Raw genomic sequence first — 111,583 nt, 5'->3', positions numbered from 1 at the left:
GTGCCATGCGAACCGGTCTCGAACAGGGTGAAACGCGCCGGCTGGCCTGCCGAACGGAGGGACCGATAGATGGCGATCTGATCGTCTGCCGCGTAGACGCTGTCGCGGCTCCCATGGGTGAACCAGATCGGAAGCTTCGCCCTGGCAGCGGCACTCTTTAAAAGAGCCGGATCTGGCGCGCCACCAAGGATTGCCATGCCGGAGAGCTTTGCCACTGTTTCCGGGTCGCGCGCGATGCCCCAGCAGATGAAGCTGCCCATGGAAGCGCAGGCAAGGATCACCGGCTTTCCGCCGGATTGAAGGAAGGCGTGATCGACCAGCGCCGCGACATTTCCAACGCCCTGTTCGTCAAAACTACGTACCGAAGGGGCATAATAGGTTCCGCCGTTCTGTACGGCGAGGTTCTTCAGGCGGTTGAAGTTCCCGCCGAAACTGAGGTCATTGAGACCAAGGCGACGGTCCCCGCCTCGCCCGTGGATAAAGATCACCGTGAAGGCCTGCCCCTGGTCACGGCCAACCCGCCCAACGTCCATCGGACCCGTTGACAATTGCAGAGTCTGGTTCTCCTGGTCGCGGCGGACCTTCAGCGCGACATAACGATCTTTCACCCGCCGCTCTGGAATGCTGTCGCGGCCATTGATGTCGCGCATTTCCTGGTAATCGACACGGGTAAAGTCGCCGCCGTCCTGCGTTTCGAGCACGGTTTGCACTGAGAAGAGGTCATCCTTAAAGGGGGCAAGCGTCTCGGCACCGGCGCTCGACATAAACAGAAACGGAAGGAGAACGCAGGAAATCGCCGCAGTGCGGAAATGAGCTGTGGACATCTGCATGGAAGATGGGTTTCCTCTCGGCTCACGCTTGCCTTCGCGAAATGCGCCACGCAAAGCTGGCCCGAATTCAACATGCGCCGGCTCTATGGCCCTTCGCGCCTGCCCTGCCTTTCTGGCACAATCCGACCGATTCGCAGATGCGACTGGCCTGGTGCGGCGGCTTTCTGAAGGTGCCGCAGACCCGGCATCAAACAGCAACAGAGTATCGAACGACGCCATGGACGACAACGATCTCTTTTCCGGCATGCCGCTCGCCCAGAAGGTCGAGGCGGAAACCGTGACAGCACCTACCCCCGCCCCCGCGCCTGTTGCGCGGCCGGCTGCCTCTGCTTCGACAGCGGGTGCCGAGGAATATGGCGCGTCCTCCATCCGGGTTCTCGAAGGCCTCGAACCGGTGCGCATGCGTCCGGGCATGTATATCGGTGGCACGGACGAGAAGGCGCTGCATCACCTGTTCGCCGAAGTCATCGACAACTCGATGGACGAAGCGGTGGCCGGCCACGCCAACTTCATCGACGTGCATCTCGATACCCAGGGATTCCTGACGGTCACCGACAATGGCCGTGGCATCCCGGTCGAATTGCATCCGCAGGTTCCCGGCAAGTCGACGCTCGAAGTGATCATGACCAAGCTGCATGCCGGCGGCAAGTTCGACGGCAAGGCCTATGAGACATCGGGCGGTCTGCACGGCGTCGGCGTCTCCGTCGTCAACGCGCTCTCCGATCTCCTCGAAGTCGAAGTCGCCCGCAATCGCAAACTCTATCGCCAGACCTTCTCGCGCGGTGTCCCGCAGGGCGGGCTCGAAGAACTGGGCGAAGTGCATAATCGCCGCGGCACGCGCGTTCGCTTCCACCCTGATCCGCAGATCTTCGGCGACCATGCGAAATTCGACCCCGGCCGGATTTTCCGCATGGCGCGCTCCAAGGCCTATCTCTTCGGCGGCGTCGAGATCCGCTGGTCATGCGATCCCGGCATGGTGCCGGAAGGCGGCGACATTCCGGAGAAGGCTGTCTTCCACTTCCCCGGCGGTCTAAAGGACTATCTCGCTGCCACACTCGGCAAGGAATTCACCGTCACCCGCGAGATCTTTGCCGGCAAGACCGAAAAGACCGGCGGCCATGGCGCGATGGAATGGGCGGTCACCTGGTATGGCGGCGACCCGGCTCTGCATTCCTATTGCAACACGATCCCGACGCCTGAAGGCGGCACGCATGAGGCTGGCCTGCGCATTGCGCTCACCAAGGGCCTGAAGAACTATGCCGAACTGACGCAGAACAAGCGCGCCAAGGAAATCACCACTGACGACGTGATGATTTCTGCTGTCGGCATGCTGTCGGTTTTCATCCGTGAGCCTGAGTTCGTCGGCCAGACCAAGGACAAGCTCGCGACCGTCGAGGCCCAGCGTCTTGTCGAAAACGTGCTGCGCGACCCCTTCGACCATTACCTCGCCGACAATCCCAACGAGGCGGCAAAGCTGCTCGACTGGGTGATCGAGCGTGCGGAAGAGCGTCTGCGCCGCCGCAAGGAGAAGGAAGTCAACCGCAAGACTGCCGTGCGGAAACTTCGCCTGCCCGGCAAGCTGGCCGACTGCTCGCAGAACACGGCCGAAGGCGCGGAACTGTTCATCGTCGAAGGTGACTCGGCCGGTGGCTCGGCGAAGCAGGCGCGCAATCGCTCCAACCAGGCGATCCTGCCGCTGCGCGGCAAGATCCTGAACGTCGGTTCGGCCAGCCGCGAAAAGCTGATGGCCAACCAGCAGATCGCCGACCTTATCCAGGCGCTCGGCTGCGGTACGCGGACGAAATATCGTGACGAAGATCTGCGCTATGAACGCGTCATCGTCATGACCGATGCCGACGTCGACGGTGCCCATATCGCCTCGCTGCTGATCACCTTCTTCTATCAGGAAATGCCGGAGCTGATCCGCGGCAATCATCTCTATCTCGCCGTGCCGCCGCTCTATGTCATTCGACAGGGCGCCAAGACCGTTTATGCCCGTGACGATGCGCACCGGGCGGAGCTGATGGAAACGGTGTTCAAGGGCAAGAAGGTCGAGATCGGACGATTCAAAGGTCTCGGTGAAATGATGCCGGCGCAGCTCAAAGAAACGACCATGGATCCCGCCAAGCGCACGCTGCTCAGGGTCGGGATTGATGACGTGGACTTCGAGGGTACGCGCGATGCTGTGGATGCACTGATGGGCACAAAGCCGGAAGCACGGTTCAGGTTCATTCAGGAACGGGCGGCCTTCGCGGAGAACCTCGACATTTGACGGACTAGGGCCTGTGTGCCCCGCTTGTCTCCCGTTCGATAATGCTCCATATGCAGGGCAGACTTAACGGGACACTGCAGATCGTGAGCCAGGCTGAAATTCAGACCCCGTCGAAAGGGCCGCGTTGGCTCGGCCAGGCGACGGCCAATCGCATTGCGTTGATCACGCCAATCGCCGTAGCGCGCTGGTTGCTCGTGCTGATCGGCATCGCGGCCATCTACTTCTTCCACGGTTTCGTCGTCCCGGTGCTCGCTGCGCTCGTGATCGCCTTTGCCAGTTGGCCGCTTTACCGCCGACTGCTCGAGCGTACGGGTGGCAACACGACGCTCGGTGCGACCCTCGCCCTGCTCGCCATTCTCGCGTTTCTGATCATCCCGATCGGCATCGCGATTTCCTATGCCGTCGATGAAATCCGGCAATGGATTACCTGGGCGGTCGAAGCGAACACCACGGGCGCGCCGCCGCCTGCATGGATCGCTGCACTGCCGCGTGTGGGCGATTGGCTCGCCGGGAAATGGACCGAGCATATCGGGCAACCCGGAGCGATCGGCGAACTGATCCAGATCGTAAGTGGTGCTAATATCGGCAACATCTATCGTGCCGTCATCGCCGCAGGGGACGGACTGTTTCATCTGCTGCTGACATTGCTGTTCATGTTGATTGCGCTCTTCTTCGTCTATCGGGATGGCGCAAACTTTGCCCGACAGCTCGATCTGCTGGGCGAACGCATCCTGCCAAATCGCTGGGAACGGATCTCACGGGTGGTGCCGGCGACGATCAGCTCCACCGTGACGGGGATGACCCTGATCGCCATCGGCGAGGGAATCATTCTGGGCATCGCCTATTGGCTGGCGGGCGTGCCTTCGCCTGTCACGCTCGGCGTAATCACCGGCGTCATGGCGCTCATACCCGGCGGGGCGCCCCTCTCCTTCACCCTCGTCTCCATCTATCTGGCGGCCAGCGGTGCGATGGTCGAAGGTGTCGCCCTCTTCGTCTGGGGCTCGGTCGAACTCTTCATCGTCGACAAGACCGTCCGGCCCCGGCTGGTCGGTGGCCCGATCAAGCTTCCCTTCCTGCCGACCTTCTTCGGGCTCGTTGGAGGTGTAAAGACCATGGGCTTCCTGGGGCTATTTATCGGCCCCGTGCTGATGGCCCTCCTGGTGTCGATCTGGCGCGAATGGATCCGTGAAGTCGAATTGTCTGACGAGATTGTTCCGCTGGAAGAGCAGGGCGAGCTCGACTTCGTCAAAACTGCTGGAACCGGCACCAGGCGGGTTTCCTCGGGCTGAACCCGAGGGCGCTCGCCTCCGGGAGGCCTGGACGGCCAAAATGCTGTCGAAAACAAACGTGCGTGGCTGTCCCACGACCATGCCTTGCTTTGGCTCCAATCCTTCTGTTTCGTCCGTCTACCTGCCCTGACCGGAGCCTTGCGATGAAGACCGCCTTGATCATGATGACGATCCTCGGATGTGACGACAGCGTGAGCCAATGCGAGTTCGTCGAGACACCATCGGAGCGCTTTGTCTCCATTGAGCTGTGTGATGCGGCTTCGGAAGAGATCCTCGGCCGCTATACCAACATCGCCTACCCGACCGCTGTTGCGGTGTGCCAGACACCTCCCCCGGAGATCGCCGCAGCCATTGCAGCCTCCACGCAACCGGCGCCGGACACGAGCGAGCAGCAACAGGTCGAAGAGCAACATAACAGGACACTGAAGGACATGGCGGTCGATGCTGTCCGCCAGGTGCTGCCGGGCAAGGCGCAGATCAAGATGATCTTCGAGAAGCCGATCCACGTTGTGTCTGACAGCTATTCCTGGGTCGCCAAGAAAATCGTGCCCTGAGGTCGATCAGGCGGCGGCGAGGGCGACGCCGCTTGCATAGTCCCGGGCCAGCCGACGTTCCTCGGCAATAGCCAGACGCTCGATCATATCGGTCAGGGCGCGCGCCGCGTCACTCAAGTGTGGGGTGCCGCGATAACGGCTCACGAGGCGGTGGGCAATGTGGTCGAGCTCAAAACCCTCTGCCGACTGGATGAGCGTGCGCCAGAGCATGACGGCATCAACGAAGATAGGGCTGATCTCGCGGCTGATTCCCGCCGACTCAAGCAGAGCACGAAGCGCATGGAAGCGGCCGGTGGCAAGGATGGAACGCACGCGGCGCTCCTCCAGTCCAGAAATCGCGACCATGGCCGAGGAGAAGAAGTCCGTTCGGCCTGCGCACAGTGCGTGCATGAGAAAGGCCGGGGTCAGACGGCCAGCAGCGCGAAGCTGATCCGTGAGGCGGTACAGTTCCTCGCCATGCACATCAGCCAGGAGCGCAATGGTGGCACTGTCGCCGGCCTCGCGGGCGATACGCTCGATGCGGCGGCTGCCAATCGCGCCGATGACGAGATCAGAACCGGCGAGTGCATCGGCAACGAACTGAACCAGCAGCTGGCGCACACCGATGGCGAGGTCGTTGCGGTCGAGCAACCTCGCACGGATGCGCTCGCAGTGTCCGTGCCGTTCGGCGATACGACGCAGGGTGAAAGTGGCGAAGCGCGCACCAGGGTTCTCGAGAAGAACTTCCAGTTCTGCCGCATCACCAATCTCGGCGAGCGCGGCCGCGACTGCAACGCTTACCTCGCTGCGGGCCGCAATCAGGGCTCGGCTCTCCATCGTGCCACGGCCTGCGATGTCGACCAGATCGGCGTCGGTCAGAACCGGACAATGCAGGATCACCGCAGAGGCGATCTCGGGCTGGTCTTCGGCAAGAGACACCATCAACGCACGCGGCGCCCTCGCCTCGCCGGCCAGAACCTCTGCCAGCGCCAGACGCACTTGTGGAGAAGGGTCATCCAGGAGGTAAGTCATCGCCATTTGCGCGGCTTGGCGCTCTTCCGGTGTCATTTCGGACTTCAGGTAGGCCCGCGCGAGAGCATTTGCAGCGCGGGCGCGCTCCTGCGTCTTCGCCGTTTCGACCCACTTGAGAAAAGCTGTAACGATCAAAGCCGGACCCACTCGCCACCTGTGCACACCCGAAACACTCGGTATCAGGACACTAGGAGCAAAGTGTTTAAGAAACGTTCACCACGTTCATTAACCACCCCGAATATGGGGGTCTCCCCGCCAGTTACCGCGGCGGGTGCGGCCTCGTCACAACCGCACTCACACCGCTGATTGCAGGCCCATCATCCTGCCTTTACGCTGGGCCGTTCGAGTTCAAAGATCGGACCGATCCCGGCATAATCCATATAGCCCAAGCGCATGATCGGGTCGGCAAGCGCGAGATCGAAGCGACCGTCGCGAATCACATCCTCGGCAATATGGATGCCGACCACCTGACCGAAAACCGCGTGGCTGTCGGTCTCATTGCCGTCGACATCAGGCAATGTGATGACCTTCGTGACGCGGCATTCGAGAGCCGCCACCGCCTGCGCCACATAAGGTGCGTCGATCAGCCGGGCGGGGGCCGCAGCAAGCCCCGCCAAGTCGAACTCATCGGCACCGTAGGCCACGGCAGCGGACGAGGCGTTCATCGGCTGCATCAGACCACGACTGACGAAACTCGCGGTGAAGACACCCGTCTCCTCAGCGTTGCGCAGGGTATGCTTGCGGCCACTGGACGAAAACATCACCATCTTGGGGCGATCACCGACGGCATTGAAGAACGAATAGGGCGACAGATTGCGGCTGCCATCTCGTCCCTTCGTGCCGATCCAACCGATCGGCCTTGGCGCGACAATCGCCTTGAAGGGATCGTGCGCCATTCCGTGGGCATTCGATTCGGTATCATAAAACATCAGTCATTCCCGCCCCGCCACGACACAACGTCCGCCAGCGCCGGACGCGGACGCTCTACGATCGGGAACTCGGTCGAGCCAATATGAATGAAGCCGGCCACTTTCTCGCCCGGATTCACACCAAGGAGCGGATGAGCGCGCTCGTCGAAGGCAAACCACTCCGACAGCCAGTTGGAGACGTATCCCTGGGCGTTCGCGGCCATCAGCAGATTGAGGCAGACGGCACCGGCCGACATAACCTGCTCCCATTCCGGGATCTTGGCATGCGGCGCAGCCGTAGAGATGACGGCAACAACCACAGGAGCCCGTGTGAACCGGGTACGCTCGACCTGGATCATCTCCTCGGAAAGCTCCGGGTTCTTTTCCTTCGCCAATCTCAGGAGTTCCTCGCTTATGCGCGCACGCTCCTCGCCGCGATAGACGATGAAGCGCCACGGAGCGAGCTTCCCGTGATCGGGAACGCGAACCGCGAGCGACAGGATCGATTCGATTTCCGCCTTGTCCGGCCCTGGCTCGCACATCTGGAATGCGGGCACGGAACGGCGAACCGCGAGATAATCGAGCAGTTTGATGTCTTTTTTCATTTTCGTGATACCTTCATAGGCCTTGGCGGGAGCGGCAGGTCTTGAAATTGCCATCCGGTTCGGTTTGAAGTTGCCGGCATTGGGAAGGAAGTCAACACACAGTGCATCGCATGGTCCGCCAACCTGTTCTCATTCGACTGCTGCTCGCGGTTTCCGTCGCCTCGGCTGCGACGTCGCCGGGCATTGCACAAGAGGCCTTCGAGACATTCAAGCAGTTGAACGGTTCGACGAAGATGCCGAAGCTGAAGGCCTTCTCCGCCCCCAGCATCGGCACGATCACGAGCGTTAGCCAAAGCCGCAACATAAGGCTCGACGCCAAGCTGACCGATGATGGCGAACCTATGAGGCACGGCCTGTCGTGGCGGGTTTTCAGCCCGATCCCTGGTGCGGATGGCAAGCTTCCCCTGCTTGCGAGCGCCGAGGGAGGCACTGCAGCCTTCCAGCTGGCGCCCGGCGACTATTTCGTCAATGTCTCCTTCGGTCGCGCAGGCGCCACCAAGAAGCTCAATATTCCCGCTGAGGGCGATGTTTCCGACCAAGTGCTGGTGCTTGATGCGGGTGGCATGTCTCTCAATGCCATCTCCGGTGCCGACTCACACATCCCGGACAAGCAGCTCAGCTTCGACATCTTCTCGTCTGATGTGCGCGAGGATGGGGAGCGAGGGCTCGTGCTGGCGGATGTCAAACCAAACACGATCGTGAGGCTGAACGCCGGCACCTACCATGTCGTGTCCGAATATGGCTCGATCAATGCGGTCGTCCGTGCCGATATCACCGTCGAGGCTGGAGAACTGACGGAAGCCACGATCCAGCACCGAGCCTCCCAGGTCGGCTTCAAACTCGTCTCGGAGGATGGCGGCGAGGCAATTGCTGACACAGCATGGTCCGTGCTCACCTCCGGCGGCGACATCGTCGCGGAAAGCGTCAGTGCTTTTCCCGTAATGGTCCTGGCGGAAGGCCAGTATACGGCCGTCGCACGCAACAAGGACAAGATCTACCAGCGGGACTTCGAAGTGAAAGCCGGCTCCAACATGGATGTCGAACTGATGCTCGACCAGTCCTGACGGTCAGGCTGCACGACGCAATTTCCCGCGCGCCGCCGGCGCCATGCTGAAGACCGCACCGAACAATCGGGCCAGCAGGTCCTTACGGTCAGCATGCGTACTCAAATCCTCCCACGGGATCATAACGCCGACACGCGCGCGAATTGTCGAACCAGACAGACGCCGGAACTCGCGAATCAACAGGGAAACACGCAAGGTCAGCGAGATCTTGCTCGCGAGATGGAAGAGACGGCCATTCTGGCCTTCGAAGTAGACCGGGACGACATTGGCCTTGGCGGCCTGGATCAGCTTGGCCGGGAACATCTTCCATGGAAGGTCCTCAGCGCGGCCGAAACCCTTCTTCGCTGTCGCCACGCCACCCGCCGGGAAAATCACGACGGTGACGCCTTCCTTCAACAACCGAAGCGCCTCATGGCGGGTCTGCATATTGAGAGCGAGCGCTTCCTTGGTCTCCTCGAAAGAGACGGGCAGGGAGTAAGGCGCCATTTCCGGCACCTTCAACAGCTCGTTGTTGATCAGCACGCGGAATGGGCGGCCAAGTTGCTCGGCAAGCGCCAGTACCGCGATGCCGTCACCGATCCCGAAGGGATGGTTGGCAACGATGACGATTGGGCCTTCGGGAATGTTTTCCGGCGGCCAAGTGCCCTCGACCTTCAGATCGACATTGATCAGATCGAGCATCTTGCCGAAGACACGGTCTGTCTTGCCGACGATGTCGTTGCGCCAGATCTCGTAGAGCCGCGTGTAGCGGTCACGCCCCGACAGGCCTTCGATCGAGCGGATGAACCAGCGCTTCAATTTCGGGTCGCGCTCGTTGGCATAGGACAGTTCTTTGAATTTCACGCTGGGGCTCCAGGTGGTCGGACGATCATCATTCCGTCATATGCCAATTCGATGACAGGCGTCTGACAGGGCGGTGACGCCCTGCCAGACTTTTCGCTCAGACCTTGCGGTTCGCCAGCTTGCGCTTGACGTCAGGCGGGGTTGCTTCGCCGGCCAGCACGGCTACCGCTTCGACAAGCGGCATCGAGACCTGCTCCTGAGAGCCCAGGCGACGAATGTTGACAGTCTTTTCCTCTGCCTCGCGCTTGCCGCAGACGATGATCACCGGGACCTTGGTCACGGAATGTTCGCGGACCTTGTAGTTGATCTTCTCATTGCGGAAGTCGGTTTCCACCTGAAGACCGGCATCGCGAAGCTGTTCGGCAACTTCACGACCATAGTCGTCCGCATCCGAGGTAATCGTGGCGACGACGACCTGCAGCGGCGCGAACCACAGCGGCAGGTGGCCGGCGAAGTTCTCGATCAGGATGCCGAGGAAACGCTCCATCGAGCCGCAGATGGCCCGGTGGATCATGACAGGCTGAACCTTTTCCGAGTTCTGGTCGATGTAGAAGGCACCGAAGCGTTCCGGCAGGTTGAAGTCGACCTGGGTCGTGCCGCACTGCCATTCACGGCCGATGGCATCGCGCAGCGTGTATTCGAACTTCGGACCGTAGAAGGCGCCCTCGCCCGGCAGAATGCCGGTCTTGATGCGACCGCCGGACTGTTCTTCGATCTGCTTCAAGACGTCCATCATCACGCTTTCGGCGCGATCCCAGAGCTCGTCGGAGCCGACGCGCTTTTCTGGACGGGTCGAGAGCTTGACCACGATTTCGCCGAAGCCGAAGTCCTCGTAGACCGAAAGGATCAGGTCGTTGATGCGCAGGCACTCAGCCGCCATCTGCTCTTCCGTGCAGAAGACGTGAGCATCGTCCTGGGTGAAGCCGCGGACGCGCATCAGGCCATGCAGCGCGCCCGACGCCTCGTAACGATGCACCAGGCCGAACTCTGCCAGGCGGACAGGCAGCTCGCGGTAGGATTTCAGGCCATGCTTGAAGATCTGCACGTGACCCGGGCAGTTCATCGGCTTCAGCGCGAAGACCTTCTGGTCGGCTTCCTCATCGTCGGGATGTGTGAAGGCATGGGCCGATTTCACGGCGAACATGTTTTCCTGGTACCAGCCCCAGTGGCCGGAAGTCTCCCACAGCGACTTGTCGAGCACCTGCGGCGCGTTGACTTCCTGATAGGTTCCTTCGAGACGGCGGCGCATATAGGAGGTCAGCGTCTGGAACATGCGCCAGCCCTTGCCATGCCAGAACACGACGCCCGGGCCCTCTTCCTGGAAATGGAAGAGATCCATTTCGCGGCCGAGCTTGCGGTGGTCGCGCTTTTCGGCTTCGGCCAGAATGTGTAGGTAGCGGTCCAGCTCCTCCTGTTCGGCAAAGGCCGTCCCGTAGATGCGGCTCAGCATTGTGTTGTTGCTGTCACCGCGCCAATAGGCGCCAGCCACCTTCATCAGCTTGAAGGCCATGCCGATCTGCCCGGTGGACGCCATGTGCGGCCCACGGCACAGGTCGAACCAGTCGCCCTGATAATAGATCTTCAGATCCTGGTCTTCCGGGATCGCATCGACCAGTTCGACCTTGTAGCTCTCACCCTTCGCGGCAAAGACTTCCTTCGCCTTGTCGCGCGACCATACTTCCTTGGTGAAAGGCTTGTTGCGCTGGATGATCTCCTTCATGCGCTTTTCGATCTTCGGCAGATCGTCCGGCGTGAATGGCTCGGCCTTGGCGAAGTCGTAGTAGAAGCCGTTCTCGATGACAGGACCGATGGTCACCTGGGTGCCGGGCCAGAGCTCCTGCACGGCCTCGGCCATCACGTGGGCTGCATCATGGCGAATGAGTTCGAGCGCACGCGGATCGGTGCGGGTGACGATCTCGATCTTGCCATCAACGATGGGATCAGAGAGGTCGCGCACCGTGCCATCGAGCGCAATCGCGACGGCCTTCTTTGCGAGCGACTTGGAAATTGATTCAGCGACCTCAGCGCCAGTCGTGCCGGCAGCGTATTCGCGGATGGAACCATCGGGGAAAGTGAGAGATACGGAAGCGGACATGCTATGTCTCCTGATCCAGTCCCGCCAACGAATGCGGGTGGTGAAAGGGGCGGGTTGGATCCCGCGATTTACCGGCGCTCCTTAGGACGAAAGCGCTGCTGAGTAAAGGATGTTGCTCTAGTCAGAGAGGGGCTCAGACCCCGGGCTTTTGTCCAAACCTCCACAGACGCCATGGCGCATACCAGGTGAAACGGCCGCCAAGCACTTCCGGCACCGGATCGGGTCCCCAGGTTCCGCCGGGGCCGCAGCGTGCAACGCGAAACAGCGTAAGCCAGCCGCCCGACCAGAGACCATGCCGGGCCACCGCCTCGTAGCCATATTCCGAACAGGTGGGCATGTGCCGGCAGGAGTTGCCGATGAGACTGGAGAGTGTCAACTGGTAGAGCCGGATCAAACCCATTCCGACGAGACGACCCGGCGTCTTGCGAAAGGGTCCCGACCAGTTTCGGCCGCGCGGACGAAGATCGTCAGGACCATGCCCGCAGTCGGGGGCATTGCACATGATCAGCTCGCCTCGGCAGCAACGGCCCGGTGCTCGATCTGGTCAAGACAGTCGACCACGGCGTCAAAGGTCAGCATGGTGGAGGCGTGGCGGGCCTTGTAGTCACGCACGGGCTTGAGGAAACGCATGTCTTCAAACCGACCGGACGGCCCCTCGCCGTTCTCCTTGAGCATGGCAAGCATCTCCAGCCTTGCCTGGTGCAGCTCCGCCGCAGTTGCTCCCACCACATGGCGGGCCATGATACCAGACGAGGCCTGGCCGAGCGCGCACGCTTTCACCTCGTGGGCGAAGTCGGTGACTACACCGCCCTCGACATTGAGGTAGACTTTTACCCTTGAGCCGCAGAGCTTCGAATGTTTCTCCGAAACGGCCTGGGCTTCGGGAAGCGTGCCGATGCGGCCGATATTGCCGGCAAACTCGAGGATCTTGGTGTTGTAGATGTCGTCCATGGTCAATCCACTCTGGCGCTTCTCCCGTATATAGGGATTGGCTGCTACATTGTCGCAGCCATCATGTCGCAGCCTTGGCCTTATATCGTTTTCGTCGTCCACTATATCCAAGGGACTGGCACAGGACAAACGCAAGCCGACCCTCGATGTTCGATCTTCTCACCGCAATCAGCGATTACGGACTTGCATTATGAGCCGCATTACGCATTTACAATCCGGCAAAGCCAAACCAGCGGACCGCCTCGATCGGGACCGGGAGACCAAGGCCATGGATGCCATCGTCACGAAACTGACCACAGAAGCACCGCGCCCGACGCGCGAAGAAGCCGAACAGGCTGTGAGAACGCTTCTGCTTTGGGCCGGCGACGACCCGAACCGAGAGGGTTTGCTCGATACGCCGGCACGCGTGGCCAAGGCTTATCAGGAGCTTTTCTCCGGCTATGAGGCTGACATAGAAGACGTGCTCGGCCGGACCTTCGAAGAAGTCGGCGGCTACGAGGACATCGTCCTGGTGCGCGACATTTCCTTCTTCTCCCATTGCGAACACCACATGCTGCCCGTGATCGGCAAGGCGCATGTCGCCTATCTGCCGAAAGGTCGCGTGCTCGGCCTGTCGAAGATCGCGCGGGTGGTCGATGTCTTCGCCAAGCGCTTGCAGACGCAGGAAAACATGACCGCCCAGATCGCCCACGCGATTGACGAGACCCTGCAGCCGCGCGGGGTTGCGGTTTTCCTTGAGGCCGAGCATATGTGCATGGCGATGCGGGGCATCCAGAAGACCGGCTCCACGACGCTCACCACAACCTTCACCGGCGCCTTCAAGGACAATGCGGCCGAGCAGGCGCGCTTCATGTCCATGGTTCGGAGCCGCTAAGCCCCGCGAGTTCCCCATGACCGGTTCCGTATTCGCCCCCCCCTCTTCGGACAAAAAGATCCTTGAGGAAGGATTGTCCTTCACGCCCAAATTTGACGAGCACGGCCTGGTTACGGCGGTGGTGACGGATGCACGTGATGGCGAGCTGCTCATGGTCGCGCACATGAATGCCGAGGCGATCGAGCTTACTCTGGAAAGTGGCATTGCCCACTACTTCAGTCGCTCTCGCGCCAAGATCTGGAAGAAGGGCGAAAGCTCCGGGAACCTCCAGACGGTCAAGGAAATCCGGGTCGACTGTGACCAGGACGCGATCTGGCTGAAGGTCGAGGTGGCGGGCCACGACGCGACCTGCCATACGGGCCGGCGCTCCTGCTTCTATCGGACCGCGCACACGGTCAACGGGAAACCGGTACTGGTCGTTGCGGATGATCACCGCCATTTCGACCCGGATCACGTCTACGGTCATTGACCGGGTCGTGACGCATAACGAAATCGTAAGCAGACAGTGTCCTAATGAAACCCGGAGTGTTCAGCTTGTGGGGTAGCGGAGATGCTGAACTGGAGCATGATTTCAGGTACGGGTCCGACAGCGGCGCAACCTGCCAAGGATAGCGGCGGGTCTGCGCCGACAACCGCTTTGCCTGAAAAGCGCGCGAAAGCCAAAGTGGCCCTGGCGCTCGGCGGGGGAGCCGCACGCGGCTGGGCACATATCGGAGTGCTCAGAGCGCTGGACGAAGAAGGCATCGAAGTCGGGATGATTGCCGGCACCTCGATCGGCGCGCTCGTCGGCGGGTGCTATCTCGCAGGAAAGCTCGACGAGCTGGAGGCCTTTGCCCGATCCCTGACCATGCGCCGCATCGCCTCACTGCTCGATCTGACGATCGGAGGCGGCGGACTGCTGGGCGGAATGCGGCTCACCAAGCGGATGCAGGAGCATCTTGAGGGGCTGACCGTCGAGGAATTGCCCAAGCCCTTCGTGGCCGTCGCATCCGAGCTCAACAGCGGCCACGAGGTCTGGATCGATGGCGGCAGCCTGATTACGGCGCTTCGAGCATCCTATGCCCTGCCCGGGATCTTCGAGCCGATCCATTGCAACAACCGCACGCTGATCGACGGCGCGCTGGTCAATCCCGTGCCGGTATCGGTCTGCCGTGCGTATGAGCAGCCGCTCGTGATGGCGGTGAACCTGCATTACGATGTCTTCGGACGGTCCGCCGTGGTCAAGCACAAGGCTTCGCCCCCGGATCAGGCGAGCGCCGAAACAGCCCGCGCACCCAACAAGCTCGGACTGACCGCAGTCATGGTCCAGGCTTTCAACATCATCCAGGACCGCATTTCACGGGCACGTCTCGCCGGGGATCCGCCGGATCTGGCGCTTCATCCGCGGCTGAACGACATCGGCCTCTCGGAGTTTCACCGGGCTGGCGAGGCCATCGAGCGTGGCTACGAAGAGGCAAAGATGCGCGTCGCGGAAATCCGCCGCATGCAGGAAGCGGTTCTCCGCTGATGGCGGCACACATGCCGCCATCATTCAGGCCCTAGCTCGGGCGCACCTCAGCCAGCGATATAGGCCTTGATGTGCTCGGCCTCCTGTTCGATCTCCCGGATACGGGATTTCACCACGTCACCGATCGAGATGATGCCGGAGAGCTTGCCATTGTCCTCGACGGGCACGTGGCGGAAGCGCCGGCTTGACATCATTTCCATCAGTTCGTTGACGCTGGTGTCTTCCCGGCACCGATAGACGTTGGCGGTCATGAAGGCCGAGACCGGTTGGTCGAAGGCATCCTTGCCGGCGGTACCGATGGCGCGAACGACGTCACGTTCGGTGAAGATGCCGACGATGCGGCTTTCCATGCCGACGACCACGACGGCACCGATCTTGTTTTCCTCTAAGACGTGGGCTGCCTCGCCCAGCGTCACGGTCGGACTGATCGTGATGACGTTGCGGCCCTTTTGCTCGAGTATGCTTCGTGCAGATGCAGGCATGCGTTCCTCCTCGCATAGAACACTCGGGGGGCGATCCGACCCTCCTCGGATCGCCACCCATAGAGGGTGCCCTCTATTCAAGGAGAATGCAATAAGCCGTCGATCACGGCGCCGTGCGGCGCATTCCGGGCCGGTCGAACAGACCGAAGAAGAAGAACCCGAGCAGAAACCCGCCGATATGAGCGTCCCAGGCAATCGACGCCGAATCGGCCCCCATCATTGGCAATCCGACTGCAATTGCGACGTTGCCAAGGAACCAGACGATGATGAAGACGCGCACTGTGCGATCGGCGAGAGCCTGTCTGACAGAAAGAAGTGGCGGTTCGCGGCCGGCCAGACGAGCGATCCCGCGGCGGCGTTCGCCGAAAGCGAATCGACAAGCGGCACCCATCAATGCGGAGATAACACCGGAGGCACCGACCATCAGAGACGGCTCGCCCCAGTTGACCACGGCATGGAGGGTGGCCGCCGCGACCGACGAGACGAGCCAGAACAGTACGAAGCGAGCCTCACCGATCCGTCGGCAGACAGGCGTGCCGAAAGCGGCAAGCCAGAGGGAATTGAAAGCGAGATGCTCGAAACTGCCATGCAGCAGGGAATAGCTGACAGGCGTCCAGAGCCATGCGAGGGACTGATCTCCAAGGGGATAGAGATAGCGGATCGGCGAGAACCCGAACTCGACGGCGATCCATTCATTGGTCGCCGGAGAGAAGAAGAGGTCCTGCAGCACATAGATTCCGCAGATCAGGCCAAGAGCCGCGAGAATTCCGGTCGGGATATTGAAGATCGGAGGGTTCTCAGATGGCGGACCACCATTGGCCGTCTCGGGCGCACGGCGCTCACCTGCCGGATGCCCCTCGCCCCGGAAATCCGCTTCATCCTGCATCGACGGCTCCTTCATGATTGTCCCACCAGTTAGTGCAGTTGGCAGATAAAAAAAAGGCCGCCCGGACAAGCGGGTGGCCTTGCAGGCGCAGAGCGGATCATTGCGCCGACTGGAGGTGGTGCCGAAGGCTTGCCTTCGCGTGTGCTGAGCCTCGAATGCCATGGCAGACGGGAGCGCACAACTGAAACCGTTTCTTAACCTTAATTCAGCGGCCCGGGCTCGTTCCACCCTGAAAAAGCGAGAGCCAGAGCAAACACTATATTAACGGCTCGCGGACTAATGTTTAGCCATAGAGGATTAGACAGATACTCCATGATGTACTCGACGCGGGCCAGCCAGAGCACTACGATCGCCTCGCCGGGACAGCAGCGCGCCTTTCAGCGCGTCGCCGTCAGCCTGCAAGGTCGACTTATGCTCGCCAACTACGAAGAGTATGTCTGCAAGGTTGTCGACATGTCGCCGGGTGACGTTCGCTTTGCCTGCGCCGGCATGCCCCGCCCGAACGAACGCGTGATTGCCTATATCGACCATCTCGGACGGATCGAAGGGACAGTCGTCAAGCTCACAGAAGACGGCTTTGTCATCTCGATCATCGCAACGGTGCGGAAGCGCGAGAAGCTCGCAGCCCAACTGACCTGGATTGCCAACAAGCATGAGCTCGGCCTCCCGGAAGACCGTCGCCATGATCGCCTGACACCCCGACAGACGAGAACCGATCTCACACTGGAAGACGGCAAGGTCTATCCCTGCCGCCTGATGGACCTTTCACTTTCTGGGGCAGCCGTCGACATCGACATCCGTCCGCCGATCGGCTCGGCCGTGCGCCTGGGCAACATGCGCGGCCGCGTGGTCCGCCACTTCATGGAAGGCGTCGCGATCGAGTTCCTCTCTCTGCAGTCCAAGGAAGCACTCACCGAGTTTCTTTGAGACAAGCCAGTCATCTACTCCGACAAAGGCGCCCGCGGTCTCCGCGAGGCGCCTTTTCTACGTCCTCCATCGTGAAAAGTGCCAAAGCGGCACAGACTTCTTCGAAAAAAAACATTGAAGCGAAGTCTATCTTCGGCACATCCAGAGCGGCCATTCGATCCGAAATGCTGGCGCATGCCGCATTCACAATAGCCAGCAAGCCACCAGCCGATGCGCCTGCACCCCCAACCCGGCACACGGACGCACCAGCGTAAAGCTCTGACTTAAAACATGTTTCCGGCGCCAGGAACCAAGACGGCGGGTCAAATAGGTAGAATTATACTCAAAATTTCATCTCATTTTCTACAAAATAGAATCAAACAAAAATCAAACGCATCTAAATATAGATTCTCTTTTTCATAGATTTAGCCTTTGATTTTACCGCTATTCTTGGCAGCCCATCAAATTTTCTCTGTCATTGCTATCTCCATTACCGGGAGACAACCAATGACAACAAAGAAAAATCTGGGTATTGGAACTCTGGCCGCCGCCCTCACCGGCGCACTGGCCTTTCAAGTATCGGCGATGCCGGCCAACATGCAGATCGTCGGCAAGGCGAATCCGCCGATCGGCCACTACGAATTCTGTCAGACCTATTCCGGCGAGTGCGCCGGCAGCCAGACCGACAGCGGCCCCATGGCGCTGACCGAGGACCTCTGGAAGGCGATGCTCGACGTCAATTACACCGTCAACAGCTCGATCACACCGTTGACCGATATGGAAATCTACGGCGTCGAGGAGCGGTGGACCTATCCGCGCAGTGTCGGCGATTGCGAGGACTTCGCACTCTTGAAGCGCAAGATGCTCGTTGACCGCGGCGTTGACCCCGCCGATCTCCTGATGACCGTGGTGCTGCAGCCAAACGGCGAAGGGCATGCCGTGCTCACGGTGCGCACCGACCACGGCGACTTCATTCTCGACAACATGCGCAACAAGGTGCTGCTGTGGTCCGAGACGGAATACACCTACCTCAAGCGTCAATCCTCAAGCAATCCCGGTCGCTGGGTGAAGCTCCAGGACGGACGCGCAGGCATCGTCGGCAGCGTGTCCCAATAAGTCACGCCACCGCCACTTTATGGCCCGGTCTGTCCCCGCCTACCCGTCCCCCGACCGGAGCCAACGAGCCGGTCCCGTCCAACCGGGACCGGCTCTCTTTTTTTCAGAAGCCAGCACCAACGCCCAGACTGACTTAACCGCATATTAACCACGCTCACCGAAGTCTTTGAGTTGCGGCATCTCGCAACGATGACCGCTCCGAGTGGATGAGGCTGAGATGCGAGGCGCAGCAAACAGGGTGGAGCCACACGAAGAGCACTCGTCGCTGATCTCGAATCGTTTTCTGATAATAGCGACCGCATCCATATGCCTTCTGGCGGCAGCCTCCGTCGCCATCAGCTGGTTCGGGCGCGCCTATGGCGAACGTCTTTCACTGGCCGGACACAGCGAAAGTGTCGAAATCGTCGAGGTCACGGTGGGCCGGGATCAACTATTCGTGCCTGCGAACACCATCCGCTTCGAACAGCAACGCCAGAGCGGCAGCGCCGACCGTCTCGATCTCTACCTGCTGTGGCCGGAGATGTCGGGCTACACATCAGCCGATCGGGTCCGGTTCGATGACCTGAACCAGTCAAACGCGCTGATCTTCCTGCAGATATCCCAAAGCACGATGTCCAGAGACATGTCCGGGCGGGTCGAGCCGATTTACAGACACCTGCTGGAGGACGATGCGGCTCCCGGTCCGGCCGGCCTCAGCCTTCATGCGTTCAAGAGCGGGACAGGATATGATGGCGAGCACCTCCTGACTGGAACACTTCAGGATGGCGAAGCGTATGCAATCCGCTGCCTGCTACCACCGCCCCCCTCAGAGGCAACCAGCAGCGACTGCCAACGCGACATCCACGTTGGGGAAGACCTTACCGTGCTCTATCGCTTCTCAAGCCGACTGCTCGGCGACTGGCAGGCAATAGATACTGCGGTCCGCAGCTATGTCGAGACACGCACGCACCCCACGCCATCCGTCACAACGCTTAAAAATCAACCCAAAGCATCAACAGACCGTTCATCATAAACCTCTTGGTAAGGCTAATTCCGTAGGGTCCACGGAGATGGTCGCGATTGGGGGAGAGCGTCCGGTCGTCAATGGTAAGATTTAAAGAGTATCGTGGTGCACACAGTTCTGGGAAGCTTCAACTTCGCCGTCTCATTCCGTCGGATCGTGCTTGCAGTGTTTGCGGCCATCGTGACAAGTGTCGCTGCCGTGAGCGCAGCCCAGGCCAACCCGAAATATGCCGGGATCGTCATCGACGCCAAGACCGGCAAGGTTCTCTATAGTGAGAATGCAGACAGCCTGCGTTATCCCGCCTCGCTGACCAAGATGATGACGCTCTACATGGTCTTCGAAGCGCTGGAATCCGGCAAGGTCTCGCTCAACAGCAAGGTACCTTTCTCGGCCAACGCCGCAAAAGAGCCGCCATCCAAGCTCGGCGTCGGTACAGGTCGCAGCATCACTGTCGAGCAAGCCATTCTCTCACTGGTCACCCGCTCGGCCAATGATTCGGCGACGGCAATAGCCGAGTATCTCGGCGGCTCGGAGCAGCGCTTTGCGCAGATGATGACAGCAAAAGCCCGCAGCCTCGGCATGACGAAGACGACGTATCGCAATGCGCACGGCCTTCCCAATACCGCACAGATGACGACGGCGCGCGACCAGGCCCGCCTGAGCATCGCCCTGCGCCAGCATTTTCCGCAGTATTACGGCTATTTTTCCACTCGTAGCTTTCGCTTCGGCAAGCAGACGATCGGCAACCACAACAGATTGCTCGGTCAGGTTCGCGGCGTAGACGGAATCAAGACGGGCTACACCCGCGCTGCCGGCTACAACCTCGCGACTTCCGCCGAGGCAGGCGGTCGTTCGATCGTCGCCGTGGTCCTCGGCGCCACCTCCGGAGCCCGTCGCAATGCACAGATGACCAGCCTCGTGCAGCGTTATCTGCCTGCAGCCTCGGCAACGCGCGGCGGCAATACCATCGCCAAGAACGACACCTCGATCGCGCCGGCACAGGCTACCGCGTCCGTCGGTGACGCAATGCCGACCCTTCCGCAAACCGGTCCGATGCCCGATCCGCGCTATAACGGTGTCGCGCAGGCCTATGCAGCGGCACCGACGACCAATGGCGCAAGCGCAGCACTGGAAACCCTGCGTCCGGTCGCACCGGCCGCCGCTTCCGGAAATGCGGTGCCGGTACCGCAACCGGCCCCCGCCTATATGCCCGACAGCGGTGCGGCCGTTCTGCCGGAAGACACGACGCAGTCCGTTGCTGCTGCTTCGGCCACCCCGCCTGATGTCGACCAGCTGACCACGGCATCGACCACGCCTGCGTCCGGCTGGGTCGTGCAGATCGGCACGTCGCCGGACAAGGAACTGGCCATGGATCTCCTGCGCGACGCCCAGGAAAAAGGCGGCAAGGTATTGCGTTCCGCCACCCCCTTCACCGTCGCCTATGGTGATGGCGCACAACAGATCTATCGCGCACGCTTCGGCGGGTTCGATGAGCAGAAAGACGCGATCAACGCGTGCAAGGCCCTGAAGAAGAAGGGAATCGGTTGCTGGGCATCAGCGCAGTGATCGATCACCCGAAACCCTCGATTTGTACAGTTTACGAGGATCACGGAATGGCATCGAAAGACTTCAAGTACGGCCCCGTTGAAGGGCAGGACAATGGTGGAGAAGGCTCCCCGACCAATGTGCTGCACCCCCTGCACGAGGTGGCCTATCGGCTGGCTGATATCGGCCTGCGGGACAAGCGCTCGAAGACCAAGGACCTGATCGGCCTGCTGTTGAGCCACGGCGCCCGTGCCTGGCGCTATTCGCAGCCGGAGGCTAACATCCACCTCCATGTGACGGCCCAGGCCAGACGGTTCCCCGTCATCCTCCGCCTTCGCTGACGATAGCCCGCCACATGCCGATCTACCGTCTGGGAGACAGGGTTCCGCAACTGCCCGCAACCGACAGATACTGGGTCGCGCCAGACGCCCAGATCATTGGTGACGTCCGGCTCGGCGAGGATGTCGGAATCTGGTTCGGCGCCGTATTGCGCGGTGACAACGACCCCATCCTTATCGGCGCTCGCAGCAACATCCAGGACGGCGTGATGGTCCACACCGATCCCGGCATGGGCGTCACAATCGGTGAAGGGTGCACCATCGGGCATCATGCCATCATCCATGGCTGCAGCATCGGTTCGAATTCACTGATCGGGATGGGCGCGACAGTTCTCAATGGCGCTCGCATCGGTCACAATTGCCTGGTCGGCGCCAACGCGCTGGTCACGGAAGGAAAGTCGTTCCCCGACAATTCGTTGATCGTTGGAGCTCCAGCAAAGGTCGTCCGGACGCTGGACGATACAGCGATTGCCGGGCTCAAGCTTTCTGCAGAGAACTATGTGCGAAACTGGCGCCGCTACTCCAGCGAACTGACGCCTCTCTGAATTGCGTTGCTTGAACGGCTCCCGCCAGATCATCTATGCGCCATGCGCTGCTCATCCAGGACTTACGCAGCTCCGCAGCGAAATCGCAAAGTTTTTCGGCCAGTCTCGCCTAGGCCGCGATTTCCGAACAGGTTGCACACAATCCCCTGATCTCGATCGTCGTCTTTTCCGGCTTGAAATGGCGGCCGCGCGTCATGGTCGCCAGACGGTGATCGATGTCATGATCATGGAACTCTGTTACATGACCGCACTTGTTGCAGATCATGAAGGCGACCGTGCCATGGCCTGAGCAACCGTCATGCGGATGCGCACAGGCGACGAAGGCATTGATGCTCTCCAGCCGATGAACCATGCCGAATTCGACCAGCTTGTCCAGCGCACGATAGACCTGCAGCGGCGCACGGAAGCCGTGCTCGCGCAGTCGATCGAGCAGCGTATAGGCGGACAGTGGCCCATCCGCATGCACAAGCGCGTCGAAGACGAGGGTCTGATTGCGGGTAAGATCTGTCTTGGTCATGCTCATGCCCTCGGTCGAATGTCGGTTGTCCTGGCGCCCGGTCGCGGCAAGAGGCTGATGAGGAAAAGAACCAGTGCGGCGACCACGATCGACGGACCGGACGGTGTATCATAGGTCAGTGAACCGAAAAGCCCGAGCACCACCGCCACGGCACCGATGACCGAGGCGAGAATGGCCATGACTTCCGGCGTTGCAGCAAAGCGTCGGGCGGCCGCTGCGGGGATGATCAGCAGCGAGGTGATCAGCATGATGCCGACGATCTTCATCGCAATCGCGATCACCAGAGCCATGAGCAGCATGAAGATCAGCCGCGCGCGTTCCGGCTGCATGCCTTCGGCTTCCGCCAATTCGACATTGACAGTACCGGCAAGCAAAGGTCGCCAGAGCCAGGCAACAATCGCCACCACAATGAGCCCACCGAGCCAGACTATCGCGACATCGGTTGGCGTCACCGCCAGAATGTCGCCGAAAAGGAAGGCGATGAGGTCGAAGCGCACCCAGGTCATGAAGGCCACCATGACGAGGCCGATCGCGAGCGTGGCATGACTGAGAATGCCGAGCAGCGCATCGGCAGAGAGTCCCTGACGCTTCTGCAGGACAATCAGGATCAGGGACACAAGGGCCGCCACGACGAAGACACTGATCATCAGGTTGAGCGAGAAAAACAGGGACAAGGCGACGCCAAGCAGAGCCGAATGGGCCATCGTGTCACCGAAGTAGGCCATACGACGCCATATGACGAAGCAGCCGAGTGGCCCGGTGGTCAGGGCAAGGCCGATGCCGGCGAGCATGGCACGGACGAAGAAGTCATCCAGCATGGTCATGCTTCCTGTCCTTTAACGCAACCGAAGTCGCCGCGTCATGGTGATGGTGATGTTCATGGCCATGGTGATGGTCGTGGTCCTGATGACTGTGGCCGTGATCGTCATGGTCGTGATGCCCATCGTCGGGATGGCAGTGGTCCGTCACGCTGCCATCGGCATGCAGAACCCTCCCATCTGGCAAATGGGTATGATCATGGTCGTGGCTGTAGACAGCGAGCGTCTGGGCGGCCTTTGCACCGAACAGGCGCATGTATTCCGGGCTCTGGCTGACGGCGGCCGGTGTTCCCCGGCAGCAGACGTGGCCGTTGAGACAAATTACCGTATCGGTCTCAGCCATCACCACATGCAGGTCGTGGGAAATCAGCAGAATGCCACATCCGGTGGAATTTCGGATGGAGGTGATCAGGTCGTAGAGGGCGATCTCACCGGAGAAATCGACGCCCTGGACCGGTTCGTCGAGTACGAGAATATCAGGCTTGCGGGCCATGGCACGCGCCAGCAGGGCGCGCTGGAATTCACCGCCGGACAGATGCTGCACCTCCGCGCCAGCCAGGTGGGCGATGCCCACGGCGTCCAATGCCGCCTTGACCTCTTCAGCCGACAAAGGCGCGGTCAACGTCATCAGACGCCGCACCGTCAGCGGCATCGTCCAGTCAACGGACAGGCGCTGCGGGACGTAGCCGACACGGAGCCCAGGCTTGCGCTCCACCCTGCCCTCATCCGCCTTGAGGACACCAATGGCCATCTTGGCACTGGTGGACTTGCCGGAACCGTTGGGGCCGATGAGTGTAACGATTTCGCCGGGGCGCACGGAGAAATCGACCCCGCGCACAAGCCAGCGTCCGTTGCGGTAGACACCAGCGCCGGTGAGTGACACCAGCGGTGCGGCCTCCCGTGATTTCATGGCATTCATTGGGATCTCGAGATTTAAGTGTTGCCTCCACCTATGCCACACGTTATAGCATTACGCAACTTACGTAATATTATTACATAACCACCCCCAGGAGCCATGCATGAACCGCTACCGCCTCGGACTGGCTGCCTCGACGGCGTTTCTCTTTCTCTCGCCGGCTCTGGCCTCGGCGGCTCCTGATGTCGTAGTCTCGATCAAGCCCGTCCATTCGCTGGTCGCCTCGATCATGAAGGGGGTCGGCGAGCCGTCACTCATTGTCGAGGGTTCGGCGTCTCCGCACACCTATACGCTGAAGCCATCCAACGCGCGGGCGCTGGAAAATGCCGACCTGGTGTTCTGGGTAGGACCCGGCCTGGAAGCCTTCCTGGAGAAGCCACTCGAGGCACTGCCGAAGAAGGCCAAGGTCGTCGAGCTTGAGGATGCTCCGGGCATGACCAAGCTACCGTTCCGCGAAGGTGGTGCATTCGAAGGCCATGAGCATGACGAGCACGCTGATCACGCGGAGACTGGCGGGGATCACGACGGGCACGCCCACGAAGAGGCCGGACATGCAGAGCATGCCGAGGCGGAGCATACGCACGATCATGGCCACGACCACAAGGCTGAAGAAGCAGCAGTCAGCGCAGAGAGCCATGGGCACGAAGAGCATGATCACGACGAACACGCGCATGGCGGCACAGACATGCATCTGTGGCTTGATCCCACCAACGCGAAAGTCATGGCTGCTGAAATAGCCAAGACCCTGAGCGAGGCCGATCCGGCCAACAAGGGAATCTACGAGGCCAATCTTGCCGCTCTGGATACCGAGATCAGCGCGCTCGATAGCGAAATCGCCGCGCAGCTGAAACCGGTATTGGAGAAACCCTTCATCGTATTCCACGACGCCTATCAATACTTCGAGAAGCACTACGGTGTGCGCGTCGCCGGCTCCGTGACGGTCAGTCCCGAAACCATGCCAGGTGCCGAGAGGCTGTCGACAATCCGCGCCAAGATCGAGGAATTGGGCGCGGCCTGCGTCTTTGCCGAGCCGCAGTTCGAACCGAAGCTGATCGGCATCGTCACCGAGGGCACGCAAGCGAAGTCCGGCGTGCTCGATCCGGAGGGCGGCGCGCTCGAAGCAGGTCCCGCACTCTACGGTCAATTGATGCGCAATCTGGCGACCTCGATGAGCACCTGCCTGTCGCAGTGATCAAATCCCTCCCCCGGGCGAAAGGCGGGACTTCGGTTCCGCCTTTTTCGGATGGAGATTTGTTATGTTATTACATTAACTGGAGCCATAAATGAAGAAGCTGCCTGTCACCGTCCTGTCCGGTTTCCTTGGAGCTGGAAAGACAACGCTGCTCAACCATGTGCTCGCCAACCGCAACGGATTGCGGGTTGCCGTCATCGTCAACGACATGAGCGAGGTGAATATCGACGCAGCCTTGGTGCGCGGTGGTGATGCCGCACTGACGCGCACGCAGGAGCAATTGGTGGAGATGAGCAATGGCTGCATCTGTTGCACGCTGCGCGACGATCTCCTCAACGAGGTGCGGGGGCTCGCCGAACAGGACCGGTTCGACTACCTGCTGATCGAGGCCACGGGCATTGCCGAACCGCTGCCGATTGCCACAACATTCGATTTCCGCGATGAGGAGGGGCGCAGTCTCTCCGACATTGCGCAACTCGACACAATGGTCACCGTGGTGGATGCCGCCAATCTCATCGGAGATTACTCCTCCAGCGATTTTCTGGCCGACCGCGGTGAGAGCGCCGGTGAGAACGACAACCGGACCCTCGTCGATCTCCTTGTCGAGCAGATCGAGTTCGCCGACGTGATCATCCTGAACAAGGTCGGAACCGCCACGCGCGACCAGCTTGATGCGGCACGCAAGATCATCGCCGGGCTCAATGCCGATGCGCGCGTGATCGAGACCGACTTTGCAGATGTCGCGGCGAAGGACATTCTCGGGACTGGGCTCTTCGACCTTGCCAAGGCAGAAACGCATCCGCTTTGGTTCCAGGAACTGCACGGCTTCCGCGATCATGTGCCGGAGACGGAAGAATACGGCATCCGCTCCTTCGTCTACCGCGCCCGCGCGCCGTTCGATCCCACACGCTTTCGCGCGTTTCTCGACCGCGCCTGGCCGGGCGTCATCCGGGCAAAGGGCTTTTTCTGGCTCGCGACCCGTCCGCACCATGTTGGAGAACTGAGCCAGGCCGGGCCGCTCGTGCGGACGACGAAGATGGGGCTATGGTGGGCGTCGGTGCCGAAATCACGCTGGCCGGACGATCCGGGCTTCATGCATGCGATGGCGCCCTATCTCGACCAGGAATGGGGAGACCGGCGACAGGAAATCGTCTTCATCGGAGCCGATCCGATGGATCAGCGGACAATTACGGCGGAACTCGATGAGTGCCTCGTGCCGAGCGATGGCTTCACGCCGACAGCCTGGGAAGACCTCCCGGACCCCTTCGCGCGCTGGACCTGAGGCTTACAGCCTTCCGCGTCTCTGGAGGACGGAGAGAACCACGGCCGCACCGGCCTCACCGGCTGGTCTCTCCGTCTGAAGCTTCTGCCAGACTTCGTCGTAACCTTGAAGCATCGCCGCACGCTGCAGCGTCTCGGTCGACAGGCGCTCCGCCCAGCGCACAAGGCTCGCAGGGCGCAACACGTCGTTGAAGTATTCCGGAACAACGGCGTAATCCGCAATCAGGTTCGGCAGAGCACCGGTCCAGATCTTGATGCGGTGGCTCAGCAGCCGGATGATCCAGTCCCCCTTGTAGGTCGAAACGACAGGCACATGGGCAAGCGCCAGCTCAAGGATCACGGTGCCAGAGGCCGCGATGGCAGCATCCGCCGCCTCGAAGGCCTGCCACTTCGCCGCGTCACCCAGAACGATCTCGGGCCGCAGCGCCCAGTTGCGCGTGATTTCGCGCACGCGAGCCTCCTGACGCGGCACGGTGGGCAGGACAAACCGCGTCTCGCCATTGCGAGCGACAAATTCCTGCATCGCCTCCCCGAAGACCGGCAACAGTTGGGTGATTTCTCCACCCCTTGATCCCGGCAACAGAAGAATGGTGCGCTTATCACTCGCGGGTGCAGCCCCCCTCGCCTTACGCGCCTCCCTCACCCGTCGGATGTCCGTATGGCTAGCCAGGCGATGGCCGACAAAATGAGTTTCCGGACCGCCCAGACGCTGCATGACCGCCGGCTCGAATGGCAACACCGCCAGCACAGCATCGACATAATCGAGCATGGCCTTGGCGCGATATTCCTTCCATGCCCAGACACTTGGGCAGACATAGTTCACGATGGCGAGATCCGGTCGTTTGCGCCGAACCTTCTTTGCGACCCGATGGGTGAAATCGGGGCTATCGACGATCAGGAGCAGATCCGGCTCGGCAGCAATGATCGCGTCCGCTGTCAGAGAGATAAGCTTGATGAGACGCGGGAGCTTAGACAGGACCTGGGTAATGCCCATGATCGAAAGTTCGGAAAAATCGAACAGCGATTTCAGCCCTTGGGCCTCCAGCGCCTCTCCCCCAACGCCGACCAGTTTGATCGGGCCAGGATGCATAGCCTTCACTTGCGCGATCAAATCGGCGCCCAGTAAGTCGCCGGAGACTTCACCGGCGATCACTGCGATCTTCAGCGGTCTGTCCATCATCACTGGCGCTCCCTGCCCGCCCGGTCGACACCGACAACGAAGAGGCCGGCGGCGTCGGCCGCTGCGATGACGGCGTCACGCTCGACCACAAGCGCTCGACCGGCTTCAACTGCAATGCCGGCGAGCCCTGCTGCCTTGGCATTCTCGACAGTCGAGACGCCAATTGTCGGCAGATCGGCTCTCAGGTCCTGCTGCGGTTTGCACAACTTGACCAACACGCCCTTGCGGCGTCTCGATATCCGTCCATCGTTGCGCAGGTCGCGAACACGGGCAAGCATCGCATCGGTTCCCTCGACCCCCTCCAGTGCCACGACACGCCCGCCGACGGACACCGCACCTTGGCCGACATCCAGGCGCCCGAGCGTTTCTGCGGCATCGGCGGCACGCTCTATGTCCCTCAGATCGTCAGCATTCGGCGTCATGGCACCGAGCGGGCCGATCGTGGCGAGCAGGCCCGGAAGAATTTCGTGGGCTCCGAGCACCTCGCAGCCCTGCGCCTCAATCAACGAGATGACCATCCGCAGTACGGCATCGTCACCACCGGCAAGCAAGGTCTTCAGCGCCATTGGGAGTTTCAGTAGCGATTTCCAGTTGGCCCGGATTTCACCGAAGGCCGGACGCCGCTTCACGGCACCAGACATGACCACCCGACCAATCGCGTGTTGGCGGAAGAGCGTCGAAAGCCCGGCCATGTCGCCAACGCCGATCACAGCATTGTCAAAGCCAAGCCAGAAATCATCTGCCTCGTTCTTCAACCTGAGAACGAAGGGATCCTCGCCAGCTTCCCGAGCAGCTTCGGCAATGAAGAGCGGCAGTTTTCCGCCGCCTGCGATAATCGCGAGGCGCCCGGTTCGCGGCAGGCCGTCAGCGTGATCGGCCGCCGTCATGGTTCAGTTCTTGCCGCGATGGGGCGACGACAGCGCCCGGTCGCTTTCGGCTGCGATGAAATCGAGGATCTCGATCACCGGAGGGCAATCGAGGTATTCATCGCGGATGGCGGCCGCATTGTTGCGGGCGGAACCTTCGCTCTCGAAGATCTGCTTGAAGGCGCGGCGCACCTGATGGATCACCGCACGCTCGATGCCGGCGCGGGTCATGCCAACCACGTTGAGACCGGCAAGAATGCCCGGATTGCCGTTCAGCATGCCATACGGGATCACATCATAGGCGACCGCCGACAATCCACCGATGAAGGCCTGTCGGCCGATACGGGTGAACTGGTGCACAGCACAGCCACCACTGAGGATGGCTCTATCCTCGACGCGCACATGGCCAGCCAGCATCACGCTGTTGGACAGGATGATGTCGTTGCCGAGGATGCAGTCGTGCGCCACATGCGAATTGGCGAGGAGCAGGCAGTTGTCGCCGACACGGGTAATGCCACCACCACCAACGGTGCCGCAGTTCATCGTCACGCCTTCGCGCATGGTGCAGTTGGCTCCAACAACGAGACGGGATTCCTCACCCGCCTCATGAAGGCTCTGCGATACACCACCGATCACTGCCATTGGATGGATCTTGCAGCCCGGGCCGATTTCGGTCAGCCCTGTGACGACCGCATTCGACAGGAGCTCGACGCCGTCCTTCAGTGTCACCCGCGGGCCGACACGGCAGAAGGGGCCGATCCTCACGTTCTCCCCGATGACCGCGCCATCTTCGACAACGGCCATGGGATGGATGACGGCACTTGCTGCGATCTGGCTCATTTCTGATCCTTGCGCATGATCATCGCCCCGATATCGGCTTCCGCGACCAGCGCACCGTCGACCTTTGCGTCACAGTGGAATTTCCAGATGTTGCCGCGCTGCTTCTGCTTCACGACATGGTATTCTACCCGATCGCCGGGGACCACAGGCTTGCGGAAGCGGGCATTATCGATCGTCATGAAGTAGACCAGATTCCCGGCCTCTCCCTGCTTTCGAGCACAGATCGCACCGGCTGTCTGAGCCATTCCCTCGATCAGCAGAACGCCCGGCATGATCGGGCTTTCCGGAAAATGGCCGGTGAAATGCGGCTCGTTCGCGGTCACGTTCTTGATGCCGATGGCGGAATCGTCGCCGTCAATCTCGATGATCTTGTCCACCAGCAGGAAGGGATAGCGGTGGGGCAGAAGCTTCATGATCTCGAGGATATCAGCCGATCCCAATTCGCTCTTGGCGACGTCAGTCATTGCTGGCTCCCTTTTCCTTGGCGCGGCTGTCGTAACGGCTCAGCGTATCGGCCACCTCGCGCAGATAATCCTTCAACGGACGGGCCGGTACACCGCCATATTTTTCACCCGGAGGCACATCCGCCAGAACGCCGCTCATCGCCGCAATCTGTGCTCCATCGCCAATCTTGATGTGACCGTTTACGCCAGCGGCGCCGCCGATCATCACGCCGTCACCGATTACGGTACTGCCGGCGATCCCAACCTGGCTGACAATGCCGCAATGGCGCCCAATGCGGACGTTGTGGCCAACCTGCACCAGATTGTCGATCTTGGTGCCCTCTCCGATCACGGTGTCGTCCATCGTCCCGCGATCGATCGTCGTATTGGCACCGATCTCGACGTGATCCTGGATAATCACCCGCCCAACCTGGACGATCTTGAGCATTCCGCGCGGACCAGGGGCGTAGCCGAAACCATCCTGCCCGACGCGCGCGCCGTTGTGAATGATGACATTGTTGCCGATCAGGGAAACCTGAACCGTCGCTCCACCAGCAATCACGCAATCCCGGCCAATACGGACACCGGGGCCGATGATCGCACCAGGACCGATGCGCGTGCCCGTCCCGATTTCCACATCGGCACCGATCACTGCCATGGCTTCGACTTCCACACCGGGCTCGAGCCTGGCGGTCGGGTCAACATAAGCTGCCGGGGAAATCCCCACCGTCTCCGACGTCATGCGCACGGGCTTCAGCCCCTGCGGATGCAGAAGCGCGCCCGCCAGAGCAAACGCGGTGTGCGCGCTCTTGGCCAGCAGTACCGGGATATGCGGGGGTATGAAGGATAGAAGCGGCTTTTCGACAAATATTGCCGTCGCCTGGCATGTCGCCAGCTCTTCCCGATTGCGGCGGGAGAGGATGTAACAAACATCCCCGTCCTTTGCCCTGCCCACAGGTGAAACGGATCGAACGATCCGCCCACTCTGGCTCTGGTCCTGCAATTCCGCCCCCGTCTGCGCTGCAAGCGCAGCCAAGGTCACCCCGGCATGGGGCGGAAAGAAGTGATTATGCTCCATCAGCAAACGCTCCAGAACGTCAACCTGTCAGCAGTTCTGGACCGCCAGTCTTAGAACTGGTTCGCCATGCTGAAGCGGAATTCCTGGGTCTCGTCGAAGTCTTCCTTTGCGACCGGAACCGCATAATCGACGCGCAGGGCACCGAAAGGGGAATTCCAGACGAGGCCGGCACCAACGGACGCACGGATCGACATACCAGTGCCTACGGCGCCAGTGTCGCTCTGAAGTTCGCTGCCATAAAGCGTACCGGCATCGGCGAAGACCGCACCACGGAAGCCAAGATCCTGCGGGACCATCGGAAGCGGGAATGTCGCCTCTGCCGATGCGGTGAAGTAGGTCGTACCACCGATCGAATCGCCGTCAAGACGCGGGCCAATGCCGCTGTTGTCGAAGCCGCGGATTTCCTTGCCGCCGATCTTGAACTGATCGAAGACATTCAGGTTGTCACCGAGAGCCACGACGTGACCGGCCGAACCAGCCAGCGAGCCGACGATGTCGAACTCATCCGACAAGGTGTAGAACATGCGGGCGCGGACAAAGGCCTTGTAGTATTCGGAATCGCCACCCAGACCGGCATATTCATGCGTGAAGCTCGCATAGATGCCTTCATGCGGGTTCTGACGATCATCGACCGTGTTGTAGACGATCGAGTGACCGAGAATGGACTGCTGCCAGGTGCTGCCGTTGATCGCATCGATGTAAGGCTGTGCAACGCGGTCATCGCCGTTGCCGCCAATACCGTCGGAGCCGAAGGCACCATCCTCGATATAGTCGATTTCCTTGTAGGTGTAGCGCAGCGTCGTCGCCAGATCTTCGGTGATCGGCGCGGTCACGCGGATGGTCGCGCCCTGCTCCTCGTAGTCATAGTTGGAGTTCGAACTGGTCGAGCTCTTGAACACGTCAAAGCCAGCGGCCAGACGATAGCCGAGGAAATACGGCTCGGTGAAGGAGAAATTGTAGGTCTGCGTCTCGTCGAAACCACCACCGGCGGCAACGCGGATGAACTGGCCGCGACCGAGGAAGTTCTTTTCCTCGACAGAGGCTTCAAGAACCAAACCGCCGTCACCGACAGAGTAACCAGCGCCGATGCCGAACGAACCGGTCGGCTGATCCTGCACGTCGACGACCACAACGACGCGGTCCGGCGAACTGCCAGCCTGAGTCGAGATGTTGACGGACGAGAAGAAACCAAGAGCTTCGAGACGACGCTTGGCGCGCGAGATGGTCTCCTGGTTGAAGGCGTCGCCTTCGGAGATATCGAATTCGCGGCGGATCACGTAGTCGCGGGTACGGGTGTTGCCGCGAACTTCGATGCGCTCCACATAGGCGCGCTCACCCTGATCGACCAGATAGGTGACGCCGATGGTGTTGGTTTCGAAGTTGCGGTCGCCGCGCGGAACGACGCGAGCAAAGGGATAGCCGGCCGAAGATACACGGCGGGAAATCGCTTCCATGGACTTCTGAACGTCACGGGCGCTGTAGGTGCTGCCTTCGCGCGTTTCCAGAAGACCCTGCAGTTCAGAACCATCAATGCCGTCAACCGTCGACTCGACAGAAACCGCACCGAACCTGTAGCGCTGACCTTCATCGACAGTGATGTTGATCGTGTATTCGTTGCCGGCCTCATTGAGCACGGCTTCAGACGAGATCACACGGAAATCCGCATAACCGTGGTTGTAGTAGAACTGGCGCAGCGCCTCTTCATCGGCGCGCAGCTTGTCTTCGTTGTACACGTCCTTACGGGTCAGGAAGGACAGAATGCCGGATTCCTTGGTCTGCAGAACGGCAGCAAGGCGACCGTCGGAATAGGCGCTGTTGCCGACGAAATTGATCGTGCTGATCTTGGTGCGCTCACCTTCATTGATCACGAAAGCGAGGTTCACGCGCCCTTCCGCAACCGGAACGACCTGCGTGGTAACTTCGACGTCACTGCGGCCGATGGCAGAATAGGCCTCACGAATGCGCTGGATGTCCGCGCTGATAAGGCTGTCGCTATACGGTCCCTGCGCCTGGGTCTGGACGACGCCCTGCAGCTTATCGTCCTTGATCTTACGGTTGCCGTTGAAGACCACCTGATTGACCAGCTGGTTCTCAGCGACGGTGACGACAAGCGTGCCGCCCGAAACCGAAATCTGGACATCGGAGAAAAAGCCGGTCGCGTACAGACGCTTGACCGATTCATCGATGTCGGCATTGGAGAAAGTCCGACCCGGCTGGATCGAAAGGTTGGAGCGTACAGCCTCGGCGCCCACACGCTGAGCACCGCGTACATCAATACGCTGAACCACTGCAGCTTCGGCAGCAACGGCCGATGCGAGGACGGCAATACCTGCTCCCGAAGACACAACACCAGCAGACAGCGCGACCGCCGATACTGCGTTCAAAAACTTTGAACCAGCCTTCATGTGTATACTTTACCTTCTTCCATTGCCCCGCAGTCGTTACCCGACTCCGGCCCGTGTGTGGTTTTAGCGGGTTTTACCCTACAAGCAAGTGTGCGCGTTAATTTCTGTTTACTTCATTTCAACGCGTGGCCCAATCGCCACTATCAATTTGAAACATCGTAAACAAATCCCTTCACACCTTGCAAGCTCCCCGCTAGCCAATCAACCGGCTGATATCGTTCCAGGTGGCAAAAACCATCAGAGACAGGATCATCGCCATACCAATACGGAAGGCGATCTCCTGTGCGCCCTGACCCATCGGCCTCCCCCGCACTGCTTCAATCGCGTAGAGAACGAGATGGCCCCCGTCAAGGACCGGAACTGGCATCAAATTCAAAAGCCCCAGAGAAACGGAAAGAACCGCTGCCAGATTTAACAGAGCGATAACGCCAAGCGTTGCCATTTCTCCGGACGCCTGCACGACCCGAACCGGCCCGCCGAGCTGATCGGCATTCATGCGACCGGCAATCATGTTGCCGATATAGTCGAAGGTCCCGGTTACGATATGCCCGGTCTGGCGAACGCCCTCCCATACGGCCTGGATGGGTGACAACTCGACGATGCGGAAATTGCCAGCCTGCTGGTCGGTGATGATGCCGATCTGGCCAACCTCCATCTCGTTGCCGAAGCGGTCGGCGGTGATGGCCCGCTTGGGCACGAGGTTGAAGTCGAGGTCCTGCCCGTCGCGGCGTACGGTCACCTCAACCGGGATCTCCGGGCGCATGGTGATGTAGCGCACGACATCGTCGAAGGTTTCGATCGTACGCCCGTCGAGAGCCACCAGGACGTCCCCACGCTCAATGCCTGCCGCTTCCGCCGCACTGCCCGGCTTGATGTCCGCAACAACGGGGTCGGAGACCGGCTTGCCCATCGTTGCGAAGATGCCGGCAAAGATGACGATGGCGAGCAGGAAGTTGGCAAGCGGGCCAGCCGCTACGGTCACGGCGCGCTTCCACAGCTTTGCGCCATCCAGCGTTTGCGCGCGTTCCTCTTCCGTCAGCGTCTCGGCCAGCGTGCCATCGGGGCGGCTGGCCGCATCCGCGTCTCCGAAGAACCGGACATAGCCACCGAGTGGAATGGCCGAGATCTTCCAGCGGGTTCCGTGGCTGTCGGTGTAGCCGATCAGCTCCGGTCCAAAACCGACGGAGAAGGCAAGGATCCGGATCCCAGACCACCGGCCTGCGAGATAGTGCCCCATCTCGTGAATGAAGACGAGCAGCGACAGGATCAGGATATAGGGCAGGATATACCCGCCGAGAAAGCCGAAAACTGCGCTCATGTGATCCATCATTCGTATCCCAGTCTCGCATGTTGCGAAGGTTTAATCCGTCGATCGGTACGTTCGACCCGATCTTTACAGACCGAAGAGGAAGGCTCCCATGGACACGACGGCATTGGCGCTGCCGGCTGAACTGCCGATCGCCAAGAAGAACGCGGCAAAGCAGGCGAATACAAGGCCGTCAACCCGATCCATGACACCACCGTGCCCCGGAATCAGCCGGCTGGAATCCTTCACGCCGAAGCGGCGCTTGATGAAGGACTCGAACAGGTCCCCGACCTCGCTGGCGACCGAGAGCGTCAAGGCGACAACAGCAACCCAGAGGCCAACATCCTGAAAATGGGCCATGGCGACCAGCATCCCGCCAACGACACCCGCCACGGCGCCCCCAATGGCACCGGACCATGTCTTCCCGGGAGAGATGCGTGGCGCCAGCTTGGGTCCACCAATCGCCCTGCCGACGAAATAGGCGAGAATATCGGTTGCCCAGACGACGACGAAAACGAAGAGCATGGCGATGAAGCCGAGTTGATCCTCGCCCCGAATCGCCGACAAGGAGATGGCAGTCAGGCCCGCATAGAGGAAGCCGGCCGGCTGCCACCAACTGACGCGCCGCAGGAGCGACGGGATCGCAGCCGTGATAAGCAGGCCGGCAAAGAGAGGCACCGTCAACCCGGCCTGGCCAAACAGCATGTTCAAGCTGACCAGCGCCATCGAGAACCAGCCGAAGGCATTGGCCCGGAGGTTGCCTTCAGCAAGACGCGTGATGGTCGACCACTCGTAGTAGACCAATAGCCCGATTGCCACTGCAACCACCTTGAACGCGAAACCGCCGAACCATGTCGCCGACAGGACCACGATGATCATGACGATTGCGGACAGGATCCTCAGCCGGAGTTCGCGCGACATCGTCAGGGTCATGTGCCGACCGCCACCGCTTTGGTCGACAAGCCACCGAAGCGCCGATCGCGGGCGGCGTATCGTTCAAGCACGGAATTGAACAGCGCCGGAGTGAAATCAGGCCAGAAGTCAGGTACAAACATCAACTCGGCATAGGCCGCCTGCCATAACAGGAAATTCGACAAGCGCTCTTCGCCACTGGTGCGGATAACGAGGTCCGGATCCGGAATTCCGGCTGTGTCGAGGCAGTCGTTGATCTTCTGCGCGTCAATGTCGGAGGGGGCGAGCCGACCGGCTTGCACCTCAACGGCAAGGCGCGCGGCAGCCCGGGCGATCTCGTCGCGCGATCCGTAGTTGAACGCGATAACAAGGGTCATTCCGGAGTTGGCAGCCGTCGTGTCCTCGGCCTCGATCAGCAGAGACCTGATGTCCTCCCGCAGATTCTCCCGGTCACCAATGATCCGGATCCGGACACCTGCCTGGTGCAGATCCGCAAGATCGCGCCGAATGAATGCCTTCAACAGGCCGAAGAGTTCATTGACCTCGGATTCGGGACGCCGCCAGTTCTCGGAAGAGAAGGCAAAGAGCGTCAGAAACGAGACACCCGCCTCGCCTGCCGCCTTCACCGTCTCGCGCACCGTCTCCACGCCCTTGCGGTGGCCGAAGGTGCGAGGAAGACCGCGCGCATTTGCCCAGCGGCCATTGCCATCCATGATGATCGCAACATGCTGTGGAACGATGCGATGTTGAACTGTCGACATTGGCGAGGATCCAGGCGGCTCGGAGAGTACGGCGAAAGACGACTCTCGCTTATACCTGCATGATTTCCTTTTCCTTCTCGACGAGCAAGCGGTCGACGTCGACAATCGTCTCGTCGGTCATCTTCTGCACCTTCTCGGAGAGGGAACGGCTGTCGTCCTGGCTGATCGAACCATCCTTTTCAGCCTTCTTCAGACCGTCCATACCGTCACGACGAACGTGGCGAATGGCGACCTTGGCCTTTTCGGCATAGTCGTGGGCGACCTTGACGAGCGACTTGCGGCGCTCTTCGTTGAGCTCGGGCAGCGGAATTCGAAGGTTCTGGCCGTCAACAATCGGGTTGAGGCCCAGATTTGCTTCGCGGATCGCGCGGTCGACGGCGTTGACCATCGACTTGTCCCAGATCGAGACGCCGAGCATGCGGGGCTCCGGCACGGTCACGTTGGCGACCTGGTTCAGTGGAACCCGGGAGCCGTAGGCTTCGACCACAACCGGATCGAGGACGTTGGCGGTAGCGCGGCCCGTACGCAGCGACGCGATGTCATTCTTGAACGCGTTGATTGCGCCGTCCATGCGGCGCTTGATGTCGTTGAGATCAACCCCTGCGGTCATCATGGTTCTCCCATTGCTCTGTCAGTCGGCGGCATGCGATGGCCGCCCTTCAGTGTGATCAGTTGTCAGTGACGATGGTCATGCGACCGGCGCCCGACAGGATTTCGCCGAAGCCACCCTTCTCGTGGATCGAGAAGACGATGATCGGAATGTGGTTTTCGCGCGCGAGCGCCACGGCGGCGACGTCCATCACGGCAAGACCCTTCTGCAGGACTTCGTCATGGGTCAAGCTGTCGAAACGGGTCGCGGTCGGGTCCTTCTTCGGATCGGCGGAATAGATGCCGTCGACCTGGGTTCCCTTGAAGATCGCCTGGGCGCCGATCTCGGCGGCGCGCAGTGCAGCAGCAGAATCGGTGGTGAAGAACGGGTTGCCCGTGCCGCCAGCGAAGATCACCACCCTGCCCTGCGCCAGATGGTGCAAGGCGGCGCGCTGCGAGAAGCTTTCGCAGATCTCGGGCATGGCGATGGCCGAGAGAACCACCGTATCGATGTCGAGTTTGCGCAGAGAGGTCGCAAGTGCCAGCGCGTTGATGACGGTCGCCAGCATGCCCATGTGATCGCCGGTGACGCGATCGCCGCCCTTGGAGGCAACGGCGACGCCGCGGAAGATGTTGCCACCGCCGACGACGACGCCGACTTCGACACCCATGCGGCGGGCTTCAGCGATATCGCCAGCGATCCGATCGGCCACTGCGACATCGATCCCGAATCCCTGACTGCCCATGAGGGCTTCACCGGAAGCCTTGAGGAGGACGCGTTTGAACAATGGCTTGGCTGACATGAAAGCTCCCGAGAACAATTCTGTGCCGGATACACGAAGGGCATCGCGTTGTCACGCGATGCCCCAATGTTTTCCCTTGAAGAAGGGGAAAAGCGCAATCAGCCCTTGGCAACAGCCGCGACTTCGGCAGCAAAGTCGGACTCTTCCTTTTCGATGCCTTCGCCGAGCAGCAGGCGAGCCATGCCGGTCACTTCGATCGGGGCGCCAGCGTCCTTCTCGGCAGCCTTGATGGCGTCGCCGACGGTCAGGTCCGGGTTGATGACAAAAGCCTGCGAGAGAAGAGCGACTTCTTCGAAGAACTTGCGCATGCGGCCTTCAACCATCTTTTCGATGATGGCGTCCGGCTTGCCCGAGGCGCGCGACTGTTCGATGAAGACGTTGCGCTCGCGCTCGGCGACAGCGGCATCGACTTCTTCCGAACGGATGGCGAGCGGGTTGGTGGCAGCGATGTGCATGGCGACCTGGCGCCCGATGGCAGCCAGCACGTCCTTGTTGCCGGTCGACTTGAGCGCGACGAGAACGCCGAGCTTGCCGAGGCCTTCAGAAGCAGCGTTGTGGACGTAGGTTGCGACGACACCGTCTTCGACCGAGAGCTTGACGGCGCGACGCAGCGTCATGTTCTCGCCGATATGGGCGATTGCATCCTTGATGGTGTCGGTGACGGACTTGCCGGTTGCCGGATAGGTGGCAGCGCCGATCGCGTCGACCGAACCGTCGGTGCCGATGGCAACAGACGCCACGCCGCGGACGAGATCCTGGAAGGCATCGTTACGAGCAACGAAGTCGGTTTCGGAGTTCAATTCGACGACAACGGCCGAGGTGCCGGCGCCGTTGATGCCGATCAGGCCTTCAGCAGCCGTGCGGCCCGACTTCTTGTCAGCCTTGGCGATACCCTTGGCGCGCAGCCAGTCGATGGCGGCTTCGACGTCACCGTCGTTCTCGATGAGAGCCTTCTTGCAATCCATCATGCCTGCGCCGGACTTTTCGCGCAGTTCCTTTACCAGTGCTGCAGTGATTTCAGCCATTGTGTGCCTCTTGTCTGTTCAGGCGGTCGACCCGTGGCCGCGAGGGGAACGGTGAACCGCTAGGTTGGGGACGAAATGTACCCGGATGTATGACAACGTGATGAAGCGGGTCACCACGGAAACAATCGGCCGTCTTCGACGCCTTCTCGCGTGACGCGAATGGCATCTTGAAGAACGGAGGCCGCCCGCTGCTCAGGCGAGCTTGCAGGCGGCCATTCCCTTGACGGGAAAAAGCGGCGGTTACCCGCCGCGTAAAGCGATTAAGCTTCTGCTTCGGTCTCGAGAGCCGGCTCGATCGGAGCTTCGGCAGACGCGCCGATGTCACGACCCGAGGCGCCCTGCTGGCGAGCGATGCCGTCGATGGCAGCGCGCGAGATCAGGTCGCAATAGAGCGAGATGGCGCGCGAGGCGTCGTCGTTGCCCGGGATCGGATAGTCGATGAGGTCCGGATCGCAGTTCGAGTCGATGACAGCAACGACCGGGATGCCGAGGCGCTTGGCTTCGTCGATCGCGATCTTTTCCTTGTTGGTGTCGATGATGAACATCAGGTCCGGGGTGCCGCCCATATCGCGGATACCGCCGAGAGCCTTTTCCAGCTTCTCGCGTTCGCGCTCGAGGTTCAGGCGCTCCTTCTTGGAGTAGCCAGAAGCTTCCGAAGCCAGGATCTCGTCGAGCTTGCGCAGACGGGCGATCGAGTTCGAAATGGTCTTCCAGTTGGTCATCATGCCGCCGAGCCAGCGGGAGTTGACGTAGTACTGGGCCGAACGCTTGGCGGAATCAGCGATGATTTCCGAAGCCTGGCGCTTGGTGCCAACGAACAGAACGCGGCCGCCACGAGCAACGGTGTCGGACACGACCTGAAGGGCGCGCGACAACATCGGAACGGTCTGAGCCAGGTCGATGATGTGAATGTTGTTACGATCGCCGAAGATGTACGGCTTCATCTTCGGGTTCCAGCGATGCGTCTGGTGACCGAAGTGAACGCCAGCTTCCAGAAGCTGACGCATGCTAAAATCAGGCAATGCCATGCCTTTTTCTCCTTTTCCGGTTTAACCCCCGCGAGACAAACAGCAGACCTTTCGGCCAGCCACCGGGCGGAAACGACAGGATTTCTCCCTGACGATCCCAAGTCTCGCGTGTGGAATGACGCCGGCCATACAGGGGCGTCGGTCAAAAATCAATAGCGGACGCGCCGAATTCCGGCAATCGAGCCGGTTTACTGGCAATCGCCGTCGGGCTTGCCGAGCACTTCGAGCTTGGTCAGCTTGCCGGCCAGGACAAAATCGCCGTAGTCGAGCGTCAGGTCACGGGTCACGCCGTTTTCGTAGAGCTTGAAGGACTGGCTGTAGATCGGCTCCTGGTCGCCCCTCGTCTTCTCGTCAAAATAGGCGATCGAGACCGGCCAGTAGTCCTGCGTTCCGAGGGTTGCCAGAGCCTTGGCTTCCGGATCCGTCTTCGTAGACTGCTGCGGGCCGCCGACAATGGTGGTCGTGAGGAAGGTCTGGTCGCCGTCTTCGGAACCGTCGAAGATCCGCGATTCGAAAACACGCTCGCCCTTGCGGGCACGGGCGATCACTTCAAGCATGTGCTCGGCCGGAAAGCGGCTGTCGGCGAGTTCGATATCCCGCCTGTCGGGTCCGGTCAGCTCGATCTTGACCTTGCCGCCGGCTTCGGCCGCAGCACCGCTGACGTCCTTGTCCAACTGGTCATCGGTGAAGGACTTATTCTCGAATCGGAACTTGCCGGCAGGCACATCTTCGAAGGTGGTCGAGCGCTGGTCGGTGACGCGCACGCCCTCGCCCACGTCGATGCGGGTGACGAAGCGGAACTGGGTGTTGAAGCCCTTGCAGGCCGAGCCGCTGAACTCATAGACCATGCGACCGCGCACGGATTCGATCCCTGAGCGGTCGGATGCTTCTTTCAGCACGATCTCGTAGACGGCGCGATGCGGCACAAGGCCGACGGTCGCCGCATTGGCCACCTGCCCCGCCGCGCCAAAGGCAGCAAGGGAAAGCGTCGTACGGACCGCCATTCGCAAAGGAAACATCGACACCCTCCTGTTGGACTCGTCATCGATGTTATAAGAACACATCCGGCAAAAGCGAGACATGCTTTTCGTCGCCACAACTTTCTCAACTTTTATCAACAGACCGGGAATCTGCTATGTCCGACACAATCGACGGCCGCCTTGCAGCGCTGGGCATCAGCCTGCCTGAAGCTGCTGCCCCCGCCGCCAATTACGTGCCCTATGTGATCAGCGGAAACCTGCTGTTCCTCTCCGGCCAGTTGCCGATTGAAGGCGGAAAAGTGGCGGTGACAGGTCTTGTCGGCGACGATGTCGTGCTCGCCGACGCCCAGCGGGCAGCCGAACTCTGCGCCATCAACATCCTGGCCCAGGCGAAAGCCGCACTGTCCTGCGACCTGTCGCGGATCAGCCGTGTCGTGAAGCTGAATGGTTTCGTCGCATCCGCTCCGGGCTTTATCGAGCAGCACCTCGTCATCAACGGTGCCTCGAACCTGATCGCGAACGTGCTGGGTGACGCCGGCAAACACGCACGCGCTGCCGTGGGCGTGGCCCAGCTACCGCTGAATGCCGCCGTCGAGATCGACGCCATCCTGGAGATTGCGCTGTGAGTTCGGTTGACTGGATCAAGGACCTGCCGGTCGCCCATCGCGGTTATCACGACATGAACAGGCAAATCTGGGAAAACACACTCTCGGCTTTCAGCCGGGCCATCGAGGCAGGCTTCGCCATCGAATGTGACATCCAGCTCTCGTCCGACAGCGTGCCCATGGTGTTCCACGACCACGACCTGCAGCGGCTCTGCAACATGAATGGTGAAGTCCGCGAGCGCACCGCCGGTGAATTGCGGATGCTGTCGATCGGTGGAACCGCCGACAAGATCCCGACGCTTCGTCAGATGCTGGACCTCGTGAAGGGCCGGGTTCCGCTGGTGATCGAGCTCAAGGGCATCGACGCCGAGCATGACGACGGCTTCGTCGAGGCCGTGCTCGAAGTGCTGGAGGGTTATGAGGGCAAGGTCGCGCTGATGAGCTTCGATTATCACCTCCTGCGCGCACTCAAGGTGGCGGGATGCCCCTGGCCGGTCGGCCTCACGGCGGAAGGCGTAAAGCCGGAGAACCTCAGCGCCCACAAGGAAGCGATGGATCTCGGACTGGACTTCACATCCTATTGCGTGGCGCATCTGCCGAATGATTTCGTCACCGGACTGCGTGAAAAGGGCACACCCGTGATTACCTGGACCGTCAGGGATGAAATCATGCGGGCACAGACCTATACCTATGCAGACCAGATGACATTCGAAGGCTTCGACCCGCGCCAGTCGCCGGCGATTGCCTGACGGGAGATCCATGGCAGACGAGGTGACGATCCGCGTAGTGCGCTCCTTCCAGGAGATCCCATCCAGCGAATGGGGTCTCCTCTCCGGGGCCTCCCATTCGGAGCCGGGCTACAATCCCTTCACCTCGCATGCCTTCCTTTCGGCGCTCGAAGAATCCGGCTCGGCGACAGCCGAGACCGGCTGGATGGGCCATCACCTTTTGCTGGAGGAGGAAGGGCGGCTTCTCGGCGCCATTCCCTGCTACCTCAAGAGCCACAGCCAGGGCGAATATGTCTTCGACCATGGATGGGCGGATGCCTTTCATAGGGCCGGCGGGCGTTATTATCCGAAGCTCCAGGCATCCATTCCGTTCACCCCGGCAACAGGGCCCCGGCTGCTGGTGCGCCATGGTGAGGATGTCTCGCGGATCCAGGGACTGCTGGCACATGGACTGCAGCAGGTAGCCGGTGAACTCGGCACCTCCTCGGCACATGTGACTTTCCTTCCGCAAGGTGAGTTATCTTCTCTTACGGAAGCCAATTTTCTGCATCGGACGGATCAGCAGTTCCACTTCATCAATCGCGGTTATGCGAACCACGAGGCGTTTCTCGCCGAACTCTCGTCGTCGAAGCGCAAGAACCTGCGCAAGGAGCGCCGGGCAGCCCTCGAAAACGGCATCAGCATCGACTGGCTTACGGGTGCCGACCTCACGGAAGACATCTGGGACCAGTTCTTCCGCTTCTATATCGACACTGGCAGCCGCAAGTGGGGCAGGCCTTATCTCACCCGCCTCTTTTATTCGCTGGTTGGTGAGCGCATGCCCGACGACATCCTGTTGGTGATGGCGAAGCGAAATGGGCGATATGTCGCCGGCGCCATCAACTTCATCGGCGCCGAGGCCCTTTATGGCCGCCATTGGGGCTGCATCGAGGACCATCCCTTCTTGCATTTCGAGGTCTGCTATCATCAGGCGATCGACTTCGCGCTGGAGAAGGGTCTCGATCGGGTCGAGGCGGGTGCCCAGGGCGAGCATAAGCTGGCGCGCGGCTATGAACCCGTCCTCACCCATTCCGCTCATTTCATCACCCATCCGGGCCTGCGCCGGGCTGTCGCCGACTATCTCGCGCATGAGCGCCGTGAGGTTGCCCAGGCTGGCGAATATCTCGGCGAACACACACCCTTCCGCAAAGGCGAGCGCCTGCCGCGTGACGGCGAGGAATTCGACGGTTGAGAGCGCCGCCGCGCTCTTGAAGCCGGAGCTAGCTTGCCGTTAAGTGGCCCCGACAATCGAGGAGACAGCCATGACCGCCTATGATCCCAACAACATCTTCGCCAAGATCCTCGCCGGCACGATCCCGTCGGTAAAGCTCTACGAGGACGAGGATACGCTCGCCTTCATGGACGTCATGCCACAGGCGCCGGGCCACCTTCTGGTGATCCCGAAGCAGGGTTCACGCAATCTGCTCGATGCCGATCCAGCGGTGCTCGCAAAGCTGATGCCGGTCGTGCAGAAGCTCGCCAATGCGGCCAAGGAAGCCTTCGAGGCCGATGGCATCTACATCGCACAATTCAATGAGCCCTCGGCCGGCCAGACCGTCTTTCACCTGCATTTCCATGTCATCCCGCGCCACGAGGGCGTGCCGCTCAAGCCCCACGCCGGCGGCATGGCAGATGTCGAGATGCTGAAGGCCCAGGCCGAAAAGATCAAGGCGGCACTCTGAGAGGAGCGCCCTGCGGCAAGCCAGTAGCAGGGTCAGGCGACGAAACCGCCGACGACCAGCAGAGCGGCAACGCCGACGAGGGCAAGGATGATGATCGGAAACGAACGCATCGTTCTCCGGGAACCGGTGCGAGAAGACCTCTTGCGCAGGTCATCCGGCAGGACCTTGAACCTCGGGGGATCGCCATGTCTCAGACGGCGGAAGCGTACTACCTTTGACATTTCGCTTTCCTTGTGTTGATCGGTGGACCCGATTTGGGAAGCGAATTGTGGCAAGTCCAGTGAAGACACGCGCCTGTGATTGGGCGCGACCTCAGAGCCAGAGCAGACCGGCGCCCAGGATTGCAAGCGGAACCACGACCCCGACAATGACCCGCTGGCCCGACAGCAGGAAGGCTGCAAAGCCCAGACCTGCCGCTGCAAGCCGGAGCCAGAGCGGCGAGCTTTCGAGCGTACCGGTCGGGAAGACCACGAGCTTCGCGGTCACGGCCATGACGAGCGCAGTCGCAACCGCCCTCACCCAATTCAGCGCCTCGGATCCTTCCTGAAGCCGGTTGCCGGCGATCACACCCATCCAGCGCCAGAAGTCCGTGGCGAGCCATCCGGCAACAATGATCACGATATAGGGCCAGTATTCCTGCATCAGATCACCTCCTCGGATTGCGGCGACGGATCGGTGACGGACGTGTCCTTGGCAGCACCGCGCTTCCGGATCACGTAACGGTCGAAGAGGTAGGCCAGCGTTCCCCCGCCCAGACCTGCGATCAGAATGTCGAAACCGGGGACGAACACGGCGAGCAAAGGCCCGGAGATCACGCCGACCACAAAGGCGACCTTGACCACGGACTGGCGGCCCGTCGCCCAGATCGAGGCAATGAAATAGACAGGTGTCAGGAAGAACAGGAGGGCCGCGACAACAGGCGGGAAGGCCGCGACCAGACCATAGCAGACGCCGACCAGAATGGTGTTGACCGTCACCAGGGTGATGCCGAAGCCGGCGAAATAGGCGACACGCACCTCTCGCGGGACATCCTTGAAGCTTCCCATCGCAAAGACCCAGGCGGTGATTGCAACGAAATGCGAGAGCAGCAACAGCAACCAGGTGGGCGTGCGTTCCGTGCGCATCTCCGGAACCAGCGATGCCACCATCGGCATCATCCGGATCGAGGACAGCGAGACCGCAAGAAAGATACCGAGAAGATTGGCGCCGCTGGTCATCGAGCCAATCAGGATCATCTTGGCCGGCAGGGCCCAGACGGAAGCCGTCATGAACATGGCTTCTGCGCGACTGACGCCCGATTCGAGTGCAAAGGCGGAGAAGCCGACGAAGGAGATCATCAGGATGATCGCAGGCAGGCTGAAGAGGCCACGCATGCCGGTGAAAAACCACCGCAATTGGGAGATATCGCTAGAAACAGAAGACATCTGAAATTCCGGATCGTCAAAAAGAAAGTGCCGGGCTCAACGCCCGGCACGCATATCTTTCAAGCACTGCGCTTACTTCTTCTTCGGCACCTTCGGCACGGCAGACCGCTTCACCGGCTTTGGTGCCTCGTCGATGACGGCGACATCACCCTCATCCTGAGTGGCCTGCGCCTTGGCAGAGGGCTTGCGCTTGGCTTTAGCGGGCTTGGCCGAGGCAACCTCAACTTCCGGCTTCGGCTTCGGCTTCACTGCGGCCACCTCGGAAATCGCCTCGAGGTCGAGTACTTCCTCGCCGCTTTCGTCCAACTTCGTCCCGACCTTCACGACGCCACCCTTCTTCAACTTGCCGAAAAGGATCTCGTTGGCGAGCGGCTTCTTGATGTGCTCCTGAATGACACGAGACAGCGGACGTGCGCCCATCTTCTCGTCGTAACCGCTCTTCGCCAACCAGGCGATTGCGGGTTCCGAGAGGTCGAAGGTGACGTTGCGCTCGGACAGCTGGGCTTCCAGCTGCATGACGAACTTCTGAACGACCTGATGGATGACTTCCGTCGGCAGAGGTGCAAACGGGATCGTCGCGTCGAGACGGTTGCGGAATTCCGGCGTGAACAGGCGGTTGAGCGCCTCCTCGTCTTCGCCGGTGCGCTTCGACGAACCGAAGCCGATTGCCGACTTGGCCATTTCCGATGCGCCCGCATTGGTCGTCATGATCAGGATGACGTTGCGGAAGTCGATCTTCTTGCCGTTGTGGTCGGTCAGCTGGCCATGGTCCATGACCTGCAACAGGATGTTGTAGATATCCGGATGCGCCTTTTCGATTTCATCAAGCAGCACAACACAATGCGGATGCTGGTCGACGCCATCGGTCAAGAGACCGCCCTGGTCGAAACCGACATAGCCGGGAGGCGCCCCGAGCAGACGCGAGACCGTGTGCCGCTCCATATATTCCGACATGTCGAATCGCAGGAGTTCGACGCCAAGCGACGAGGCCAGCTGCTTGGCGACTTCCGTCTTGCCCACACCGGTCGGGCCGGAAAAGACATAGCAGCCGATCGGCTTGTTCGGTTCGCGAAGACCCGCACGCGCAAGCTTGATCGAGGTCGAGAGTGCCTCGATCGCCTTGTCCTGGCCGTAGACGACCGAGCGCAGTTCCTTTTCGAGATTGGCGAGCACCATCTCGTCGTCCTTGGACACCGTCTTCGGGGGAATGCGGGCCATGGTGGCGATCGTTGCCTCGATCTCCTTCTCGGTGATCAGCTTGCGGCGGCGCGACGCCGGCAGCAGCATCTGGGCCGCACCGGTCTCGTCGATCACATCGATCGCCTTGTCGGGCAGCTTGCGGTCGGAGATGTAGCGGGCCGAAAGCTCGACGGCCGACTTGATCGCCTCGTTGGTGTAACGGAGCTTGTGATAGTCCTCGAAATAGGGCTTCAGGCCCTTCATGATCTCGATGGCATCATCGATGGACGGCTCGTTGACGTCGATCTTCTGGAAACGGCGAACGAGCGCCCGGTCCTTTTCGAAGAACTGGCGGTATTCCTTGTAGGTGGTCGAGCCGATGCAGCGGATCGCCCCCGACGAGAGGGCCGGCTTCAAGAGGTTCGAGGCATCCATTGCGCCGCCCGAGGTGGCACCGGCACCGATGACAGTGTGGATCTCGTCAATGAACAGCACGGCGCCCGGATAGTCTTCCAGTTCCTTGACGACCTGCTTCAGGCGCTCCTCGAAGTCTCCGCGATAACGCGTGCCGGCGAGAAGCGTGCCCATGTCGAGCGAGAAGATCGTGGCATCCGCCAATGCTTCCGGAACCTTGCCCTCGACGATGCGCTTGGCGAGGCCCTCGGCAATCGCCGTCTTGCCGACGCCGGGATCGCCGACATAGAGCGGGTTGTTCTTGGAACGGCGGCACAGGACCTGGATCGTCCGGTTGACTTCGTCATGACGGCCGATCAGCGGGTCGATGCGGCCGGTCTTGGCCTTTTCATTGAGGTTGACGCAATAGGCTTTCAAAGCCTCCTGCTTGCCCTTTGCCGAACCTTCCTCCGGCTCACGGCCCTGTTTCGCCTCGGGCTCACCCTCTTCCGCACCACGGGGATTGCGGACCTGCGAAGCGCCCGGTCGCTTGCCGATACCGTGCGAGATGTAGTTGACCGCGTCGTAACGGGTCATTTCCTGTTCCTGCAGGAAGTACGCAGCATTGCTCTCGCGCTCGGCAAAGATCGCGACGAGGACGTTGGCGCCGGTGACTTCCTCGCGACCGGAAGACTGGACGTGGATCACGGCCCGCTGGATGACGCGCTGGAAGCTCGAAGTCGGCTTGGAGTCCTCGTCATATCCGGTGATGAGATTGGCGAGATCATTGTCGACGAAGTCGCTGACGGTCTTGCGCAGGGCGTCGAGGTTGACGTTGCAGGCCCCCATCACGGCGGCGGCATCCGCGTCGTCGATCAGAGCGAGCAGCAGGTGCTCCAGCGTCGCATATTCATGGTGACGCTCGTTTGCGTAGGTCAGGGCCTGATGCAGCGCTTTTTCGAGGCTGGGTGAAAATGTTGGCACGTCTGATCCTCACTTCTTTTCCATGACGCATTGAAGCGGATGTTCATGTTGCCTGGCGAAATCCATCACCTGTGAGACTTTGGTTTCGGCGACTTCGTAGGTGAAGACACCGCATTCTCCGACACCATGATTGTGGACATGCAACATGATGCGGGTGGCGGCTTCCCTGTCCTTCTGGAAAAAGCGCTCCAGGATGTGGATCACGAATTCCATCGGGGTGTAGTCGTCGTTCAGAAGCAGGACGCGATACAGATTCGGCTTCTTCGTCTTCGGCTTGGTGCGGGTGATCACCGAGGTGCCACGATTGGCGTTTTCCCCGTCACCCTGGCTTTGCATGAAGACCGGCTTAGCAGTCATTTCAGTTCATTCTCCGTTGTCCGGCCGGTTTGCCGTTACACATCGGTGCGGACGAACACTCAGCACAGTAAGGTAGTTCATTATGCGGTGATTTTAAGCCCCCCAGGCCTCTGTGACGACAATTTGTCACGATGCCCGGAAAAGCTAAGAAATTGAAGGAACAGGTTATACCAGCAGCCACAAATGACAAGACCGGCCGCGCAGGGCACGGCCGGTCTTGCAGGTTACGCGCAAGCTTCAATCAGGCTGCGGCAGACATCGGCGCCATGACCTTACCCATTGTGGCCTCGTAAGGCTTGTAGGCCATTTTCGCGAGGTCGGCATACATTTCGCCCATCTTCGTCGCTTCCGCAACGAAGCCCTCATAGGAGGACTTCATGAAGGACGTCTGCAGCTCGAAGGCTGCCTCGACACTCTTCACCGAAGTCATGGCCTCCATGAAGGAAGCGAAGTCATGAAACGACTTCTTCGAGTAGTCGGTCGCTTCAGCAGCGATAGCCTGGAAACCCTTGGTCACCTCCGAATAGTTCTTCAGCATGGTGTCCATGGCTTCCTTGCTCTTCTTGCTGGCGTCATCGATATTGAACATGCGAGCACTCCTCCTTCTGGGTGACATATCAGAGATCCAGAAAATAGCAGTTGCACAAAATTGGTCAAGCGAATTTGTGCAGCGCACAACAATTGTCAATTGTAGCGACGACAACGAAAAAGGGCCGCGTCCCGAAGACGCAGCCCTTTCTTCTTGATCATTACCGCCGATCGACTTGCTCTCGACAGGCGGCTCAATCGTTCATCTCAGAGATCGACGTCGAGGATCGCCATCGAGAAATTGTAGGAGAGATCGCCGTCCTCCTCGTCCTTGAAGACGACGCCGAGAAACTCGTCACCCACATAGACTTCAGCGGAGTCGTCCTTGCGTGGACGAGCCTTCACGCTCATCGACGGGTTGAAAGTGCGCTTGAAATAGGCGTCGAGCTTCTTCAGTTCTTCCGGCTTCACACTGTGTCTCCATGGACTGGTTTCGGGGAGTGTTTCGAGTTGCGCGCTTGTCGCACGGCCTTTCCGCCGATGTAAAGACGCAAAGGGAAGTTTGCCCAGACAAGCTGGGCACTACCGCCACCCGATGTTGCGAACCAACCGGACTAATCGTCAGACGCGATCATCTGGTCCATTGAGCGGCTCGGTTCGGCACAACCGGCCTCACCAACCACCCGGGCCGGAACGCCGGCCACCGTCGTGCAGCGTGGCACGGGCTTCAATACGACGGAACCTGCTGCAATGCGCGAGCAGCTGCCGACCTCGATATTGCCGAGCACCTTGGCCCCTGCCCCGATCAGAACACCGTCGCCGATCTTCGGGTGACGGTCGGCACCTTCCTTACCTGTGCCGCCGAGGGTGACGCCGTGCAGGATCGATACGTTATCGCCGATACGCGCGGTTTCGCCGACGACGAGCCCCGTGGCGTGATCGAGGAAGATCCCCTTGCCGATGCGTGCGGCCGGATTGATGTCTGTCTGGAACATGTTCGACGACCGGCTCTGAAGATAGAGCGCAAAGTCGCGGCGGCCATTGTTCCAGAGCCAGTGCGCCAGACGGTGGGTCTGGATGGCGTGGAAGCCCTTGAAATAGAGCACCGGCTCAATGAAACGCGTGCAGGCCGGGTCACGGTCGTAAACGGCCTGAATGTCGACGCGAAGAATACCCGCCCATTCGGGCCAATCCGCCATCATCGCCTCGAAAGCCTGGCGCAGCACGATTGCCGGAACATCCGAATGGTCAAGACGTTCGCAGATCCGGTAGATGACACAATCCTCCAGCGAGCGGTGGCTGAGCACCGTCGAGTGGAAGAAGGCCGCCAGCATCGGATCGCGATCGGCGGCCAAGCGGGCTTCGTGCCGCAGGCTGCCCCAGATCGGGTCCATGGACTTGACAGTCTCGGTCTTGAGGACGTCGTTGTGTGCGACCATTGCCGGTCTCCTCGTTCGTCTTGGAATGGCATTATATAGTCGAAGACAGAGCGAACTCAAATGGGGCACCGCATGAAACAGTCGAACACCCTTGCCAATGGCTTTATCAAGGCTTTCGCCGATGGCGCGAAGGGTCTCCTGGTGATCGACAATCCACAGCGGAAGAACGCCATCAGCGCGGCCATGTGGCGCGCCATACCAGAAGCCGTTCAATGGCTGCACGCAACAGCCGAGGTCCGCGTGATCGTGCTGATCGGTGCAGGCGATCGAGATTTCAGCGCCGGCGCAGATATTTCGGAATTTACCGAATTACGCAAGGACACTGCAACCGCCCGGGTCTACGAGGCCTCGAACAGTCGCGCCTTCTCAGCCATCCGCGAGGCGCCCGTGCCTGTGATCGCGGCCATTCGGGGCGTCTGCTATGGCGGCGGCTTCGGCCTGGCTGCGGCTGCAGACCTGAGGCTTGCCTCCGCAGATGCGGTGTTCGCCGTACCCGCCGCCAAGCTCGGCCTCGCCTATCCCGCCGATGCCGTGCAGGATTTCGTGCGGGGGCTCGGCAGCCAGATGGCCCGCCGGGCGCTGTTCACCGGGGCACCGCTAAGGGCGCCCGAACTGCTCGCGGCCGGCTTCCTCTCGGAAATTACAGGCCCAAACGAGCTCGAAGGTCAGGCAGACATCCTCGCCGAAACGATTGCCGCCAATGCGCCCCTGTCGCTGCGCGCCTCAAAGCTCGCCCTGCGGGCAGTCGAACTCGGCGAGGACGACCTCTTGCGTGAAGCCGAGATCATCGGCGGCTCGACCTTCGAGAGCGCCGACTATAGCGAAGGTCGCGCAGCCTTTGCCGAGCGGCGGCAACCGGTCTTCACAGGGCGCTGAAGCTCAGCCGTCCGCGATCGTGTCGTGGAAATCCAATACCGCCTTCTTGAACACCCGGTCACCGACCGCGAGCATGTGGTCGCGGTTCGGGATGTCGAGGGCGAGCGCGCGCGGCATCAGCGCTGCAAGTTCATGCGGCGAACCCGCGATGTCGTCTTTCGTTCCAACCCCGATCAATGTCGGAATCTCAACCTTGCCGATGTCGTGACGGCTTACGAGGTCGCGCGAGGTCCGGATGCAGGCCGCAAGCGCCAACCGGTCTGACTTCGTCTGGTCGGCAAAGGCGCGGAACATGCGACCGCGCTCATGGGTCACGTCATCCAATGACGGCGCCAGCAATGCGTCGGCGATCGGATCCCAGTCGCCGACACCGTCACACATGCCGATTCCGAGCCCGCCGAAAACCAGCGAGCGAACGCGGTCCGGGTGCTCGACGGCCAGAAATGCGGATATGCGGGCGCCCATGGAATAGCCCATGACATGGGCATCTGCGATACCAAGATGGGTGAGCAGCGCTGCCGCATCTCCCGCCATAGAGGACGGATGATAGGCTTCCGGGTCGTGCGGCTTGGCGCTCGCACCGTGGCCGCGATTGTCGATGCCGATCACGCGATAGCCGGCGTCGCCCAGCGTGCGCAACCAGCCTGGATAGACCCAGTTCACATTCGCCGAAGAGGCAAAACCATGAATCAGCAGGATCGGATCACCGGTCGGATCGCCATCGTCGAAATAGGCAAGATCAAGCCCGTCATTGCGGAAGCTGGAAAACGGCGGTGCATCGAGATTCATGAATAGGTCCTAGTGAGCCCCTGGGCCGGCAACCATAGCCATCACCGCCCCGACATCAATTGCCGCAGGCCGATTTTCTGTGACTTTTGCCGGTCTGCGGCTCTACCCTTTTGCAGAGGACGGCGCTAATGTCCGCGCAAATTCTATCAGCATTCTCGGAGCAAGACATGGCCGGTCACACCATTCCCCATTTCCAGAACGACGGCGGTCACCGCGTGATCGAAGTCGGCGTGAAGGAATTCATGTGCACCGGCGCTTCCGTGCCGTACGACCATCCGCACATCTTCATCGACATGGGACACGACAACGAAAAGGTCTGTTCCTATTGCTCGACACTTTATCGCTACAATCCAAGCCTGAAGGCTGAACAGACAAACCCGCCGGGCTGCGTCTTTCATATCAAGGCGGCGTGACCGCAGCGTCACGATCGACATAAATCCATGTCCATCAAGCACGCCGCCATCGTCGGAGCCGGGGTGGCGGGTCTGACATCTGCCCTTTCGCTCGCCGCCAAGGGCATCTCCAGCGACATCATCGAGCAGGCACCGCAACTCGGCGAAGTCGGTGCGGGCCTGCAGCTTTCACCGAATGCCACGCGGGTGCTCGACCAACTCGGCGTATTGCCCGAACTAGAGCGCCACTGGTTCGAGCCGGAGGCGATCAGTCTGGTGTCCGGCACGGACCTCCGACCTCTTGCCTCAGTGCCGGCTGGTGATTTCGCCAGAAAGCGCTGGGGTCATCCCTACGGCGTCCTGCATCGTTCGACGCTGCAGCAGGGGCTGCTGCGCGCCGTGCTGAACCAACCACTCTGCCGCCTGCATCTGGGCCACCGCGTGCAGGGCATCGGGCCAGATTCCATTGGCGCGATCACCGACAGGAAAGCCGATCTGGTGATCGGCGCAGACGGCGCGTGGTCAGTGGCCCGCGATTCGATTGCCGGCAGTCCGTCCGTCAGCTTCTCGGGCAATATTGCGTGGCGCTTCACCATCGACCAGGCCGCCGCGCCTGCATTCCTGTCGCGCGCCGGTGTGACGGCCTATCTGGGGGCCAAGGCACATCTGGTCAGTTATCCACTGCGGGAGATCGACGGCTTCAATCTCGTTGCAATTGCGGCTGGCACGAAGAGCGATGAAAGCTGGGCAATCGACGCCGACGCGGCTCGGCGCGCCATGTTGCTGGAACAGTTTTCCGGCTGGCATCGCGACATCCGGACAATTCTGTCGGGTGCCGACAGGCCCACTTTCTGGCCACTTTACCAAGCCTCGCAAGGCAACTGGCACAATGGACGAGACACGGTTCTGATCGGCGACGCGGCGCATGCGATGATGCCCTTCTCAGCCCAGGGCGCCGCCATGGCGATTGAAGATGCCTTCTCGCTCGCAGCCCACGTCGCCCGCGCGCCCCTGCCCTCCGCACTCGAAGCGTTCTCGATCGAGCGCAAGGCGCGGGCGGAACGGGTAAAGGCGCGCGGCGACTTCAACCGTTTTGCCTATCACGCCCGCGGTCCTTTCCGCATCGGGCGTGATATCGTGCTGTCGCTGCGACCACCCGAACGACTGGCCGCCGACCTGGACTGGCTCTACGGCCATCGGATCGGCGACTGAGGGCGAAAACCGTCAATCAGACGGCAGCCGCTGCGGCAAAGCCGCGTTCGAGGTCAGCGGTGATGTCCTCGACATTCTCAAGACCGATCTGCAGACGGATCACCGCGCCATCGGTTGGGCCCTTGCGGATCTTTCGGTCATCCAGATTGACGTGCACCGCCAGGCTCTCATAGCCACCCCAGGACCAGCCAAGCCCGAAGAGCTGCAGCGCATCGAGGAAGGCATGCGCCTTCGGCTTGATCTTTTCCCGGGACGGAGCCGGCAGGACGAAGGAGAAGACGCCACTCGCGCCCTTGAAGTCGCGCTTCCAAAGCGCGTGACCCGGGAAGCTCTCCAGGGCCGGATGCAACACACGCGCCACGTCATCGCGGGCTTCGAGCCAGCGGGCAACGGAGAGCGCGCTCTTGTAATGGTGCTCGAGCCGCAGCCCCATGGTGCGCAGGCCGCGCAGGATCTGGTAGCTGTCATCGGGGGCGCCGCAAATGCCAAGCGTGATGTTGGCCTCGCTCAGCGTCGGCCAGTGCTTTGCGTTCGCCGAGACCGTGCCCATCAGAATATCCGAATGGCCCGAGGGATATTTGGTCGCGGCGTGAATGGTCACGTCGGCACCGAAGTCGAGCGCCTTGAAATAGAGCGGCGTGGCCCAGGTGTTGTCTATGGTCACAACGCAATCGTGTTTGTGTGCCGCGTCGGAAATCGCTCGGATATCCTGCATTTCCATGGTGTTGGAGCCGGGCGCCTCGGTATGCACCAATTTGGTGTTGGGCCGGATCAGCCGCTCGATATCTGCGCCGATCTCAGGGTCGTAATTTTCTACCTCGACCCCGAGACGGGTGAGCATCGTGTCGCAGAAATGCCGGCACGGCGAATACACCGAATCGACGATCAGGGCATGATCCCCGGCCGAGAGGAAGGCCAGGAACGGCACAGTGATCGCGGCGAGCCCCGACGGGACGAGGATCGTGCCGGCCGAGCCTTCGAGCGCATCGATTGCGCGGCAGAGGGCATCAGTCGTCGGGGTACCGCGCGTGCCATAGGTATAGGGCTGCGACCGCGTTTCCATGGCCCGCGCATTGGGAAACAGCACCGTCGAGGCATGCACCACCGGCGGGTTGACGAACCCGTGGTAGTCGGTGGGTTCATAACCGACATGGCACAGCTTCGTGGAGGAGCCAGCGCTTGCCAGCCAGTCTTTCGATTTGCTCATGAATTCAGATTCCTAACGCTCGGGTCCGCTGTTTTTCGCCGCTGGGATCGCACGGGTCAAGCTGCACAATATTGTGATCGCGGGCGCATGTCTTGCAGCTTGGAGCGGCGGGGACTGTCGAAAAGGCGTCATTTTCATCACTTTAGGGCAAAAACCACACATTTTTGCCTATTTGGAGTGCGATTTTGGCAAAATCGCGCTTTTGTGGCCAATCTGCGGCATAAAGACTTGACCCTGCCAGCATTTGCGACTGAGATATGAAGGCTCGCACCGGGAGGCCGTGAGCCGACGTGCGCTGGTGGTTTCAGCAGCAAGCCGTCGCTGGCATACAACAAGAGAAAAAAGGTTGGGAAAAATGAACAACAAGTTCCTGTCAGCCGCCATCGGCGCTGCGGTCCTGGGTTTTGGCGCATCTGCCGCATCCGCTGCAACGCTCGATGACGTGAAGGCCAAGGGTTTCGTCCAGTGCGGCGTGAACACGGGTCTCGCCGGCTTTGCATCGCCGGACGCAGCCGGCAACTGGACCGGTTTCGACGTCGACTACTGCAAGGCTGTCGCGGCCGCCGTTTTCGGCGATGCCACGAAGGTCAAGTACACACCGACCACCGCACAGAGCCGCTTCACCGCGCTGCAGTCCGGCGAAGTCGACATGCTTGCCCGTAACACCACCTGGACCATCAGCCGCGACACCGCGCTCGGCTTCAACTTCCGCACCGTCAACTACTATGACGGCCAGGGCTTCATGGTCACCAAGGCGCTCAACGTCAAGTCGGCTCTCGAACTCTCGGGCGCTGCTGTCTGCGTGCAGTCCGGCACCACGACCGAACTCAACCTTGCCGACTACTTCAAGGCCAACAACCTTGAGTACAAGCCGGTCGTTTTCGAAAAGCTGGAAGAAGTCAACGCTGCCTACCAGGCTGGCCGTTGCGACGTTTACACGACCGACCAGTCGGGCCTGTATTCGCTGCGTCTGACGCTCACCAACCCGGACGAGCACGTCATTCTGCCGGAAATCATCTCCAAGGAGCCGCTTGGCCCGGCCGTTCGCCAGGGTGACGATCAGTGGTTCGACATAGTATCGTGGACGCACTACGCGCTCGTGACCGCTGAAGAGTTCGGCATCACCCAGGCAAACGTCGACGAAATCAAGTCGACCACGACCAACCCTGATATCAAGCGCTTCCTCGGCGCTGAAGCCGACACCAAGATCGGTACCGATCTCGGCGTCAGCAACGACTGGGCCTACAACATCATCAAGGGCGTCGGTAACTACGGCGAAATCTTCGAGCGCAACATCGGCGTCAACACCCCGCTCAAGATCGAGCGCGGCGTAAATGCCCTGTGGTCGAAGGGCGGCCTGCAGTACGCACCGCCGATCCGCTAAGATCCGGCTGACGTTTGCGAGGCGGCGAAAGCCGCCTCGCGCTTATCGGGACGACGGGTTCAGACCGGCACGGACGCTGCGGTCAGCAGCGCAATCAAAGAATGCCGGCTGTTTTCAAAAACAAGAACAGTTAAGGGCTCAAAGAAGCCCCGGGGATTTGGCACAGCATGACAGATCACGCCACCAGTATACCTGCCGGTGGGCAGAGCGTGGGCTCGCTGATCTACGATCCGAAAGCAAGATCGATCTTCTTTCAGGTCGCTACGATCGCCATCATGACGTTTATCGTCTGGACCATCGCGAACAACACCATCGAAAACCTCGCCCGGAGCAACACTGCGACGGGCTACGACTTCCTGAATGGCCGCGCCGGCTTCGACATCGGCCAGAGCCTGATCGCCTATACGGCGGATTCGACCTATGGCCGCGCCATTCTCGTCGGACTGCTGAACACGATCCTCGTGGCCGTAACGGGCATCATCACCGCAACGATCATCGGCTTCCTGATCGGCATTGGTCGATTGTCGAGAAATTGGCTCATTGCCAAGCTTTGCACGGTCTATGTGGAAGCTTTCCGCAACCTGCCGCCGCTGCTCGTCATCTTCTTCTGGTATTCTGGCGTGCTATCGACGCTGCCACAGCCGCGCGATTCCCTCGAACTGCCCTTCTCGACCTTCCTCAACAACCGTGGTCTGGCCTTCCCCAAGCCGATCTGGGGGGATGGCGCGGGGATCATCCCGATTGCGCTCCTGATCGGCATTGTCGCGACCATCGTCGTTGCACGCTGGGCCAAGGCCCGTCAGATGCGCACCGGCCAGATCTTCCCGACTGGATGGGTTGGCCTTGGACTGATCGTCGGCCTGCCGCTGATCGGATTCCTCGCCGCCGGTTCGCCGCTTACCTTCGACTACCCGGTCGCCAGCCGCTTCAACATGTCGGGTGGTGCAGTCATCGCGCCTGAGTTCGTGGCACTCTACCTCGCGCTCTCCTTCTACACCGCCGCCTTCATCGCGGAAATCATCCGCGCCGGCATCAAGGGCGTATCGAAGGGGCAGACCGAGGCGGCATCCGCCCTTGGCCTGCAGCCCTCGACCACGACGCGTCTCGTGATCGTGCCACAGGCGATGCGCATCATCATCCCGCCGCTGACAAGCCAGTATCTCAACCTGACGAAGAACTCGTCGCTCGGTGTGGCCGTCGGCTTCCCCGAACTGGTTTCGACTGGTGGGACGACGTTGAACCAGACTGGCCAGGCCATCGAGATCGTCTCGATCTGGCTCGTCGTCTATCTCTCCATCAGCATTGTGACCTCGCTCTTCATGAACTGGTTCAATGCCAGAATGGCCCTGGTGGAGCGTTGATCATGGCAAAAGAACTTTCCTATGTGCGCCAGGACATGCTGGCACCCCTCCCCGCCCCGACCTCCGATGGAAGCATCGGAGGCTGGATCCGCAAGAACCTGCTGGCCACGCCGAAAGACGTGGTCCTGACGCTCATCGGCCTTGGGGTTCTGGCGCTTATCCTGCCAGGTGCGCTGAACTTCCTGTTTCTCGACGCCGCCTGGTTCGGTGCCGACCGTGCGGTCTGTGCAACGATTGCCCAGGGCGGCGTTCAGCCGGATGGCTGGAAGGGTGCCTGCTGGGCATTCGTCGAAAGCCGATTCTCGCAGTTCATCTTTGGGCGCTATCCGCTCGAGGAGCGCTGGCGCGTCATTCTTGTCGGCGTGATGTTCGTGGCACTTCTTGTGCCGATGCTCATCCCGAAGGCACCGCGCAAGGGGCTGAATGCAGTCCTGCTGTTCATCGTCTTCCCGATCGTTGCCTTCTTCCTGCTGCATGGCGGCTTTGGCCTCTCGGAAGTCGAAACCCCGCTCTGGGGCGGCCTGATGGTCACGCTGATCCTGTCTTTCGTCGGGATCGCGGTGTCGCTGCCTCTCGGCATCCTGCTGGCGCTCGGGCGCCGGTCGGACATGCCGGTCATCAAGATGATCTGCGTCGTCTTCATCGAAGTGGTGCGCGGCGTACCTTTGATCACGGTCCTGTTCATGGCCAATGTGATGTTGCCGTTGTTCATGCCGACAGGCTGGACGATCGACAACTTCCTGCGCGCCCTGGTCGGCGTGTCGCTCTTTGCCTCAGCCTACATGGCGGAAGTGGTGCGCGGCGGCCTGCAGGCGATCCCGAAGGGTCAGTATGAAGGTGCGGATTCGCTCGGCCTGTCCTACTGGCAGAAGACCCGCCTGATCATCCTGCCGCAGGCGATCAAGCTGGTCATCCCGGGCATCGTCAACACCTTCATCGGCCTGTTCAAGGATACCTCGCTCGTGTCGATCATCGGCATGTTCGACCTCCTCGGCATCGTCCGCCTCAACTTCACCGATGCCAGCTGGGCAACCCCTGTGACACCGCTCACGGGTCTGATCTTCGCAGGCTTCGTATTCTGGATCTTCTGCTTCGGCATGTCGCGCTACTCCGCCTTCATGGAGCGGCACCTCGACACCGGCCACAAGCGCTAAGAACAAGGGGAACAAACATGGCTGAAGCCAATTCCGCTAAGAAGACCGTGTCGAGCACCGATATCGCGGTCGAACTGATCAAGATGAACAAGTGGTACGGAGACTTCCATGTTCTCCGCGACATCAATCTGAAGGTCATGAAGGGCGAGCGTATCGTCGTTGCGGGACCTTCGGGTTCTGGCAAGTCCACGATGATCCGCTGCATCAACCGCCTGGAAGAACACCAGACGGGCAATATCATCGTTGACAACATCGAACTGACAAACGACCTGAAGAAGATTGATGAAGTCCGTCGCGAAGTCGGCATGGTGTTCCAGCACTTCAACCTCTTCCCGCATCTCACAATCCTTGAAAACTGCACACTTGCCCCGATCTGGGTCCGCAAGATGCCGAAGAAGGATGCCGAGGAAATCGCGATGCACTTCCTGAAGCGCGTCAAGATCCCGGAACAGGCCAACAAGTATCCCGGACAGCTCTCCGGGGGCCAGCAGCAGCGTGTGGCGATTGCCCGTGCGCTCTGCATGAAGCCGAAGATCATGCTCTTCGACGAGCCGACTTCGGCTCTCGATCCGGAAATGGTCAAGGAAGTGCTCGACACCATGGTGGGGCTTGCCGAAGAAGGCATGACCATGATCTGCGTCACCCATGAAATGGGCTTCGCCCGTCAGGTCGCCGACCGCGTCATCTTCATGGACCAGGGCCAGATCGTCGAACAGAACTCGCCTGCCGAATTCTTCGACAATCCGCAGCACGAGCGCACCAAGCTCTTCCTCAGCCAGATCCTGCACTGAGATCAGGCACAGCACGACATGCAAGAGCCCGCCGCGTCCGTCGCGGCGGGCTTTTTTTGCGGCGATGACAATTCGGCTTGCCCGAGGTCAGGGACACCAAGTCTGCTGGCGTGCCATGCGCGGCTTGGCGAGACCCTCCGAGACGAGCAGGGACCCCAGGGAGCGGCCGTTGCGGGTGGCGACACGCAGGACCCCCGGTGTCGCATTGGCGGTTTCAGCCTTCAGGGTCTCGAGGTCGAACCGGCCGGAATTGAGGAGATCCCTGAGACGCACCTTGGCGGCAAATCCCCTGTCACGCTCCTGCTGGCATGCGGCTTCGTCCGTGCGCGGTGCTGCGATATCGGCAAGCACGATCCGCGTCTTTCTGTACCAGAAGGTGTCACCGCTCACGACGCAGTTGTCGAGACCGGACGTACCGCAGAAATAGAATTTCGCCTGGAAGTTCTCGCCGGTCAGCGGGCCCGAAGACACGGTCGGGACGGCTGGCCTCACGGCAGGAACAGCCGCCTTGACTACACCAACCTCGGTGGGCGGCACAGGCCCTTTCGCCACACTCACTGCCGTCCGCTCGTTCGCAGGCTTCTCTCGTCGCGGCTCCGGTTTTGTCTCAGATCCGGCGACGACCTTTCGGTCCGTTGCCAGGAGCGTTGCCATTTCCTTCAGGACCGCCTCGCGATTGTCATAGAGTGCGATCCCGCCCGCGACGACGGCGAGCGCGACAAGCCAGGTTCTCATGCCCTGGCTGCTGGAAGAGCGGGTCGACTTGCGGCGCTTGGCCGGCGAACGGCGGGAAGATGCGGTGCGACTGGACATGGTTAACCTCTCGTGAGCGGCATCATGACGCTCAAGGGTTTCCGAAAGGTTGGCGGAGGGGGAAAAACATCCGCCAGCAACGGATCAGAGGGGGTTTTGCGGCCCTTGCGGGATCGTGGCTTCAGGGCGGGTCTAGCAATGGCGATCACTGTTGGTGACGAACTGATAAAGAATTGCAAAGGTATATCCCTGATCGTTGGTCGGCCCCTGCTCCGCAGAAACATTTGAAAAATCAGTCGCCCCAGTCGCACCGCGAGTTGGTCTGTTCGACTCGTGCGGGGGGAGGGAGCGATAGGGAAGGCCAGGTTGCAGTTACCAAGGGCAAGGTCCAGGCGATTGAAAACACACTGAAGAGCAAGGGTTACAAATAGCCCCGCCGACATCCAACATTGGCCTCCTTCGGGAGGCCTTTTAGTGCCAGCCTCCTCAATATGGCCACAAACCATCAGGCGATCCGCGCCATCACGCGCGCGCTTATCGACCACATGCGACAGACGTAATCCACATCCAGGCTAAACTAGTCAAACCTCCAAGCTCAACAGGAGATGCGGATACTCTGTTAGAAGTAAAAATTGACTAATTTGCGTGCAATCGGTTGCCCTTACTCACGTTATGGTTTATTGACGGACACCTCTTTACGGGAGCTTAACCAATGGGCAGCAAGATTTTCTGGTATCAGGCACCTTCAAGCCGGAAAAAAATCCTCATGTGGCTATCTGTGTTTCGAGTAGTATTCATCGTTGCGGTCCTCGCATCGATCCTTCTTGGCACCTTTGGTGGAGGTGGCGCATCTCCCGCGGCGCAGCTGAGCGCTAGTGCTGCTGTCGGAGCAGCGGCTGCAGTTCTCGCGAAACTTGCCCACTTGATCTGATTATTGGTGGGCTGGGGATAATGCTGAATTCTAATTGGATTAATTTTCTGACCGTCCTTCTTTCGGTCTTCTCGATGATTGGCGTGTATTGGTACAGCGTCAGAGCGACAGGTCGCTACTTCCTGCCTGCCGAAGTTTTTCTAGGCCTGCTTGCGAACGTCCTAACGCTGTCTTGGATTACCTGCTTCCTGTTCAACACGCTGTACTCACTGGTGGCGAACTTGAAGCTTTGGACACCCGCAGTCGCGCAGACAGAAACGCCGGCGATTGAAGCTGGCTTGTCACTGGCGGGGAACGAAGTGACTGCGTTCCTTGTGTTCATCTACGCGTTCGTGATGATCGGTGGCGGGACGCTACGGAACATCAGAACTGCATGCGGCATCCCGCATCCCTGATGCTCATTCGAAAGGGAATTTCCATCGCTCAGCGGCGAGGCGTTGTCGCCGCCTCGTAGTAAGGAAGGATATGGCCTCGTCGTCCATTGCGCGCTTTAGGGAGCCAAGGCTAAAGCTTGAACGAGCAGCCCGCCACGCGAGCGAGCTCGAGTACATACTGAAGGACTTTGTCGGCCGAAGGCCGTTCGAAATGATCAACGTTGGGGAGATAGACGACTTCCCCGGCTGCTTCGGATACAAATTCGAACTGACAAAGCCATTCCCCGACGACGTTCCTCTCGCCCTGGGAGATTCCATCCACAATCTCAGGACATCGCTTGACCTTCTGGCCTGCGATCTCGTTCGGCTGAACGGAGCGAGTGCGAACAAGGTCTACTTCCCCTTCTCTCACGACAAGGAAGGCTTGGAGCACCAGATAAAGAACAAGAACTTCGACAGAGCAGCGGATGAAGTTGTAGAGCTTCTTCGCGGACTCAAACCATATAGGGCCGGGAACGTTCTCCTGCGGGCCCTTCATGATTTGGACTTGTTGGACAAGCACCAAATGATCATACCAGCCGTGACCGAAGCCATCGCGAATGTGGACATTGTAGCTATCGACGGGTCCATTCAGAGGCTGGAGCGCGCTCGGTTCCTAGGAAACTTTTGTGATCTCGTTTTGCCAATGGGTACAACTATCGAGCTTGGGGACGTCGCTCCCTCGATATCATTCGGCGAAGGAAGCCCAGAAATATTTCGCTTTCAGCCCGTTCTCGATTGTTTGCAGAAGATGGGGGACATGACATTAGGAATCGTAGAAATGTTCGAGCATCACGGCTTCGGCTGAGGCGCGGTGAATCGCAGGGCATGCGAAGCTCGATATAGACGTCTGCCGCAACTGCACGCGGCAGCATACTGCCAAATGAAATTCATACATAGACCTGAGAATCGGGTTGCACTAGCCTTCAGCGAAAGAGGAAGACCCACAAGGCGGCAAATGACCATTACCCCAGAAAAAAAATCCGTCCTCGGCTACGACGTCAGCGAGCTTGCGATAACAGAAATCATACTGCGCGACTTCGACAATTCGTGGGAATACTACAAATTCAACCTGGAAGAGCGCAGAGACATTATATCGCGCATCTACTCCTTCATCGGAATACCGCTGGCTGTATCTTCCATCTTTTTCTATCTGATCGACAACGGCTTGCTCCAGATCAAAGGCACCGAGATCAGCGACCACTACGGAATCCTCTTTGCGATTTCACTTGCGATGTTCGTGTATGGCGAACTCCAAGTTATAGCTCTAGCGCTTGAGAGCGGGGTATCCAGGGACTACTTGAACTTTCTGAACAACGTACGGAATTATGCAGGCGTTCATTCCAGCGAGCTGCAACCCTTCCTCAAGTTCAATAAGTACGAAAAGGGATTGGCCGCTTTCCTGAAACAGCGGAAGGATGGCGGCATTCAAGAATATAAAGATTTCTTGGGCAGTGCCGACTGGGTACGCAGCCAAGCGGATCCACCACCCCCCAAAAATGTGGTTGAGGGAATAGAGAAGCTGGTTCGAGATCTGAAGAGCTCGTACTGGCGGGCCTCAAGCGCGATCTTCGTGGTCTCTCTTTGCTTCACACTTTTAGTTCTGAGCATCGTTCTTTGGCGGCGCGATAGCGTCGGCGAAATCGAGTTGGTGATGATTGGGATCTTTGCCACGATTGTTGCATTCTTCGTCAACACTTACATCTTTCGGAGACTAGCGTTCGGGGCGCTTTTGCCGAGGAAGCCTGCAAAGGCCTCTGCGGCGGCCTGAGAGGCACTCACCTTCGTATTAGCGAGCACGCAGGACAGATGGAAGTTGGCATCAGCAAAGTCTTGGAGATCGAAAACACCCTAAAGAGCAAGGGTTGCAAATAGTCTCACTAGATCCAAAATCGGCCTTCTTCGGGAGGCCTTTCCATGTGCCATCTCTACACATCACAACGAAGCAGGAAGCGATCCGGGCCATCACAGGCCATACGCTGCCGTCACCAAGGCGCACAGATGAGTGACCAGCTTCACATCCGGGCGGAATCAGATTCGTTGAATTGATTGCGGGAATCAGGCTGACGGTCGGTCCAGTCCGGAATGAACCTCACATCCAGGCGGAATGGAGTCTCCAAACCTCACATCCGGGCGGAATCGCGTTGTGACAGTTTCAGGCCTCCTGGTTTCGAACAATGCGCCCTGCCAACTCCGCGACGATGATAACCACCCACAGCAGCTATGTGATGAACAAGCTTGGAGTGGATTCGGTTTTGATGTTCATGAACGGCAACGCAACCAAGTTAGCCGCGCTCGACACGGAAACCCGGGATTACTTCCTGAAACTGCCCGGATATGACACGCTGCGCCTAGTGCTCTCCAAGCGTGCGATCCTGGTCGAAGGGCCATCCGATGAGCTTATCGTCCAGAAAGCCTTTCATCGAAGGCATGGTAAGTTGCCCATTGAGGCAGGCGTCGATGTCATCAGTGTCAGTTCGCTCGCATTCAAACGCTTTCTGGAGATAGCCGACATACTGAAGATCAAGGTCGACGTGGTGACCGACAATGATGGCGACGTGAAACGGCTGCAGAAAAAATACGCTGATTATCTCAAGCACGAACACATCGCGATCCAGTACGACACCGACGAGAACGCGCGGACATTGGAGCCGCAAATTCTTAAGGCCAACGGCAGGGGCGTGTTGAATGACATCCTGGGCACCACATACGCGACGGATGAAGACCTGCTGAAGTTCATGCAGAACAACAAAACCGAGGTCGCTCTACGCCTCTTTGAAACCGATACAGAGTGGAACGTACCGGAGTATATCAGCCGTGCGGTCGCCTAACCGGATCGTCATTGCCGCTGCCGGTGGTGGAAAGACAACACGCATCGTCGACGAAGTGCTGGCGGATATCCGACGACCGAGAATGCCTGGCATCAGCGCAGGCAGGCATTTTACCTGGGCAACCGATTGCCAATTTCGCGGTCATGACAGGGGACCAGGGAAACTCGAACACGTTTTATCAAATCATAAGGGAGACGCGAGGTTCCGAGCCGAACAACGCTATGCTCGATGCCAAAACCCGGGTGCGGCTTGACAGTGGCTTTATCGGGAACAGCTTCGGCCTTGCGGTCGCTATCGCGGACCGATCCGCCCGTTATGGTTTCTCAAAGAAAGTGGTCAACAAGCGAATAGTCGCAACTGGAGCCCTCCTTGAAAAACATCAGGGAGAGGTCGAGGCAATCGATCATTTCCTGGACAAGATCGCCGTTGTTCAGCACTTCCGCTCCATAATCCCCAAGGGGTCGTTGTTCATATTCCCTCTGAAGAACCTGGCGACTGACGACACGCGCGTTGCTGGCGCACTCAAGCAGTTGGAAGAGTCTGGAATAGAATACCGAGCAGTCGCACATATCAATGAGTTGAACGACCTGTTTCCCGGCTTGTCCGGTGAGGTCGACGTTGATGAGAAGACAGCTGCTGAATCGCCAGAGGAGCCAAATCAGGTGCCACCTGATAGTATCTCCTCGCGCCCGGCGGAGGATGCAAGCGACGCGCGGACGGGGGCGCTGCGTGCAGCAGTTGACGCATTAAACGCAACAGAGCCACGGTCAGTGCAAAACCTGGCGGACGCTCGAATGGCTATGACCAGCTTTGACGAAAGCAGGGAGGATGTCACTGGTCTGAAGCAACTGATATCGAGCGGCGATAATGCCCGTTCGCGGATCGAGGAAAGCAATCGTCGAATAGCTGACTTCGACCGACTGCTATCTTCATGGACGGTGAATGAGGCCGACGGTCAAAGGGCGACCGAAGCCATGGCCAGCTATCGGAATCTAGAGGCATTCGATCTTTCTAGGATGGAAGAGGACCACGGGGATGATGTAAAGACGGCCCAGAGGCTGGAGCAGCTAATAGTCGAAAGCGACCAGCGGGTCAGCAGGGTACCATTGAGAGAGTCGTCGACAACGAAAAGTCTCTCTCCCGCTGACGACATTCTGGAGGCTGAAGAGTTTGTTGGCCACGTGACCGCTGCCGTCAAATGGTCAGATCGGGATATTGTCGATCAGTTCGGCTGGGAGGACATGGACCTGACACCGCATCGGGCGGGGATGGAAAGTTGGGGGTATCGATCTGCCGATGTCTTCACGAGGTGGAGTCCCGATGAATTGGGAATCAACCTCGTCATTGCCCAGCAACTGGACGAGCTATCCCAGGAAATCTGGCATGTTCATCCCGACCTCGTCATTGCACTTGGCCTCGTACAGGAAGGTGATCGCTGGTTCAGACCAGCTGAAGGTTGGGCAGAGGTTATACGCCTAAAGCGCGGTGACGATGGAAAGCCCAACCTTGTCGAAATAAAATCTGAGTTTCTCATGGACTACCTTGTCGCGCGCGACATGTCATTGTTTTGCTCAAGCTACAGTGAGCGAATTGTCGTTACTGCCACCGACCCCGGTTATAACTGGCCCAATGAGAAGTACGAGGAAGAGCGTGGCCGCGACAAATTGGAAGCGTTCACCAGGCCTCAGGAATACGGCTATCCCGAGGGCGCGTTTTTCACTCTTGGCGCAATCTGGCGCACAGAGTGGGTCGAACCGGGAAAGGTCAGTATTCGGATCAGAGGCGACGAAGACCCTCATGAGAGTACATTCGCGCTGGATCACCAAGGACACCGAGTTCCGGTCAGCAAGCTTCACCGGTCAATGACCTGGCTGTACTTTAAACCTGAATTGGCCCTTGCTCTCCAGCGTTATCGTGGGGGTAGACTGCATTGGCATAGCCAAGAAACTGGCGCTCTAGGCGCAACCAGGTCAACGCTCCATTTTGGAGTGAACGGCCTTGGACTTATAACCGTATTTGCCAAGGATGTCGGCGACCTACACGGGTGGGAGCGGCGTGTCTGGAGCGCCCACAATGCTACACCCGAGGGAGGCGTATGTGACGAGCTATTTTCGGCGCAAATGCAATGCGTGCCTGCTGACACGACTGCGCCGGAAACCGAGATTGCGCCGAGCCTTGACCGTCTGAGCGCAGTATTCGAGGATCGCTACGGCTCGAAGTTACTGCGCGACCACGACACGGTAGAAGCACTGCTGCGTCGTGCGCATCGCTTCCAGGCAGCCGAAGAGGCTGGACTGCTCGCGCTATCTAAAGATTTAACTAGACTGTTTTTGGAGCGGGTGAATGTCGATGAAGTGCTTTCGCAAATCTCCAACAAGGCACCCAAGGAGAAGCTCGGCTCCCTTAAATCACTGGAGAGACTGCTGGCAGAGATTGTGGCACCTGACGAGGCCCGTACAATCATGGGACCACTGTCCGGTATCTACGACCTTCGATCAGCTGATGCACATCTCGGAACCAGCAAGATTGAAAGCGCTATGATGCGAGCTGGCATCGATGACCAGGAACCTGAGGCAATCCAGGGCCGAAGACTGATCCAAAGCTTTGTCGACAGCATAAACCGAATTTCGGACACCATCGCAAAACCTCATGCTGCGAGCGCTGACCATTGAAACCGATGACGCTGATCAGCAAGTGGGTTGTTTGCCCCGACGCCGATGACGCAGCGAAGTAGTCGCTATAACTTCGCGTCGGATTCAGGGAGCGTCAGCCTAGAAAATCTGGTGCTCGACCTCACGACCTGAGAGCAAAACAACTTGTTTTTGATTCGGGATTAATTGAGGTTTGTCCGCTTGGATGTGAAGCTCGAAAATGAGTGGCGATCCCTGTAGGGCTCGAACCTACGACCTAGTGCTTAGAAGGCACTTGCTCTATCCAGCTGAGCTAAGGGACCGTCTGTCAGGCCGCCGTCAGCGGCGAAGGCGGATCAATGGGTCCAGGGCTGCAGGCGGCTGTAGCGGAAGTTGTCGGTGTAGGAGACAACCTGACGCTTGGCTTCCTTTGGCTGGATCACGCGGTATTCGATGCCTTCGCGCTTGGCATAGGCTTCGGCCTGCTCAAGCGTTTCGAAGGTGAGCTTGATCTGCTGGCGTGTATCGCCGGAGGTGGTGTAGCCCATCATCGGGTCGATCTTGCGCGGCGCGGACTGGTCGAATTCCAGAACCCAGAGATGGGTCTTTGCCTTGCCTGACTGCATGGCGGTTTTCGCGGGGCGGTAGATCTTCGCAGACATGGTCTCATCCATCTCCAAGACTTTAACGGCAAGGCAGCCTGCCGCCGGACACCCGGCTCACCGTTTCCGGCAAACCTTTTACTGCTTGGTCGGAGTGGAGAGATTCGAAATCATCCCCGCCATTGAAAAACAATGACTTTTTCCGCTTTTTGTAACGTTGTGACGCGCTACAAACCGACCTTCTGTTGTGCCGATATATCCCGTGTATTCGGGCCGCGCAATAGGCTGTGCGACCTAAAACATGAAACTGCTCTCGGGCTTTTTGTCCTCGCACAGCAGCACGGTTTCCCAGTCAATGACTTGGGCACTACCGACTAGAACCGGAGGTCTACCTCTTAAATAGTAATTACCTTGCTTCTTGAGGTCTTTTTCGAGAAGCTCGGCCACATGAATCAGACAGTCAGAAAAATCACATCGCTCAAATGAGTATGCATAATCCTGGGCCCTATTGAGAGCGATCAACGATGAGACAGATATGATTTCACATCCTGCGAAACTGCAAAGGTGGAAACGATCGTCTACGCTAATCGCCCATCTTCTAATTTCAACTCGATGAAATTTTACGTCACTTAAATCTTCTAAGTTGTAATGAACATCGTATCCGAAGATCCCGCCTCGGTATCGGACAGAGCTGAATCCGGGAATATAGCTCCAGAATACTTCATCATCATCATCATAGGGGCCTTGCTCGTATTCTTGACTTGTGCAGTCGAAGTATATATCGCGCCCAGTGTTAATTCCCTTCTCTTCCCCCGCTCGCATTACACCCGACAATTTCGGCCGATGGCGGTTACTGTGATTGCGTTGCATATTGTCTTCAACAAAATCCGCGAGTAGATTCATCGCCTGCCAAGCATAATCCTCGTCGGGACCGACAACTAGCACACCCAGCGTCACTATGCCGGCCGAGACGTGCGCAGGCTTTTCGCCTTCAGCGAGCAACTTCGCGCCTTCTTGCAGAAGCTTGGCCCGCCCTTCGCTCTCAGACTGATCTGCTTGGCGGGTATTGATCGAGCCCCTCCATGCCACGGTGCAAAAGGTCACCATTGCGAAGAGCGCCACTCCGAACGGGGCGAGTGCTTGCGCTAGCTTAACGTCGCCGTCGCCATCGAAACCATCCGCGAAAATGTGGAGAAATGCCGATACTATTGCAACAGCGGTAAAAATGGCGGTCGAGATCGCGAGAACATACCACTGGTTCTCAGTAATCTGCGGCCGATCTCCAACGGCGCCCGCTTCTTTTGGCTTTGATTTCGCGCCCGCCATGATCCCCATCCGGCTCAATACAACGGGGAGCATCCTATGTGAGAAAGCCCGGCGAAAGATATCGCCGGACTTCCATTGGTCACAGTTATTCGTAAAAGCTGCGCCAACTCTCAGGCGCAACCCTTCCGGTCTGCACCAAGGCGTAATGGATCGCCTTGTCGCGGGCTTCGTCATCAGGGCCATCAATGGCCCTGAGCCTCCGGATAAGCGCGTGGAAGCGGTCGTCTTGGATGAATGTCTCGGGGATAACTACTCCGGGGCGGTGGACGGCACTCATTCTGTCATCCCCTTGCCGCTGCTTCGAGCTTAGCGAGTTCGCGCTCGCCCGCCAATTGACTTGCAAGCATCTTCTCGCGCTCGTCAGGCGTTTCGGCCGGGCGATAGAGTTCGTCCCGGCCTGCCACGCGGGCGTAAGCCATAATCAGCCTCCCCAATTCAACCAGCTCGCAACCCGTGAGGATCGGATCGTCCAGCCCCTCAAGGAAATCCGACGCCTCTCCATCTCTCAAAATCTGGGCATCTGCGAAGTCGCAGGCATTCAGGGCGTAATCAACGCAATCGATCAGCCCCTCAACCGTCGCCTCCTCTGCCCGGTCCCCGAAGTTGCGTCCGAAGAAGTTGTTCTTCAGGTAGCGACGGAAGTGTTCATGTGGTGATGACTTCATGTTATAAACTCCTCGGCCTTAGGCCATTCGATGTTGATCTCTAGTCTTCGTTCGAAACCCTGTCGGGGCGGCGGCAACCGCCCCGACAGGCAGTAAGGTGATTGACTAATCACCCGTTGGCCTTCCATTGCTGGAAGGCCCAGCGCACCTGCTTTTTTAGCTGATAGCGCATCTTCTTAAGCCGCTCGATCTCGTCCAGATCGCGAGGCTTCCTCGCTTCGACTTCTCTAAGCCGGGCTTCGATTTCCTGTTGCTTATATGCAGAAACAGCGTCGGCAAGCTCACTCGCCGCATCAATCAGGACACTGATTACTAGCTCTGCTTTCCCCAGCGAGTTGCCAGCAGCAAGCAGATCTTCCTCAACCAGTGCGTCCGGATCGTCGGGAACAATCCCGGAGTCATCGTCAAACTCGAACCATCGGCTGCCCAACACCGCAGCACGCCAATTGAGTTCATCCCCCCGCTCCCGCAGGAAGTCGCAAAATGGGGTCCGGAGGTCCGGTGCCGACATGTCACGGACCCTAGTCCGTCTATCTCGCTCGCGCTTCCGCTGTTCTCGTTTGTAGTCGGCCCACGTTTTTCTTGGCATGTTGACCTCCGCTCTTGTTGGACCTTTTCGTCCAAAATCGTTGGACTTTCAAGTCCAATCCGGAGTCCAATCTAGCGTTCAGAACTTGACCTCAGCTTCCGAAGCCAGCCGCCGGACCTCATTTTGTCTCCTACGGCGCTCGGCTCGTGCGGCGCTTTCAGCCTTTCGGTCCTCATCGGACATTTGGTCACGACGACGCTTTTGTGCTTCCCTCACCTGCTGCTTGCGCGTCTCAATTGGGTCAGCGCTACGCTTTGCCGCGCCATATTCGCGAACCGGACGGCCTTCGGTGTGAAACTTTTCGGCGGCATACTCATCCCGCCTCTTCTTGTTGTAGGCGTCCCTGCCCTCCTTCGCCCGATAGGCGTCGATCGCTCCCATGGCCTGGGCGGTATGGCCGTGCTTTTTGTTAAGAGCCTTCAAGGCCTGAGCTTCGGGAGAGTTGGCGCGTGCGCGTGCTGCTTCAATTGCGGGACTGCTTGCGCCCGAAGCGTTACCTGTCGGAAGCGCCAGAAGATCCGCCCGATTTTCCGGCACAACTTCAAATTCTGTTGCGAACAGTTCGGCTGAAAGTGCATCGAGTTCACCCAAGATCTCGGCTTCCACGGCGAGCGGAAGCGAGCTTGGCCGTAAGCGAGCAACACCGCCATTGTTCAATAATTCTTTACAATCTTCATCGTTTTTAGTATTCATAGCGAACAGTCCTTGAACTCAATCCCTCGGTGTGGAAGTGCCGGGGGATTTCTTTATTGAGCGGCCTTCTCGATCAGAGCGGCGAAATCCTCCGCTAGATCAGGCGGGAATGGGGTCGGCCCCGAAGCAAATGGAATGCTGATCCGAATGCCGGTTCCCTGCCGGGACACATCAAAATCGTGATCCATATTGATGGTATGCGCGGCTTCCGTGCCATCGACCACACCTCGAATTGTTCGGGCTAGAACGCGCGCACCGACAAGCGAAAAGCTGACTTCCTTGCCGGGAGAGATTGAAACCCTCACTTCATCCCTTTGCCGCTGCACGGTAATGCCGGGGATATCGTCGGGGATCAGTCCCAATCTAATCTTTTCCCGGATGAGTTCTGAAATCACACCAGCATTGGAAAGGTTGAGAGCAGCGCCAATAGCCTTCAACTGCTCAAGACGACGTGGATCGATACGGACATTGATGGGGGGCAGCGACATGGATTCTCCTAAGGTTTTTAATATTAGGATACATAACACATATACGCGTATATGTCTAGGAATTCCGGATGCGGTATGTCCGTCATCATTTTCGTTCGTATATACCGCAACTATAAACTCTTATAAGAAACATATAAAATATTACGCGAAAATGATGACGGGCACATAAGCGCCCATTACTCGCGCCTCCGGCGCTCGCCTGCGCGGCCTCCGGCCTTGCCGCGCCTAACGGCGCGTTTGTTTCTGAAGCATCTTCCCGTCCCTCTCCCGGCAAAGAATGTAGTGCCTTCAGGTGAACGCATCCCATAGCTGAGAGAGAAGGTTCCGGTCGGTCGCTCCGCTCCCGATCCCGGAACCTATCTCGGTCAGCAAGGGGAAGGTTCCGCCATTCCGTCACAGCGAATCACTGAGAGGATTTCACCGGCTTCGAGACCCTGACAGCCTCCCGGCACACGAAACGCGCCAACGACGCTCTGTGAGACAAACAGCGCTAAGAAAAACTCGTTGCTTATGCGCAACACACCGATCCAAAAATTGGACGTTTCACATATGCATTTAGTGACAGCGGGTCAGATATTTTTCTGACTTGCATCTTTACCACGCGAAACTCGCATCTCAACTTGGTTCCTCGCAACACAATGAGGGCGACGGCATGAACCCGGACACTATGAAAAACTACAAGATCATTCTGTGCGGATGGGAAGAAGGAGAGACCGGTGACGTCATTACTCGCGATGGAGAGTATCTAGGCACCTGGGAGCTTGTGGACGACGTGTTTCACGCATTCATCCCAGACGGCGAGACGGAGCACCTGTTTTTCGAACCTTTCCTTGGAATGCTATGCTGGAAAGTGTGGGAATGGCACGAGGAACGAGAGCGGTCTTTTGCAGACACCATCACCGGCTCCGAGTGTTGAGGAGGTTTCCGGGTCGTGATGCGCGCAAAATCTCCTGGTTAACTACCGAGCGCATGGTCACTTCCAACTGTTTCGCCATCTTTGCCGCAAGGTCGCTGTTCTGTTCCGGGGTGCCCGCGCTTCCGTTGACGGTGATCGGTGCGGAGATGGTGATCTGTTGCGCTGCCGGTTCGTTGCTGTTCGCTGCCTTCAGGTTTGGCGAACGAAGCGCCGGGGCACCCGTGACAAGGCCACCTTCGGCATACCCGCGAAGCGCGCCCTTGTGCATCGCCTCCAGATTGGCAACGCCGATCCGGCTGGTGGCCTTCTTGGACATGACGTATTCGCCGCGATGCACCACGCCGGCAGGCTGATACTTGCCACCGTCGCCGGTATATCCACCCTCGCTGAAACCGAGCAATGCGCCGAAGATGCCGGTGCCAATGCCACCAAGTCCGGCGAGCGGACCCTTGCCGAGAAGTGCGGCCTGAAGGGTCGCGTCGATCAAGCTCGAAAGCAAGTTCTGAAGGGCACCGTTTAAAGTCTGGGTGCCAGTCAACAGGCCGGACAGCGACGACGTGAAGCTTTCCGCGAAATACTGCTGGGCGTTCTTCAGGCCATCCGCCGACGCGGCAACCTGCTGATTGGTGCCGTCGAGCTGCTGGGTGAGCGCTATCTTCTCGCGAAGCTTGGCAAGCTCCTGATCTGTGAGCGTGATCCCTGCCCGCTTGGCCTCTTGCTCTGCCTGATAGACGGCAAGCTCAAGCCGCTGCTGGGCGGCCGACATGCCGGAAATCGACTGTTCAAAACGGGCAAGGGCAAGACCTTCTTCGACGCTCTGGTTCAAGCTCCTGCGGGCCGCGTCCTGCTGCTTGAGCAATTCCGTCCGCTCGCGTTCGCTGTCGGTGGGTGCAAGCTGCTGGGCTGCGGTCGGCGTGCCACCGTAGGCGTTGCTGATCGTGCCATCATCGACACGGCGCAAGCCCTCCCATTCGTTGCGAAGTGCAGCCGGATCATTGCCACGACGACGCAGCAGCGCGCGCGCAAGTTCGTCCTGGGTGTCCTCATCGAAGAGACGATCACCGGACAGGCTCATTTCATCCATCAGGCTGCGGAGCGTCTTGCTCACGATCTGATAGCGCCCGACTGCCGAAGAGTTGTGACTGTTGCCGGGATGGGCAAGCATGCGCTGCTGAAGGGCAAGAACCTCGTTCAAGGTCATGCCGGTGAGGTTGACCGCTCCCCCGGTGAACGCGCCATAGCCAAGCGTCTCGTTATAGCCGCGTCCCTTGTCGGTGCCTTCTGCCGCGCCGATCAGGTCAAGCATGTTCGAATGATTGCCGAAGGTCGCGATGCTCTTGGCGCGGTTTGCGAGGTTCGTGGCGTTCATGACTTCGCCCATCGTCCGGGCGCTCTGCACGGCCTTGTTATAGGCGGCGTCGATGCCGTCGGTCGTGGCGAGCGTGTCCAGTTCCGCCTTCAGTTCCGGCACGAGGTTCTTGAGTTCGATGAGCGCATTCTTAAAGTTCGACGCTGCCGTAACATTGCCGCCGAACGCGCCGGACAGGCTGTTGCTCGCTGCGGACAGTTCCTTAAGAGCCTGCTTGAACTGGTCGCTACAGCCCGTGAGGTCAAGAATCTGGTCATCGACGGCAGACAGGGCCGTTTCGAGGTTCCGAAGTTCGGCCTGCTGAAGGAAGTTTCCGGTGTTCGCCTTCTCGCGTTCGATGGCCTTCAAGATGCCGTCGCGCTGCTTCTGAAGGCGCTCAAGCTGCTTTTCCGGGCTGTTGTATTCGGCAAGCCTACGGTCGCGTGCGCCGATCGTCGGATCGTTGATGAAGCCGATCACCTTGGACGCAACGTTGACGCCTTCGACAGCCGCCTGCTTGGCGTAGACGGTGAAGTTGCGCCACATGGTCGAGAACTCGCGATCGATCCGCTTTGCGGCTTCGACCTGTTCGTCGGTGAAGGTCGCGGCCTCACTGCGCATCTTCTGGATTTCGGTGACGGACATGCCGAGCACCTTCGCAATCTGTTCCGCGCCGGTCCCGCCGAATACCTCGTCGAGGATGCGGGTCTGTGCTGCCGCGTCCATCTGCTGAAGCTTGACAATGATCTCATCAAGGAAGCGGCTCGGATCCTTGAGCTTCTGGGCAACGTCGGTTGCCGAGTAGCCGAGACGCTGGAAAGCCTCTTCTGCGCTACCCTTGCCAGTCTTGGCGAACTCGTCGCCGCGAATGTTCAACTCCTTGAGCGCGTCGGTCACGCCGTCGATGCTCATGCCGGTCGCGGTCGCAACATAGGTCCACTGCTGCCAGACCTTGGACGACACGCCAGCCTTGCGGGCCTCACGGTCCACTTCGGCAACGCTGTTTGCGATTTCCTTGAGGGCAATCGCAGCGCCACCAACGCCAGCGACAACCGCGCCACCCTTCATGAGCGGTGCGAACATGCCCTGAAGCTTCTCGCCGATGGATGCGGACGCCTTGCCCATGGTCCTTTCCATGTTCTCGGCAGACTGCCGGGCGCGGCCTTCCATCTTCTTGAAGTTGTCGTTCGTCGCGTTGCGCGCGCGCGCCATGTCCCGCTCATACTTCGTAAGCCGGGCCTCAAGGCTCACGACAAGGCGCTGCGTATCATCCATTCCAGGTATTCCTTATGCTGCCTCATCCCACATGGCATCCATGCGGGCGGCGTATTCGTCGGGGTCAAGTTCATGAAGGGTGGGCTGATTGTCGTTCGCCGCCGCCCGGAAGACGGACAGGGCCGACGCAATCGCGCCGTCGATGTGGTTCGAATGACGGGTGCCCTTGTGCATCGTGGTCAATTCGCTGGCACTGGTCGCACGCTTCACGACGACGCTTTCGAAGTGATTGCGAAGGATCGGGTGCGCGCCGTGCCGGATGCGACGGCCATTCACGGTGCGCTCAAGGTCACAAATCGGGCCGTGCATGTGCTTCGCCGTCTGGGGAAGCTGAAGCACGTTGATGCCGTGATCGATGAGCTTGCCCATCAGCGGCCCGGCAAGCGACGGGTCGAAGATGACTTCGCGCACGTCATAGGTGCCGCATAGGTCGATGATCTTGTCGGCGATCACGTCGGGTTCGATCACCGGGCCGTCGATGACGTTCAAAAGCCCCTCATCGCGCCACCTGACATAGGGCACCTGTTCGCGCTTCCCTTTGTCCTCCAAGCCTTCGGACGGCAGGAAGAACCACGGGTGAACCGTGATCCGGCCATCATCGTGACGCCAAGCGCCGACGATAGCCGTGAGGTCGCCGGAACGGGACAAGTCAACGCCAATCCAGCACGGCAATTCCTCCAGGTCGGCGAGGTCGAAGTTCGGATCGCGGCCCGCGTCATAGACGGCCATATCGAAGAGCGGATCGCGGGAAGCTGCCTGCCACATGTTCAAATGAAACTGCTGGAATGCGAACCGTTCGGCGGGGCGGTGTTCGGCCTCGCGCGCCATCGTCCGCAAACCGCCAAGATCAGGGAAACCATGAGCAAGGCCGGGATTGACCTTGTGCCAAACGGCTTCATCGCGCCAATCGTCGCCGGGTTCGGCTTCGAAGATAATCGGCAAGAATGACGGGTCGTCAATCTCGCCGGTCGCGACCTTCCGGGCGTAGTCGTAAATCTCGAAACCGATGTTCTCCTGTCCACGGCCTGCGGTCGTGGCAATGATCATGAGGGTGTCGGGAACCTTCGCCATGCCGGACTTCAGGGCTTCCCAAAGGTCGCGGCCCTTCCAAGCATGGATTTCATCGACCAGGACGAAGGAAGGCGTCTTGCCGTGCTGGGCAGCGCCATCGCTGGACACTGCAAGCAATTCCGCCTTGTTCGGGCGTGCCATGATCTTCTTTGCCGAGTTATGGGCGTCATAGATGCGCGTTGCCGCGATCAAGCGCCGATCCTCGCGCACGATGTTCGCAGCTTCCTTGAAGCCAATGCCTGCCTGTTCGCGGTCGGAGGCAGCAAAGATTGCCTGCCCTGCCGGGCGAGCTTCCGGGCCGATGGTGTGCAGTAGTGCCCATGCTGCCGCGATACTGGTCTTGCGGTTGCCACGGGGCAGCATCAGGAAAACCGTGCGGACGATCCGGCTCCCATCGGGATTGCGCGGCCCATAGATGCGCCGGGTCATGCGCTCCTGAAAATCGTATAGCTGGAAACGGCCCTTCGGCGCGGTGCTCGCCGGGTGCTTCAACGCCCGGATGAAATCGACGGCTTCCTGTCCGTAGCCGAAGGGGTCATCGATAGGACTGCCGTCATTGATCCACTGCGGGAACGCGCTCTTAGGCATGAGTGCGGTTCCTGCCGATGCTCATCGGATTGTCGTCGTCATCGTCACCACCGGCTGCACTGCCGACGCGGGCGCGCGATACCGGCGACAAGCCATATTCGGCGGCAAGCTGCCGGGCCGTCTGCATGGCCTTGTCCTGAAGGCGGCAAAGCTTCATGTCGATCTCGCCGGACGCGCGAAGAGTGTCTTCGATCTCTCTGACGAGGCCACGGGCGCGGCAGTAGTCTTCCACCCCGCCAAGATCGCCGCGCGTGATGATACCGCGTTCGATAAGGCCGGGCATGATCCGCTTCCATTCGGCGCGGGCGTAGGCTGAAAGGTGCTTCGGTGCCGAAGGTGCCTTTGTCAGTGCGTTGCTATCGCGTTCAACGGGCGGCTTCACGCCGCGAAGGTGGGTCACTTCAGGGCCTCGCCGCGAAGTTCCAGCGCGTCACGCCTGCCGACTTCCTTGATTTCCTTGATGCCGTAGGCGGTTCCTTCATAGGTCACGCGGTCGGCAGTGGTGATGCCAGGGCGATAACGCACGCGGAAAATGACGGTGCCGGTTTCGGCCTCGCCGTAGCCGGTGAAGAACTTGTTCGCCGACTGCTGAAGGACTTCAGCCCAAACCGTCGCAACGGGTGCCCACGCCTTCACGACGCTACCGGACGCCTTCACGGTTTCCGTCTCGCGTTCGATGGTGATGCGGCGATCCATGCTTCCAATATTCAGCATCAGACAATCCACCGAATGAGGGCTTCGACGGACAGGACGCCATGTCCATAGGCCGGGTCAGGATCGCGTGGGAACCGCGATGCGGTAACGCGGAAATGGTCGCAATAGCCGCCTTCGATGGTCATCGTCTTGTCGAGCGCGGTCGTCACGGCGAAGGCGAGTTCCTTCGCAGCGTCCTCGCCAGCGTCCAGCGTCCAGATATGCAGGTCCATATAGACCCATGCCGCCCGCTGGGCGGTGTAGTCCTGACCATGCAGGGCGGTGTTGCCGTCGCTCATGATGATGCACGGCGTCTTGTCAGGGCGCGAACCACCGGCCCGAATATGGCTAGCCGGGACAAGGGCACTGACTGCCGGGTCGGCAATAAGCGCGGTGCGGATAGCGGTCTGAAGGGCAAGCGTCGGTTCAATCATTGCTCATTCCATGCGTCTTTAACGGCCTTCTTCGCGGCGCGGTTGATGCGGTTCTGAAGGCGCTGTCGGAGAAGGCGAAGGGCGGGCCAAAAGAAGGGCTGGGCTTCAGCCTTGGCGGTGCCGTATTCGACAAGGTGCGCGTAGCGAACGTCTTCATTGCCAACGGTCACGACAACTTCCGTCTCACCGGCAACATGGGAACCGCCCGGCTGACTAAAGGGCGGGGTGTGCTGGCCGGGTGCGGTGACTTCGATGCTGTCGATCAGCGCGCCGGTATCGCGTGACGTTTCGGCAAGCGCCTTCTGGGCTGCCGCAAGCTCTTCGCCGGACGTCATGAGGGCCGGAAGCACTGCCTCACGCGGCGCGCGGGTGATCCGGTCGAATGCTGCCATGGTTTCGGCGAGGCCATTGCCGCTCTTATTCGCCATCGCCGAACCACTTTTCACGATAGGAATCGAGGATCGAGGTCACGCCCATGGGCGCAAGCTGGGCGGAAACGCCGAACGTGGCGAGGTTTCTGCACTCGTAGTAGAAGGAAACCAGCCGCAAAATGGCGATCTTCACGTCTGCCGGAAGCGGGTCTAGCTCGGTCAAAGACCTGCCGATGTAGTTCGAGATCCACGTTTCCGCGCCGTCGAGATAGAGCAAAACAAGCTCATCTTCAGCGGTTCCGTCGATCTTCATGTGCTGCTTGGCGAGGTTGAGATTTACAACCGTCATGTGTCATTTCCTGAAAAAGTTATATTGATGCTCTCTTGCAAAGTGCTCCCCCCGCCGGTCCCTCACATCTAGCGAAGTTGGATACCACCCTCCCCCAATGCTAAGATCAGCCATCCGGGGAGCGATTCATGTCTGTAAGCACTCTGCTCAATGCGGCAGTAAACGTCAGCCTTCGAGAAAATGCAGAGGTCCACAAACGGTGGATCAACGTCATGCACAGGCTGGCCGGACAATACGGAACAGGCCTTCTCACCATGGCTGGCGATACAAGACTTGATATGCTTCTGCGGAGCATTGAAGCCGAAACAGCAAAACGGATAAGTGCCAATCAAGAGCAAATCGACCTTGTTTTCGACCTGCAACTTAAGCTGTCCGAAAGCTGGATACTGAGCATATATGAGGTGCTGCGGACCGCCTGCCAGCAAGCGAGATCGAAGGGTCTTGAGCACATTGCACTGAAGACTCTGCACGATGAATTCAAGTTGGTGCGAATTCCGTTGGCAAAGCTGGAAATCGCGAATGCCAAGTTGGCCGAACCTGAACTGATGCTCCAGAAGTTCGGCGGCGAAGAAGAAGAACCAGAAAGCTACATCGCAGACGCTTCCTACATAATTCATAGAGCAGTCTGCACGTCCACAGGTGCGATTCAGTGGATGGCTATCGATATCAAGAAGAAGGCAAATGTCTGGATCAACAGACATAATCTTTCGGACAAACTTCTTGCGTTCGCGGATTGAAGACCCTTGCATGTGGGGGCAAGTCAACCCATTCTCGCTATTGTTCGAGGGAAAGTGCTGCGTCCCATCAAAATCCTGATTGGAGAGAGCATGGTCACGAAAAGCGATCTCACGGCCGATGAATGGCACTGGCTTGAGCGCCTTGGAAAGAAAAGCGCGCTTAGCATCACCACGGCGATGTTCAACAGGCTCAAGACATTGGGCCTCGCCGAAGAAACGCTCGGCGGAGTGGGGCTGTCGAGAGACGGGCGCCGCATTTTCGAAGACCACAGACGGCAGGCGCTTCAACGGCGCAATTTGGCATGAAGCTGTCATTGTAATTCCCGCTCCTGCCGCTGCTTGACCGAGTTATGACAGGGCGCGCAAAGCGGTTGCCAATTGGCGCGGTGCCAAAACAGACGCTTATCGCCACGGTGCGGAATGACGTGATCCACCACGGTCGCGGGGGTATAAACTTGATGCTTGGCGCACTCACGGCAGAACGGGTGCGCAAGCAGGTAGTCCGCGCGCGCCTTGCGCCATTCGTGGTTATAGCCGCGCTGTCCGGCATTCGGACGGTTGGCGTCGTGCCGGGCATCGCGTTCGCGCTTAGCCGTCATCTGGCAATCACAAAGCTCGCCATCGGCGACGATATCGCCGCAACTGCAAATCCGGGGTGGCTTCCTCATTGGGCACCCTTCAGCTTTGCCTTCAGGGCGCGAAGGGCATTGCGATCAAAGTCGGGGTCCAGGCCATCGGCAACATTTCGGGCGGCTTGCTCGGGGTCGTGCTCGTGGTCCCTGCCCTGCTCTTCGCCGCTGCCATGGATGGCCTTCAGCTTGGCGACATGTCCGGCATAGGCGCGGCAAATCTCTGTAGGGGTCGCGTTCCATGCCTGTTCGGGCGTCCAGCCAAGCCAGCCGGTCGCGCTCTCATAGAGGTCCGCATAGAAATCCGACCACGTAACGGGCTTGCCTGAAGCACTAACTTGCTTCGCCTTCGGATCGGGCGCGGGCATGAACATCGACACAAGTTCGGCGAGCGGAATGCGTGCCGAGCTGATTAAAGAAGAAAGCGGCTTTCCTGCAATGCCAGACAGGAAAGCCGCTGCATCCTGCACGGGGGACGAAGCCGCGCGGATGATCTCGGAAATGATGGTGAAGCTGCCTTCCTCCAGCGCCCGGAACATCGCCGGGAAGCCAAAGCGGGCTTCAAGGGTAACAGCGGCCCGCAAGGTCGGGCGAAGCGTCACGGTGCTGCCACCGTGCGCAATCGTTACCTGCTCAAATGCGGGCCGCTGGTAGGTCATTGGTTATGCCGCGACCTTCAGCTTCACGAAGCGGTCGGGATGCGTCACGTCCGCACCGACACGCTTGCGGGCGTGGAACCGAACCTGTCCCTTGCCTGCGAGGCTGTAGGGATCGCGAAGCGTAGACAGGCCGACGCGGTCGATGATGCGATAGCCGGACAGGTCACCGAACAGGATCGGGAACTTGCCAGCGCCGACATCATCCATGTCAGGCATTTCGACAATCGGGCGACCAAGCAGGGTCAGGACGCCGCCTGCGGTGATCGGATCAAGCACAAGGTAACGGCCCGTGCCATCCTTCCACTGCCGGATGATGGACAAGGTGTTGCGGTTCATGAGCCAAGCGCCGTTCTGGGCGTGGGACGTGGCAATCTGGTGATACATGCCGATGATCACGTCTGCCGGGTTCGTGGTCGGGAAGGTTGCGGCAACGCCGGTCTTCACTTCCTTGATGCCGGTCGCGGTCATGATGCCCTTCGGCTGCCCGGTGCCGGTGCCCTTGATGAAGGCCACGCCTTCGGTCTTGCCGAAGCTTTCGGCGTAGTCGGCGAGAAGTTCGCCCTCAAGGCCATAGGCGTTGTCTTCGAGAAGCTGGTTCGAAACGTCGGTGAAGGTTGCCAGTTCGAACGGGGTCAGCGTGATCTGTTCGAAGGTCATGCCGCTTTCGGTGCGGTCTTCGGTTTCAGATACCCACGTTGCGGCAGTGCCGGACACGCGGCGCGGATACTTGATTTCCGGTGCGGAGATCGAAAGGACGCGGGCATAGCTGCGGATCGGCGAATACTCGTTCAAGAGCTTGATAAGCTCACTGCCGAATTCTTCGGGTGCCAGGTATCCGCCATTCGCATCGGTCGAGACGGTGAGCGCCTTAACTTCTTCCGGGCTGATACGTTCGATGCCACGGCGAAGATACGAGACGAAGGCCTTGCGCTCATCGTTGTCGTTTTCTGCTGCCGGGTGATTGTTGTTCGCAGCAAGCGGGCGGTTCGCCTTGGCTTCCAGCTTGTCCATGCGGGCCTTAATGGCCTTCAGTTCTTCAGGGGTGATAACCGGATCGCTCTTCGTTTCCGGTGAATTCTGCAGTTCTTCGTTCTTCATAAGCTCTTCCTTGTTCTGAGACTTAACGACAGTGACGTGTGCCCCCGGATGCACCGGGAAGCGGCAAAGGCTGATTTCGTTGATGGTGATGGACTTGAAGACGCGGCCACCTTCGGCGCGCGGTTCAAAACCGGTGTGACGGAAGCCGATAGACAATCCGCCGATCTTCCCGGCCTTTAACTGCCGGTGTGCATCGCGGGCGGGTCCGATGCCTTCCACGAACAAGCGGCCCTTCACTTCAAGGCCCTTGTCGGTTTCGGCATAGGTTTCCCAGATGCCGACAACCTTCTGCTGATCGTGCTCCATGACCATGGGCACACTGTTCGCAAAGGCGACGGTGCCCTTTTCGATCACATCGCCGACGCTGTCCGGCGAGCCGAACGGCCATGCGATGCCGGTGACGGTGCCTGCGTCATCAATGGAGACGTTTGCCTTGATTTCGAGGTTCTGAGTGTCCGTCATTCGGCCACCTCTTCCGGTGTGCCGTTCCAACGGGCGTCCAGAATGTCGAACGCAAGTGGGAACACTTCCATGACCGGGCGCGGCTTGGCGTAGGTATCGACAAGGGTCTGTGCTTCGGTCGGTGAAATCCCGCCACCGATCAGGCCGGTGCGGACGATTTCGATCATATCGGCGAAGTGGAATTCCTGCCGCATGAACCGGGCATAGAGCGCGGCGATACCGACGCCGGTCTTCCGTTCAAGTTCAAGAACCATCTCGGTCGTGAGGGCGAAGGTCTTTTCGCCATCACCAAAATAGGCGGTGTGCTTCATTAGGCTGCTTCCTTCGACGGCTCGCTATCTGGCGGGCCGTTCGTGGTCGTGGTGGTGTAGGGATTTGCGAGTTCGTCGCCGCCCGGCAGTGCGGGAAGGTTCATCGCGGCGCGGACTTCGTTCGGGGTCATGGCGCGCATGGCGACAAGCTTACCGAAGATTTCGGCGCGGCCCGCTGCATCGGCGCGCTGAAGGTCATCAATGACGAATTCGAAATAGAGGGTATCGCGCTCTTCATCGGTAAGAAGCACGGTCGCATAAGCGTCCTGCCACTTGTCGAGCCAAGGGCGAAGGCAAAGCTGAAGGAAGCTTGCGGCCATCTGTTCCGCGTTGCTCCAGGTCGCACGCTCAAGCTGATAGAGCATGTGCGGCGGGACGCCGAAGATGCGGGCGATCTCGTTGATCTGCTCAAGGCGGTTTTCGATGAACTGTGCATCGGTGCTTGCAAGCGCCATCTGCTGGTAGCGGAAACCATTCGGCACGATGAGCGGGCGTGACTGCTTACCGCCGCTGAAAGCAGCCCGGTAGTCCTTCAGGATGTTGGCAATAACCTTCGTCCCGGCTTCGGTGTCGGGAACGGTGTTCTCGCTCCAGAACATTGCGGACGGACGTGCGCCGTCACTGAAGAGGTTCGACGTGTGCTTTTCGAGGGTGAGGCCAATGCCGATGGCCTCACGGCCAAGCTTGACCGGCGAGACGCCAGCGAATGCAGGGATATAGAGAACGTCGCGATAGGAGAGCCGAACCTGTCCGCGTTCGGTCGAGACGATGTAGAACGGCTCACCATCGTCTTCGCAACGGCGCTGCACCTTCGACGGGTCGAGGCGGTGAAGCTCAAGGGGGCGATCATCGGACGCGCGGACAACCTGCGCATAGCCAGCGCCTTGAAGCAGGGCGTCAACGGTGAGGTCGATGCGAAGCTGTCCAGCACTGGTCCAGTCGTTCGCGCGGCTATGGGTGATCTTGTGGCCGGGGTGATCCTTGGCGACGTCCTTGCTGTCGTCGGACTCGCGATAAAGCTTGCAAGGAAGTGAGCCGATGGTTTCGGAGATTAGGCGCACGGCTTGCAGCACTGCCGGGACGTGCATTGCCGAGTTGCCAGTAACGACAACGCCGGATGCGGTCGGCATTACGCCGAAGATTTCGCTGATCGCGGAATCAGTGAGGGAATACGCCTTCTCTTCTGCCGCAAAGCCAAAGGCCTTCTTTGCACTCGAAACAATTCCGGTGAGGTTCATGCGGTTCGTCCATTATTTAATCTATAAGGACTTTCGCATATTTCGCCTTCGTTTCGCAAGCGAAATGTAATTGTATAACGTTGCGCCCGGTGGGGAATTTGCCTATTATTTGCCTTCTTGGAGGAGGCGATCAGATGAAAATCAGAAATTCGGGACGTTGCGCGCTAACAGGCGACAGCGGTCCCTATTCAAAATCTCATGTGATCCCGAAAGTGTTTGCCCGGCGAGTTACGCAACAGAGCTTCATCAGTGAAGACGCGCGCGGCTTTTTACGAAGAGACTTCGATGCATTCCGAGACGACAACCTCTTAACCGCGCGAGGCGAGAAGATTACAGAGGCCTACGACAACGAAATTGCGCGAACGCTTCGACAACACTCACTTACGTATACTTCACGCCGTAACAAGAGAGAATTGGAGATAAACGCTCTAACGTATCCGGTATACAGCTTCGCCAGCTTATCTGTCGATAAGATACACCTCATAAAACTTTTCACCTTGTCTCTGCTTTGGCGGGCCGCTGCATCGAGCATGAGCGAATTCTCTGACGTCCAATTAAACGAGGCGGAACAGGAAGAATTGCGGAGTGCTGTAGAAACAGGCGACCCCAAAAGTCCTGAGTTCTTTCCTGCCGTCTTCTCGGTCTTCGACAGCAAGTCAGAGCTACCTAAAATATACCCCTACAGGGTAACTATTCTTGAAGACAACTTCTACAGATTCTTTTTGGATGGAGTCGTCTGCTATGTATCCTGCTCAAAATCAACGAAGGGAAACTACGGAAATTGGAAAGTAGGCGCTGACAAAAAGTTACATTTATTGGTTATACCAAGTGAAGAATCATTTCATGACAGAATTTCACGGGATGGATCAAATGAACTATTTGAGAAATTCGGCGACCCTTGGCTAAGGCAAAAGCGGCGATGACGCGTTGCTCCGTTAACCGAGGATTGGCCTTACTTTCTTCATCTGAATTGCAAGCTCCATAAGCCTCAGATCACTGCCGCCGTAGTCGTCCGCAGATGAACCCGACGAACGCCCCATGATATAAAGCGCAGCCTTCTCGTTCACGCCGCCGAATAGGGCGTCTTCGAAGAGATGCCGGAAACCATGGTTGGGTGGAGGAGTATGTTCCTGCCCTTTTAGCGGGACCTCGCGCACCCACTCACGCAAGCGCTGATCTTGATGCGTCCCTTCGAAGAGCTTGCCGGCTGGTCGCGCCTTCACGAACTCGATAAAGCCTTCTTCGATCAAAGCAGGATGCACCGGCACCTTGCGGGCCTTGTTGGTCTTCGTCCTGCGGCCTTCTCCTACTCGGATATGCATGAACCAATCGCCCTGCACTTCGAAGACGTCGGCTTTCTCCAATTGCAGCGCCTCTCCGATCCGCATACCCGAATGCGCCAACAGCCAGGGCAACCAACGGAAGTTTGGCTTTGTCTCTAGTCGAGCGGCCTCAAGCACCTTCCGCGCCTCGTCGAGGCTGTAGGTGCGGTCGGCGCTGTCGATCACGTCGGCAACGGGCAATTCGAGGTAGTCGAAGGGCGTGCCCTTCTTGGCGTCGGGATAGAGCTTACCTTTGCACTGGTCTTGCGCCCACGACAGAATGGCACGGATTGCCGCTAGCTTGTCCCGGATCGACTTGCGGGACAGTTTGCCCTGATTGAGCATGGAATCCCGCCACGCTTCGCCTTCCTCAAGGGTCACGGTCGCAACGCGCTTGCTGCGGCGGAAGTGCTCGAAATCAAGCACCACTTGGCGATACTTCTCCAATGTCGCGTCAGACTTCTTGTTGCCCCCTAACCCCATTTCAGTCAGGCGCACCTTCTCGGCAATGACCGCTTCGAATGTCAGGGCTGCAAATTCGGGTTCAGGTTCGGCTTCGGCCTTTGCCTCTTCCTGTTCCAGCGCTTTAACAAGCAGGGGGCTTTCCGGTTTGCCAGAGAAATCCCCTTCGTCCCTCTCAGCAGCGCGAGCAAGCGCTTCGAGTTCGGCCATGCACAGGGCACGGGCTAGCACCCGCCATTCGTCTGTGCCCTTGATTGCCGTGGTATTCCCCAAGAGCCGGAAGCGTTCGATCTGCTCACCGATCAGTGTTTCCAAAACGTCGTCAGTGAGCTTACCTGCTAAACCTTCGCGCAGCATCGAGACTAAGCGGTCATCGATCCCAACGTTTGCATAGCGGTGATCATTCCGGGCGCTGTCATCGAAGGCGAGTCGAGCAAGATAATGCCGAAGGGCGATTTGATCAGCGGGAAGTGGATACCGCCCCGACGTTGCGGCCTCACCCCTTGCCGCTTGTGCCTGACGTTCCGCGATGCCGATTTTGGCTTGCAACTCCGCAACGGCAGTGTGCAAACGCGCCTGCGCCGTTCGCCGGTCGGGACCGAGCGGCGTCCTCAGTTCGGTTTTATCGTTTAGGAAAGGGCGAAGTTCTTTTGGGATAACGACTCTGGCGAAATAGCGCCCATCGCGATTTAGAAGATACTTGTCTTTGCCGGCCATTCTGGAACCTGTTTGTTACAGCGATTGTAACAGAAGGCTGACCGCAAGGCCATGAAAACCATACACTTCTTGGTTTTCAGGCTCATTGCTTGGTCGGAGTGGAGAGATTCGAACTCCCGACCCTCTGGTCCCAAACCAGATGCGCTACCAGGCTGCGCTACACTCCGTTCCAGCAGTGATGCCGGAATACACGGTTCACCCTTGGGCCGCAACAGTAAAAAACGGTTTCCCTGTTGCTGAATCTGCAACTGAAACAAATGCCTGAACGCCGTTATTCCGGGAGGTCGAGCGGCAGGACAAGGCGGGCGCTCGGGTCGAGGCCGAGTTCGGCCGCATGGCCGCCCCGAATTTCCAGCGCATAGCGGACAGGTTCTCCCGAGGAGACGATTGCCTCCGAATAGGGCGTGGTGCGCTCTGCGATTCGCACGATCCTGCCGGTTTCGTCGACGAAGATCATGTCGAGCGACTCAGGTGTGTTGGCCATCCACATTGTGACCATGCGGGAATCACCGAAGTCGAAGAGCATACCGGTCCTATCCGGCAGAGCCGGGCGTTCCATGAGGCCCCTCGCCCGCTGTTCGGCGGTCACGGCCCATTCGACCTCAAACGTGATGCGGCCTCCCGATTCTGTCTCGAAAGCGAGCTGCCCGCGCTGAAAGACAACATCGCCCACCGCTGCGCCGGCCAGGCTGAAAAACGCAAAAAGCGCCACGAAGGCGCTTCTCGACATAATCAAGAGACGGTCCATCGGCTCAATGCGCCCGCGCGGCGGGCCCCGGATTGTCCGGGTGGATCTCCGCAGCCATCAACCCCTTGTCGCCCGGTCCAAACCGCACCAGCACTGTTTGGCCGGGACGCAGTTCCGTCAGGCCGAAGCGGCGGAGCGTTTCCATATGCACGAAGATGTCCTCGGTACCCTCGCCTCGCGTCAGGAAGCCAAAGCCCTTGGTGCGATTGAACCACTTGACGAGTGCTCGTTCGAGACCGCTGGTCGGCGTCACCTGAACATGGGTGCGAACCGGCGGCATCTGCGAGGGATGCACAGCCGTCGACTGATCCATCGACAGGATGCGGAAGGCCTGGTAGCCGCGCTCACGTTTCTGGATGAGCGCAACAATGCGGGTACCTTCGAGAATCGTCTGGTAGCCGTCGCGACGCAGGCAGGTCACGTGCAGCAGGACATCCTGCATTCCGTTGTCAGGGACAATGAAGCCAAACCCCTTGGCCACATCGAACCACTTGACGACGCCGGTGATCTCCATCAGGTCGACGGCTTCGCCGGACAGCTCTTCGTACTCGCCGAGCTCCTTCGATGAAATCCTGTCCGCCATTTCCCCAAGCCCCTCGAAAACGCGTCACATTGCTCAGTTAACTGATTCTTGAGATTCAGATTAACATTTGGTCAACGGATCTGCGCAAGCCCTAGTTTTACATTTCACCAGTTGCTTTTGCAGCCGCAGCCTTGCTCCAAGCTGACGGCTGTTCCATATGTCGGGGTCGAAGGAGAACACCCATGCGTTATCTACACACCATGGTCCGCGTGAAGGACCTCGAGGCCTCCCTGCACTTCTATTGCAACCTGTTCGGTCTCACCGAGATTCGCCGATACGAGAACGAGAAAGGCCGGTTCACGCTGGTCTTTCTGACTGCCGAGAAGGATCTTGAGCGAGCCCGCGTCGAGATGGCACCGTGCCTGGAGCTGACCTATAACTGGGATACCGAGGACTATACCGGCGGCCGCAACTTCGGGCACCTCGCCTATGAGGTCGATGATATCTATGCGATCTGCCAGAAACTGATGGATAACGGCGTCACCATCAACCGCCCGCCGCGCGACGGTCACATGGCCTTCGTGCGCTCGCCGGACGGCATTTCGATCGAGATCCTGCAGAAGGGCGAAAGCCTCGCTCCGGCGGAGCCCTGGTCGTCCATGCCGAATACGGGCGCCTGGTAAACACCACCGCTTCGCGCAAGTTTGCGCCTCTAGTCTCCTCGATAAACGAGGGCCGCTCCCGGCGGCCCTTTTGCCTTCCGCGTGAAGGCGGCGACGGAGGCAGACATGACACCTAGATCCCATTCGCGCAGGCCAGCACTCGGACTGCTCGCGGCCATCAGCGCCGCACTGCTTGCCTCGTGTCAGACAAGCGCGGACGAGGTTCTGTCGCTCGGCGATTCTGCACCTTCGGAAGAGATTTCGGCCAGGGCACCCGGCGGCAAGAGCTTCCGAGATCCGTATGTGGTTGCCGTTTCGGGACAACCTGCTGCAGCAGCCGAACCTGCCGTGGCTCAAAACGACACGGATCCCGCGCGCCTGAAGCGCAAACCTGTGCCACTTGCAGCCGCTTATACCGACATCGCCGAACCGCCACCGGAAGTTCTGGCACTGCAGCAGGCTGCACAGGCGCAACACGCCGGTCCGGCGCAGACGCCCACCCAGACGCAGGCAGACCTCGGCGAGATCACCATGCAGCCGACTGCGGTCAATGCCGGCAGCAACAGCCTGTTCTCCGCCGGACGCTCAGGCCAGCAGCGCCCTGCCGAGGCGGCAATCGACCCCTCGACGGCGCAACCCGCTGCCGGCTCGCAGACGGCCAGCGCCAGCCTGGTACCGGGCGACATGCCCACCCTCGGTATCAATGCCGTGCGCAAGAGCCTTTTCAGCCCTTCCGCGGAACAGCAGGCACTGATGCAACAACAAGCCCTACAGGAACAGGTCGCTCCACCGGCTGCAGACAGCGTACCGCTCACCGAACCGGCCGTGACATCCGGGGAGGAAGCACCTGTGCTGAAGAAGCTCTCAGATCCCCGACCAAAGCGAAAGATCCTCGCTCTTCGCGAAGCGGTTCCAGGCGTGCCTGAACGGGTGCAGCTCAGCCCCGACCAGCTGCAGGCCATGGGTGCCGTCGAGGAGTTCGATCCCGCCGAACCGTTGCCGGCAGAGGAGCGGACCGTCGCGGAGGCGGCCCCGTCAGGGAAGAAGAAGACGTGGCTCCCTTCGCTCTCGGAGCTGCTCAAGGGCGGCAAAACAAAAGACAAGGCCGCCGCAGCACCGTGACTGTCCAGCGGACGCGGCACGGGCCAAGTCCTTCCAATCACAGGGTTTGTGCCCACCGCGCGCACCGTTTCGGGAGACTGTCATATTTTTTGCATGAAAGGCAAATTGACGCTTGCGGTCTCGGATGAGCCTGACTATAAGGGCGCCACGAAGCAGACGCGCCCTTCGTCTATCGGTTAGGACACCAGATTTTCATTCTGGGAAGAGGGGTTCGACTCCCCTAGGGCGTGCCACTTCGTTTTCCCAACAATATTTTAGGACCTGTGGACCGCATCCTGCCAAGTGCTTGTTTGCGCTTGCGATACTGGCGCACCAGCAGCCTGTGGAAAAAATCGCCTCGCCCGCAATCAAGCCTCTTGCGCTCACCCGAAGTTCCGGCCATAAGGGCGCCACCGAAGCGCACGCGCCCTTCGTCTATCGGTTAGGACACCAGATTTTCATTCTGGGAAGAGGGGTTCGACTCCCCTAGGGCGTGCCACTTCGATCTTCTCCTGACATTGCAGAACCTGTGGATGGTTTTGAGCCAAGTGCTTGTTTGCGCTTGCGATACGGCACACCTGCAAGCCTGTGGAAAAAAACATCCTGCCAGTGATCAAGCCTCTTGCGCTCACCCGAAGTTCCGGCCATAAGGGCGCCACCGAAGCGCACGCGCCCTTCGTCTATCGGTTAGGACACCAGATTTTCATTCTGGGAAGAGGGGTTCGACTCCCCTAGGGCGTGCCACTTCGATCTCCCCATTTCAGTTCGGATGCGACCGTCGATCATGGTGCCCTGGCGGCATCCAGGACACGGAACTGCACGCGCCTGTTGCCCTGCCAATGGTCGGCACTCAGTGTGCCTGCAACGTGGACCTGGTTACCACGATTGTTCATCAGGAAATGGCCGAGATCGGTTTCGGCGGCACGGAAGGCGATGCCCTCCAGGCGACTGCCATCCATGCCTTCGAGCGTGATCTTGATATGAGTCGTGCCGACCGGGCGGGCATCGCGGATGCGATGCAGCGGCACGGCAAAGATCGGCTGCGGATGACCCGACCCGTAGGGGCCGGCGGCCTCCAGCTGATCGACGAGAGCGAGTGTCGCGCCAGAGGCGCCGATGGCTCCGTCGATCTTCAGTGTCTGGTTGGCTGCAAGCGCCGAGACTTGGGTCGTTGCCTGTTCGTCGAAGAAGCTGCGCAGACGGCCGAGATTCGTCCGGTCCAGCGTCAAGCCTGCCGCCATGGCATGACCTCCGCCCTTGACCAGCAACCCCTCGTCCACGGCAGCGCGCACCATACGGCCCATGTCAAAACCGTTGATCGAACGACCGGAGCCGGAGCCCGTGCCCTTGCCGAGCGGATCGAAGGCAATGGCGAAGGCGGGCCGCTTGAACTTTTCCTTCAGCCGCGCGGCAAGAAGGCCGACGATACCCGGATGCCAGTTTTCCTTGGCGGTGACGATCACGGCTGCGCGCTCGCCGGTACCATATTCGGCCATGGCCTCGGCTTCGGCCTCGGCCAGCATGATCGCTTCCATTGCCTGTCGTTCGCGGTTCAACTCGTCGAGCTTTGCCGCGATCTGATCGGCCTCTGCCACGTCATCCAGCGTCAGCAGCCGGCTACCGAGTGCTGCATCGCCAATGCGTCCGCCGGCATTGATTCTCGGGCCGACGAGAAAACCGAAATGGTAAGGCGTGACGGGACCACCGATGCCGGCAACCCGCAACAGGGCTGCAAGGCCGGCGTTGTTCTGGTGGCGCGCCGCAATCAGACCCTTGGTGACATAGGCGCGGTTCAGGCCCTTCAGCGGCACGACATCGCAAACAGTTGCCAGCGCCACGAGGTCGAGCCAGGCGAGCAGATCGAGGGACCGCGCATGCGGATGGCCCGCCTCCCGCAGGACGCGCAGGGTGGCCACCAGCACCATGAAGACCACGCCGGCGGCGCAGAGATGCCCCTGCCCCGACAGGTCGTCCTCGCGATTCGGATTGACCAGCGCATGACAGACCGGCATTTCGTGGCCCATCTGATGGTGGTCGATGACGACGACGTCGACGCCACGCCGTTCGGCAGCGCCCAGCGCCTCAATGCTGGTCGAGCCGCAGTCGACGGTGACCAGCAGGTTTGCGCCGCGCTCGATCAACTGGTCGATGGCAGCCACATTTGGGCCATAGCCTTCGAAAATACGGTCGGGAATGTAGATCTCGGCCTCAACGCCGAAATGGTGGAGAAAGCGCGCCATGAGCGCCGAGGAAGCTGCCCCGTCCACGTCGTAGTCGCCGAAGATTGCAACGCGTTGCTTGCGGTTGATCGCGTCGACGATGCGCGCTGCCGCCGCGTCGCAATCGGTCAGCTTAGAGGGATCAGGCATCAGGCTGCGGATCGTCGGATCAAGAAAGGCCGGAGCCTCGTCGACGCCAACGCCCCGGCCTGCCAGAACGCGGGCTACCAGTTCCGGTATTCCATGCAACTGGCTGATGGCAAGCGCGCGATTCTGCCCTGCCTGATCGGTGCGGGACATCCAGCGCTGGCCGCTGGCGGAGTGTTCGACGCCGAGGAAAGCGCGGATGACGGGATCTACCGGTTCGGTCGACATGACTGCTCTTTGCGGGGCGCTGGGCGATGGCCCGCGCAACATGGTCCTAGACGGCGTAGCCGCCCTCACCCGTTCTATACCGATCGCAGAAAATCGCCAGCCCGGATCAGGACATGAGCCACGCCACCAGGGCAAATGGAATGACCATCATCACCGTAAAACCAAACAGACGGAACCACTCGGACGGAGGAGGCAAGGAAACGGCCGAGCCTTCCCCATCCCGCCCATGCGACGTCTTGTCGGCATCGCGCGCCACAGCATCATCCACTTCGGCCCAGGCTGCTTTTCTCTCACCAACTCCCATCAATGAGCTCCTCCCCAAGAACCCGACAGAAGTCGTAGACTACGCGCACAAGCCTGGTTTGGCGAGAGATGAAATATCCCCCTCTCCAAAATTCATCAGACTAATTCCATAGGTGGAGCCTTTAACGGCTGCTGGTGGCACACGAAGGCGTCCATAACGCCCTCGTCCGCTCGGTCATCCCTTTGGGCGCTCGATGCGAATCACCTGCGGCTCGCCGATCAGATAACCCTCGCCCTTGATCGCGCCGACCGCCTTGCGCACAGCGCTTTCCATGGTGGCATGGGTGACGAGGATGATCGTCTGCGGACGATCCGGTGCAGCGGGCTGCTTCGAATGCTGCACGATCGATTCGAGCGAGATGGCATTCTCCGCCATCTTCGTCGCAATGCTGGCGAAGACGCCGGTGCGGTCCTGCACCGTCAGGCGGATGAAGTAGCCACCTTCATGGCTCTGCATCTCGGCCTGACGATACGGCTCGAGCAGATGGGCCGGACGGCCGAGGACCGGCACTTCCTGCGCACCCGGACGGCTCTTGGCGATATCGGTGATGTCGCCGAGCACGGCAGAGGCCGTGGCATTGCCACCAGCACCGGGGCCAACCATCAGCAATTCGCCGAGGATGTCGGATTCGAGCGCCACCGCATTGGTCACCCCATCGACCTGGGCGATCACGCTGTCGAGCGGCACCATGGTCGGATGGACGCGCTGCTCGATGCCGCTTTCGGTCTTCTGGGCCACGCCGAGGAGCTTGATGCGATAGCCGAGATCGGCTGCCGCATGGATGTCCTCGATCGAGATGTTGGTGATGCCTTCGAGATAGATCTGGTCGGCCGAGATTTCGCAGCCGAAAGCCAGCGTCGTCAGGATCGACAGCTTGTGGGCGGTGTCATTGCCCTCGATGTCGAAGCTCGGATCGGCTTCGGCATAACCGAGGCGCTGGGCTTCCTTCAGGCAATCGGCAAAGGACAGCCCCTCCCGCTCCATCCGGGTCAGGATGTAGTTGCAGGTGCCGTTCATGATCCCGTAGATGCGGGAGAAGTTGTTGCCGGTGAGCGATTCGCGCAGCGTCTTGATGACGGGGATGCCACCAGCGACCGCCGCTTCGTAGTTCAGCAGGCGGCCTTTTTCCTCGGCGAGCTTGGCGAGTTCAACGCCGTGGCGCGACAGAAGCGCCTTGTTGGCCGTGACGACATGCAGGCCGCGCACCAATGCGGCGCGCACCGACTGCTCGGCCGCCCCTTCGGCACCGCCAACGAGCTCGACGAAGACGTCGATGTCGGCGTCCTTTGCCATCTCGACCGGATCGGCATACCAGGCAATGCCATCCATCAGAATGCCGCGATCCTTGGACGCGTCACGTGCCGAGACCGCCGTGACGGCAATCGGGCGGCCGCAGGCGACGGCGAGCGCATTGGCGCGGGTCTGGAGGATACGGACAAGCGAGGCACCGACGGTCCCGAGACCTGCCACGCCGATTTTAAGGGCATTTGCCATGAGGCATTCCTGACGTCATCGAAAAGGAAGTGAGGCGGTCCTGACGGGACCGCCTTGGATCAACGTGGGCTCAGCGGTGGGCGTTGAGCGAAATCACGTTGTGCATGGTCTCGTCGGCCGTCGACAGGAACTTCTTGATGTTACGGGCGGCCTGGCGGATGCGGTGTTCGTTCTCGACGAGGGCGAGACGGACATATTCGTCGCCCATTTCACCGAAGCCGATGCCCGGGGCCACAGCCACGTCAGCCTTCTCGACGAGCAGCTTGGAGAATTCCAGCGAACCGAGATGACGGAACTTTTCCGGGATCTTCGCCCAGGCGAACATGGTGGCGGCCGGCGGCGGCACTTCGAAGCCGGCCTTGCCGAAGCTCTCGACCATGACGTCGCGACGACGGTGGTAGATGCTGCGGACTTCGGCGATGTCGGAGCCGTCGCCGTTCAGAGCATGGGTCGCTGCCACCTGGATCGGCGTGAAGGCGCCGTAGTCGAGGTAGGACTTCACGCGCGTCAGCGCCGAGATCAGGCGTTCGTTGCCGACGGCAAAGCCCATGCGCCAGCCGGGCATCGAGAAGGTCTTCGACATCGAAGTGAACTCGACCGTGCAGTCCATGGCGCCCGGAACTTCGAGCACGGACGGCGGCGGATCGCCATCGAAGTAGATTTCCGAATAGGCAAGGTCAGAGAGCACGATGATGTCGTGCTTCTTCGCGAATGCGATGACGTCCTTGTAGAAGTCGAGGCTAGCCACGCGTGCCGTCGGGTTCGATGGGTAATTGATGATCAGCGCCAGCGGCTTCGGGATCGAATGCTTCACGGCGCGCTCGAGCGGCGGGAAGAAGGTCTCGTCCGGCTCGATCGAGATCGAGCGGATCACGCCGCCGGTCATCAGGAAGCCGAAGGCATGGATCGGATAGGTCGGGTTCGGGCAAAGAATGACGTCACCGGGTGCGGTGATCGCCTGCGCCATGTTGGCGAAACCTTCCTTGGAGCCGAGGGTGGCCACAACCTGCGTGTCGGGATTGAGCTTCACGTTGAAGCGGCGGGCGTAATAGGCCGCCTGGGCGCGGCGCAGGCCCGGAATGCCCTTGGACGAGGAGTAACGATGGGTGCGCGGATCCTGGACCACTTCGCAGAGCTTGTCGACGATCGCCTGCGGGGTCGGAAGGTCAGGATTGCCCATGCCGAGGTCGATGATGTCGGCCCCACCGGCTCGCGCGCTCGCCTTCAAACGGTTGACCTGTTCGAAAACGTAGGGCGGCAAGCGCCGGACTTTGTGAAACTCTTCCATCTTCAACCCCTGAAACCGCGCGGGTGCATAGTCCGCGGCAGGCGCGCTCGTTTTGTTCGTGATCACAGGCTCCGCAACGAACCGCAAAATCGGAGCTTAGTGATTGTATCGCAATCAGAGCGCTGGCAGGAAATTTTGTCGCAAATCCGGCGAGAAGCCCTGAATCGCCGACGAAATTTTATGTCAAAAACGCCCCGGTTGCTTTGCGAAAAAATCGCAGGGAACGCAAGCGCTAATTGGTGATCTGCGCCTGGGTTTCAGCACCGTGCTCGGCAGCGATCCGGCGCAATTCCAGCAGGCGCGCCTGGTACTCGGCCTCGGAAATCGTCCCGGCCTTGCGTGCGGCCCCCAAGGAGGTCAACTGAGCCTGGAGAGCGGCCGCTTCATCATTGCCCATCTGGACGCTTGCTGCACTCAGAGAGCCGGCGAAATTCGGGTAGCCGTCCGGGTAGGTGGGGCGCGGCTGCGGCGGCTCCGGCTGATCCGGATCCTCGACATTCACTTCGAGCGCCGAGGCGACGGGCGTGGTGGTGGCCGGCGCCGTCGACTGGCATCCCGTACCCGCCATCAGCGCGACCAATGCCGCCGCAACCGTCTGCACCGAAAGACCCGCGAAACTGAATATGCTCTGAACCATCGCCCCGACCGGCCGCGTTCACGCGGCAAAACTGACATTCCTCAAGGACGCAACCTTCGATCACCTTCGAAAGACTATGCGTCAACAGCTGGAACTTGTAGTCGTTTTCATGCAGGATAGGCAAACACAAAAGACGCCAGAAGAATCCTGGGGAGGACGACATGGACAGGACGCGGGAAGAAGCCGAAGCGGGTGCCGCGTTCGATCCGAAACTGATCGAGCCCTATATCGTCAAGGATCCGCAGGCACTCGCCGTCAACACGGCCAAGGCGCTTGAAAACCTCGGCAAGGCGGCCTCCGTCTGGTTGAAGCCCCGCGAAACCGGGGAAATCGTCGACCCCGTTACCGAACCGATGGCCGAACTGACCAAGACCATGGGCAAGGTGGCCGAATACTGGATGTCCGACCCCAAGCGGACCCTGGAGGCACAGACGCATCTCCTGAATGCCGTGTTCGGCGTTTGGACTCGCTCATTGTCCCGCCTCGCCATGCCCGAACAACCCGTCGTGGATCCGCTGCCGAAGGACAAGCGATTCTCGGACGAGGACTGGGAGCGCAATCCCTTCTTCGATTTTCTCCGCCAGACCTATCTCGTGCTTTGCCAATGGGCAGAGAAGATGGTGAATGATGCCGGTGGTCTCGACGAGCACACGCGCCACAAGGCAAATTTCTACATGCGGCAGATCACGGCGGCGCTTTCGCCGGCCAACTTCGTCGCGACCAATCCGCAGCTCTATCGCGAAACGGTGTCGAGCAATGGGGCGAACCTCGTCAAGGGCATGCAGATGCTCGCGGAGGACATCGCGGCCGGCGATGGCGATCTGCGCATGCGCCAGACGGACACCAGCAAGTTCGCCGTCGGCGAGAACATGGCGATCACACCGGGCAAGGTGATTGCGCAGAGCGATGTCTGTGAGATCATCCAATACGAGGCCTCGACGGAGACGGTGCTTAAACGCCCTCTCCTCATCTGCCCGCCCTGGATCAACAAGTTCTACATTCTCGACCTCAATCCGCAGAAGAGCTTCATCAAGTGGTGTGTCGACCAGGGGCATACGGTCTTTGTGATTTCCTGGGTCAATCCGGACGAACGACACGCGGACAAGGGCTGGGAAGCCTATATCCGCGAAGGCGTCGATTTCGCCCTCGACACCGTGGAGAAGGCGACCGGCGAGCGTCAGGTCAACGCAGTCGGTTATTGTGTCGGAGGGACGCTGCTTGCAGCAGCCCTCGCCCTGCACGCGCAGGAGAAGAACAGCCGGATCGCGAGTGCGACACTGTTCACGACACAGGTCGATTTCACCTATGCCGGTGATCTCAAGGTCTTCGTCGACGAAGGGCAGTTGCGCAGCCTGGAAGAGCGGATGCACGAGACCGGCTATCTCGACGGCTCGAAGATGGCGGCGGCCTTCAACATGCTGCGCGCCTCCGAGCTAATCTGGCCGTATTTCGTCAACAACTACCTGAAGGGCCAGGATCCGATGCCCTTCGACCTCTTGTACTGGAACTCCGATTCGACACGCATGGCAGCGGCGAACCACTCCTTCTATCTGCGCAACTGCTACCTGAACAACACGCTGAGCCAGGGCAAGATGCAACTTGCCGGCAAGACACTGTCGCTGAAGGACGTGACAATCCCGATCTACAATCTCGCGACCAAGGAAGACCATATCGCGCCGGCGAAATCCGTCTTTGTCGGAAGCGGGCTGTTTGGTGGACCGGTCGAATTCGTGCTTTCCGGCTCGGGTCACATCGCCGGCGTCGTCAATCCGCCGGACAAAAACAAATACCAGTTCTGGACCAATGGTCCGGCGTCGGGCAGCTACGAGGACTGGATGGCCAATGCCAAGGAGACACCGGGCTCCTGGTGGCCGCATTGGCAGGTCTGGATCGAAAGCCTAGACCACGACCGCGTGCCGGCCCGCAAGCCGGGTGGCGAGGCATTGAACTCAATCGCCGACGCGCCCGGGCGCTACGTGCTCGCCCGTGTCTGACACGGCTCGACGCATCGTCCGATGATCTTCTCCCCGCCCCTCGTGCCGGCGCGGCTGGTGCGCCGCTACAAGCGATTTCTTTTCGACGCCGTACTGGAAGACGGCACTGCAATAACGGGCTTTTGCCCCAATACCGGCTCGATGCGCGGCCTGACCGAACCGGGCTCGCGGATCTGGCTCTCGCGGCACGATACGGCACGGCGCAAATACGCCTATGCCCTGGAACTGGTCGAGGTCGAAGGCATCGTGGTCGGCGTCAACACGGCGCTTCCCAACCATATCGCCGAAGAAGCCATCCTTGCAGGCCTCGTGCCTCCGCTCGGAGACTTCAAACGCTTGAAGCGCGAGCAACGTTATGGCCGCAATTCACGGATCGACATCCTGCTCGAAGATGACACGAAGGGGAGCGTCCATGTCGAAGTCAAGAACGTCCACTTTGTCCGGAGCGAGGGTCTTGCGGAATTTCCAGACAGCGTGACGGCGCGCGGCGCCAAGCATCTTGAGGAGATGGGGGATCTGGCCGAGACCGGTCGGCGGGCGGCCATGCTCTTCATCATCCAGCGCAATGACTGCCAACGCATGCGGATTTCCGCCGACCTCGACCCCACCTATGGCCTTGCCTTCACCCGGGCGGTTCTCCGTGGCGTCGAGGCCTATGCCGTGCGCTGCGCACTCGATTCCGGCAAAATCACCCCGGAAAGCCTCATCCCGATAGACGAAACCGGTCTCGGTGCTTTATGAACGGCCAAGCTCCTAGATTAGACATTCCGAAAGCCCATCCATGGTCACCTATATCGACGCGGCGACGACGCCGTTGAAGAACACCGGCGCGATCCGGCTCTATGGCGCAGACGACTTCGAAGGCATGCGGCGCGCCTGCCAACTGACCGCCCGCTGTCTCGATGCCCTTGTACCCATGGTCAAGCCAGGCGTCACGACGGCGGCCATCGACAGGTTTGTCTTTGAATTCGGCGCCGACCACGGTGCACTGCCCGCAACGCTGAACTATCGCGGCTACAAGTATTCGGTCTGCACATCGATCAACCACGTGGTCTGTCATGGAATGCCGGATGACAAGCCGTTGCGCGAAGGCGACATCGTCAACATCGACGTGACCTTCCTGCTTGATGGCTGGCACGGCGATTCGAGCCGCATGTATCCGGTCGGACAGATCAAGCGTGCCGCCGAGCGGCTGATGGAAGTCACCTATGAATGCCTGATGCGTGGGATTGGAGCCGTCCGTCCAGGCGCCCGAACCGGTGCCATTGGCGAAGCCATCCAGTCCTATGCAGAGGCTGAACGTTGCTCTGTGGTCCGTGACTTTTGCGGTCACGGCGTCGGCCGCCTGTTCCATGACAGCCCCAACATCCTGCATTACGGCAAGGCGAACGAAGGCCCCGAATTGCGCGAGGGTATGATCTTCACCATCGAGCCGATGATCAATCTCGGCAAACCGCATGTGAAGGTTCTCTCCGACGGGTGGACCGCAGTCACGCGTGACCGGTCGCTGACGGCGCAATACGAGCACACCGTGGGCGTGACGGCAAACGGCTGCGAGATCTTTACCCTATCCCCTGCAGGGCTCGACCGTCCCGGGCTAGGCTGAGCGGAGACGCGATTACGCCAACCAATCGCAACTTGAACTTGCGCCCCGCGTGAGTCGTGTCACTATGCCTTGGCGGCGAACAGGCCGCTGGACCATGACGGTCAGGATTGGGTGGCATGACGAGCAAGCATCCGGTTTCCGATGGACACAGGGGTCACGACGAGCAGCCGGCGGGACCGATCTCAGATTTCCTTTCACTTGGCCGCCCGGCTCCGGCCGAACACACAGACGAGCGCAGGTTCTTTGCCGAGCAACCGGCGCGTGACAACCGCCTGGCCAAGGCCGCTTCGACCCGTGCGTCCTTGCCGCCAGAAGCGCATTATGTCGGCCATCGCGAGCGTCTTCGCAGCCGGTTTCGTGATGGCGGCGAAACCGCACTCGCCGACTACGAGATCCTTGAACTGTTGCTCTTTCGCCTGATCCCGCGCCGCGACACGAAGCCGATCGCCAAGGCCTTGCTCGCACGGTTCCAGACGCTCGCAGGGGTACTCGGCGCGCCGCCAGCCCTTCTGCAAGAGGTCAAGGGCGTCGGCGAAACCGTTGCTCTCGACCTCAAGCTGATCGCAAATGTCGCCCAGCGCATGCTGAAGAGCGAGCTGCGCGAGAAACAGGTTCTCTCCTCCTGGTCGTCAGTCATCGACTACTGTCATGCGGCCATGGCATACGAGACCACAGAACAGTTCCGCATCCTGTTCCTCGACAAGCGCAATGTGCTGATCGCCGACGAAATCCAGGGGCGTGGCACGGTGGACCACACGCCGGTCTATCCGCGCGAAGTGGTCAAGCGGGCGCTCGAATTGTCGGCAACAGCCATCATTTTGGTCCACAACCATCCAAGTGGCGACCCGACACCATCCCGCGCCGACATCGACATGACGCGGACCATCGTCGAGACCGCCAAGCCGCTCGGGATTACCGTCCATGACCACATCATCATCGGCAAGGACGGTCATGCGAGCCTCAAGGGCCTTAGGCTGATCTGACGGCGCATTGATGATCACCGGGGTGCCCAGTTTATGGAGCTCGATCTCTTGACCGGATTTCACCTTGATAACGAAACGGTGACGTTGCCCTGTCATACTGCATGTGGAAAATGTGCACTGCAACATGGCGGCAGGCGAATCAGAGGCACCTCATGAACCAGTATGACTTCGTCGTGATTGGCAGCGGACCGGCCGGACGCAGAGCGGCGATCCAGGCGGCCAAGCTGGAAAAGAAGGTTCTCGTCATCGAAAAGGGCACGCGCGTCGGCGGCGTCTCGGTTCATACCGGAACGATCCCGTCGAAGACGCTGCGCGAGACCGCTCTCAACCTCACCGGCTGGCGCGAGCGCGGCTTCTACGGCCGCAGCTACCGCGTGAAACAGGAAATCAACGCCGATGACCTTCGCCGGCGACTTCTGATCACGCTCGACCACGAGGTCGAGGTGCTCGAACACCAATTCTCGCGCAACCGCGTACACCAGATGCGCGGCAAGGCGCATTTCCTCGATCCGCACACGCTCGAAGTCGTCAAGGAAGACGGCGAAGTCGTGCATGTTCAAGCGGGATCGGTGCTGCTGGCCGTCGGCACCCGCCCCTTCAAGCCGTCGCACATTCCCTTCGACGGTGTCAGCATCATCGACAGCGACGAAATTTTGGAAATCAAGGAGCTGCCGCGCTCGATGATCGTCATCGGTGCGGGCGTCATCGGCATCGAATATGCGACGATCTTTTCGGCGCTCGATACCGTTGTCACGGTGGTAGAACCGCGCGACACCATGCTCGACTTCATCGACAAGGAGATCGTCGAGGATTTCACCTACCAGCTGCGCGACCGCAACATGAAGCTGATCTTTGGCCAGACGGTTGAGGGCGTCGAGAAAGTTGACGGCAAATGCCGTGTGACGTTGAAGAACGGGCGCGTGCTGACGGCCGAAATGGTGCTGTTCGCCGCCGGCCGCGTTGGTGCAACCGATACGCTCAACCTCGAGGCTGCTGGCCTGGAAGCGGACAATCGCGGACGACTGAAGGTCAATTCGGAGACATTCCAGACCTCCGTTTCGAATATCTATGCTGCAGGCGACGTGGTCGGGTTCCCGTCGCTCGCCTCGACCTCCATGGAACAGGGCCGCATCGCCGCCCGTCACGCCGTCGGTGCGCCGGCGCATGATCCACCGCAATTCTTTCCCTACGGCATCTATGCCGTTCCGGAGATCTCGACCTGCGGCCTGACCGAAGAAGAGGTCATTCAACGCGGCATCCCCTACGAGACCGGGATCGCCCATTTCCGCGAGACTTCGCGTGGCCACATCATGGGCCTCGACAGCGGCATGCTGAAGATGATCTTTTCGCTGAAGACGCGCCGGCTGCTTGGCGTGCATATCGTCGGCGAAGGGGCGACCGAGCTCGTGCATATCGGCCAGGCGGTCCTCAACCTCAAAGGCACCGTCGAATACTTCGTCGAGAACACCTTCAATTATCCGACGCTCGCCGAGGCCTACAAGATCGCTGGTCTGGATGCCTGGAACCGGATGGGCGAGTTAAAGGTCGAAAAGGTGGAGCGACGGGCCGCCGAGTGAGGCGCGGCGCGTTGCGGGAACCCATTGAGATTGGAGACGGTGCGCGGCTCACCTGCTAAGCAGGCACGTTCTCCTGCCACTCCCCGAGTCGCCAATGACGTCGTCCCTCCACCAGATCGCGGCCCGCCCGCAACTCGTTATCCTGTCCATCATGATCTTCGTGCAAGGTTGTGCCTATGGCTCCACTCTGCCCTATCTCGGTGTTACGGCGATCGGTGCACTCGGGATGAGTGATCAGGCCTACTCGGCCCTGACCGTTGTCGCATCGATCATGACGGTGACAATCAGCGTTTCCCTCGGCATTCTCTCCGATGGCATGGGCGACAGACGTCGGATGATCTCTCTTCTGGCGCTCGCAGGCATGATCGGCTACGGCGCGATCTTTCTCTTCCCGTCCATCCCCGTCTTCGTCGTCGCCACCGCCTTCGTCATCCCCTTCTCCCAGGCCGTACACTCGCTGCTCTTCGCCTCGGCGCGGATAGAGACGAGCACGCTTTCCTCGCGCGACGCGGCAGCCGTCAATACGGTAGTTCGCTCCTTCATGTCGGCATCCTGGGTGGTGATGCCCGCGATCCTCGGCTTGGCGCTCGCCCAGTCGGCCAACATGATCGGCGCGTGGGGTGCGGCGGCAACCTGCACGCTGCTGATCGCGATAGCGTCCCTGCTGCTCCTAGCTCCCCCCAAGGAGCCGAAAGAGCCTGGAAACACCAGTCAATCAGCCTTCTTCGACGCGCTGCGCGAACTCGTACGGGCCGACATGCTGGTGCGGATGGTAGCGATGGCCGCCGTGACGGGGACCACGCGGCTCGCGACGATGATCTGGCCGCTGATCCTGACGCTCGAACTTGGCGGATCGACCCGGGATGTCGGTTTCATCGCCGCGCTGATCGCCCTCATCGAAATCCCCTTCATGCTCCTGGCAGCCGCTCTGTTGAAGCGCTTCAGCCTTCTCGTCCTGATCGTTGCTTCGGCGCTGCTCTACGGGTTGCACATGGTGGGCTTCGTTTTCGCCACGGCGCCCTGGCATTTCTACGCGCTCGCCGTGCCGGGCGCGGCCACGGCGGCGGCCCTTCTCTCCCTGCCGATTACCTATTTCCAGGACCTCTTCCCGACCACACCGGGCTTGGGTACCGCCTTCATGCCGATCAATTCCTTCCTCGGGAATGCCGTAAGCGCCGGTACGTTCGCGGCTGGGGCGCACTTCTTCGGTTATTCGGGCACGGCCTGGCTCGGTCTTGTGCTCGCGCTGGCAGGCGTGGCGGGCCTGCTGATGGTCGATCGGGCACGGCTGAAACTCGTGTGAGACCCAAACCTTCAGAAGCTCATCGACTCGCCGTCGTCCGGCACCCGAAGTCGTTCGGTTCCGTCGCTATCGGTACCGAGCAGCACCCGAAAGTCGGCGCGGGAAACCGTGGCATGATCGACAGCATCGAGATGGGTGACGATGACCGTGGCGTCACCGGCGAGACGCAGCGTCTCCATCACCATCCCCGCATCCATGACCAGCGGCCCATTGCCCTTCCACAGCGCTCCACATCCATGCACCACGACAAGGCCGGGCTTTTCGACAGCCAGCACAGTCTCGACCTCGGGGCACAGGATTGTGTCACCAGCCCAGTAGAGCGTCGGTTCAGCCTCAGCACCGATCAGGAAGCCTGAGATTTCGCCCATGTCATTAAGGACCTCCGGTGGACCATGACGGCCATCGGTCGTCCTGATGCTTAAAGCGCCGAGCTGGATGCCGTCTCCGATGACCCGGACGTCTGCGAAACCCTTGGCGAGGATCACGTCTTGGTCCCGGCCATGGCAGAGGATGGGCATGCTCTTCGGCAGCAGGTCTTGCGCCACATCGTCGAAATGGTCGGAATGCAAATGCGAAACCAGCACGGCGTCGATGCCATCCAGTACTTCATCGACGGGAATCGGGAGATCAACGAGCGGGGACTGCCCTTTTCCGGAATAGCTCCGTCCCTCGCCCTTCCCGGCGAGCCAGGGATCAATCAGAAGCCGGATGCCGGCGAGTTCGACTGTCAGCGTCGCACTTCGAATGAGCCGGATCTGCATGATCTCTTCCCTGTTCACAAATACGAAAAAGCCGCCCAAGGGGGCGGCTTTCTCTCAACATATCACGGCACGAAGCTTACTCGGCGTCGCCTTCGGCGGCCTTCTTCTTCGGTGCGGCCTTCTTCTTCGGAGCGGAGTCTTCGCCTTCGGCAGCGTCGTCAGCCTTGGCAGCAGCCTTCTTCTTCGGAGCTGCCTTCTTGGCCGAGGTTTCGCCTTCTTCGGCGTCGTCTGCCAGAAGCTCTTCCTTGCTTACGGTCTTGTCGGTTACCGAGACTTCAGCGAGCAGCTTGTCGATGACCTTCTCTTCGAAGATCGGCGCGCGCAGCGAAGCTGCGGCACCCGGCGTGTTGCGGAAGAAGTCGAGGATCTGCTTTTCCTGGCCCGGGAACTGCTGCAGCTGGGCGAAGAGCGAACGCTGCATCTCTTCTTCGGTCACTTCGATGCCGGCCTTTTCGCCGATTTCGGACAGAACGAGGCCGAGGCGGACGCGACGCTCGGCCAGCGCGCGGTATTCTTCGCGGGCTGCTTCTTCGGTCGTGTCTTCGTCAGCGAAGGTCTTGCCGGACTGGGCGAGATCGGTGTTGATCTGGCGCCAGATGTTGTCGAACTCGGCATCGACGAGCTTCGAGGGCGACTCGAACTTGTAGAGAGCGTCCAGCTGGTCGAGGATCTGACGCTTGACCTTCTGGCGAGTGACGTTGCCGAACTGGCTCTCGATCTGGCCGCGGACGATTTCCTTCAGCTTGTCAACCGACTCGACGCCAAGCTTGGTGGCGAGCTCATCGTTGATCTCGACGGCAGCCGGAGCAGCCACTTCCTTGACGGTGATGTCGAAGGTGGCTTCCTTGCCAGCGAGGTTGGCAGCCGGGTACTCGGTCGGGAATGTCACGGTGATGACCTTTTCGTCACCGGCCTTCAGGCCGACGAGCTGGTCTTCAAAGCCCGGGATGAAGCGGTTGGAGCCGATGACCAGTTCTGCGTCTTCGTCCTTGCCACCGTCGAAGGCAACGCCATCGACCTTGCCGAGGTAATCCATGGTGACGCGGTCGCCTTCAGCGGCCTTGCCCTTCTTGGTTTCGAAGGTGCGGGCGCTTTCTGCGATCTTGAGGATCTGCTCGTTGATCTCGTCTTCCGAGACTTCAACGACTTCACGGGTGACCTTGATGCCGTCGACGGACTTCAGCTCGATCGCCGGGATGATTTCGTAGGAGAGCGTGAACTCCAGGTCAGCCTGAGCCGACAGGATCTTTTCCGCTTCCTTCTCGTCCTCGGTCATGACGATTTCCGGCTGGGTCGCCGACTTTTCGCCGCGCTCCGACAGGATTGCCGACGGCTTGTCACGGATGATCTCGTTGACGAGTTCAGCCATGATCGACTTGCCGTACATCTTCTTGACATGGGAGGTCGGCACCTTGCCCGGGCGGAAGCCGTTGATGCGGACCTTGTCCTTCACCTCGGCCAGACGCTCGTTCATGCGCTGTTCCATCTCCTTGGCCGGAATGACGACCTTGATTTCGCGCTTCAGCCCTTCAGCGAGCGTTTCGATAACCTGCATGTTCTTACCTTCATGTCGTGGCGGCCGTGCTCGGACAGCCGGTGGTTTTCTCTGAGCACGACGCCGGAATTGAGTTTCCCGGACGTGGCTGCGTCGCAATCGTCAACAATCTGCCAAGCAAAACGGCGCCGGACTGACGGGAGCCACACCTCGGTGTTCTCTCATCGATCCCGCGCGGCTTAGCTGGTGCGGGTAGAGAGACTTGAACTCCCACGCCTTGCGGCACCAGAACCTAAATCTGGCGTGTCTACCAATTTCACCATACCCGCGTCCAAAAGCGCATGCTGCCTTCGCGCATGGCCCCTCCGGAGCGCGCGTCTCTATAACACCCGTTTTCCCCCACGCAAAGGAAAAATGACAGTGTTGCAAGGCCCGCCGGACAGGCCTCACAGGCTTTGCAGCGGGCGAATGACGCAGCTCAATAGAGCGGCTCCTCGTAGAGCGGCTCGCCGTCCAGCATCAGGGCGCGAATCTGTGCCTGACCATCATCGGACACGCGGGCGGCGACCGAGACACGTCCCTCATTGCGTCCATCCTCGATCGGCTTGCCCTCGCCTTCCGGCACGTAGAAGCGCTCGATGCCATAGGAGACGATCAGATTTCCGGCGCTTTCCCACTCCCAGCCGTAGATCGTGATCGGCTGCGAAAGCAGGAGCACGCTGCCTTCTTCCGCCTGAAGCGGATCGAAGGAGGCCTGGGAGACGGTCCAGAAACCATCGGCACCAGGCTTCAGGCGCACATGCAGGTTTGCGACTTCGCCGTCCCTCGGTCGGATGCCTGCTATCGACGTCGTGGAGATCGTCGAGATGTCATAGGTGAGGATGACGTAGTCGCCGCGCAGGAGATCGCGCGGATCGACCGGCGCCGTTTTCAGCAGCACCTCGGATCCGGATCTCAAAATGGAGGCGCGGCCTTCAATCATGGAGCCGAGGATTGCCGTCTGAGCGAGGGCGACGAACAGCGCCACGGCGGCAAAGGGTTTCGCGGCGATCATGGCTTCACCTCCGCAACGGGACGGGAGAATCGTTTCTCGAGACGAATGACGACAAAGGCCAGAAGGGCGACCACGAGACCCGAGAGCAGGAAGAAGGCAGAGGTCCCCAGGATGCTGTCGATCGTCTCATAGGAGAGGTAGAGGACCTCCGCCGCAAAGGCGCCGTAAGCGAGGTAGCGCACCGCGCCATTGTCCCGCCCCTCCAATGCGAGCGCTGCGATCGAGATGCCGAGAATGATCACACCCAGCACGGCGATCGAGCCCGCGTCCAGGGCGCTGCCCTGCACATAGGCAAAGCCGCTCAGCGCCAGGACAAGGGTATAGAAACTGGCCGATGCGCCGAGCCTGCGGTGCAATGGTTGCAGGGGCGAACGCGGGAAAGTCAGAGCAAGGAAGATCAATGTCGCGGCAAGTGCCACGGCGAAGGCATAGACCTCTTCCCGGTCGAGGATCGTCATCCACCAGATCCAGATGACCAGAAGAATGTAGCCGCAATGTTTCGCCCGGCTCGCTCCCGTCCAGTGCGACAGACCGAAGATTGCGACCGCGCCGAAGGGCGGCCACCAGGCCCAGAGACCATGACTGCCGATACTCCAGCCGAAACTGTCGAAGCCGCCACCAAAAGTGACGAGAGACAGGACGCCCGCAACGACAGTGAGCGCGCCGGATCGGAAGAGCGCTGCAGAAACAGCCGTGACAGAGAACCACAGGAACATGGCGGAGAAGGTATCGCCCGAGAGGTGGTAGAGCTGGCCGATCAGGGCAATGGCCCCGCCAAAGGCAGCAGACCCGAGAACGAGGGAAGCTGCGGCGATGCGATCGGCACCACGACTGCGGGCCACCAGAGCGACAATGTGGAAGATCCATATCAGCCCGATGATTCCGGCCACTCTGACGAGGCGTGGAATCACGTCCCAGTTCGCGGCAACCAGCATCAAAAGCGACGCAGCAATCAGGACGGCGGCGAACATCGACAGGATCGTCCCGATGCTGAAGCCGGCGCCACGCCGGTCGACATCGTCGAGCAATCGCCCTGCCGTGACCGCGTCGAGCAATCCGCGCTTTACCCAGTCGTCAAGGTCGCGCCTCAGCCTGCCTCTGTACATCACCGTTACCCCCTTAAATCCAAGCGCAATCTGAAACGGCGCCACGGGAAAGACAAGCCGATGCCGGAACCTTCGTTGAGAGCATCCTCAGCCCATGCAAGAACCGCATGCCTTCCATGTTCATTTTGCACTGCACAAACTCGTAAGTGTCGCCTATATTCATTTTCAACAGAGCGACGGAACTTCTGGCGCTTCTTCTTCGACCCGCTTACTCCTCCTCCCAAAGCGGGATCGATTGGCCAACGACACTCCTCCTCCCAGTCGTTGGTCTGCAAAAATGACGCTCACCGGACCTCCTCCCCCGGTGAGCGTTATTTTTTTGTGCTGTGCTTCCCCAAATGCAAATTGAGTTGAACCGCTCCTCCGGCATGCCCGTTTACCGGGCGTTGTTTTGCACAAGGCAAACGCTCAAAAAAGCATCAATTAACAAAGCGTTAAATCCATTGATATGCGTCTGATGCATGGGTGCTCTGCCGCATTATGTCTTCAATCGTTTCGCAATGCAGCATATATTCACCTCATCAAATTCGAAGGGGCCCACGGATGGGTCCAACCACCAAAGAGGTAGACCCAATGAACATTGCTCGCTCGCTCAACAACTGGCGCAAGTATCGTCAGACCATCACCGAACTCGGCCGCATGTCGGACCGCGAACTGCGTGACCTCGGCATCGGCCGTGAAGACATCCGTCGCGTTGCCCGTCACGCCGTCAACGGCTGATTGGTCCCGACTTCGGTCGGATCCCAAATAGAAAAACCCCGGATCTCCTCCCAGATCCGGGGTTTTTCTTTGTCGGCTCGGCGCGGCTGCTCAGTCTTCGCGGACGGCCACGATCACGTCGTGGATCAGTTTCAGCACCGCCGGCGCATCGATCTCAGTGCAGATCTTCTGGCTCGGCAGGTCACCATCCCAATCGGAGGGACCAAAGCTGCGGCCATCCGGCTTCTGGATCGTCTGGCCATCGGCAAGGCCGCCGCAGACGACGCGGATGACACCGCTGCGGGTCTTGAAGAGTTCCGGTGCCACGACATAGACGCAGGCGCAGCTGTCATGCACGACCATGCCGTCATCGACCAGCCCCTCGTAGAAATCGATGTAGAACTGCGACAGATCGAAGAGCAGGCGTGCGCGGCTGGTGCCGGCGGCGTCCCTGATGTCGGCGAGCTGGCTGCGCGTCATCACCGTTTGCATGGTGACATCAAGACCAACGACGACCACCGGCCAGCGGGCGGTCATGACGATATCAGCGGCCTCCGGGTCGCCATGGATATTGGCTTCGGCGGCCGGCGTCACGTTGCCGTTGACGTCAAAGGCGCCGCCCATGATGACGATCTCTTTCACGAGATTGACGATCTCGGGGTCTTCCTTCAGCGCATTGGCGAGATTGGTCATGCGTCCGACAGCAACGATCGTCACCTCGCCCGGATTGGCGCGGACCGTCTCGACGATGAAGCGATGGGCGGCGCGCGGATCGGGATGGACATCCGTCACCTCGGGCACGCCGATATTGCCGAGGCCGTCATCGCCATGGATGAATTTCGGCGGCTCGTGGCTGACACGGTGCGGAATGAAGGTCTCGCCGGCGCCGCGTGAAACGGGGGCGTCGATCTTCCATTCACGCTTCAGATACAGCGCGTTGCGCGTGGTCACGTCGATCTCGGCATTGCCGAAAACCGTGGTGATGCCGAGGAGGTCGATGTCAGGATGATGGTGCAGGAAGAGGAGCGCCATGGCGTCGTCGACGCCCGGATCCGTATCGAAGATAACCTTGTGCATGGGAACAGTCCTTTTCTTGTTGTTGTTGACCTGATGGCGCAGCGTGGGCGCGACGATAGACCCGAAGCGTGACGGCGGGAAGACCGGCGCTCAGGCGCCCGCCTTCTTCTTTTTCCCGACATTGCGCAGCACATGGCTGAAGTCGGAATTGTAGAGGTCGCTGTCGCGGAATTCGACATGACCGAAGACCTTGCCGACCATGATCAGGGCCGTGCGGGTGATCTTCGCCTTGCGCACTTCTTCCGCCATGTCCTTCAGGGTCGTGCGGATGAAGAGTTCATCCGGCCAGGTGGAGCGATAGGCGATCACAACAGGGCAATCCTCGCCGTAATAGGGCGTCAGCGTATCGCGGATATGGGTGAGGTTGCGAATCGACAGGTGGATCGCAAGCGTTGCCCGCGACTTGCCCAGAATCTCCAGCGTCTCGAATTCCGGCATCGAGGAGGCCTTCATCTCGGTGCGGGTGACGATCACCGTCTGGGCGATCTCCGGCAAAGTGAGCTCGGTCTTCAGCCGTGCTGCGGTCGCGGCAAAGGCCGGCACGCCGGGCACGACGTCATAGGGAATGCCGAGAGCATCGAGCCGGCGCATCTGTTCGGCGATTGCGCCATAGATCGAGGGATCACCGGAATGCACACGGGCGACGTCCTCGCCGCGCGCATGGGCTGCCACCATATCCGCGATGATCTCGTCGAGATGCATGGGGGCCGTATCCTTGACGAGTGCATCCTCGGGTGCTGCCTTGACGATCTCCTCCGGCACCAGCGAGCCGGCATAAAGGCAGACCGGGCAGCGCTCGATGAGCCGCAGGCCGCGCACGGTAATGAGATCGGGGGCTCCCGGCCCGGCGCCGATGAAATAGACGGTCATGCTTCATTTCCCTTTCAATTCAATGGCTGTCGCTCAGCCCCTCATCCCCCTGCCGGGACCTTCTCCCCGTAAACGGGGAGAAGCAGGCAAGACGCCTGTGCCATCGGACTTCTCCCCGCCTGCGGGGAGAAGGTGGCGGCAGCCGTATGAGGGGCAGCATGCCCTGAGGTCTCAAACGCTCTTCATCCCCGTATCGGCCTTCCCGGAATATCCGCGTGGCGTATAAACCCAGGTCTTGCCGTCGCCTGTTGTCACCGTCCGGCTCTCGGACGAGCCAACGACTACGACGGTCAGCATGTCGACATCGTCGACATTCAATTCGCCAAGTGGCACGGTGCGGACGTTTTCGCCCTCGCGGCCGAGATTGGTGGCGAGGATGACGGGGGTCGTGGCCGGACGATACTTCAACAATTCATCGCGGGCATAGGCGAGCTGCGTGCGGCGCTTCATCGACACCGGGTTGTAGAAGGCGATGACGAAATCGCCCTCGCCCGCCGCCTTCACCCGGCGCTGGATATGCTCCCAGGGGGTCAGAAGGTCCGAGAGCGAGATGGTGCAGAAATCATGGCCGAGCGGGGCGCCGATGCGGGCAGCGGCAGCCTGGAGTGCGGAGATGCCCGGCGAGACCTGCACTTCGATGCGGCTGGCACCATCGGTGATGCCGCCCTTGTCGAATAGCTCGAAGACCAGCGTCGCCATGGCATATATGCCCGCATCGCCGGAGCAGACCAGGGCCACCGTCTTTCCCTCACCGGCCAGCTCCATGGCATGCACGACGCGGGCTTCTTCCTTGCCGAGATCGAAATCGTGGCGGGTCTTGCCCTCGGCCAGAGGCCCGAGAAGATCGAGATAGAGCGAGTAGCCGACGAGATCGGTGGAGGCCGCGACCATGCGCGAGACCTCGGGCGACCGCCAGCCGTCCGAACCCGGACCGATGCCGACGACGAAGAGCGTGCCACGGGCACGGCCTACCGTCTTCGGGTCGATGATATCAGCGGCCCTCGCAATCGCGGCTGTTGCCCCCTTCGACTTGATCTTTTCGATGACGAGTTCACCTTCGGCGCCGGCAGCAGCCAGCGCTGCCCCTTCCGCCACGCCATGGCAGCCGACTTCGGCAAAGACGACTTCGGACGGGTTCTTCAGACGCGGCGCTTCGGCTTCCAGCGTGGCTGCCGTGAAAAAGCGGGCCGGCACGCCGAAATGGGCGGCCACCGCATGGATCGCCGTCTCATCCGCCTTCAGATCGATCGAGCAGACGGCGGCCAGGCTTGCCCTTGCAAACCCGCCCTTAGTGAGCGCTTCCTCGGCGAGCGCGATGGCTTCTTCCGGCTTTGCATGCCGCTCGCAGCCCATGCCGAGCACCAGCGTCTTCGGATGATAGACGAGTTCCAGCTCGCCTGCGGTCTTCTGTTGGTCGGTCACGGAGAGCGTCACGCGGGCCTCTTGTTGGAATGGAAGTCTTGATTGGGTGAGCCAGGCGGTGAGTGGAGGCAGGGCACCCCCCTCTGTCACTTCGTGACATCTCCCCCACAAGGGGGGAGAGTGGGCGGTCTTTTCGCTGCCGGCCTCACAGGCAACATTGGCGGCGTTTTGCTCTCCCCCCTTGTGGGGGAGATGGCCGGCAGGCCAGAGGGGGGTACCCGCAACGCCATCGATGCCGAGCCGCACGCCAGCGCCCGCGACAAGCTCCGCCATGACGGCCTTGGCGCACTCGGGATTGGCAAGCACAAAGCCATCAGGCGGTTGATCGAGCGCCACGCCAAACTTGAGATCGCCGGCTGTGGTGATGGCGGCATGGGCACCGAGCGCGCCGGCTATACGCCGCGCGAGGTCGTTGGCGCCGTGGTGACCACCGAGCAATGGTACAACGGAGGACCCGTCTTCGGCCACAGCGAGGACCGGCGGTTCCGAGTGCTTGTCTGACAGAAGCGGAGCGATCAGCCGGATCAAAGCGCCAGAGGCCATGACGGCCACGATGGGTCGACCGGCAGCAAAGAGCGCCTGCACATGGTCCTTGGC

At 60.0% G+C, this 111,583-nt stretch carries 116 protein-coding genes and 6 tRNA genes (2 of these 122 running past the window's edge); 48 read left to right on the top strand and 74 right to left on the bottom strand.

What is annotated here, in order from left to right; translation table 11 throughout:
* Positions 1-824, bottom strand: partial view of an alpha/beta fold hydrolase gene (locus tag J2045_RS11035; protein WP_307372784.1) — the 5' portion only. The gene continues 52 nt to the left of window position 1, outside the view; the window shows 824 of its 876 coding nt (coding positions 1-824); the start codon lies at positions 822-824; its stop codon lies off the left edge, out of view.
* 223 nt (positions 825-1,047) lie between these two features.
* Between J2045_RS11035 and parE the strand changes: the two genes are divergently transcribed.
* From parE to J2045_RS11020, 3 genes are all read left to right on the top strand, one after another.
* A complete protein-coding gene (gene parE / locus J2045_RS11030) occupies positions 1,048-3,102 on the top strand; it encodes a DNA topoisomerase IV subunit B (protein WP_307372641.1) in 2,055 nt (684 codons plus the stop codon).
* A 50-nt stretch (positions 3,103-3,152) separates the two neighbouring features.
* On the top strand, positions 3,153-4,391 hold the full coding sequence (locus tag J2045_RS11025; RefSeq protein WP_370873081.1) for an AI-2E family transporter: 1,239 nt from the start codon (positions 3,153-3,155) through the stop codon (positions 4,389-4,391).
* Positions 4,392-4,534: 143 nt separating this feature from the next.
* Complete coding sequence (locus J2045_RS11020) at positions 4,535-4,945, top strand: hypothetical protein (RefSeq protein WP_166599349.1); 411 nt, start codon at positions 4,535-4,537, stop codon at positions 4,943-4,945.
* 6 nt (positions 4,946-4,951) lie between these two features.
* Here J2045_RS11020 and J2045_RS11015 read toward each other — a convergent pair whose 3' ends face one another.
* From J2045_RS11015 to J2045_RS11005, 3 genes are all read right to left on the bottom strand, one after another.
* Positions 4,952-6,091 (bottom strand): DUF2336 domain-containing protein, encoded by a 1,140-nt coding sequence (locus J2045_RS11015; protein WP_307372634.1) that lies wholly within the window; start codon positions 6,089-6,091, stop codon positions 4,952-4,954.
* A gap of 182 nt (positions 6,092-6,273) precedes the next feature.
* Positions 6,274-6,885, bottom strand: a complete 612-nt coding sequence (locus J2045_RS11010; protein WP_307372632.1) for a flavin reductase family protein — start codon at positions 6,883-6,885, stop codon at positions 6,274-6,276.
* Positions 6,885-7,469, bottom strand: a complete 585-nt coding sequence (locus J2045_RS11005) for a nitroreductase family protein (protein WP_307372630.1) — start codon at positions 7,467-7,469, stop codon at positions 6,885-6,887. Before J2045_RS11005 ends, J2045_RS11010 begins: the two co-directional genes overlap by 1 nt.
* 110 nt (positions 7,470-7,579) lie before the next feature.
* Between J2045_RS11005 and J2045_RS11000 the strand changes: the two genes are divergently transcribed.
* Complete coding sequence (locus J2045_RS11000) at positions 7,580-8,533, top strand: RgsD C-terminal domain-containing protein (RefSeq protein ID WP_307372628.1); 954 nt, start codon at positions 7,580-7,582, stop codon at positions 8,531-8,533.
* A 3-nt stretch (positions 8,534-8,536) separates the two neighbouring features.
* On the opposite strand, the gene J2045_RS10995 is transcribed toward J2045_RS11000, so the two are convergent.
* The 4 genes from J2045_RS10995 to J2045_RS10980 form a co-directional block, all read right to left on the bottom strand.
* Positions 8,537-9,376, bottom strand: coding sequence for a lysophospholipid acyltransferase family protein (locus J2045_RS10995; protein ID WP_166599354.1), 840 nt, complete (start codon positions 9,374-9,376; stop codon positions 8,537-8,539).
* A gap of 97 nt (positions 9,377-9,473) precedes the next feature.
* Positions 9,474-11,471: a threonine--tRNA ligase gene (gene thrS, locus J2045_RS10990; protein WP_307372625.1), complete on the bottom strand. Its 1,998-nt coding sequence runs from the start codon at positions 11,469-11,471 to the stop codon at positions 9,474-9,476.
* A 133-nt stretch (positions 11,472-11,604) separates the two neighbouring features.
* Positions 11,605-11,973 carry a membrane protein insertion efficiency factor YidD gene (yidD, locus tag J2045_RS10985; RefSeq protein WP_307372623.1) on the bottom strand — a complete coding sequence of 123 codons (369 nt, stop codon included), beginning with the start codon at positions 11,971-11,973 and terminating at the stop codon, positions 11,605-11,607.
* Between the two features lie 2 nt (positions 11,974-11,975).
* Positions 11,976-12,422: an iron-sulfur cluster assembly scaffold protein gene (locus tag J2045_RS10980; protein WP_307372621.1), complete on the bottom strand. Its 447-nt coding sequence runs from the start codon at positions 12,420-12,422 to the stop codon at positions 11,976-11,978.
* A 268-nt stretch (positions 12,423-12,690) separates the two neighbouring features.
* Here J2045_RS10980 and folE point away from each other — a divergent pair, with 268 nt between their 5' ends.
* The 3 genes from folE to J2045_RS10965 all read left to right on the top strand — a co-directional run bounded on the left by folE (position 12,691) and on the right by J2045_RS10965 (position 14,803).
* Positions 12,691-13,296: a GTP cyclohydrolase I FolE gene (folE, locus tag J2045_RS10975; protein ID WP_307372619.1), complete on the top strand. Its 606-nt coding sequence runs from the start codon at positions 12,691-12,693 to the stop codon at positions 13,294-13,296.
* A 16-nt stretch (positions 13,297-13,312) separates the two neighbouring features.
* Positions 13,313-13,765 carry a phosphoribosyl-AMP cyclohydrolase gene (gene hisI, locus J2045_RS10970; protein WP_307372616.1) on the top strand — a complete coding sequence of 151 codons (453 nt, stop codon included), beginning with the start codon at positions 13,313-13,315 and terminating at the stop codon, positions 13,763-13,765.
* Positions 13,766-13,846: 81 nt separating this feature from the next.
* A complete protein-coding gene (locus tag J2045_RS10965; protein WP_307372614.1) occupies positions 13,847-14,803 on the top strand; it encodes a patatin-like phospholipase family protein in 957 nt (318 codons plus the stop codon).
* 47 nt (positions 14,804-14,850) lie between these two features.
* Here J2045_RS10965 and J2045_RS10960 read toward each other — a convergent pair whose 3' ends face one another.
* Positions 14,851-15,285, bottom strand: a complete 435-nt coding sequence (locus tag J2045_RS10960; protein WP_166599362.1) for a CBS domain-containing protein — start codon at positions 15,283-15,285, stop codon at positions 14,851-14,853.
* 103 nt (positions 15,286-15,388) lie between these two features.
* Positions 15,389-16,171, bottom strand: a complete 783-nt coding sequence (locus J2045_RS10955) for a rhomboid family intramembrane serine protease (protein WP_307372612.1) — start codon at positions 16,169-16,171, stop codon at positions 15,389-15,391.
* 315 nt (positions 16,172-16,486) lie between these two features.
* Here J2045_RS10955 and J2045_RS10950 point away from each other — a divergent pair, with 315 nt between their 5' ends.
* From J2045_RS10950 to J2045_RS10925, 6 genes are all read left to right on the top strand, one after another.
* On the top strand, positions 16,487-17,098 hold the full coding sequence (locus tag J2045_RS10950) for a PilZ domain-containing protein (protein WP_307372782.1): 612 nt from the start codon (positions 16,487-16,489) through the stop codon (positions 17,096-17,098).
* Positions 17,099-17,584: 486 nt separating this feature from the next.
* Complete coding sequence (locus J2045_RS10945; RefSeq protein ID WP_307372610.1) at positions 17,585-18,193, top strand: transglutaminase-like cysteine peptidase; 609 nt, start codon at positions 17,585-17,587, stop codon at positions 18,191-18,193.
* Positions 18,194-18,410: 217 nt separating this feature from the next.
* On the top strand, positions 18,411-19,205 hold the full coding sequence (locus tag J2045_RS10940) for a hypothetical protein (protein WP_307372608.1): 795 nt from the start codon (positions 18,411-18,413) through the stop codon (positions 19,203-19,205).
* A 96-nt stretch (positions 19,206-19,301) separates the two neighbouring features.
* The gene (locus J2045_RS10935; protein ID WP_307372606.1) at positions 19,302-20,762 is read left to right on the top strand and encodes a D-alanyl-D-alanine carboxypeptidase; all 1,461 of its coding nucleotides are present in this window, start codon (positions 19,302-19,304) and stop codon (positions 20,760-20,762) included.
* 47 nt (positions 20,763-20,809) lie between these two features.
* Positions 20,810-21,082, top strand: coding sequence for a hypothetical protein (locus J2045_RS10930; RefSeq protein WP_307372604.1), 273 nt, complete (start codon positions 20,810-20,812; stop codon positions 21,080-21,082).
* 14 nt (positions 21,083-21,096) lie between these two features.
* Positions 21,097-21,624, top strand: coding sequence for a gamma carbonic anhydrase family protein (locus tag J2045_RS10925; RefSeq protein ID WP_307372602.1), 528 nt, complete (start codon positions 21,097-21,099; stop codon positions 21,622-21,624).
* A gap of 109 nt (positions 21,625-21,733) precedes the next feature.
* Here the strand turns inward: J2045_RS10925 and J2045_RS10920 are convergent, their stop codons facing one another.
* From J2045_RS10920 to znuC, 3 genes are read right to left on the bottom strand one after another with little or no spacing between them, the layout of a single operon-like run.
* Entirely contained in the window at positions 21,734-22,141 is a 408-nt protein-coding gene (locus J2045_RS10920; protein ID WP_307372599.1) for a Fur family transcriptional regulator, read from the bottom strand.
* A 2-nt stretch (positions 22,142-22,143) separates the two neighbouring features.
* Entirely contained in the window at positions 22,144-22,959 is an 816-nt protein-coding gene (locus J2045_RS10915; RefSeq protein WP_166599595.1) for a metal ABC transporter permease, read from the bottom strand.
* Positions 22,949-23,878 (bottom strand): zinc ABC transporter ATP-binding protein ZnuC, encoded by a 930-nt coding sequence (gene znuC / locus J2045_RS10910; RefSeq protein ID WP_307372597.1) that lies wholly within the window; start codon positions 23,876-23,878, stop codon positions 22,949-22,951. Before znuC ends, J2045_RS10915 begins: the two co-directional genes overlap by 11 nt.
* Positions 23,879-23,978: 100 nt before the next feature.
* On the opposite strand from znuC, the gene J2045_RS10905 reads away from it, so the two are divergent.
* On the top strand, positions 23,979-25,067 hold the full coding sequence (locus J2045_RS10905) for a metal ABC transporter solute-binding protein, Zn/Mn family (RefSeq protein ID WP_307372595.1): 1,089 nt from the start codon (positions 23,979-23,981) through the stop codon (positions 25,065-25,067).
* 91 nt (positions 25,068-25,158) lie between these two features.
* Positions 25,159-26,349 carry a GTP-binding protein gene (locus J2045_RS10900; protein ID WP_307372593.1) on the top strand — a complete coding sequence of 397 codons (1,191 nt, stop codon included), beginning with the start codon at positions 25,159-25,161 and terminating at the stop codon, positions 26,347-26,349.
* 3 nt (positions 26,350-26,352) lie between these two features.
* Here the strand turns inward: J2045_RS10900 and lpxB are convergent, their stop codons facing one another.
* From lpxB to J2045_RS10830, 14 genes are all read right to left on the bottom strand, one after another.
* Positions 26,353-27,528: a lipid-A-disaccharide synthase gene (lpxB, locus tag J2045_RS10895; RefSeq protein WP_307372591.1), complete on the bottom strand. Its 1,176-nt coding sequence runs from the start codon at positions 27,526-27,528 to the stop codon at positions 26,353-26,355.
* The gene (locus tag J2045_RS10890) at positions 27,528-28,415 is read right to left on the bottom strand and encodes an LpxI family protein (RefSeq protein WP_307372589.1); all 888 of its coding nucleotides are present in this window, start codon (positions 28,413-28,415) and stop codon (positions 27,528-27,530) included. Before J2045_RS10890 ends, lpxB begins: the two co-directional genes overlap by 1 nt.
* A gap of 3 nt (positions 28,416-28,418) precedes the next feature.
* Complete coding sequence (gene lpxA / locus J2045_RS10885; RefSeq protein WP_307372586.1) at positions 28,419-29,234, bottom strand: acyl-ACP--UDP-N-acetylglucosamine O-acyltransferase; 816 nt, start codon at positions 29,232-29,234, stop codon at positions 28,419-28,421.
* Positions 29,231-29,698, bottom strand: a complete 468-nt coding sequence (gene fabZ, locus J2045_RS10880) for a 3-hydroxyacyl-ACP dehydratase FabZ (protein WP_166599376.1) — start codon at positions 29,696-29,698, stop codon at positions 29,231-29,233. The genes lpxA and fabZ overlap by 4 nt, the downstream gene beginning before the upstream one ends.
* Entirely contained in the window at positions 29,691-30,755 is a 1,065-nt protein-coding gene (gene lpxD / locus J2045_RS10875; RefSeq protein ID WP_307372584.1) for a UDP-3-O-(3-hydroxymyristoyl)glucosamine N-acyltransferase, read from the bottom strand. Before lpxD ends, fabZ begins: the two co-directional genes overlap by 8 nt.
* Positions 30,756-30,805: 50 nt before the next feature.
* The gene (bamA, locus tag J2045_RS10870) at positions 30,806-33,160 is read right to left on the bottom strand and encodes an outer membrane protein assembly factor BamA (RefSeq protein WP_307372582.1); all 2,355 of its coding nucleotides are present in this window, start codon (positions 33,158-33,160) and stop codon (positions 30,806-30,808) included.
* Positions 33,161-33,353: 193 nt separating this feature from the next.
* Entirely contained in the window at positions 33,354-34,487 is a 1,134-nt protein-coding gene (gene rseP / locus J2045_RS10865) for an RIP metalloprotease RseP (protein WP_307372581.1), read from the bottom strand.
* A gap of 66 nt (positions 34,488-34,553) precedes the next feature.
* Positions 34,554-35,387, bottom strand: coding sequence for a phosphatidate cytidylyltransferase (locus tag J2045_RS10860; RefSeq protein ID WP_307372779.1), 834 nt, complete (start codon positions 35,385-35,387; stop codon positions 34,554-34,556).
* Positions 35,388-35,395: 8 nt separating this feature from the next.
* The gene (locus J2045_RS10855) at positions 35,396-36,139 is read right to left on the bottom strand and encodes an isoprenyl transferase (protein ID WP_307372578.1); all 744 of its coding nucleotides are present in this window, start codon (positions 36,137-36,139) and stop codon (positions 35,396-35,398) included.
* A gap of 49 nt (positions 36,140-36,188) precedes the next feature.
* Positions 36,189-36,749, bottom strand: coding sequence for a ribosome recycling factor (gene frr / locus J2045_RS10850; RefSeq protein ID WP_166599381.1), 561 nt, complete (start codon positions 36,747-36,749; stop codon positions 36,189-36,191).
* A gap of 58 nt (positions 36,750-36,807) precedes the next feature.
* Positions 36,808-37,530: a UMP kinase gene (pyrH, locus tag J2045_RS10845; protein WP_102019980.1), complete on the bottom strand. Its 723-nt coding sequence runs from the start codon at positions 37,528-37,530 to the stop codon at positions 36,808-36,810.
* 98 nt (positions 37,531-37,628) lie between these two features.
* Entirely contained in the window at positions 37,629-38,555 is a 927-nt protein-coding gene (gene tsf, locus J2045_RS10840) for a translation elongation factor Ts (RefSeq protein ID WP_307372575.1), read from the bottom strand.
* Positions 38,556-38,815: 260 nt separating this feature from the next.
* Entirely contained in the window at positions 38,816-39,583 is a 768-nt protein-coding gene (gene rpsB, locus J2045_RS10835; protein WP_102019978.1) for a 30S ribosomal protein S2, read from the bottom strand.
* A gap of 188 nt (positions 39,584-39,771) precedes the next feature.
* Complete coding sequence (locus J2045_RS10830) at positions 39,772-40,602, bottom strand: cell envelope integrity EipB family protein (protein ID WP_307372573.1); 831 nt, start codon at positions 40,600-40,602, stop codon at positions 39,772-39,774.
* Positions 40,603-40,718: 116 nt separating this feature from the next.
* On the opposite strand from J2045_RS10830, the gene J2045_RS10825 reads away from it, so the two are divergent.
* The 4 genes from J2045_RS10825 to J2045_RS10810 all read left to right on the top strand — a co-directional run bounded on the left by J2045_RS10825 (position 40,719) and on the right by J2045_RS10810 (position 43,617).
* Positions 40,719-41,189 carry a RidA family protein gene (locus J2045_RS10825; RefSeq protein WP_307372572.1) on the top strand — a complete coding sequence of 157 codons (471 nt, stop codon included), beginning with the start codon at positions 40,719-40,721 and terminating at the stop codon, positions 41,187-41,189.
* Positions 41,186-41,917: a glycerophosphodiester phosphodiesterase gene (locus J2045_RS10820; RefSeq protein WP_307372570.1), complete on the top strand. Its 732-nt coding sequence runs from the start codon at positions 41,186-41,188 to the stop codon at positions 41,915-41,917. The genes J2045_RS10825 and J2045_RS10820 overlap by 4 nt, the downstream gene beginning before the upstream one ends.
* 10 nt (positions 41,918-41,927) lie before the next feature.
* Positions 41,928-43,127 (top strand): GNAT family N-acetyltransferase, encoded by a 1,200-nt coding sequence (locus tag J2045_RS10815; protein ID WP_307372568.1) that lies wholly within the window; start codon positions 41,928-41,930, stop codon positions 43,125-43,127.
* A gap of 70 nt (positions 43,128-43,197) precedes the next feature.
* Entirely contained in the window at positions 43,198-43,617 is a 420-nt protein-coding gene (locus J2045_RS10810; RefSeq protein ID WP_307372565.1) for an HIT family protein, read from the top strand.
* Positions 43,618-43,649: 32 nt separating this feature from the next.
* Here the strand turns inward: J2045_RS10810 and J2045_RS10805 are convergent, their stop codons facing one another.
* From J2045_RS10805 to cysE, 8 genes are all read right to left on the bottom strand, one after another.
* Complete coding sequence (locus J2045_RS10805; protein WP_307372563.1) at positions 43,650-43,838, bottom strand: hypothetical protein; 189 nt, start codon at positions 43,836-43,838, stop codon at positions 43,650-43,652.
* A 91-nt stretch (positions 43,839-43,929) separates the two neighbouring features.
* The gene (locus J2045_RS10800; RefSeq protein ID WP_370873079.1) at positions 43,930-44,259 is read right to left on the bottom strand and encodes an AzlD domain-containing protein; all 330 of its coding nucleotides are present in this window, start codon (positions 44,257-44,259) and stop codon (positions 43,930-43,932) included.
* Entirely contained in the window at positions 44,259-45,041 is a 783-nt protein-coding gene (locus tag J2045_RS10795) for an AzlC family ABC transporter permease (RefSeq protein WP_166599389.1), read from the bottom strand. The genes J2045_RS10800 and J2045_RS10795 overlap by 1 nt, the downstream gene beginning before the upstream one ends.
* 72 nt (positions 45,042-45,113) lie before the next feature.
* Positions 45,114-47,597, bottom strand: coding sequence for an ATP-dependent Clp protease ATP-binding subunit ClpA (clpA, locus tag J2045_RS10790; protein ID WP_307372561.1), 2,484 nt, complete (start codon positions 47,595-47,597; stop codon positions 45,114-45,116).
* Positions 47,598-47,606: 9 nt separating this feature from the next.
* The gene (gene clpS, locus J2045_RS10785; RefSeq protein WP_113461216.1) at positions 47,607-47,954 is read right to left on the bottom strand and encodes an ATP-dependent Clp protease adapter ClpS; all 348 of its coding nucleotides are present in this window, start codon (positions 47,952-47,954) and stop codon (positions 47,607-47,609) included.
* A 241-nt stretch (positions 47,955-48,195) separates the two neighbouring features.
* Positions 48,196-48,543 (bottom strand): phasin family protein, encoded by a 348-nt coding sequence (locus J2045_RS10780; protein ID WP_307372557.1) that lies wholly within the window; start codon positions 48,541-48,543, stop codon positions 48,196-48,198.
* 206 nt (positions 48,544-48,749) lie between these two features.
* Positions 48,750-48,953: a DUF3126 family protein gene (locus J2045_RS10775; RefSeq protein WP_307372555.1), complete on the bottom strand. Its 204-nt coding sequence runs from the start codon at positions 48,951-48,953 to the stop codon at positions 48,750-48,752.
* Between the two features lie 143 nt (positions 48,954-49,096).
* On the bottom strand, positions 49,097-49,921 hold the full coding sequence (cysE, locus tag J2045_RS10770; protein ID WP_307372553.1) for a serine O-acetyltransferase: 825 nt from the start codon (positions 49,919-49,921) through the stop codon (positions 49,097-49,099).
* Positions 49,922-49,993: 72 nt separating this feature from the next.
* Between cysE and J2045_RS10765 the strand changes: the two genes are divergently transcribed.
* Positions 49,994-50,797, top strand: a complete 804-nt coding sequence (locus J2045_RS10765) for an enoyl-CoA hydratase-related protein (protein WP_307372550.1) — start codon at positions 49,994-49,996, stop codon at positions 50,795-50,797.
* A 3-nt stretch (positions 50,798-50,800) separates the two neighbouring features.
* Here the strand turns inward: J2045_RS10765 and J2045_RS10760 are convergent, their stop codons facing one another.
* Positions 50,801-51,586, bottom strand: coding sequence for an alpha/beta fold hydrolase (locus tag J2045_RS10760; RefSeq protein WP_307372547.1), 786 nt, complete (start codon positions 51,584-51,586; stop codon positions 50,801-50,803).
* Between the two features lie 167 nt (positions 51,587-51,753).
* On the opposite strand from J2045_RS10760, the gene J2045_RS10755 reads away from it, so the two are divergent.
* Positions 51,754-51,999 carry a zinc-finger domain-containing protein gene (locus tag J2045_RS10755; RefSeq protein WP_076396256.1) on the top strand — a complete coding sequence of 82 codons (246 nt, stop codon included), beginning with the start codon at positions 51,754-51,756 and terminating at the stop codon, positions 51,997-51,999.
* 27 nt (positions 52,000-52,026) lie between these two features.
* Entirely contained in the window at positions 52,027-53,190 is a 1,164-nt protein-coding gene (locus J2045_RS10750; protein WP_307372542.1) for an FAD-dependent monooxygenase, read from the top strand.
* Between the two features lie 16 nt (positions 53,191-53,206).
* Here the strand turns inward: J2045_RS10750 and J2045_RS10745 are convergent, their stop codons facing one another.
* Complete coding sequence (locus J2045_RS10745) at positions 53,207-54,397, bottom strand: cystathionine beta-lyase (RefSeq protein ID WP_307372541.1); 1,191 nt, start codon at positions 54,395-54,397, stop codon at positions 53,207-53,209.
* Positions 54,398-54,752: 355 nt separating this feature from the next.
* Here J2045_RS10745 and J2045_RS10740 point away from each other — a divergent pair, with 355 nt between their 5' ends.
* From J2045_RS10740 to J2045_RS10725, 4 genes are all read left to right on the top strand, one after another.
* Positions 54,753-55,781 carry an amino acid ABC transporter substrate-binding protein gene (locus tag J2045_RS10740; protein ID WP_307372539.1) on the top strand — a complete coding sequence of 343 codons (1,029 nt, stop codon included), beginning with the start codon at positions 54,753-54,755 and terminating at the stop codon, positions 55,779-55,781.
* A 167-nt stretch (positions 55,782-55,948) separates the two neighbouring features.
* Entirely contained in the window at positions 55,949-57,142 is a 1,194-nt protein-coding gene (locus tag J2045_RS10735) for an amino acid ABC transporter permease (RefSeq protein ID WP_307372537.1), read from the top strand.
* A gap of 2 nt (positions 57,143-57,144) precedes the next feature.
* Complete coding sequence (locus tag J2045_RS10730; RefSeq protein WP_370873077.1) at positions 57,145-58,296, top strand: amino acid ABC transporter permease; 1,152 nt, start codon at positions 57,145-57,147, stop codon at positions 58,294-58,296.
* 17 nt (positions 58,297-58,313) lie between these two features.
* The gene (locus tag J2045_RS10725) at positions 58,314-59,087 is read left to right on the top strand and encodes an amino acid ABC transporter ATP-binding protein (protein ID WP_166599401.1); all 774 of its coding nucleotides are present in this window, start codon (positions 58,314-58,316) and stop codon (positions 59,085-59,087) included.
* 87 nt (positions 59,088-59,174) lie between these two features.
* On the opposite strand, the gene J2045_RS10720 is transcribed toward J2045_RS10725, so the two are convergent.
* On the bottom strand, positions 59,175-59,900 hold the full coding sequence (locus J2045_RS10720; RefSeq protein WP_307372534.1) for a nuclease: 726 nt from the start codon (positions 59,898-59,900) through the stop codon (positions 59,175-59,177).
* 652 nt (positions 59,901-60,552) lie between these two features.
* Here J2045_RS10720 and J2045_RS10715 point away from each other — a divergent pair.
* The 6 genes from J2045_RS10715 to J2045_RS10690 all read left to right on the top strand — a co-directional run bounded on the left by J2045_RS10715 (position 60,553) and on the right by J2045_RS10690 (position 66,687).
* Positions 60,553-60,771: a hypothetical protein gene (locus J2045_RS10715; protein WP_307372532.1), complete on the top strand. Its 219-nt coding sequence runs from the start codon at positions 60,553-60,555 to the stop codon at positions 60,769-60,771.
* Between the two features lie 20 nt (positions 60,772-60,791).
* Entirely contained in the window at positions 60,792-61,166 is a 375-nt protein-coding gene (locus J2045_RS10710; protein ID WP_307372529.1) for a hypothetical protein, read from the top strand.
* 70 nt (positions 61,167-61,236) lie between these two features.
* Complete coding sequence (locus J2045_RS10705; RefSeq protein WP_307372527.1) at positions 61,237-61,992, top strand: hypothetical protein; 756 nt, start codon at positions 61,237-61,239, stop codon at positions 61,990-61,992.
* Between the two features lie 150 nt (positions 61,993-62,142).
* Positions 62,143-62,955 (top strand): hypothetical protein, encoded by an 813-nt coding sequence (locus J2045_RS10700; protein WP_307372524.1) that lies wholly within the window; start codon positions 62,143-62,145, stop codon positions 62,953-62,955.
* 457 nt (positions 62,956-63,412) lie between these two features.
* Complete coding sequence (locus J2045_RS10695; RefSeq protein WP_307372521.1) at positions 63,413-64,015, top strand: ATP-dependent endonuclease; 603 nt, start codon at positions 63,413-63,415, stop codon at positions 64,013-64,015.
* Positions 64,016-64,026: 11 nt separating this feature from the next.
* Positions 64,027-66,687 carry a hypothetical protein gene (locus J2045_RS10690; RefSeq protein ID WP_307372518.1) on the top strand — a complete coding sequence of 887 codons (2,661 nt, stop codon included), beginning with the start codon at positions 64,027-64,029 and terminating at the stop codon, positions 66,685-66,687.
* 204 nt (positions 66,688-66,891) lie between these two features.
* Here J2045_RS10690 and J2045_RS10685 read toward each other — a convergent pair.
* The 7 genes from J2045_RS10685 to J2045_RS10655 all read right to left on the bottom strand — a co-directional run bounded on the left by J2045_RS10685 (position 66,892) and on the right by J2045_RS10655 (position 71,008).
* Positions 66,892-66,968: transfer RNA gene (locus J2045_RS10685), tRNA-Arg, on the bottom strand.
* A gap of 33 nt (positions 66,969-67,001) precedes the next feature.
* A complete protein-coding gene (locus J2045_RS10680; RefSeq protein WP_166599403.1) occupies positions 67,002-67,307 on the bottom strand; it encodes an ETC complex I subunit in 306 nt (101 codons plus the stop codon).
* A gap of 234 nt (positions 67,308-67,541) precedes the next feature.
* Complete coding sequence (locus tag J2045_RS10675; RefSeq protein WP_307372516.1) at positions 67,542-68,573, bottom strand: hypothetical protein; 1,032 nt, start codon at positions 68,571-68,573, stop codon at positions 67,542-67,544.
* Positions 68,574-68,854: 281 nt separating this feature from the next.
* A complete protein-coding gene (locus tag J2045_RS10670) occupies positions 68,855-69,238 on the bottom strand; it encodes a hypothetical protein (protein ID WP_307372513.1) in 384 nt (127 codons plus the stop codon).
* A 109-nt stretch (positions 69,239-69,347) separates the two neighbouring features.
* Entirely contained in the window at positions 69,348-69,749 is a 402-nt protein-coding gene (locus tag J2045_RS10665; protein ID WP_307372509.1) for a hypothetical protein, read from the bottom strand.
* A 156-nt stretch (positions 69,750-69,905) separates the two neighbouring features.
* Positions 69,906-70,520: a hypothetical protein gene (locus J2045_RS10660; RefSeq protein ID WP_307372506.1), complete on the bottom strand. Its 615-nt coding sequence runs from the start codon at positions 70,518-70,520 to the stop codon at positions 69,906-69,908.
* 53 nt (positions 70,521-70,573) lie between these two features.
* Positions 70,574-71,008: a hypothetical protein gene (locus J2045_RS10655; protein WP_307372503.1), complete on the bottom strand. Its 435-nt coding sequence runs from the start codon at positions 71,006-71,008 to the stop codon at positions 70,574-70,576.
* 652 nt (positions 71,009-71,660) lie between these two features.
* Here J2045_RS10655 and J2045_RS10650 point away from each other — a divergent pair.
* Positions 71,661-71,924 (top strand): hypothetical protein, encoded by a 264-nt coding sequence (locus J2045_RS10650; RefSeq protein ID WP_307372501.1) that lies wholly within the window; start codon positions 71,661-71,663, stop codon positions 71,922-71,924.
* Here the strand turns inward: J2045_RS10650 and J2045_RS10645 are convergent.
* Genes J2045_RS10645 through J2045_RS10615 form a run of 7 tightly spaced genes read right to left on the bottom strand, consistent with a single transcriptional unit; the run spans position 71,905 to position 78,053 of the window.
* Positions 71,905-74,547 carry a phage tail tape measure protein gene (locus J2045_RS10645; protein WP_307372499.1) on the bottom strand — a complete coding sequence of 881 codons (2,643 nt, stop codon included), beginning with the start codon at positions 74,545-74,547 and terminating at the stop codon, positions 71,905-71,907. The two genes, J2045_RS10650 and J2045_RS10645, sit on opposite strands and share 20 nt — an antisense overlap.
* Before the next feature lie 12 nt (positions 74,548-74,559).
* Complete coding sequence (locus tag J2045_RS10640) at positions 74,560-76,206, bottom strand: terminase large subunit (RefSeq protein WP_307372497.1); 1,647 nt, start codon at positions 76,204-76,206, stop codon at positions 74,560-74,562.
* Positions 76,199-76,606, bottom strand: coding sequence for a phage terminase small subunit P27 family (locus J2045_RS10635; RefSeq protein WP_307372495.1), 408 nt, complete (start codon positions 76,604-76,606; stop codon positions 76,199-76,201). Before J2045_RS10635 ends, J2045_RS10640 begins: the two co-directional genes overlap by 8 nt.
* Positions 76,603-76,920 carry a phage head closure protein gene (locus J2045_RS10630; RefSeq protein ID WP_307372493.1) on the bottom strand — a complete coding sequence of 106 codons (318 nt, stop codon included), beginning with the start codon at positions 76,918-76,920 and terminating at the stop codon, positions 76,603-76,605. Before J2045_RS10630 ends, J2045_RS10635 begins: the two co-directional genes overlap by 4 nt.
* Complete coding sequence (locus J2045_RS10625; protein ID WP_307372492.1) at positions 76,920-77,333, bottom strand: DUF3168 domain-containing protein; 414 nt, start codon at positions 77,331-77,333, stop codon at positions 76,920-76,922. The genes J2045_RS10630 and J2045_RS10625 overlap by 1 nt, the downstream gene beginning before the upstream one ends.
* Entirely contained in the window at positions 77,330-77,761 is a 432-nt protein-coding gene (locus tag J2045_RS10620) for an HK97-gp10 family putative phage morphogenesis protein (RefSeq protein WP_307372488.1), read from the bottom strand. The genes J2045_RS10625 and J2045_RS10620 overlap by 4 nt, the downstream gene beginning before the upstream one ends.
* Complete coding sequence (locus tag J2045_RS10615) at positions 77,751-78,053, bottom strand: head-tail connector protein (protein WP_307372487.1); 303 nt, start codon at positions 78,051-78,053, stop codon at positions 77,751-77,753. The genes J2045_RS10620 and J2045_RS10615 overlap by 11 nt, the downstream gene beginning before the upstream one ends.
* Before the next feature lie 128 nt (positions 78,054-78,181).
* Here J2045_RS10615 and J2045_RS10610 point away from each other — a divergent pair, with 128 nt between their 5' ends.
* Positions 78,182-78,790 (top strand): hypothetical protein, encoded by a 609-nt coding sequence (locus tag J2045_RS10610; RefSeq protein ID WP_307372484.1) that lies wholly within the window; start codon positions 78,182-78,184, stop codon positions 78,788-78,790.
* Positions 78,791-78,880: 90 nt separating this feature from the next.
* Positions 78,881-79,096, top strand: coding sequence for a hypothetical protein (locus J2045_RS10605; protein ID WP_307372482.1), 216 nt, complete (start codon positions 78,881-78,883; stop codon positions 79,094-79,096).
* A 5-nt stretch (positions 79,097-79,101) separates the two neighbouring features.
* Here the strand turns inward: J2045_RS10605 and J2045_RS10600 are convergent, their stop codons facing one another.
* From J2045_RS10600 to J2045_RS10580, 5 genes are read right to left on the bottom strand one after another with little or no spacing between them, the layout of a single operon-like run.
* Positions 79,102-79,458: an HNH endonuclease signature motif containing protein gene (locus J2045_RS10600; RefSeq protein ID WP_307372469.1), complete on the bottom strand. Its 357-nt coding sequence runs from the start codon at positions 79,456-79,458 to the stop codon at positions 79,102-79,104.
* Positions 79,455-80,078 carry a hypothetical protein gene (locus tag J2045_RS10595; protein ID WP_307372468.1) on the bottom strand — a complete coding sequence of 208 codons (624 nt, stop codon included), beginning with the start codon at positions 80,076-80,078 and terminating at the stop codon, positions 79,455-79,457. The genes J2045_RS10600 and J2045_RS10595 overlap by 4 nt, the downstream gene beginning before the upstream one ends.
* Before the next feature lie 3 nt (positions 80,079-80,081).
* Positions 80,082-81,638 (bottom strand): phage major capsid protein, encoded by a 1,557-nt coding sequence (locus J2045_RS10590; protein WP_307372467.1) that lies wholly within the window; start codon positions 81,636-81,638, stop codon positions 80,082-80,084.
* Entirely contained in the window at positions 81,635-81,949 is a 315-nt protein-coding gene (locus J2045_RS10585; protein ID WP_307372464.1) for a gene transfer agent family protein, read from the bottom strand. The genes J2045_RS10590 and J2045_RS10585 overlap by 4 nt, the downstream gene beginning before the upstream one ends.
* Entirely contained in the window at positions 81,949-83,187 is a 1,239-nt protein-coding gene (locus J2045_RS10580; protein WP_307372462.1) for a phage portal protein, read from the bottom strand. The genes J2045_RS10585 and J2045_RS10580 overlap by 1 nt, the downstream gene beginning before the upstream one ends.
* A gap of 134 nt (positions 83,188-83,321) precedes the next feature.
* Here J2045_RS10580 and J2045_RS10575 point away from each other — a divergent pair, with 134 nt between their 5' ends.
* A complete protein-coding gene (locus J2045_RS10575; protein WP_307372460.1) occupies positions 83,322-84,110 on the top strand; it encodes a hypothetical protein in 789 nt (262 codons plus the stop codon).
* 12 nt (positions 84,111-84,122) lie between these two features.
* Here the strand turns inward: J2045_RS10575 and J2045_RS10570 are convergent, their stop codons facing one another.
* From J2045_RS10570 to J2045_RS10555, 4 genes are all read right to left on the bottom strand, one after another.
* The gene (locus J2045_RS10570; RefSeq protein ID WP_307372458.1) at positions 84,123-85,688 is read right to left on the bottom strand and encodes a DUF6538 domain-containing protein; all 1,566 of its coding nucleotides are present in this window, start codon (positions 85,686-85,688) and stop codon (positions 84,123-84,125) included.
* Positions 85,689-85,778: 90 nt separating this feature from the next.
* Positions 85,779-85,855, bottom strand: a tRNA-Pro gene (locus tag J2045_RS10565).
* 104 nt (positions 85,856-85,959) lie between these two features.
* Positions 85,960-86,400: a DUF192 domain-containing protein gene (locus tag J2045_RS10560; RefSeq protein WP_307372456.1), complete on the bottom strand. Its 441-nt coding sequence runs from the start codon at positions 86,398-86,400 to the stop codon at positions 85,960-85,962.
* 40 nt (positions 86,401-86,440) lie between these two features.
* Positions 86,441-87,019, bottom strand: coding sequence for a cold-shock protein (locus tag J2045_RS10555; protein WP_166599405.1), 579 nt, complete (start codon positions 87,017-87,019; stop codon positions 86,441-86,443).
* 182 nt (positions 87,020-87,201) lie between these two features.
* Here J2045_RS10555 and gloA point away from each other — a divergent pair, with 182 nt between their 5' ends.
* From gloA to J2045_RS10530, 5 genes are all read left to right on the top strand, one after another.
* Positions 87,202-87,642 carry a lactoylglutathione lyase gene (gloA, locus tag J2045_RS10550; protein WP_166599406.1) on the top strand — a complete coding sequence of 147 codons (441 nt, stop codon included), beginning with the start codon at positions 87,202-87,204 and terminating at the stop codon, positions 87,640-87,642.
* A 105-nt stretch (positions 87,643-87,747) separates the two neighbouring features.
* The gene (locus J2045_RS10545; RefSeq protein ID WP_307372450.1) at positions 87,748-88,743 is read left to right on the top strand and encodes a hypothetical protein; all 996 of its coding nucleotides are present in this window, start codon (positions 87,748-87,750) and stop codon (positions 88,741-88,743) included.
* A gap of 158 nt (positions 88,744-88,901) precedes the next feature.
* Positions 88,902-88,976, top strand: a tRNA-Glu gene (locus tag J2045_RS10540).
* A gap of 170 nt (positions 88,977-89,146) precedes the next feature.
* A tRNA-Glu gene (locus J2045_RS10535) sits at positions 89,147-89,221 on the top strand.
* Between the two features lie 170 nt (positions 89,222-89,391).
* Positions 89,392-89,466 (top strand) — tRNA-Glu (locus tag J2045_RS10530).
* A 38-nt stretch (positions 89,467-89,504) separates the two neighbouring features.
* On the opposite strand, the gene recJ is transcribed toward J2045_RS10530, so the two are convergent.
* From recJ to J2045_RS10505, 5 genes are all read right to left on the bottom strand, one after another.
* Entirely contained in the window at positions 89,505-91,316 is a 1,812-nt protein-coding gene (gene recJ / locus J2045_RS10525; RefSeq protein WP_307372447.1) for a single-stranded-DNA-specific exonuclease RecJ, read from the bottom strand.
* 106 nt (positions 91,317-91,422) lie between these two features.
* Complete coding sequence (locus J2045_RS10520) at positions 91,423-91,620, bottom strand: hypothetical protein (protein ID WP_307372445.1); 198 nt, start codon at positions 91,618-91,620, stop codon at positions 91,423-91,425.
* 174 nt (positions 91,621-91,794) lie between these two features.
* Positions 91,795-93,114, bottom strand: coding sequence for a homoserine dehydrogenase (locus J2045_RS10515; protein WP_307372441.1), 1,320 nt, complete (start codon positions 93,112-93,114; stop codon positions 91,795-91,797).
* Between the two features lie 70 nt (positions 93,115-93,184).
* Entirely contained in the window at positions 93,185-94,402 is a 1,218-nt protein-coding gene (locus tag J2045_RS10510; RefSeq protein WP_307372440.1) for an LL-diaminopimelate aminotransferase, read from the bottom strand.
* A 232-nt stretch (positions 94,403-94,634) separates the two neighbouring features.
* On the bottom strand, positions 94,635-95,039 hold the full coding sequence (locus J2045_RS10505; RefSeq protein WP_307372438.1) for an SHOCT domain-containing protein: 405 nt from the start codon (positions 95,037-95,039) through the stop codon (positions 94,635-94,637).
* Positions 95,040-95,200: 161 nt separating this feature from the next.
* Between J2045_RS10505 and J2045_RS10500 the strand changes: the two genes are divergently transcribed.
* The 6 genes from J2045_RS10500 to J2045_RS10475 all read left to right on the top strand — a co-directional run bounded on the left by J2045_RS10500 (position 95,201) and on the right by J2045_RS10475 (position 102,502).
* A complete protein-coding gene (locus J2045_RS10500) occupies positions 95,201-97,033 on the top strand; it encodes a PHA/PHB synthase family protein (RefSeq protein WP_307372436.1) in 1,833 nt (610 codons plus the stop codon).
* A gap of 21 nt (positions 97,034-97,054) precedes the next feature.
* Complete coding sequence (gene sfsA / locus J2045_RS10495; RefSeq protein ID WP_307372434.1) at positions 97,055-97,774, top strand: DNA/RNA nuclease SfsA; 720 nt, start codon at positions 97,055-97,057, stop codon at positions 97,772-97,774.
* Between the two features lie 40 nt (positions 97,775-97,814).
* Positions 97,815-98,639, top strand: a complete 825-nt coding sequence (gene map / locus J2045_RS10490; RefSeq protein WP_307372432.1) for a type I methionyl aminopeptidase — start codon at positions 97,815-97,817, stop codon at positions 98,637-98,639.
* A gap of 116 nt (positions 98,640-98,755) precedes the next feature.
* Positions 98,756-99,622 (top strand): RadC family protein, encoded by an 867-nt coding sequence (gene radC, locus J2045_RS10485; protein WP_370873075.1) that lies wholly within the window; start codon positions 98,756-98,758, stop codon positions 99,620-99,622.
* Positions 99,623-99,774: 152 nt separating this feature from the next.
* Positions 99,775-101,199: a Si-specific NAD(P)(+) transhydrogenase gene (sthA, locus tag J2045_RS10480; protein WP_307372430.1), complete on the top strand. Its 1,425-nt coding sequence runs from the start codon at positions 99,775-99,777 to the stop codon at positions 101,197-101,199.
* A gap of 94 nt (positions 101,200-101,293) precedes the next feature.
* A complete protein-coding gene (locus tag J2045_RS10475; RefSeq protein WP_307372428.1) occupies positions 101,294-102,502 on the top strand; it encodes an MFS transporter in 1,209 nt (402 codons plus the stop codon).
* An 11-nt stretch (positions 102,503-102,513) separates the two neighbouring features.
* Here the strand turns inward: J2045_RS10475 and J2045_RS10470 are convergent, their stop codons facing one another.
* The 5 genes from J2045_RS10470 to J2045_RS10450 form a co-directional block, all read right to left on the bottom strand.
* Positions 102,514-103,263 carry an MBL fold metallo-hydrolase gene (locus J2045_RS10470; RefSeq protein ID WP_307372426.1) on the bottom strand — a complete coding sequence of 250 codons (750 nt, stop codon included), beginning with the start codon at positions 103,261-103,263 and terminating at the stop codon, positions 102,514-102,516.
* Between the two features lie 76 nt (positions 103,264-103,339).
* On the bottom strand, positions 103,340-104,818 hold the full coding sequence (gene tig, locus J2045_RS10465) for a trigger factor (RefSeq protein WP_307372423.1): 1,479 nt from the start codon (positions 104,816-104,818) through the stop codon (positions 103,340-103,342).
* A gap of 184 nt (positions 104,819-105,002) precedes the next feature.
* Positions 105,003-105,087: transfer RNA gene (locus J2045_RS10460), tRNA-Leu, on the bottom strand.
* A 149-nt stretch (positions 105,088-105,236) separates the two neighbouring features.
* Positions 105,237-105,812 (bottom strand): GDYXXLXY domain-containing protein, encoded by a 576-nt coding sequence (locus J2045_RS10455; RefSeq protein WP_307372421.1) that lies wholly within the window; start codon positions 105,810-105,812, stop codon positions 105,237-105,239.
* Positions 105,809-106,918, bottom strand: coding sequence for a DUF2157 domain-containing protein (locus J2045_RS10450; protein ID WP_307372419.1), 1,110 nt, complete (start codon positions 106,916-106,918; stop codon positions 105,809-105,811). Before J2045_RS10450 ends, J2045_RS10455 begins: the two co-directional genes overlap by 4 nt.
* A gap of 573 nt (positions 106,919-107,491) precedes the next feature.
* Here J2045_RS10450 and J2045_RS10445 point away from each other — a divergent pair.
* Positions 107,492-107,638 (top strand): DUF1127 domain-containing protein, encoded by a 147-nt coding sequence (locus tag J2045_RS10445; RefSeq protein ID WP_006728511.1) that lies wholly within the window; start codon positions 107,492-107,494, stop codon positions 107,636-107,638.
* Positions 107,639-107,728: 90 nt separating this feature from the next.
* Here the strand turns inward: J2045_RS10445 and J2045_RS10440 are convergent, their stop codons facing one another.
* The 3 genes from J2045_RS10440 to cobJ form a co-directional block, all read right to left on the bottom strand.
* Positions 107,729-108,694 (bottom strand): nucleoside hydrolase, encoded by a 966-nt coding sequence (locus tag J2045_RS10440; protein ID WP_307372412.1) that lies wholly within the window; start codon positions 108,692-108,694, stop codon positions 107,729-107,731.
* Positions 108,695-108,784: 90 nt separating this feature from the next.
* Positions 108,785-109,564, bottom strand: a complete 780-nt coding sequence (gene cobM, locus J2045_RS10435) for a precorrin-4 C(11)-methyltransferase (RefSeq protein WP_307372410.1) — start codon at positions 109,562-109,564, stop codon at positions 108,785-108,787.
* Positions 109,565-109,735: 171 nt separating this feature from the next.
* A protein-coding gene (cobJ, locus tag J2045_RS10430) for a precorrin-3B C(17)-methyltransferase (RefSeq protein ID WP_307372409.1) crosses the window boundary here: on the bottom strand, positions 109,736-111,583 show its 3' portion. 153 nt of this gene lie beyond the right edge of the window; 1,848 of the gene's 2,001 nt are visible here — the last part of the coding sequence; its start codon lies off the right edge, out of view — the gene reads right to left on this strand; the stop codon is at positions 109,736-109,738.

The organism is Peteryoungia aggregata LMG 23059, from assembly GCF_030814435.1.
Taxonomy (GTDB): Bacteria; Pseudomonadota; Alphaproteobacteria; order Rhizobiales; family Rhizobiaceae; genus Allorhizobium; species Allorhizobium aggregatum.
This window is presented reverse-complemented; position numbering and strand designations above follow the sequence as displayed.

What these genes read in the sequence shown, in the direction of transcription:
- parE (WP_307372641.1), top strand. Translation starts at nt 1,048, where the DNA reads ATGGACGACAACGATCTCTTTTCCGGCATGCCGCTCGCCCAGAAGGTC.
- J2045_RS11025 (WP_370873081.1), top strand. Translation starts at nt 3,153, where the DNA reads ATGCAGGGCAGACTTAACGGGACACTGCAGATCGTGAGCCAGGCTGAA.
- J2045_RS11020 (WP_166599349.1), top strand. Translation starts at nt 4,535, where the DNA reads ATGAAGACCGCCTTGATCATGATGACGATCCTCGGATGTGACGACAGC.
- J2045_RS11010 (WP_307372632.1), bottom strand. Translation starts at nt 6,885, where the DNA reads ATGTTTTATGATACCGAATCGAATGCCCACGGAATGGCGCACGATCCC.
- J2045_RS11005 (WP_307372630.1), bottom strand. Translation starts at nt 7,469, where the DNA reads ATGAAAAAAGACATCAAACTGCTCGATTATCTCGCGGTTCGCCGTTCC.
- J2045_RS11000 (WP_307372628.1), top strand. Translation starts at nt 7,580, where the DNA reads ATGGTCCGCCAACCTGTTCTCATTCGACTGCTGCTCGCGGTTTCCGTC.
- thrS (WP_307372625.1), bottom strand. Translation starts at nt 11,471, where the DNA reads ATGTCCGCTTCCGTATCTCTCACTTTCCCCGATGGTTCCATCCGCGAA.
- yidD (WP_307372623.1), bottom strand. Translation starts at nt 11,973, where the DNA reads ATGTGCAATGCCCCCGACTGCGGGCATGGTCCTGACGATCTTCGTCCG.
- J2045_RS10980 (WP_307372621.1), bottom strand. Translation starts at nt 12,422, where the DNA reads ATGGACGACATCTACAACACCAAGATCCTCGAGTTTGCCGGCAATATC.
- folE (WP_307372619.1), top strand. Translation starts at nt 12,691, where the DNA reads ATGGATGCCATCGTCACGAAACTGACCACAGAAGCACCGCGCCCGACG.
- hisI (WP_307372616.1), top strand. Translation starts at nt 13,313, where the DNA reads ATGACCGGTTCCGTATTCGCCCCCCCCTCTTCGGACAAAAAGATCCTT.
- J2045_RS10965 (WP_307372614.1), top strand. Translation starts at nt 13,847, where the DNA reads ATGCTGAACTGGAGCATGATTTCAGGTACGGGTCCGACAGCGGCGCAA.
- J2045_RS10960 (WP_166599362.1), bottom strand. Translation starts at nt 15,285, where the DNA reads ATGCCTGCATCTGCACGAAGCATACTCGAGCAAAAGGGCCGCAACGTC.
- J2045_RS10955 (WP_307372612.1), bottom strand. Translation starts at nt 16,171, where the DNA reads ATGCAGGATGAAGCGGATTTCCGGGGCGAGGGGCATCCGGCAGGTGAG.
- J2045_RS10950 (WP_307372782.1), top strand. Translation starts at nt 16,487, where the DNA reads ATGTACTCGACGCGGGCCAGCCAGAGCACTACGATCGCCTCGCCGGGA.
- J2045_RS10945 (WP_307372610.1), top strand. Translation starts at nt 17,585, where the DNA reads ATGACAACAAAGAAAAATCTGGGTATTGGAACTCTGGCCGCCGCCCTC.
- J2045_RS10940 (WP_307372608.1), top strand. Translation starts at nt 18,411, where the DNA reads ATGCGAGGCGCAGCAAACAGGGTGGAGCCACACGAAGAGCACTCGTCG.
- J2045_RS10930 (WP_307372604.1), top strand. Translation starts at nt 20,810, where the DNA reads ATGGCATCGAAAGACTTCAAGTACGGCCCCGTTGAAGGGCAGGACAAT.
- J2045_RS10925 (WP_307372602.1), top strand. Translation starts at nt 21,097, where the DNA reads ATGCCGATCTACCGTCTGGGAGACAGGGTTCCGCAACTGCCCGCAACC.
- J2045_RS10920 (WP_307372599.1), bottom strand. Translation starts at nt 22,141, where the DNA reads ATGACCAAGACAGATCTTACCCGCAATCAGACCCTCGTCTTCGACGCG.
- J2045_RS10915 (WP_166599595.1), bottom strand. Translation starts at nt 22,959, where the DNA reads ATGCTGGATGACTTCTTCGTCCGTGCCATGCTCGCCGGCATCGGCCTT.
- znuC (WP_307372597.1), bottom strand. Translation starts at nt 23,878, where the DNA reads ATGAATGCCATGAAATCACGGGAGGCCGCACCGCTGGTGTCACTCACC.
- J2045_RS10905 (WP_307372595.1), top strand. Translation starts at nt 23,979, where the DNA reads ATGAACCGCTACCGCCTCGGACTGGCTGCCTCGACGGCGTTTCTCTTT.
- J2045_RS10900 (WP_307372593.1), top strand. Translation starts at nt 25,159, where the DNA reads ATGAAGAAGCTGCCTGTCACCGTCCTGTCCGGTTTCCTTGGAGCTGGA.
- lpxB (WP_307372591.1), bottom strand. Translation starts at nt 27,528, where the DNA reads ATGATGGACAGACCGCTGAAGATCGCAGTGATCGCCGGTGAAGTCTCC.
- J2045_RS10890 (WP_307372589.1), bottom strand. Translation starts at nt 28,415, where the DNA reads ATGACGGCGGCCGATCACGCTGACGGCCTGCCGCGAACCGGGCGCCTC.
- lpxA (WP_307372586.1), bottom strand. Translation starts at nt 29,234, where the DNA reads ATGAGCCAGATCGCAGCAAGTGCCGTCATCCATCCCATGGCCGTTGTC.
- fabZ (WP_166599376.1), bottom strand. Translation starts at nt 29,698, where the DNA reads ATGACTGACGTCGCCAAGAGCGAATTGGGATCGGCTGATATCCTCGAG.
- lpxD (WP_307372584.1), bottom strand. Translation starts at nt 30,755, where the DNA reads ATGGAGCATAATCACTTCTTTCCGCCCCATGCCGGGGTGACCTTGGCT.
- bamA (WP_307372582.1), bottom strand. Translation starts at nt 33,160, where the DNA reads ATGAAGGCTGGTTCAAAGTTTTTGAACGCAGTATCGGCGGTCGCGCTG.
- rseP (WP_307372581.1), bottom strand. Translation starts at nt 34,487, where the DNA reads ATGGATCACATGAGCGCAGTTTTCGGCTTTCTCGGCGGGTATATCCTG.
- J2045_RS10860 (WP_307372779.1), bottom strand. Translation starts at nt 35,387, where the DNA reads ATGTCGCGCGAACTCCGGCTGAGGATCCTGTCCGCAATCGTCATGATC.
- J2045_RS10855 (WP_307372578.1), bottom strand. Translation starts at nt 36,139, where the DNA reads ATGTCGACAGTTCAACATCGCATCGTTCCACAGCATGTTGCGATCATC.
- frr (WP_166599381.1), bottom strand. Translation starts at nt 36,749, where the DNA reads ATGACCGCAGGGGTTGATCTCAACGACATCAAGCGCCGCATGGACGGC.
- pyrH (WP_102019980.1), bottom strand. Translation starts at nt 37,530, where the DNA reads ATGTCAGCCAAGCCATTGTTCAAACGCGTCCTCCTCAAGGCTTCCGGT.
- tsf (WP_307372575.1), bottom strand. Translation starts at nt 38,555, where the DNA reads ATGGCTGAAATCACTGCAGCACTGGTAAAGGAACTGCGCGAAAAGTCC.
- rpsB (WP_102019978.1), bottom strand. Translation starts at nt 39,583, where the DNA reads ATGGCATTGCCTGATTTTAGCATGCGTCAGCTTCTGGAAGCTGGCGTT.
- J2045_RS10830 (WP_307372573.1), bottom strand. Translation starts at nt 40,602, where the DNA reads ATGTTTCCTTTGCGAATGGCGGTCCGTACGACGCTTTCCCTTGCTGCC.
- J2045_RS10825 (WP_307372572.1), top strand. Translation starts at nt 40,719, where the DNA reads ATGTCCGACACAATCGACGGCCGCCTTGCAGCGCTGGGCATCAGCCTG.
- J2045_RS10815 (WP_307372568.1), top strand. Translation starts at nt 41,928, where the DNA reads ATGGCAGACGAGGTGACGATCCGCGTAGTGCGCTCCTTCCAGGAGATC.
- J2045_RS10810 (WP_307372565.1), top strand. Translation starts at nt 43,198, where the DNA reads ATGACCGCCTATGATCCCAACAACATCTTCGCCAAGATCCTCGCCGGC.
- J2045_RS10805 (WP_307372563.1), bottom strand. Translation starts at nt 43,838, where the DNA reads ATGTCAAAGGTAGTACGCTTCCGCCGTCTGAGACATGGCGATCCCCCG.
- J2045_RS10800 (WP_370873079.1), bottom strand. Translation starts at nt 44,259, where the DNA reads ATGCAGGAATACTGGCCCTATATCGTGATCATTGTTGCCGGATGGCTC.
- J2045_RS10795 (WP_166599389.1), bottom strand. Translation starts at nt 45,041, where the DNA reads ATGTCTTCTGTTTCTAGCGATATCTCCCAATTGCGGTGGTTTTTCACC.
- clpS (WP_113461216.1), bottom strand. Translation starts at nt 47,954, where the DNA reads ATGACTGCTAAGCCGGTCTTCATGCAAAGCCAGGGTGACGGGGAAAAC.
- J2045_RS10780 (WP_307372557.1), bottom strand. Translation starts at nt 48,543, where the DNA reads ATGTTCAATATCGATGACGCCAGCAAGAAGAGCAAGGAAGCCATGGAC.
- cysE (WP_307372553.1), bottom strand. Translation starts at nt 49,921, where the DNA reads ATGGTCGCACACAACGACGTCCTCAAGACCGAGACTGTCAAGTCCATG.
- J2045_RS10765 (WP_307372550.1), top strand. Translation starts at nt 49,994, where the DNA reads ATGAAACAGTCGAACACCCTTGCCAATGGCTTTATCAAGGCTTTCGCC.
- J2045_RS10760 (WP_307372547.1), bottom strand. Translation starts at nt 51,586, where the DNA reads ATGAATCTCGATGCACCGCCGTTTTCCAGCTTCCGCAATGACGGGCTT.
- J2045_RS10755 (WP_076396256.1), top strand. Translation starts at nt 51,754, where the DNA reads ATGGCCGGTCACACCATTCCCCATTTCCAGAACGACGGCGGTCACCGC.
- J2045_RS10750 (WP_307372542.1), top strand. Translation starts at nt 52,027, where the DNA reads ATGTCCATCAAGCACGCCGCCATCGTCGGAGCCGGGGTGGCGGGTCTG.
- J2045_RS10745 (WP_307372541.1), bottom strand. Translation starts at nt 54,397, where the DNA reads ATGAGCAAATCGAAAGACTGGCTGGCAAGCGCTGGCTCCTCCACGAAG.
- J2045_RS10740 (WP_307372539.1), top strand. Translation starts at nt 54,753, where the DNA reads ATGAACAACAAGTTCCTGTCAGCCGCCATCGGCGCTGCGGTCCTGGGT.
- J2045_RS10735 (WP_307372537.1), top strand. Translation starts at nt 55,949, where the DNA reads ATGACAGATCACGCCACCAGTATACCTGCCGGTGGGCAGAGCGTGGGC.
- J2045_RS10730 (WP_370873077.1), top strand. Translation starts at nt 57,145, where the DNA reads ATGGCAAAAGAACTTTCCTATGTGCGCCAGGACATGCTGGCACCCCTC.
- J2045_RS10725 (WP_166599401.1), top strand. Translation starts at nt 58,314, where the DNA reads ATGGCTGAAGCCAATTCCGCTAAGAAGACCGTGTCGAGCACCGATATC.
- J2045_RS10720 (WP_307372534.1), bottom strand. Translation starts at nt 59,900, where the DNA reads ATGTCCAGTCGCACCGCATCTTCCCGCCGTTCGCCGGCCAAGCGCCGC.
- J2045_RS10715 (WP_307372532.1), top strand. Translation starts at nt 60,553, where the DNA reads ATGGGCAGCAAGATTTTCTGGTATCAGGCACCTTCAAGCCGGAAAAAA.
- J2045_RS10710 (WP_307372529.1), top strand. Translation starts at nt 60,792, where the DNA reads ATGCTGAATTCTAATTGGATTAATTTTCTGACCGTCCTTCTTTCGGTC.
- J2045_RS10705 (WP_307372527.1), top strand. Translation starts at nt 61,237, where the DNA reads ATGGCCTCGTCGTCCATTGCGCGCTTTAGGGAGCCAAGGCTAAAGCTT.
- J2045_RS10700 (WP_307372524.1), top strand. Translation starts at nt 62,143, where the DNA reads ATGACCATTACCCCAGAAAAAAAATCCGTCCTCGGCTACGACGTCAGC.
- J2045_RS10695 (WP_307372521.1), top strand. Translation starts at nt 63,413, where the DNA reads ATGAACAAGCTTGGAGTGGATTCGGTTTTGATGTTCATGAACGGCAAC.
- J2045_RS10680 (WP_166599403.1), bottom strand. Translation starts at nt 67,307, where the DNA reads ATGTCTGCGAAGATCTACCGCCCCGCGAAAACCGCCATGCAGTCAGGC.
- J2045_RS10675 (WP_307372516.1), bottom strand. Translation starts at nt 68,573, where the DNA reads ATGGCGGGCGCGAAATCAAAGCCAAAAGAAGCGGGCGCCGTTGGAGAT.
- J2045_RS10670 (WP_307372513.1), bottom strand. Translation starts at nt 69,238, where the DNA reads ATGAAGTCATCACCACATGAACACTTCCGTCGCTACCTGAAGAACAAC.
- J2045_RS10665 (WP_307372509.1), bottom strand. Translation starts at nt 69,749, where the DNA reads ATGTCGGCACCGGACCTCCGGACCCCATTTTGCGACTTCCTGCGGGAG.
- J2045_RS10660 (WP_307372506.1), bottom strand. Translation starts at nt 70,520, where the DNA reads ATGAATACTAAAAACGATGAAGATTGTAAAGAATTATTGAACAATGGC.
- J2045_RS10655 (WP_307372503.1), bottom strand. Translation starts at nt 71,008, where the DNA reads ATGTCGCTGCCCCCCATCAATGTCCGTATCGATCCACGTCGTCTTGAG.
- J2045_RS10650 (WP_307372501.1), top strand. Translation starts at nt 71,661, where the DNA reads ATGAACCCGGACACTATGAAAAACTACAAGATCATTCTGTGCGGATGG.
- J2045_RS10645 (WP_307372499.1), bottom strand. Translation starts at nt 74,547, where the DNA reads ATGGATGATACGCAGCGCCTTGTCGTGAGCCTTGAGGCCCGGCTTACG.
- J2045_RS10640 (WP_307372497.1), bottom strand. Translation starts at nt 76,206, where the DNA reads ATGCCTAAGAGCGCGTTCCCGCAGTGGATCAATGACGGCAGTCCTATC.
- J2045_RS10630 (WP_307372493.1), bottom strand. Translation starts at nt 76,920, where the DNA reads ATGCTGAATATTGGAAGCATGGATCGCCGCATCACCATCGAACGCGAG.
- J2045_RS10625 (WP_307372492.1), bottom strand. Translation starts at nt 77,333, where the DNA reads ATGATTGAACCGACGCTTGCCCTTCAGACCGCTATCCGCACCGCGCTT.
- J2045_RS10620 (WP_307372488.1), bottom strand. Translation starts at nt 77,761, where the DNA reads ATGGCGAATAAGAGCGGCAATGGCCTCGCCGAAACCATGGCAGCATTC.
- J2045_RS10615 (WP_307372487.1), bottom strand. Translation starts at nt 78,053, where the DNA reads ATGACGGTTGTAAATCTCAACCTCGCCAAGCAGCACATGAAGATCGAC.
- J2045_RS10610 (WP_307372484.1), top strand. Translation starts at nt 78,182, where the DNA reads ATGTCTGTAAGCACTCTGCTCAATGCGGCAGTAAACGTCAGCCTTCGA.
- J2045_RS10605 (WP_307372482.1), top strand. Translation starts at nt 78,881, where the DNA reads ATGGTCACGAAAAGCGATCTCACGGCCGATGAATGGCACTGGCTTGAG.
- J2045_RS10600 (WP_307372469.1), bottom strand. Translation starts at nt 79,458, where the DNA reads ATGAGGAAGCCACCCCGGATTTGCAGTTGCGGCGATATCGTCGCCGAT.
- J2045_RS10595 (WP_307372468.1), bottom strand. Translation starts at nt 80,078, where the DNA reads ATGACCTACCAGCGGCCCGCATTTGAGCAGGTAACGATTGCGCACGGT.
- J2045_RS10590 (WP_307372467.1), bottom strand. Translation starts at nt 81,638, where the DNA reads ATGACGGACACTCAGAACCTCGAAATCAAGGCAAACGTCTCCATTGAT.
- J2045_RS10585 (WP_307372464.1), bottom strand. Translation starts at nt 81,949, where the DNA reads ATGAAGCACACCGCCTATTTTGGTGATGGCGAAAAGACCTTCGCCCTC.
- J2045_RS10580 (WP_307372462.1), bottom strand. Translation starts at nt 83,187, where the DNA reads ATGAACCTCACCGGAATTGTTTCGAGTGCAAAGAAGGCCTTTGGCTTT.
- J2045_RS10575 (WP_307372460.1), top strand. Translation starts at nt 83,322, where the DNA reads ATGAAAATCAGAAATTCGGGACGTTGCGCGCTAACAGGCGACAGCGGT.
- J2045_RS10570 (WP_307372458.1), bottom strand. Translation starts at nt 85,688, where the DNA reads ATGGCCGGCAAAGACAAGTATCTTCTAAATCGCGATGGGCGCTATTTC.
- J2045_RS10555 (WP_166599405.1), bottom strand. Translation starts at nt 87,019, where the DNA reads ATGGCGGACAGGATTTCATCGAAGGAGCTCGGCGAGTACGAAGAGCTG.
- gloA (WP_166599406.1), top strand. Translation starts at nt 87,202, where the DNA reads ATGCGTTATCTACACACCATGGTCCGCGTGAAGGACCTCGAGGCCTCC.
- J2045_RS10545 (WP_307372450.1), top strand. Translation starts at nt 87,748, where the DNA reads ATGACACCTAGATCCCATTCGCGCAGGCCAGCACTCGGACTGCTCGCG.
- recJ (WP_307372447.1), bottom strand. Translation starts at nt 91,316, where the DNA reads ATGTCGACCGAACCGGTAGATCCCGTCATCCGCGCTTTCCTCGGCGTC.
- J2045_RS10520 (WP_307372445.1), bottom strand. Translation starts at nt 91,620, where the DNA reads ATGGGAGTTGGTGAGAGAAAAGCAGCCTGGGCCGAAGTGGATGATGCT.
- J2045_RS10515 (WP_307372441.1), bottom strand. Translation starts at nt 93,114, where the DNA reads ATGGCAAATGCCCTTAAAATCGGCGTGGCAGGTCTCGGGACCGTCGGT.
- J2045_RS10510 (WP_307372440.1), bottom strand. Translation starts at nt 94,402, where the DNA reads ATGGAAGAGTTTCACAAAGTCCGGCGCTTGCCGCCCTACGTTTTCGAA.
- J2045_RS10505 (WP_307372438.1), bottom strand. Translation starts at nt 95,039, where the DNA reads ATGGTTCAGAGCATATTCAGTTTCGCGGGTCTTTCGGTGCAGACGGTT.
- J2045_RS10500 (WP_307372436.1), top strand. Translation starts at nt 95,201, where the DNA reads ATGGACAGGACGCGGGAAGAAGCCGAAGCGGGTGCCGCGTTCGATCCG.
- sfsA (WP_307372434.1), top strand. Translation starts at nt 97,055, where the DNA reads ATGATCTTCTCCCCGCCCCTCGTGCCGGCGCGGCTGGTGCGCCGCTAC.
- map (WP_307372432.1), top strand. Translation starts at nt 97,815, where the DNA reads ATGGTCACCTATATCGACGCGGCGACGACGCCGTTGAAGAACACCGGC.
- radC (WP_370873075.1), top strand. Translation starts at nt 98,756, where the DNA reads ATGACGAGCAAGCATCCGGTTTCCGATGGACACAGGGGTCACGACGAG.
- sthA (WP_307372430.1), top strand. Translation starts at nt 99,775, where the DNA reads ATGAACCAGTATGACTTCGTCGTGATTGGCAGCGGACCGGCCGGACGC.
- J2045_RS10475 (WP_307372428.1), top strand. Translation starts at nt 101,294, where the DNA reads ATGACGTCGTCCCTCCACCAGATCGCGGCCCGCCCGCAACTCGTTATC.
- J2045_RS10470 (WP_307372426.1), bottom strand. Translation starts at nt 103,263, where the DNA reads ATGCAGATCCGGCTCATTCGAAGTGCGACGCTGACAGTCGAACTCGCC.
- tig (WP_307372423.1), bottom strand. Translation starts at nt 104,818, where the DNA reads ATGCAGGTTATCGAAACGCTCGCTGAAGGGCTGAAGCGCGAAATCAAG.
- J2045_RS10455 (WP_307372421.1), bottom strand. Translation starts at nt 105,812, where the DNA reads ATGATCGCCGCGAAACCCTTTGCCGCCGTGGCGCTGTTCGTCGCCCTC.
- J2045_RS10450 (WP_307372419.1), bottom strand. Translation starts at nt 106,918, where the DNA reads ATGTACAGAGGCAGGCTGAGGCGCGACCTTGACGACTGGGTAAAGCGC.
- J2045_RS10445 (WP_006728511.1), top strand. Translation starts at nt 107,492, where the DNA reads ATGAACATTGCTCGCTCGCTCAACAACTGGCGCAAGTATCGTCAGACC.
- J2045_RS10440 (WP_307372412.1), bottom strand. Translation starts at nt 108,694, where the DNA reads ATGCACAAGGTTATCTTCGATACGGATCCGGGCGTCGACGACGCCATG.
- cobM (WP_307372410.1), bottom strand. Translation starts at nt 109,564, where the DNA reads ATGACCGTCTATTTCATCGGCGCCGGGCCGGGAGCCCCCGATCTCATT.